Raw genomic sequence first — 115343 nt, 5'->3', positions numbered from 1 at the left:
TCGTGGGTCGGTGATGTCTTCATGTTTTGCCAGCTCAATGTCGTAGCAGCTTTCATGAATATGCTGGTTGGCATTCCATTTGGCGTAGATAAACTGCAGGTGACCCCAGCCGCCCGCCAGTTCCAGCGGCTGCAGGAACACGGCATTGGACATGTTCATGTTTTTGCGCTGGATGTACTGATGGGGCTCCCAGCCGTGCTCCATCATGATGGAGTTCACCGGAATGCTCGGATAGAACTTTGCCTGGGCATAAAAGTCGCCGTTGGCGTTGAACAACCTAACCGTGTCACCGTCCTTGATACCCCGCTGCTCAGCCAACTGCGGGTTGATATAGATGTTCGGCTCGCCTCGCTGCAAGCGCAGCAGGTACTTGTTACTGCGCCAGTTGGAGTGGATACCCCAGCGGGCGTGGGGCGAATAGAATTCCAACGGGTAGTTGGAGGCCTTGGGCCCAGCGTGCAAACGCGCTGTGGGTACGGTGGAGTTCAGCTTCTTGAACCAGGGGTGGTCACAGAAGAAGGTGATACGACCTGTCAGGGTTTCATAGGGCTTCTTACCATCAGTTTGCGCGGTGAAGGGGTTATAGCCTTCATCCGGCTTCAATGGCTGGTTCAGGCCCGCATGTTCGTTCATCACGATGAAGCCCTTTTCCGCGGCTTCTTCAATGGTGACGCCACCAAACTCCGGGGAATCTTCGATGATGTGTTTGAGCACATCGTAGTCTGTGTTCAGTGTGCCCTGGCGGGTAAAGTCGTCGTGAATGGTATGCAGATCACGGGTTACATCACCATCCTGGATCGGGCCTATGCCACGGGCAATGGCGCGTTCCTGAATCTTCTTGGTGAGCAGCGCCATGATTTCCCAGTCGGGTTTGGACTCACCCACCGGCTCAACCGAGCGGGTAAAGATGTTGGCGAAGCGGTGATAGCCCTGGGTACGGATGTCCCAAGCTTCATAGTGGCTGGCCGCAGGCAGCACGTAGTCGGCCCATTCCGCGGTGGAGTCCATGCGCACGTTGATATTCACGTAAAGCTCTTCCGCCTGGCGCAAGTGCTCTTCGCGGTACTTCTTGCTCATCTTGTTGCGGCGGAAGGTGTTGTCGGCAATAGAAATCATGCCTTTGATTTCACCGTAATACGGCATCCAACCCTTTTCCATGGACTCGTTCATCATCTCTTCCATCTCATCGAGATCGAAGCCGACACGTTTTTTGAGCTTTTTGTTGTCAAAGTGTTTGCGGGCGCCTTCCATCATGCCGCCACGCAAAAACTCACCCAAACCACCGGCTTCCAGACGGGCTGATTTCTTGCCTTCAAAGCCTGCCAGTTCGCTCCAGCGCGGGTGGTTCCAAACAACCCAGGAGGTATCCAGACCACCGGTACGACCACCATGCCCGGTCAATGCCAGCGTCAGGGCATAGCCCCAGCAGGTATACAGGCAGTTGGAGTAGCTGGAGGTGATGTAGCCCAACATGATGATGGCTTTCTTCGCCTTGGCCAGATGGCGGGCTTCCTGGCGCACAATGTCCGGATGAATGCCGGTCTGTTCCCGGGTTTTCTCCGGCGTGTACTTCGCCGCTTCCTGTTTAACCTGTTCAAATACCGTAGTAACTTTGATGCCTTGCTCTACCGTAAAGGTACCTTCAAGGGCCGGGTCCACGTCGCCGAGCTTTAGGGTTTTATCATCGTCACCCATGGAGCCTTTGGCTTTTACCGCTTTATTGGTGTTCAGATCCCAGTGGTAGAACACCTCATCAGAACCCCCTTCTACCAGGTCTGACTCTCGCAACAGGTTGCCGTTATCCCTGCGCACCAGCATGGGCAGGTCGGTCTGCTCTTTAATGAAGTCAGATTTATACAGCCCCTCTTCCAGGATCACGTTAACAAAGGACATCGCCAGGAACGGGTCCGACCCCTGCTCAATGGGCATCCACAAGTCGGTGTGAATGGCACTGGGGTTGTAATCCGGTGAGGTACTGGTGATGCGTGCGCCGTTGTACTTGGCTTCCCATATATAGTGGGCATCCGGAATACGGGTGGCATTGGGGTTGATCATGCCGAGCATAATGTAATCGGCGTCAAACCAGGCATCCGAGGTGAAACTCTCCAGCGGGTTGCCGTAGGCCAGGTGCGCACCAGTCAACAGATCGCCCACCACGGTAAAGCCGTCGAGCTGGATACCACCCACCAGAGCTGCGAAACGCGCGGGGCCAGACTGGCGAACCATGGTCTGGTTGCCGGAACCCTGGTGAGTCTTGAGTTTGCCGGGGCCGTGTTTGACAAAAATATCGATAATCTTGTCCGCCACTTCTTCCGTGGCCTGATCCCAGGAAATACGCTGCCATTTACCCTCGCCGCGCTCGCCGGCACGCTTCAACGGATAGCGCAGGCGATCCGCTTCGTACATGGAAGTGGAGTGAATCGCGCCTTTCTGGCAACCGCGGGGGTTGGCATCGGGGATGTTCTCGTGAACCTGTGGGTATTTGGCAATCTGCTCTTCGCGGATAACGATGCCGTCTTTAACGTACACGTCCCAGGCGCAGTTACCCATACAGTTAATGCAGTGTGCCGCGTGGCCAACGCTGTCCCATGTCCACTCATTGCGATACAGGTCTTCCCAGTCACGGTACGGGTATTCTGTGGCCAGGGTGTCTTCTATTGGCTGTAGCCGGTTCAACGCCCAAACATTGCCACTGAGCATGACCCCAGTACCCGTTGCGCCCAAACCCTTGAGGAAATCGCGGCGCTTAAGCTTCCACATTCCCATGACTCTCTCCTCATCGACAATTGCCGCTTTGTGCCGATCAGGGCCGGCCGCAGCTTGTTTATGACCTGTTCGTCACGCTTAAAATTAATGGGTTGCCCGATGTGCAGTCTTGCGAAGGAAAGCAGCGTTAATGACATTAATTATCATATAAGAAACAATGTTATAAACTATCAGTGCGCTTTCTTCATCGGCAACTCCTTTAAAATTATCATAGGTTATTTTTTCGAAGTTGTCGTAATATACCTATTACTGAGAATCTCCTGGTAAATCTTGATACACGTCAAATATGAGCAAGCACATACTCAGCACTTCCTTGCAAAAAGGCATGTCCTGACGCTTACTTTTACAAACATGAAAGCCTGTGGAATGGTTCAGACTCTGGAGATCGATATGAAAACGGTACTGAGAAAGCACGCGCTGACTGGCATTATCCTTGGCACCTTTGCTCTGCCGGCAATCGCAGCAGATGCTGAAGCAATTACAAAAAAAATCACCACGTGCGTTGCCTGCCACGGTGTTGACGGCCAATCCACAGCCCCGATCTACCCCAACCTTGCTGGCCAGGCACCGGCATATCTTGAGATGGCCCTTAAGGCTTATCGTGCCGGCGAACGCAACGGAGGAATGTCGGCGGTTATGACACCGCAGGCGAGGAATCTGACCGATGAAGATATTGCGGACATGGCTGCTTATTACAGCAAGCAATAATAAAATATATCTAAATTACTTTAAATTTTTAAATGCCGGATTATACAGCCAAGTTATAACCCGGCATTGAAATGCATGTTCAATTCAGCTCTGTTACCAACATCCTCTTCAATTAAAGGCAGTTCCTGACTGCTTACCCAGCGCCTTCAAAATCTTCGCCAGAGGGCAGAACCCGGTAAAAGCTGCCTGCAGCATATTTGCGCCCACAAATGCCGTAAACCAAAGCCAGTTAACAGAATGAAATTGCGACAACACAACACTCAGGAGAACAAACGCTCCTGCAATGGCAAACACTAGACGCTCAATAGACATAGTCATCACCTCTAAATTGATACTGCCCAGGCACTCAACCAAAAAAGCTGAAATCAGCCTCCAGATCGGGCTGGTATACTTGCCTGCATAAGCCCTACGCACAATGGTTATAACCTTATGCCTGATCAAACCAATATCTCATATTGTCTCTGTGGCAGCCAGCGTAACTATGCGGACTGCTGTCAGCGCTACCATGATGGAGACATTGCCCCAACCCCTGAAGCGCTCATGGGCTCACGCTTCACCGGTTTTGCTCTGAAGCTGGAAGATTATTTGCGATCCAGTTGGCACCAAAGCACGCGACCAACCAGGCTGAATCTGGACGATTCACCAGACTGGGTATCGCTACGAATTATGGATAGTGGAAAAACAGGCGATACAGGCCATGTGCACTTTCAGGCTATTTATCGCATGGGGTCGGGCTGGGGATATTTGCAGGAGAATTCCGTGTTTGTGCGGGAAGATGGGCGCTGGTACTACCTCAAAGGCCAACCGGATGAAGGTATTCTGAAACCCGGGCGCAATGAACCCTGCCCTTGTGGTAGCGGCAGGAAGTTCAAGGTGTGTTGTTTGTAGAGGGTTCGTTTATTCCCCTCCGGTCGTTGTGCGCAAGATAACCCCATCATCACCAACTGCAATGCCTAACGAGTCGTTATAGTAACTGAGCATGTTGATCCGGCCACCCACTGGCGATGCAAGTTTGCTCCAGCTGCTGCCATCCACACTCTTCAGCATGTTGCCCGACTCGGTGTAGGCGATAGATAAAGTGCCGGATGGGTTACTTCCTACCCCTCTGAAGATTTCGGTAGTCACTCCGGTAGCCTCAATCCACGTTGCTCCTTGATCAGATGATCTATACACGGAGCCATTAGAGACAACGACAACCCCACGATTACCCGAGAATGCAGCACCTGCAAGGCGCTTCAGGGAGCGTTGGACTTCGGACCAGCTTGCTCCCCCGTTTACGGTGCGATAAATGCCTCTAATGTTCACCATCACACCAACCTGGTTGGTATAAAAATGGATTCCGACGATGGGGTTTCTTCCACCAAACACATAAGTCCAGGTAAGACCCCCATCTATTGTTTTAACAGTTGCCCCGTCACCATAGGCGTAACCAATCATGGAGTTGAAAAAGTAAAAATTGGTGAAAAGATCGGAACCAGACGGCACAGCAAGAACGCGGCTCCAGTTAAGTCCCCCATCGTCCGATTGGAAGATACTTTGACTGCCCCCCGCAGTAAACAGTCCCGCATTGGTTGAAGCCATCGCTCTCTGCCCGCTAGGTAGCGATGAATCCTCAACCCATGTGAGCCCGCTATCGGTTGACTTATAGCTTGTGCTGCCCAGAATGTAAGCCGTACTGGCATTTTTGTAATACACGTTATAGAAGTCCTGTGGCACACGTTCAGGGAATATACTGGTCCAGCTTGTTCCCCCATTGGTGGTGCGGTAGATCTGACCTTCACCCCCCACTGCCACCGCCACAGCGGAGCCCGTACCGAACGCGACGCCGAAAGTGGTGGTTTCCAACCTGCTACCGCCCGCCGGGAATTTGGTCCAGGTTATTCCTCCATCCGTGGAACGTGTAACAGAACCGCAGGTGGATACAGCCAGGGCATTGGTACCTGAAAATCTGATATCTTCCAATCTGCAGTCGGCACTCCCTCCTGCAGCATTAATTCCCGGCACCTTCGTCCAGGTTTGGCCGGCATCGTCAGTGCGCATCAATGAGCTCGATATGTCACCAACGGCAAAACCGGTGGTGGCGCTGGTGAAAGTGACGCTTATCAGAGTGCAGGTCTGACAGCCAGCCGGTATATCAATCCGGTTCCAGCTGGCGCCACCGTCGACAGAACGCAGGCGGGCACCGCCTGAACCCACAATCATGGCAACATCGGCATCAGCAAAACTCACTCCAAAAGCGTGCCCAAACGCCGGAACTGTGATCGGTGTCCAGGTGCTGCCACCGTCGGTGGTATGAAGAATAGTCCCGGAATCGCCAACGGCGAGCCCCAGGTTCGCGTCAAAGAAGTGTACTTCGTGCAGGGTGGTTTCTACGGTGCTTATCTGAGGCAACCAGGTCTGCCCGCCATCATCAGTACGAGCGATAAACCCCCTATCACCCACTACATATCCTAAGGTGCTGCTGACAAAATGCATGGCGTTAACACTGCTACCGATGGCAAAACTGGTGCTCCATGTGGCACCGCCGTCAGTGGAGCGCATGAATACGCCACCGCCACCGGCCGCCACGAATACATCTGCGCCCAGATATTCAACATCTCGGAGGGTATTGCCATGGGGTTTGGGTTCTATCCAGCACCAGCCAGCTTGCGCACCGCCCGAACAGGCCAAAAGTGTTTGGGTAACTGTAATTACGGCATCGCTGCTGGTAACGCTATTCACCGGGTTGGTCACAATCACTCTGTAAACAGCGCCGTCGTCCGCTGCAAGGGTGAGCACGGGAGTGGTATAGCTGGCAGCGTTGGCACCTGCAATATCTATATTGTCCCGTTGCCACTGATAGCTTAATGGAGCAGCGCCCCCTGCAGTCACCGTGAAAGTGGCCTTTTGGCCTTGTTCAACTGACTGCACCAAAGGCTGAGTTGTAATTGTCGGCGCAGCCAATGCGGCATTTACCGTCAGGATGGCCGCAGCGCTATCAACAGATCCGTTGTCATCGGACACCCGAACCTTCTGTTACAGTTTGACTGGTTGGCTGCGAGCTAATCGAGAGCGCCGCGGGAGCTGTATTATTACTGTTATCGTTGTCCCCGCCACAGGACGCCAGTAACGGCACCATGATCAGCGTTAGCCAAAGAAATACTCTTGGAAAGGCGCCACTCGGGCGAATAGATGGGCTAAAAAAGACGTTTCTGCTATTAAAAATATCCATGGCTGAGACACCCCCGTGGGTGGAGTTTTCCGTTCAGCCGAACCAATATCCATATAGGCAGGGGGTTGGGATCTGTCAAATAAGCTCACCAGGAAACACTTATCAAAACCACTCATCTCTGATGGGTGTTCCATACAGTCCACTGATGTGGTTGATATTTCTACTTCCCAATGCAAAACGAACCAAAAATCTTTCCAAGCAAATCATCCGGCGTAATCTGCCCTGTGATTTCTCCCAAGGCATCCTGGGCTGCCCGTAAATCTTCAGCCAACAACTCACCAGCACCATAGCCTTCCAGCTGCGCCTGGCCTTGTACAAGAAAGTCCTTTGCACGCTCCAGCGCATCCAGATGCCGGCGACGGGCCAGAAAGCCACCTTCGGTGGTGCTGGCAAAGCCCATGCATTGCTTAAGATGGTCCCTGAGCACGTCCAGACCATCGGTGGACTTGGCTGCCAGTCGAATCACTGGTGTACCGTCGCCAGATACCTCTGAAAGTCCTACGCTTTCGCCACTCAGATCAACTTTATTCCGGATTACTGTAACCGGTGCAGCCGCGGGTAGCTGGTCGATAAAATCTGGCCAGATTTCATGGGGTGCGGTTTTCTCAGTGGTGGTCGCATCCACCATTAACAGAATTCGATCTGCCTGACGTATTTCATCCCAGGCACGAGCAATACCTATTTGCTCCACTTCATCCGGGCTGTCCCGCAGACCAGCGGTATCGACAATATGTAGAGGCATACCATCAATGTGGATGTGTTCCCTCAGCACATCCCGTGTAGTGCCTTCAATGGCAGTTACAATAGCCGCTTCGCGACCGGCCAGGGCATTGAGCAGGCTGGATTTTCCGGCGTTGGGGCGCCCTGCAATTACAACCTTCATGCCATCACGCAGAATGGTGCCTTGCTGGGCTTCGCCCAGAATATCCTCGAGTTGTGCCAGCAACGCCTGCAGATCAGTGGCTACCTTGCCATCGGCCAAAAAATCGATTTCTTCTTCCGGAAAGTCGATGGCAGCTTCTACATAAATCCGCAGGTGTGTAACAGCCTCAACCAATGTTTCGATCCGCCGTGAAAACACTCCTTGCATGGATCTTACTGCACAGCGAGCCGCCTGCTCTGAACTGCTTTCAATGAGATCGGCAATGGCTTCGGCCTGGGCAAGATCCAGTTTGTCGTTAAGGAATGCACGCTCGGAGAACTCCCCAGGGCGAGCCAGCCTGGCCCCGAGTCGACGGACTTCCCGCAAAAGAAGATCCAGAATGATGGTGCCACCATGGCCCTGCAACTCAAAAACGTCTTCCCCGGTAAACGAATGCGGGTTCGGGAAAAACAGCCCGATGCCTTCATCTATCAACTCGCTGTTCTTATCCAGAAAAGGCCCGTAATGAGCATATCTGGGCTTTGGCGTGTACCCCAGCATTGCGGTGGCAATGTCCTTTGCCAGTGGGCCAGACACTCGAACAATTCCTACGCCAGCCTGGCCAGGTGCTGTGGCTATGGCTGTTATGGTGTCGGGCGTATTGGAGATTCCAGGGTTCTGGTTCATGGGTAATGCCTCTTCCACAGCAATTTTGTGCATTCCTGAAACAGTAAAGGCCCCTTTGCGGAGCCTCTACTTAACAATCAAACGGTCACAGGATCAGTGCTTTTTTGTGGCCATTTCTGCTTCGATTTTGCGAGTAATGTACCACTGCTGGCTGATCGAAAGAATGTTGTTTACCAACCAGTAGAGTACCAGACCTGCCGGGAACCACAGGAAGAAGATGGTAAATACTACTGGCATCAGCTTCATGATCTTCGCCTGCATGGGATCGGGAGGCGTCGGGTTCAGGCTCATCTGCAACATCATGCTGGCGCCCATAAGGATCGGCAGAATGAAGTAAGGGTCCATTACCGAAAGGTCGTGGATCCAGAGCATAAATGGCGCATGGCGCAGTTGTACGCTTTCGAACAGTACCCAGTACAGGGAGATAAACACTGGCATCTGCACCAGAATTGGCAGGCAGCCACCCAGCGGATTGATCTTTTCTTTCTTGTACAGCGCCATCATTTCCTGAGACATGCGCTGGCGATCATCGCCGTACAGTTCTTTCAGACGGGTAAGCTGTGGAGCAACTGCCCGCATACGCCCCATTGAACGATAGCTGGTTGCTGATAGTTTGAAGAACACAGCTTTAACCAGAACGGTCAGCAAAATAATGGATACACCCCAGTTTCCTACCCAGCTGTGAAACCATTCCATGATGATGAACAGCGGCAAGGAGATGAAGAACAGCCAACCGAAATCGACAGTACGGTCGAGGCTGGGCGCAACGGCTTCAAGGCGATCGATAATCTTCGGCCCTACATAGGCACTGGCGCCAATTTCTGTTGTTTCACCAGGTGCGACTGTTGTTGCCGGGTATACAAAACCCATTACATGCAGGGGACCACGGCGAGTGGTCTGGAATTGTGCGGGTTGGTCCCGATCAGGGACCCAGGCAGCAAGGAAGTAGTGCTGCAAAAATGCCATCCAGCCGTTAGTGACTGTTTCGTTAATGCGCTTGTCTTCCAGATCACCAAAGTCATATTTTTCGTAAGGGTCTTCAGGTGAACTGGTCACCAGTCCCAGAAACGCCTTGATACCCATGCTGGGGCCAGATGTAGGATCTGGTGACTGGTCACGAACAATCTTGCCGGTAAAGTTACCCTGCCAGTTCTCACTGGAACGGTTATCAATCAGATAACGAACGCGAATCTCATAGCTGTCACGGGCGAACTGATAGCGCTTGGTGATTTGAACACCGTTATCCATCGTGTGAACGAGATTAACGGTCAGTTCGTTTTCGCCTTCCGCAAGTTCATAGCTAGTGGCATCTGTGGTGTATACGGGAGCTTGTCCGTTCTTGGCACTATCCGGGCCATTTTGGCCAATCAAACCGCTTTCAAGCACATAAAAACGGTTTTCAGTGTTGTTGAGAAGCGTGAGAGGTTCTTCACTATTCAGCGACTTGTTATAGCTAAGTAGAGAGCTTTTGACGAGGTTGCCACTAACACGATCAACAACCAGATCCAGTACATCGGTGCGGATTGTGATGTATTGATCACTTACGCTTACACCGGAAGAAGCAGGACTGGATACGGATTGGCCAGTTTCCGGTGTTGTAAATTCTTCGTTTGCACGATTTGCGGTTGTGCTCCCCTGGGAGACCTCGCCTGGAAGTACCATGGCATCAGCCGAACTGTTATCGGACTGGATACGCCCGGATTCTGCAACCTGCTCAGTAGGAACCGGCTGGTGATAATCTTTGTTCCAGGCAAGTACCATCAGATAACTGACAATAGCCAGGCCGGCAAATAATACGATGCGTTGAATATCCATAGAGTTACTGTCTGGTCTGGGTTGTTATTGGGGAATGGTCAGCCCGAGGGCAACAGGAGGTCGTTTCTTCTGGAGCAGAGTTTACAGTGCCAGGTACTGGATCGTAACCGCCTTCGGCCCAAGGGTGGCATCTCAGCAGGCGTTTAACTGACAGATAGAGACCTTTCAGTGAACCGTGATGAGAAATAGCTTCCACAGCATATTGTGAGCAGGTTGGATAATGGCGGCAATGGCTGGCCATTAGCGGGCTGATGGCATACTGGTAGAAGCGGATGGGAAAAAGAAGCAACTTTCGCATTAACCTGTTCCCTCACCGGCAGAAGTGGTTTCTGCTGGCCGAGATGGCGGTAGCTGATAGTATTTTTTCGATAACCGATGCCAGAGACCATCGAGAGAAGCACGGACGGCGTGATTGTCCATTGCTGCTAGCCCTTGGCGTCCAAGAACGATGATATCCATTCCGGGAAGTTCAGGCTGGTTACGAAAGGTTTCCCGTACCTGGCGCTTGATCCGGTTTCGCTGAACAGACAGTTTCAGGTTCTTTTTCGCAAATACAAGACCGATCCTGGCATGTCCGAGATTATTCGGAGTAGCCAGGATCAGAAAATTCCTGTGCGGAACCTTCAGCTGTACGTCGTTGAAGACTTTGCCGTAATCAGCTGGCCGTAGCAGGCGATGTGATTTCGGAAAATTCAAAGCCTTCATGAGGCGAACGACAGATTACGCAGACAGACGTGCACGGCCTTTGGCACGACGACGGGAAATTACCTTGCGGCCGTTGGCAGTTGCCATACGGGCACGGAATCCGTGAACGCGCTTACGCTTCAGTACGCTTGGTTGAAACGTTCTTTTCATGGTGACTATCTCACAATTCGTGTGTTGGACATTCAGGAAATGGCTTAAAAAATTAATAGCCAAAACAGGAGCGGCATTCTATGCAAATTCTGCTGAGGGTTCAATGTTTATTGGTAGGGGCTTATGCCGATGCCGGATTGTATGTTCGGGGAGGTTGGAAAACAAACCAGCCACCTGGAGGTGATCAGCAGAATAATAGTAGTTATAGGTCTTTTTAATATTCTTTAAAGAATTCTATTATTACTGTTATTACAGGGGCTGTTTTCTGTGGAGAACTGAAATTATACTAATAAAATCATATAATTGGATCATTGATAAAGGATCGTAAAAGTGGCCCTAAGCCCTGTGGATGAGTTCATAACGGATTGTGGACAAGTAGGGATGAGGGAAGAGGTTTGAGTTATCCACCGAAAGACAAGGTGATTGTGCACAGAGCTGAGGATCGGTTGTGCACACAGGGTTGTGCGTAACTATTCAGTCAGGAATTTTCTGTACACAAGGTTGTACACAAGTCTGTAAAATATTGATAAATCGGTAGATAAATTTCCACAGGGTGTTCATGAAGAGCCTTTTGCTCTTTCACTGAAGGGTCTGGCGGGTTAGAATCCGTGGTCATCTTTCGGGATCGGACAGTTGTTGTCAGGTCCGAGAAAATTATGGGTTATCGGGAGCTGGCTGTCGTGCCGAACAGACTGTGGCATCAATGTCTTGAAGTACTCCGGGATGAGTTTCCCGCACAACAGTTCAATACCTGGCTCAGGCCTCTTCAGTCTGATCATCGGGAAGGGCAACTGATGTTGTTTGCCCCTAACCGTTTTGTGATGGACTGGGTCCATGAGAAGTACCTCCGTCGTATAGAAGAAGTGCTGAAGGATTTAAACGGTGGCCAGGCTCCACGAGTAGGAATGAAAGTAGGCTCAGCTCCCCGGGAAAGTGAGCCGGTTGTGCGCTCCGAACTGGTTAAGCAAGATACCGGCAAGCGGATTCAGGAAGAGTCCGGTGGCAGGGTGACTGAAGAAGAAAAGGTTGTTGCAGCAACTTCAGGCGGTAACCGGCAAGCACAGCTTAATGAGTACACATCCAACGGTGGGCGCAGGCCGGTTCAGGTAGAGGGTGATATCAAGCACCAGAGCTTTCTGAACGAGGGCTTTACGTTTGACACTTTTGTAGAGGGCAAGTCGAACCAACTCGCACGAGCCGCCTCCATGCAGGTTGCCGAGAACCCCGGTGGTGCATACAACCCGCTGTTCTTATATGGCGGTGTGGGTTTGGGTAAGACCCACCTTATGCACGCAATCGGGAACGACATTGTTCGCCGCAACCCTAACGCAAAGGTTGCTTACTTGCGGTCTGAGCGATTTGTTGCCGATATGGTCAAGGCATTGCAGCTGAACGCCATCAATGAATTCAAGCGGTATTACCGGTCAGTCGATGCCTTGCTGATTGATGATATCCAGTTTTTTGCCCGTAAAGAGCGCTCACAAGAAGAGTTCTTTCATACCTTTAATGCGTTGCTGGAAGGTGGGCAGCAGGTCATCGTAACCTGTGACCGGTTTCCGAAAGAAATCGTGGATATGGAAGAGCGTCTAAAGTCCCGCTTTGGCTGGGGGCTTACAGTGATGGTTGAGCCCCCTGAGCTGGAAACGCGGGTTGCGATTCTGATGAAAAAGGCTGAGCAAACCAATGTTAAATTAAGCAGCGAAGCCGCTTTTTTTATCGCCCAGAAAATACGATCAAACGTGCGAGAGCTCGAAGGCGCGCTTCGTTTGGTGATAGCGAATGCTCACTTCACCGGCTCGGAAATTACGCCGCCGTTTATTCGGGAAAGCCTGAAAGACTTGCTTGCCCTGCATGAGAAGCAAGTAAGCATAGATAACATTCAGCGTACGGTGGCTGAGTACTATAAAATCAAAGTTGCGGATCTTCATTCCAAGCGGCGCACTCGTGTGATAACCCGGCCCCGCCAAGTCGCCATGGCGTTGTCCAAAGAGCTGACGAATCACAGCTTGCCGGAAATTGGCGATGCGTTTGGTGGTCGAGATCACACCACCGTTTTGCATGCGTGCAAGAAAATTGTGGAGCTTCAGGAAACAGATCCTGGTATCCGCGAGGACTATCAGAACTTTATGAGATTGCTGACCACCTGACTTCTGTGCAGAAGATGTGTGAAGCCTCAAGCAAAAATTACATTCATCCTTCCAACAATAGAAAGCTGAGTGACATGAAACTGACGATCAGCCGTGAATCCCTGCTCATACCTTTGCAAAGCATTGCCGGTGTTGTTGAAAAAAAGCAGACCATGCCGGTACTGTCCAACGTATTGCTGGTAGCCGAAGACAACACCCTGGTTCTGACCGGGACAAATATGGAAGTTGAGCTGGTCGGCCGGGTAACACCTGTCCATGTTGACCATCCAGGGCGTATCACCGTCCCTGCCCGCAAGCTTTCAGATATCTGCCGGTCTCTAGGAGACGAAGCGCCAATCGAGCTTGTGCTTGAAGGCGATCGTTTGCATGTACGATGTGGTGCAAGTCATTTTACCCTGTCTACCCTGCCTGCTGAGCATTTTCCCAATGTGGAAGATGAGCCTGAGAGTTTCCGGCTGGAGCTGCCGCAGAAAGAACTGAGGCGTATGTTCGACGCAACTGCCTTCGCTATGGCCCAGCAGGATGTGCGTTACTATCTCAACGGTTTATTGCTTGAAGTAGATAAGGACCACGTGCGCACGGTTGCTACCGATGGTCACCGGTTGGCTATGGCCCACGTTCAGTTGAACACCGGTTGTGCCGAACCTCGGCAGGTAATTGTGCCTCGTAAAGGCGTGCTTGAGTTGTCGCGCCTGCTGGATGATGTAGAAACACCCGTTACTCTGGTTATTGGTGATAACCATCTGCGAGCTACGGTTGGGTCGTACACGTTTACCTCCAAGCTGATTGAAGGCAAGTTCCCGGACTATAACCGGGTAATTCCCCGCGGCGGTGACAAGATTGTCCTGGCAGATCGTGGCACGCTTAAAAACACCCTTCAGCGCGCCGGAATATTGTCCCATGAGAATATTCGCGGTGTTCGGCTGAACCTGGCCACAAACGAATTGCAGGTGTTTGCAAACAATCCGGATCAGGAACAGGCCGAAGACGCGCTGCCAGTGGATTATCAGGGCGAATCACTACAGATCGGTTTTAATGTAGGCTACCTGATAGATGTAATGAATGCGCTGGATGATGAGCAGGTAAAGATCACCCTGTCGAATCCCAACAGCAGTGCATTGATCGAATCGCAAACTGATAACCGCTGCCTTTATGTGGTTATGCCGATGAGGCTATAGGAGATAAGAAATGGGCACCGTAACGAACGGAATCAAAGGCGTATTCAGAATAGGGCAAACACTTTCTGTACTCGGCCGAACCGGTGTCAATTGGGTCAGGGGGGAGCGCCCCCCTGCTCCGCGTATGCTGCGCCAGACTTTCGAATCACTGGGCGCAACCTACATTAAACTCGGGCAGTTCATCGCCAGTTCACCGACCTTCTTCCCGAAAGAGTATGTGGAGGAATTTCAGTACTGTCTTGATCGTACGCCTAATTTGCCGTTCGGTGTTATAAAAGGAATTATCAGTAAAGAGCTGAATCGGCCGATTGATCAAGTGTTCTCCGAGATTGATCCGGTAGCTCTGGCCTCCGCCTCCATTGCCCAGGTGCATGCGGCGCGCCTGGTGACCGGCGAAGACGTGGTCATCAAAGTCCAAAAGCCAGGTGTTGAAAATATCCTGCTGACCGACCTGAACTTCCTGTACCTATCGGCACGTATCCTGGAAACCCTCGCACCCAAGCTCTCCTGGACGTCTCTCTCAGGTATCGTTGAAGAAATTCAACGCACTATGATGGAGGAGTGTGACTTCATTAAAGAGGCGAACAACCTCAAGGTTTTCCGGAAGTTCCTTCATGATACCCATAATGAAGATGCAACAGTCCCAGCGGTATATGAGCATGCTAGTACTCGCCGGATCCTGACGATGGAGCGGTTCCACGGTGTACCCTTAACGGACCTGGAAAGCATCCGCGGTTATGCAAAGGATCCGGAACGAACGCTGATCACGGCCATGAACACCTGGTTTGCCAGCCTTACGAAGTGCGAGTTTTTCCATGCGGATGTCCACGCAGGCAATTTGATGGTGTTGAAGGATGGGCGCGTAGGGTTTATTGATTTTGGTATTGTTGGACGTATTCGCCCAGACACCTGGGAAGCGGTCAGTGATTTTATATCGGCAGTGATGGTTGGGAATTTCGAGGGCATGGCAGATGCCATGATCCGTATCGGGATTACCAAGCATACCGTGAAGGTACACGATCTTGCTGCAGATTTGCGCAAACTTTACCAGCAAATGGATAAAATGGTGCCCGATCATGTCCCTTATCAGGCGGACCAGGCTGAGGACGACGTGAATAGCATCCTTATGGATATGGTGAAGGTCGGTGAAAGCCACGGCCTGCACTTTCCGAGGGAGTTCGCTCTGCTTCTGAAACAATTCCTGTATTTTGATCGATACGTACATATTCTCGCGCCGGAAATGGATGTGTTTATGGACGACCGCCTGAATATGCTTCACTGAAGGCAGTCGCCTTCGCAAGCCTGGTTTTGTACACTAAGGCAGCAATTCGTGTGATTCGCGAGTTGCTGCCTTTTTTCGTGGATTCGTTCCATTCCTCTTGCTGCCGCGACGAGCTTTGCTTCCTATGGCGCTGGTTAAACTTCATACCGAGTTTTTTCGCAACCTGTCTTCTACTGAACCTGTTTCCTTCTCACCGTCTTTCAACTTTCTTCACGGTGCGAACGGTAGTGGCAAAACCAGCGTGCTCGAAGCAATTGGTTATCTGGGTTTGGGCCGATCCTTCCGGGTGAGTAGACATCAGGCAGTTGTGCAGCATGGCCAGCAGCGTTTCACCGTGTTTGGTGGCCTGGACCATGGGTTTGACAGCCATCGTAATAATCCTGGTGAAGGGGCTCTTGCCCATCGCCTGGGGATCTCCCGGGATGTTGCGCAAAAAGAAACGACGTTGCGGGTCGACGGAGAAAGTGTACGCAGCTTATCTTCGCTCGCGATGCATTTGCCAGTTTCGGTAATCGATCCGGGCGTGTTTGACATTGTCGCGGGAGGTCCCGGAAAACGTCGGCAATTTCTCGATTGGGCAGTGTTCCACGTGGAACCTTCTTTCGCTTCAAGCTGGCAACAGTGCCAGAGAGTCACATCACAGCGGAATCAAACGCTGAGAAATGGTAGACTAGACGAATCCATGTTGCGTATCTGGGATACCCAGTACGTGGCACTGAGCGAACGAATAAGCGATGCCCGAAAGACCGCCTTTGATCAGTTCAAAAGGGCGTTCGACAGCCTGGTTCACGAAGTGGATGTGAGTTGGACAGACGGGCTGAAACTTGAATTCTACCCTGGATGGGACACGAGTCAGTCTCTGGCTGATGTGTTGGTACGTCACAGGGAGCAGGAAGCCCGCATGGGGCATACCCTTTATGGGCCAAACCGTGCAGACATCCGCATCAGGTTTCAGGGACGACCGGTGGCGGAAACCTTTTCTCGCGGCCAGCAAAAGACCCTCGTCATTCTGATGAAGATTGCCCAGAGCATGGTGTTAAACGATCTTGGAAAGCAGGTAAGCTTCTTGGTTGACGATATTAACGCCGAGCTGGATGAGAGCCATAGAACCATGCTGGCTCGGAAGTTACAGCAGTTACGTTGCCAGGTATTTATTACCGCCATTGAACATCCTGATCCGGAGTCGTTGTGGCAGAATAACCAAATACCTGATTACCGAATGTTCCACGTGGAACATGGCAAATTGAAGGAAGAATAAAACCGGCCTACCGACCTTTTAGTCGCACAAAATGCTGCTTCAGGATTGCGCCGGCCCTTAAGCTTCAGGAGTTTCCTAATGAGTGAATCGAGCTACAGTTCCGCCAATATCAAAGTCCTGAAGGGGCTGGATGCGGTACGAAAACGGCCAGGGATGTATATTGGCGATACCGATGATGGAACCGGCCTGCATCATATGGTCTTTGAACTGGTGGATAACTCCATCGATGAAGCTTTGGCAGGACACTGCTCCGAGATAGGCATCATTATTCACCCGGATGAGTCGGTAAGCGTTCAGGATAATGGCCGGGGAATTCCTGTGGATATCCACGAGGAAGAAGGCGTATCCGCTGCCGAAGTTATCATGACGGTGCTGCATGCCGGGGGTAAGTTTGATGATAATTCCTACAAGGTTTCTGGTGGCCTTCATGGTGTAGGCGTTTCGGTTGTAAATGCGTTGTCCTCTACCCTCACCCTGACTATCCGTCGCGATGGCAAGGTGTATGAACAGGTGTACACACACGGTGTGCCCGTTGCGCCCCTGGCACCTGTTGGCGATACGGAAGCTTCTGGTACCCGGGTACATTTCATACCGTCTCCGGAAACCTTTTCTACTATTGAGTTCCACTACGAAATTCTGGCAAAACGCATCAGGGAACTGGCGTTTCTGAACAGTGGCGTTCGCATTCGTCTGACGGATGAGCGCAGTGGAAAGGAAGAAATTTTTGAGTACGAAGGCGGATTGAGAGCGTTTGTTGAGCATCTCAATACCAATAAAACGCCTATAAACCGGGTTTTCCATTTTACCCGGGAACGGGAAGACGGCATCGTGGTTGAAGTTGCCATGCAATGGAATGATGCCTTCCAGGAAAACATCTACTGCTTCACTAACAATATTCCCCAGCGGGATGGTGGTACTCACCTGGCAGGTTTCCGTTCAGCACTTACCCGCTCCCTGAACAACTACATTGAACAGGAAGGTCTGGGTAAAAAGGCAAAGGTAAGCACCTCCGGTGACGACGCCCGCGAAGGTCTGACGGCTATCATCAGTGTGAAAGTTCCTGATCCCAAGTTCTCTTCGCAAACAAAAGACAAACTGGTTTCTTCGGAAGTAAAAACGGCCGTTGAGCAGGAGCTCTACCAGAGCTTTGCCGAATACCTGCAAGAGCAGCCTAACGAAGCCAAACTGATCGTTAACAAGATGATTGAAGCAGCGCGTGCCCGTGAAGCAGCGCGTAAAGCTCGGGACATGACCCGTCGCAAAGGTGCTCTGGATATCGCCGGCCTACCCGGCAAGCTGGCAGACTGCCAGGAGAAAGACCCCGCTCTATCCGAACTGTTCATAGTGGAGGGTGACTCGGCCGGCGGTAGCGCCAAACAGGGCCGAGACCGCAAAACCCAGGCTATCCTGCCGCTGAAAGGTAAGATCCTGAACGTGGAGAAAGCACGTTTTGACAAGATGCTGTCCTCTGCCGAAGTGGGTACTCTCATTACGGCTTTGGGGTGTGGCATTGGTCGGGAAGAGTTCAACCCTGACAAGCTTCGCTATCACTCCATCATTATCATGACGGACGCCGATGTGGATGGTTCTCACATCCGCACGCTGCTACTCACGTTCCTGTTCCGCCAAATGCGCGAAATTATCGAACGTGGCCACGTATTTATTGCTATGCCTCCCTTATATAAGGTCAAGCGTGGCAAGCAGGAGCAGTACCTGAAGGATGAGAAGGCAATGGAAGCCTACCTCACCCAGACATCTCTGGAAGGTGCACAACTGTATGTGAACCCGGAAGCGCCACCTATCAAGGACTCTGCCCTTGAGACCATGGTGAAGGATTATCAGGCGGTTATGGCGATGATTGAGCGCCTGTCCCGCGCGTATCCTGCGATGGTGCTGGAGCAAATGCTGCACAACGATACTCTGAAAGCAGAGGATCTGAAGGATGAGCAAGCAGTAGCTGCTTGGGCAAGTCGTCTGGGTGATGGTCTGGAATTGGACACCCGCACCGGAACCAAATTTACCTTCTCCGTCAAAAAGGATTCTGAGCGGGGCCTGTTCCTGCCCATGGTAACCATTCATGTACACGGTATTCCTACGGAGTACGTGTTTAACCATGACTTCTTCGACTCACCGTCCTACGCTTCAATTGCACGCCTTGGCGAGACCCTGAATGGCCTTGTTGAAGACGGAGCCTACATACAGCGTGGTGAGCGTAAGCAGGCTGTGTTGTCGTTTGAGGGCGCACTGAATTGGTTGATGAAGGAAGCGCAGCGTGGCCTGACCATTCAGCGCTATAAGGGTTTGGGTGAGATGAACCCGGATCAGCTCTGGGAAACCACCATGGACCCCGATAGCCGCCGCATGATGAAAGTGAAGATTGATGATGCTGTTGCAGCAGACCAGATCTTTACAACATTGATGGGTGATGATGTAGAGCCCCGTCGTGACTTTATCCAGGCTCACGCTTTGGAAGTGCACAACCTCGACATTTAATGGGGTTTTAAGCAGGTACAAAAAAGCGGCCCACTGTGGCCGCTTTTTTTATACCTGAAAACCGGGTGCCTCACTGGATTACTGCATTATCTTCCGTCATACGAAGCTGATTACCTGGCTTTTTCCTTCTCCGCCAAATGAGGCGCCATGACTTCTTCCAGGGTGTAGCCCGTAAGCCTGCGGATGGTTCTCCAAAGATAATAGAAAATGAGCATCATCATCACCATAGAGGGGATGGCAATCATCGGATAGCTCACCAGAGTCATCCTTCCAAGCTCTTCATTGAACGCTTGGGTACCGGACGGGCTGACGACAATCCAGCGGGCGAGAACGTAGTTCATGATGGAAGAAAACAGAAAGGTGCCGGCAAAAAAGTAGCTGGCATTGAGCAGGCGCCCTTCGAACTCTTCTACCTGGTCCTTTTCTTCCAGGGTCTTCTGAATTTTATCGACATCGAGCACATTGGGATTGTAGAGGAGCGTGCGAACCAGGGGGTATTTCGTGCGTGTTGAGGTAAGCACCGCTAGACCAATGATTGCGGGAATAGCTGCTTCCTTTATGGCGAGCCAGCCGGCATCCAGTTCCAGCAAGCCGATACCACCTGTTAGACCCACGCTTACCAGGCCCAGCAAGGCTATAAAGTTCTTTTTGTTGTAACGAATCAGCTCGAAAAGGCCCCACCCTAGTGGAAAGGCCAGGCCCAGGATCAGGGCGTTGACACTGCCAAGATGCTGGTCGCCACTGAACTTCATCAAGATAACGGATGGAATGATAATGCTGACCAGAAGATCGACCCAAGGTCTGGGTTTGTGGTCGGGCACGGCGGTAGTATTTGGTGCGGTCATGGCTCTGCCTGATTAGTGAAACTGCTCGGGCCAGTATACGACGAACGCCATAAAAAAACCGAACCCGGAGGTTCGGCTTGCTTCACAAATGGATCAAACAAAAGGTATCAAGCGCCGACTTCTTTCAGGCACTCTTCAACGATCGCCAAGCCTTCTTCAAGGATACTGTCCTCGATCGTTACCGGCATGAGGAAGCGCAGGGTATTCCCAAACATGCCACAGCTAAGAAGGATCAGTCCCTTCTCTTGGGCTTTCTTGGTAATTGCTGCAGCCATTTCGGGCATTGGTTTACGGCTTTCCTTGCTTTCAACCATTTCGAATGCGGCCATGGGCCCCAGCCCACGTACGTTGTCCACATGGGTAAACTGCTCCTGCCACTGGGTAAAGCGCTGATTCAGCTTTTCGCCAAGGCGTATGCTCTTGCCCAGGATATCCTCTTCCTTGAATACCTCGAATACAGCAAGGGCAGCCGCACAGGCAGTCGGGCTGCCGGTATAGGTGCCGCCCAACGAGTTGGGCCCGGACGAGTCCATGACTTTGTCGGTACCAACAATTGCTGAGATTGGCATACCGTCAGCCATACTTTTCGCCATGGTAATGATGTCAGCTTCAACACCACTGTGCTCAAGCGCAAACATCTTGCCGGTACGGCCAAAGCCACTCTGAACTTCGTCCACAATCAGCAGGATGCCGTTATCGTCACAAATTTTCCGTAGTGCTTTAAGAAAGCTGGTGGGTGCTGCGTAAAAGCCACCCTCGCCCAGTACCGGTTCGAGCACGATGGCAGCAGTCTGGTTTGCCGGAGAGTCGGCTTTCATAGTCATCTGCAGGCCACGCAGTGCTTCTTCCTCTGTAACCCCGTGATACGGAACAGGATAAGGTGCGCGGAATACGCTTCCTGGCATGGGGCCAAAGTCGGTCTGGTAAGGTGCTGCCTTGCCATTCATTGCCATGGTCATAAAGGTGCGGCCGTGATAACCGCCGTTGAAGCAGATGACGTTGGTGCGACCAGTGGCCGCTCGGGCAATCTTGAGGGCGTTTTCCAGTGCTTCCGCACCGGAGTTGGCCAGCATTACTTTGGCATGGCCTTTAACCGGAGTGACTTCGCTCAGCTTCTGCGCCAGGCGCACATAGCCCTCATAGGGCATAACCGTTTGGCAGGTATGCATCAGCTTATCGAGTTGGGCTTTGATCGCTGCCACTACTTTCGGGTGGCGGTGGCCGATGTTGAGAACACCAATACCACCGGCAAAATCGATCATACGTTTGCCGTCAGCGTCCCACAGTTCTGCGTTGGTTGCGTGGTCAGCAAATTGCTTATTTGGGCTCGCAACGCCTGCTGCAACATAGCGTTCTTTGAGTGCCTGAAGTTCTTTGTTGCTCACTTTGCCATTCTCCCTGTGTCTCTGATAGTAACAATCTCGTTCCTCAGTGTAGGGAGTAGAACGGAATGACACAAACTGACAGCAAGGAATAAATTAATCCACCGGTTGCTCCCGGAACTGCAAATCGGCCAGACGCCGGTAAAGTTCATTCCCTTGCATCAACTCATCATGGGTGCCGACGGCTAGAAGGCGCCCCTGTTCCAGTACGGCAATACGGTCAGCATCACGCACGGTGGCAAGCCTGTGGGCAATCACCAGGGTAGTTCTTCCGGATGTCAGGGCCGGCATGGCTTGCTGAATCAGGCTCTCGCTCTCAGCATCAAGCGCGCTCGTCGCTTCATCAAGCAGCAGTATTGGGGCATCAGCAAGCAGCGCACGGGCAATAGCCAGCCGTTGCTTTTGGCCACCAGATAGCCCTAGCCCTGCATCGCCCAGTTGCGTGCTGTAGCCTTCAGGCAGCTTCTCGATGAATTCATGGGCGTGGGCAATGCGTGCAGCCTTTTCAACGTCCGCCTGGCTGGCATCCGGGCGTGCGTAGCGGATGTTGTCGGCCACGGTGCCATGGAACAGTGCGGGGTTCTGGGGTACCAGCGAAAAGCAGCTGCGTAGCGCTTCAAGGGAAACTGTGGCGCTGTCTGTTCCGTCAATGTGAATGGTACCGCTGTCGGGCTGATAGAAGTGCAACAGCAGATCAAACAAGGTGGACTTTCCTGCACCGGAAGGCCCAACCAGCGCCAGGGTTTCACCGGCACGAACGTGCAGACAGATATCGGTCAGTGCCGGGTGTTCGCTCCGGCCGGGGTAGCTGAAATTAAGGCCCTCGATGGAAATTTCGCCGGTAATGGCCCCGGGGAACTCGTTTGCTTGTTCTGCCGGCCGGATGAATGCCGGTTTTGTCTGGAGCAGTTCAAACAACCGTGCAGCGGAGCCAGCAGCCCGTTGCAGCTCACCAATGACTTCGCTGATTGCGCCTGCCGCTACGCCCACCAACAAACTGTAAAACAGAAATGCGGCCAACTCTCCCGGGGTAATGCGGCCGTGGATAACATCCAGACCGCCAATCCAGATGACAACACCGACAGCGCCCATCACCAGAGAAATGGCCAAGGTGGTTAACCAGGCACGCTGTTTTATGCGGGCGCGGGCGATGTCGAAAGCCCGTTCGGAAACTTCAGAAAAAAACTGTTGGTCATGGGGTTGGTGGTTGAAGGCCTGAACGGTTTTGATCTGCGTGAGGTTTTCACCCACGTAGCTGCCCACATCTGCAACTCTGTCCTGACTTAGCCGCGACAACTGCCGAACGCGTCGACCGAAAAACAGGATAGGCGCGATAATCAGAGGAAACCCCAGCAGGATAATCCCGGCCAGCTTGGCATTGGTGATGAACAGCAAAACCAGGCCGCCCACCAGCATGAGAGCATTGCGCAGGGCAATGGAGACGGTTGAGCCGATGACCGATTGCAGCACTGTGGTGTCGGCGGTAAATCGTGACTGTATTTCCAGAGCACGGTTCTGCTCAAAAAACCCCGGGTGCAGATCAATAAGATGATTGAACACCTGCTTGCGGATATCGGCCACCACGCGCTCGCCAATCCAGGACACCAGATAGAAGCGTGCGAAAGAACCAAAGGCGAGCCCCAACACCAAGATAAAGAACAGCCCAACGGCGCGGGCAAGGTTGGCCGGGGATTCCGTAGCCAGGCCTTGATCCACCAGAATCTTGAGGCCCTGCCCCAAACCGAGCGTGATACCTGCAGTAATGACCAGTGCCACCAAAGCGCCGGCAACCGCTTTGCGATAGGGAAGAATAAAGCCGATTATCAGTTTCAGGGCCTGCCGATGACGTGTGTTAATGATGTGACTCCTGAAGTTGAGGTGCAGTAATATTCACAAGCCCTATCATACGCTTGTCCTCTCCGTAAAAATGAAGGAAGTCCCTTGCGCGCTTATGCTGACAGTGATTACCCCGCTAACCACAAACCTGACTGGAAAGTGATCGCCGGGCTCTGGCCCTATCTTGCCGAATTCCGTGGGCGAGTAGCCTTGTCTGTTGCCTTCCTGATACTGGCAAAACTGGCGACGGTCGCAACGCCTGTGGCCTTGAAATACATTGTGGATTATCTGGACCAGGGCCGCGAGGCTGAGCTGTTACTATGGATTCCCGTGGTGCTGGTGGTTGCCTACGGAACCTTGAGGTTTAGCAGCACGCTGTTCGGTGAGCTGCGGGATGCTGTGTTTGCGCGGGTCGCCGAGCGCGCCATGCGGCGGGTATCGCTACGGGTGTTCCGCCATCTGCACGACCGCGAACTGGCGTTCCATCTCGATCGCAAAACCGGAGGGCTGGCCCGGGACATAGAGCGAGGCACTACGGGTATCAGCTTCCTGCTACGTTTTACCCTGTTCAATATAGTGCCCACCCTGCTGGAAATCCTGATGGTGGCGGGCATTTTGTTTGTGGCGTTTAACGCCAGCTATGTGTTTGCCATCCTCATCGCAGTAGTGGTGTATGTGGTTTTCTCTATCAGAGTCACGGAGTGGCGAACCAAGTTCGTTCGTGAGGCCAACGCCCGGGATAATCAGTCCAACTCCCGTGCCATCGACAGCCTGCTCAACTACGAAACCGTTAAATACTTTAATAACGAAAAATTCGAAGCCGAGCTTTACGACGAGAATCTGGAAGGCTGGGAGAAAGCACGCCTGAAAAACCGCCTGTCTCTGGCGGCTCTCAACTCCGGCCAGGCACTGATCATTGGTTTGGCCATGATAACCATGATGGTGATGGCCGTGAGAGAAGTGGCCAGTGGGGTTATTACCCTTGGTGATTTCACCATGATCAACGCCTACCTGCTCCAACTGTTTATTCCGCTGAATGCCTTGGGTTTTGTCTATCGAGAAATTCGTCAGTCTTTGGTAAATGTGGAGCGGCTGTTTGGCTTGCTCGGCGAGGCACCGGCCATTGAAAATGCCCCAGGGGCTCCCGCGCTCACAGTTGATAAAGGCGAGGTAGGCTTTCATCACGTGCATTTTGCCTACCGTTCAGATCGACAGATTCTGCAGGATGTGAACTTCACTATACCAGCCGGACACACACTGGCAGTTGTGGGCGCCAGCGGAGCAGGTAAATCCACCCTCGCCCGCCTGCTGTTCCGATTCTTTGACGTGGATAAGGGCAGCATCACCATTGATGGCCAGGACATTCGCGAGGTTAGCCAGGACAGCCTGCGCTCAGCAATCGGAGTGGTTCCGCAAGACACCGTTCTGTTCAACGACACCCTGTACAGTAACCTCGCATACGGCAGGCCGGAGGCTACCGAAGCGGAGGTACACCATGCTGCAAAGCAGGCGCGCCTGGAAGACTTCATCCGCAGCCTGCCAGAAGGATACGACACCAAAGTGGGCGAGCGCGGCCTGAAACTCTCCGGCGGTGAGAAACAGCGCGTTGCCATTGCCCGCGTGCTGTTGAAAAACCCACCGTTGCTGATTCTCGACGAAGCCACCTCATCACTGGATTCCATCTCCGAACAGGCAATCCTGGATGCCCTCAACGAAGTCAGCCGTCAGCGCACTACGCTGGTCATCGCCCACCGCCTTTCCACAGTGCGTGATGCCGATACCATTCTCGTAATGGATCATGGCCAGATTGTGGAGAGCGGAGGGCACAGCGAGTTGCTGGCACAGAATGGCTACTACGCCAGATTGTGGCTGCAACAACAGCACAGTGAGGATGATAATCCCACGTGAGACTGATTTTCCCTGGGATCAGATTTGGTGCAAGCCAGCCTCTGGAAGCGACCTACGAAAAACGCCCGTAAATACGTCCCTGTAGGGCTCCGTCGCGCCATCCCTGGCGCTCCAGGTTTTCGTAGGTCGCTTCCGGAGGCTCGCCCGAACAAATGTGTTACATCATGATTTTTCGAAACAGGAAATCACCGAGACAAAACCGAAGCCAACCCCGAAGCCCGAACCACCCGCTGCTCCACACTTTCCGAGAACACGCTGGCATCACCGGTTATCAGGCTGAACCAATTTCTTGCACGGGTGATGCCGGTATACACCAACTCCCGCGTGAGCACGGGGCTTAGGCGGTCGGGAAGCACCAGGCAGGTGTGATTGAATTCTGAGCCCTGGGATTTGTGAACCGTCATGGCGTACACGGTTTCCAGTTGCTGCAGTCGGCTGGGTGATATCCAGCGGATATCGCCGCTGCCATCGCTGCTTGGAAAGGCCACGCGCAATACTGGCTGAGGTTGTGCGTCATTGTTCTGATCGTCGGTGCCCCAGGGCAGGCTGAAGGTAATGCCTACATCGCCGTTCATCAGGCCCAAGTTGTAATCGTTGCCGGTAATCAGCACCGGACGCCCGGCGTACCAACCTTCGGCGCGGGGAATGAGCCTTTGTTTGAGCAGGTGGTCGGCGATCAGCTCGTTGAGCCCTTCCACGCCCCAAGGGCCGCGGCGCAGGGCGCAGAGCACCTGGAAATCGCTGAAGGCCTGTAATACCGATCTTGCCAGTTCATCCCACTTCGCAGTTGTGCTGTTGCTGTCCAGGCAGTGATCCTGCATTAGCGACAAGTAGTGACGATAGCCTACTGGTGGTGGCAGGGGCTGGCTGTTGCCATCGATTCGCCCTTCCCCGTTATTGTGGAAAGCTTCTGGGCTACCACTGACCGCATGGCGGCAGATGAGCACCTGAGCGTCTTCCAGAGAGGGTTTGTTGGTACCGCCATTCAGCCACACCACATCCTCAAAACCGGCGCTGCGGGCCTGCTGAAGCATGCTGTCGTTCAAGGTGTTGGTGTTGACCGCTTCGGCCAGTTGGCGAATGCCACTGCCTTCGGCAAAGCGGTAACTCTTGCGCAACATGGCCACGGCCTGATCCAGCGGCTGGCCTTCAGAGTTTTGTAGGCTTGCCGGGATGTCGGTGCCGGTTATGGCTTTCAGCCACTGCACAGTTTCTGGCAGATAGTGTCCGTCTGGCGCGCGCTGGCACAATTCACCCAACACAGCGCCGGCGTCTACCGAGGCCAGTTGGTCTTTATCGCCCAGCAGAATGAGTTGGGCGTTAGCGGGCAGGGCGTCGAACACCGACGCCATCATGTCCAGATCCACCATGGAGGCTTCATCAATCACCAGAATGTCCACCAGCAGCGGGTTGTCGCGGTTGTGGCGGAATTTGCGGGTGTCCGGGCGACTACCTAACAGTCTATGGAGCGTGGTTACTTTGGTGGGAATGTCCGCCAGAGAGACCTGCCCCGGTAACTGCGCCAGGGGCAGACGGCTGACGGCACCGCCGATGGATTCGTTGAGCCGGGCCGCGGCTTTGCCTGTGGGTGCTGCCAGGCGAATACGGTATTTGCGCCCCTCGCGCTCGGCAGATTCACCTGCGACGGACTGCAGGGCGGCCAGTAAATTTACTACTGTGGTGGTTTTTCCGGTGCCGGGGCCACCAGTAATAACAGCAAACCGATTACGGGCCGCCAGGGCACAGGCGAGCTTTTGATAGTCAACCGAATAGCCCGCAGAACCCTGTGGTTTGAACAGAACGTTCAAGGCATTGCTAAGTGTTTTTGCAGCCAGTGAAGACGGGTCAGTCAGGGTAGATGGCTGCGCCAGACGCTGCAGAATACCGGCGGCAATTTTCTGTTCGTAACGCCAGAATCGGCGCAAGTAGAGGCGAGTACCACTCAATACAAGGGGTGTGGTGTGTGAGCCATCACTTACCGCCAGCGCCATACCCAGAGCGTCCAGGCATTGTTCCGTGGATACGCGAGCCAGTACTTCTTCGGGGCCATTGAGGTTGCTATCCGCGTTTTCTTGCTCCTCCGTTGGGAGGGAGAGAGTACTGTTCGCATCAGCTATCAGGTCGGCCAGATCCACACATACATGGCCCCGGCCAACCTGATGGGATGTCAGTGCGGCGAGTAGCAAAACCAGCGGTTGCGGTGCTTCACCCTGCTCTTCTGAAAGATCCTGAATCACTCGGGCAAAGCGCACGTCCAGCGGGCGAATCCAGCCAGCTTGCTGCCAGCTATCCAGAAGCTCCAGAACATTTTCGGTTTGGTCTAAAGCAAGGCGAGTGTCCTTGCTGGGAGATGTTGGCGGTGTCTTAACCGCATCAATGGCTCCATCCAGATCAAAGGCAAATTGATTATCGGTATTCCGAGTTTTGCTCATGCCGCCACCTCCCCGGGGACTGCCTTGCCGTCGAACATGGCATCCAGTTGTTCAATCAACTCTCTGGGTGGTTTGTCGGTAAACGCCCCTGCCCCCGGCGCATTCACGCCGCGCAAAAACAGATACACCGCACCGCCTATGTGCTGGTCGTAGTCATAATCCGGCAGGCGGGCTTTCAGCAAGCGGTGCAAGGCCAGCAGATAAAGGATGTATTGCAGGTCGTAGCGCTTATCCAGAATCGCCTCGCCCATGGCCTGATCTGTGTAGGCGCTGTCGTTATCGCCAAGATAGTTGGATTTGTAGTCCAGCACGTAATATTGCCCGTTGTGTTCAAACACCAGATCAATAAAGCCTTTCAACATGCCGTTGAAGCGCCCGTCGTCCACTCGCGGTCGGTCCGCGCCGTTGAGGGTGTGTTGGGTCACCAGTTTGTCCATGGCCCGGGTGCTTACGTTACGGCTCTCAAACCAGAACTCCAGTTCCGGGCGCAGGGTGCCCAGGCTCGCCAGACTGACGCTTTCACCACCGCTGCGGTTCAACAGCAGTGGCTGGCGAATGAGCGCAAGTATCCAGTGTTCAAGCGTATCTACCCAATCAGTCCAGCCTCGCGTGCTGCAACGGCGGGTGAGCTGCTCACGCAAGTGTTCGGGGTTATCCACAATGTGTTGCAGGCCCTGTTGTACGCACCACTCCAGTAGATCGTGCAGAAAGGTTCCGGGGCCTGCGCCTTTCGGGAAGCTGTGCAGGCTGTGGCTGAGTGAAATGCTTGCGTCCTCATCCTCAGGGTTGTGGGCGCCCTCTTCCAGCAGGTTCTGGGTTTCGGCGTCTTCTACCTCACCGGCGAAGGCTATACCTGTGCCGGAAAGCCCGGTGTATTCCAGTGAGGAGTAGCTGGCAATCCACCAGTCTTCCCGGGCTTCGCGGGTTGAGATCAGCGCTGGCCCGAGTGCTGCGGGCGCTTCTTCTGCATAACGTAACCCGGTAGCTTCTGGCAGAGCCTCTGTACATAACTCTGTGTGGCCATCAACCAGATGCTTCAGCGCGTCACTCAGCGGGTGTTGCACAGCAGGCTCTCCACCCAGCAGATAACCCAGACCGCTGAGATGCCAGTTATCAATCTCGGCGACGCCGACCCAAGTAGCGAAACGGGCGCGAGTAAGGGCCACGTAGAGTTTGCGGATATCCTCGCCCAACCGCTCCTGATCTGCTCGGGCAACGTCTTCCGGTGTGGGGTCGAACACAGTGATCAGCTTTGCGTTGTCATCGTGATAACGAACAAAGGATTGTCTTTCACTTTGAGCGCGGAAGGCTGTGCCAAAGGGCAGGAACACCAAGGGGTATTCCAGACCTTTGGATTTGTGCACGGTAATCACCTTCACCAGGCCGGCATCGCTTTCGAGGCGCAGGGTGCGGTGTTCGTCTTCTTCGTCTGCCGCCCGCAGAATCTGGGTGTAGTGGTGTACCAGGGCGTGTTCGCCATCCAGTTGCAGGCTGTCTTGTTGCAAGAGTTCGGCAATGTGCAGAATGTCGGTGAGACGGCGTTCGCCTTCCGGGCGCTGTAGCAGACGGCCGGGTACATCAAAGTCCATCAGGAAGCTGCGCAGCATGGGCAGTACACCCTGGCTTTGCCATTGCCTCTGATAGCCCATAAAGCGATCAATCTCCCGCTCCAGCGCCATCTCGTCGGTCAACAGTTGGTCGAGATAGCGCCAGGGTAAGCCGAGCGTGGGCGTGGCCAGCGCCGCGCGGGCGTAGGCCAGTTGCCGCGGCTCGGCAAAAGCTTTGAGCCAGCACAGCACTTCTTTTGCCTCTTGCGAGGTAAGCACCGAATCCCGGTCAGACAGGTACACACTTTTAATGCGCCTTTGGCCCAGCGCATCTCGCACAGCAGCGGCTTCGTTGCGGTTATTCACCAGAATGGCTATGTCTTTGGGTTCAACCGGCTCCAGGTCGCCTTTGTTCTCTTCCAGAGCAAATCCTGCCAGCCCTTGTTGGCCAAGTGTCAGCAGTCGGGCGATTTCGCTGGCGCAGGTTTCGGCCATATCCGTTGTGGTGGCGCCTTTCGCGAGACCTTTACGATTGCCATTTTTGTCTACCTGATCGCTTTCCAGTGACCACAGGGTGAGGCTGGGCTGTACCTCGCCATTCACCGACCACAGGCGCTTGGTGCCGTTGGCGTCTACCCCCTGAAATGGCAGGGGTGAGGTATCGCCTTTGCCGAAGAGGAAGGCACCTTCCGGGCTGTTGAGGTCGCCATGTTCAAACACCCGGTTGACCGCTTTCACCATGGGCTTGGACGAACGGAAGTTGCGGCCCAGCGTCCAGGTGCGGTCTCGGGCACCGGTGCGGGCGTCCAGATAGGTGTAGATGTCGGCGCCGCGGAAGCCGTAAATGGCCTGCTTCGGATCGCCAATCATCAGCAGGCAGGTATCCGGGTGATTCTCTGCAACCCGGTAAATGCGGTTGAAGATGCGGTATTGCACAGGATCTGTGTCCTGGAACTCGTCGATCAGCGCCACCGGGAACTGGCGGCGAATGGTGGCCGCCAGTTGATCGCCACGGGAGCCATGCAGGGCATCGTCCAGCCGTGTGAGCAGGTCATCAAAACCCATTTCCGAGCGCTTTTGTTTTTCCGATTCCAGCCGCGCTGCAATCCAGCGGCTGGCGTGCCGAAGAATATCAGCCTCGGCGCTGGGCAGGCTCTGGCTGAACTCGATCAGCTCTGCAATGGCATCAAAAGCGGGATGATGGGGTACATCGCCCTCGCCTTTGAGTTTTGTCGGGAGTATGTCTGGTGTCTGGTTCTGGAAACCGGTCTTGTCCAGACCCTCCGGGTAGAGCTCATCGGAAGCGACCCAATCCAGCAGTTTGTCCCAAGCGGCAATCATCGGCTTCATGCTGCCACCGTGCAGGCGCTTGCTCTTGTTGAGCGCAATCAGCATGTCGGTGACTTCAGGCTTCCAGTCTGCCCAAGGGTATTCTTTCAAAGCCTGAGCCAGTTCCATGCGCTTTTGCACAGTGGCTTCGATGGCTTGCTTAACATCGTCGGTGGCAACTTCAAAGGAATCGGCATCGCCAAGCAGGTTATGCACAGAGGCGCGCAGGTTGTCCGGGGTTTTCCAGTGGCTCAGCACTTCGTCCATCAGTACCGGCGACAGCGGGTAGATAAAGGTTCGCCAGTAGTCCCGTGCGACTTCATCGAGCAACTCGCTCTGATCGGTTTCCAGAGAAAGGCGGAACAGGCTGCCACTGTCGAACGCATGCTCAGTCAGCATCCGGTTACACCAGGCGTGAATGGTGGACACCGCAGCTTCGTCCATCCATTCGGCGGCCAGCAGGAGTTTTTTGCGGCAGTCCGGCCAGGTTGCCGGGTCTGGGTAGCTGTCATCCCGGAGCTGATGGATCAGTGCGGTTTCCGGCGTGGGTTGGAGGCTTTCCCCGTTGCTGGAAAACACCTCGGCCGCTTGCGTGAGTCGGGTGCGGATACGATCACGCAGTTCCTTGGTGGCGGCGTCGGTGAAGGTGACCACCAGCAGGTTGGGCGGCAGCATGCCGGCAGCCAGCGGGCTGTCTTCGGGTTGTCCGTGGCCAAGCACAAAACGCACGTACAGAATGGCGATGGTGAAGGTTTTTCCGGTACCCGCGCTGGCCTCAATCAGGCTGCTGCCGTTCAGGGGCAGAGCGAGTGGGTCAAGGTTCGGGTTTTTCGTCACGGTGATAGCCGTCATAGCTTGCCCTCAATCTGACCGGCAGCGGATTTGTCCTGTTCGGCTTCCCAAAGAGGCACATAAAGCGCGTGCAACAAGGCTTCAAATTCGCCGCTTTCTATTAAGGCTTCAGCACTTTCGAAGGCGCCGCGCAGATAACCTGTGTCCCGCTCCAGGGCCGTGGTGTAAGCCTGTTGGGCATCGCTGATGGCGCGTTCGTGATCACCTAGGAACTTTTTGCTCTGGTAGAAGCTGTAAATCCAGGCAAAGCCGGCCTCACAATGCAGTGGCAAGGCGCGGGTGCTGGCATCTATCCAATGGGCCAGTATGGCGTCCAGATGCTTGGCGGCAGTTTCCTTGGGCAGAGGTGCAAAGCGGACTTTGCGACCTTCTTCCTTGCCCAGAATCAGGGTTTCAAAGGGTTGTGCTGTCAGTTGCCCCGCCAGATGAATCACCCAATCCCGCATCAGGTTGGCGTAGCGAAGCTTCTTGCTGCTACCGCTGCCGGTGAGCAGGCTGGAACCGGCGATAACCATGCGGCAGGCATTGCCTTCGTGGTTGCGGCGCAGGTTGTTAATCAAGTCCAGCACCTCTACCGATCCGGTGCTGTTGGCCAGCCTGTACTCAAACGGTATCGGCTCATTGATCGTCTCGGGCCACTCGGCCAGAGCGCTCTGATAGCGCTGGAACAGATCTGGCAAACGGCCGGAGAGGTCGCTACGCAATCTGTGTTCGGTGACGCCCATACCCAGGTCGCCACGTCGCGCCATGCGATCCAGCGTGCTTTCCAGGCGTTCGTGCAGGTCTTCTTCGTTACTGGCTTTCAGCAAGCCCTGCTCAATCAGTTCGGTGTCCAGACGCCAGCGGTCGAGACCGTTCAGATCAAAGTTTTCGTTATCCGTGTCGTCGTCTTCCACATCCTCGAAGCGCACCTGCAAGCGACGCTGGTAAAAGGTATCCACAGGCTTTTTCAGAAAGCCGGCCAGATCGTTGAGGGTGATGGGTTCCTCGGGCTGTTGATATGGCAGGGCGGTTTGCTGTTCACGCTGCTCTTCCGCTTCGTTGCCATGGGCACCGCGCCATTCGTGTTCATAGGTGAACAGGTTGCGGGCGGCCAACACCTCGGCGAGAGGCTTTGGTTGATTGCCCTCGCCCTCGCCCTCGCCTTCGCCTTCGCCCAGACCGTTGGCTTTGGGGAAATAGTCGCGGCTGAAGGGTTGCAGTGGGTGGCAGGTCGTCAGTGCTTTGGTTACGGCAACGTCTGGCTGGCCAGCCACCTGCCACAGGCTGTTCAGGTGATCCTGCAGTTGGCCTACAAGCACAGATGGCGGGCGTTCCGAGTCGTCCTTGATGCTGCGCCCTACCCAACTGATATAAAGCTGTTCGCGAGCGGAGAGCATGGCTTCGAGAAACAGGTACCGGTCGTCTTCCCGGCGGGAGCGGTCGCCCGGGCGGTAATCCTGAGCCATCAGATCAAAATCCACCGGTGGCCGTGAGCGGGGGTAGTCGCCGTCGTTCATGCCCAGCAGGCACACCTTGCGAAAGGGAATCGCTCGCATGGGCATGAGTGTGGCGAAATTTACCTTGCCAGCCAGGAAACGCTGGTTCAGACCGCCTTCGTCCAGGCCTTCCAGCAATACGTCCTTCACTATATTCAGCGGTAACGATTGCTCGTCCAGCCCTGCGGCATGCGTGTCTTCCAGCCACTGTTCCAGTTGCCGACGAAAGCGGTTCAGCAGCAACAGGTCATGCCCTTCCACCTTGTGGAAAAACTGCTCCAGCATGGACGAGAAGAGTTCTTCCCATTGCTGAGGTGCACGGCTTGCCTGCAGTTCTTGCCACAGGGTTTCCAGACGATACACAAACTCGCCAAGACGCCCTGCCAGGCTGGCTTGCAGCCCGCCGATTTCCCCGTAGGGCTGAACTCCTGCCCAGGGTTCATCGTCACCCATGCCGTATCCCAGCAGCATGGAGCGCAGGCCAGCCTGCCAGGTGTTGCGATCCAGACCGGCAGGCAGTTCAAGGCTTTCCCGGTGGGCACCGTGCAGACCCCAGCGAATGTTGGCGCCTTCAACCCAGCGCCGGGCCAAGGGGATTTCCTCTTCGGCAATTTCAAAGCGATCGCGAATTCCTGGCACTTCCAGCAAGCTGATGATCTCACTCACCCCGAAACGGCTGCGGGGTAGAGACATGAGCGTTTCCAGGGCAATCAGTACCGGCTCGTGGTGGCGTTGGCCCTGATCGGAAATGGTGAAGGGAATGTGGCGCTTGAGGCCTGATGTGTAGCGACCAAACACCGCTTGGATATGGGGCGCGTAGATGTTGATGTCCGGCACCATCACCATCACATCCCGGGGCCGCAGCGTGGCATCTGCATTGAAGGCAGCCAGCAGCTGATCGTGCAGAATCTCCACTTCCCTTTGCGGGCTATGGGCATCGTGGAAGGCGATGGAGTGGTCGTGGGCCAGATCGAGTTGGCGCTGTTCGTCCCGGATTTCCTGAAGCGGCGTCAGGTTGTAGATGTCGTTCTGGAGCTGATGCAGCAAACATGGCGCCTGCGCAGAGCCATGCTCGGAGAAGATATCGATCTTCTGATCCGGGGTCTGGAAACTGGCGCGGTACTCGTCGGGATTGTCGAATTCATCCAGCAAACGAATGTAATCCCGGCCCTGTTTACCCCAGGCGGCCAGCAGCGGATTGGCGTGCTGGTGCAGCTGGTCAGCATCTTCAATCTTCGACAGAGTTTGGTGAACCTTGCCCCGCTTGCGCTCCGCTTTCAGTAGCTCGCGGTCGCTGACAATATCCGCCCAGTAGAACTGCGACGGGTTGTGTACGCACAGCACCACCTGGCTGAAACGACTAAGCACGTAGAGAGCTTCCAGTGCCTGACGCGGCAGCGAGGATACCCCGAATACCACAATGCGTTTGGGCAAGCGGCTTGGGTGAGCGGGCGCAGTGATACGCTGGCCTTCGGTCATAAACCGCGTGTGAATCTGCGAACGGCTGGTGTGGGCTTCAGCGCCTGTATCTTCCACCAGCTTACGCCAGAGCATCGGCTGCCAAAGAGTGTCTTCCTCAACCGGCTTTTCTTCGCTGCGGGCAGTGATCACCACATTCCGACCCTGCTCCCAGGCGGCCAGCCAATCGGCACGGAACACCTGATACTGGTCGAACAAATCCGCTACCTTCTCGGCCAACTGGAATGCTCGTAAATCCGGATCACTGCCTTCCAGAAAGCGCGCCAGCGGATTAAACACTTCATCGGTATGAACCAGTTCAGGCAGTAGCCGGTACAGCCGCCACACCAATCGACGTTTATCAAAGGGAGATTGCTCCGGCACTTCGCCATCCGGCAGCACAGCTCGATAGGCCTGCCAGATAAATCGTGCCGGGAACAGAAAATCCATACCAGCAGCGATTCCGAGCCCACCTTCACTGCCATCTTCCGAACGCTTCTCCGCCAGTGCCAGCTTCAACCACTGGGCAATACCATTACTCTGCACCAGAAAGGTCTCGCTCTGTAGCGGCGGCAGCGGGTTCTGCTGGCAGATAAACACCACAGCCCGGCGCAGGTCTTCCAGATGATTGGCGTGAACGGCGTGAAAGCCGGGGGTGATGGCAGAATGTTCGGGCATGCTTTTCCTTATCGGATTATGGTATCAACCGTGATCAGGGCATTGTGCTGGCGCTAACTAGTAAAGAGTACCGCAACTGGTATAAGAATCAGACCAGGTGCAGTGGACAATATAATAGAGGGTAGCGACAGGTTGTGTCGTTCTAATAGGCTTTGGTTTTATGACTAAGCATCTTCGGCCTGCCTCGGCCGATCTTGAAAACCCCCTGTACTACCTGCAAAACATGGAAACGGTAGTCGCCTGGGTGGCGAGCCATCACTCGGATCTGCTGCTGGAGCCGGAGCGAGGCTGTTTGCGCGATTTTTTTGAGTTGCCTCGCGCTGCCCGTGCCTTGCTGACCCGCATGGTGATGCGCACAGGGGATCTGTTCCGTACCGATAAGCTGAATTACCCGGAGTTGGGGTGCCCGGAAGCGGAGGCGCTTGATGAGTTGATTGCTGGTGGTTGGCTGGATGCCGATCCCCTGCTGGCTCTGGATGACATTTTCCGTCTGTTCACTCTGGCTGAATTGCGCACGGCTTTTGCACCAATACTGGAGCAAGCCGGATTTGCCAAAAATCTTTCCAAAGCCCGAATGAAGGAAGTCCTGCAGGAAACCTATAGTGATGCTCGCAGGCTGGAGGAGTGGTTTGATGACGCGGTTTCCCCTGTGGTGCAGGTCAGTTACATGGCTTTGTTCGATCGCATTCGCCTGATGTTCTTCGGCAACCTACGCCAGAGCTGGTCAGATTTTGTTTTAGTTGAGCTAGGCCATCACCGCTATGAGCAGGTGGAGTTTACCCCCGAAGCACGGGCGTTCTCTCAACGCAGCGAGGTGGATACTTATCTGGCTATGCACCATTGTCGCGAGAGCCTGGATGCTGGCGCGCCAGCCGTCGAGGTTTGGGCGGATATTCCCGCAGCCACAAACAACCCCTGGCTTACCAGCCGCCGTGATCGCCTGCTGCTCGAGTTGGGGCGGCAGGCGGAGCGCCAGAGTGATCGGGAGCTGGCGCTGCAGGCATTGGCCGGCAGTGGTCACCGGGAAGCAGGATTAAAGCGGTTGCGCCTTTTGGAGCGAATGAAACGCTTTGAGGAAGCCTGGGCTATCGCCGTTCAGTGGGGAAATGGAGAGCTAAGTGATGCCGAAGCTCAGGGTTTGGCTCGTATTATTAAGCGGCTGGCGAAAAAGGTGGGCGAGCCGGTCCCGTCTGCGCTGGTGAATCCTGAAATCCGGGAGTTCACACTGACCCTGCCGCAAACTGCAGGCTCGGTTGAAATAGTGGTTCGGGATCATCTTTCCACGCCGGAAGCGCCTGTGTTCTATGTGGAAAACACCCTGATCAACGGCCTGTTCGGCTTGCTGTGCTGGCATACGATATTCAAAGCCATTCCCGGTGCCTTCTTTCACCCCTTCCATACCGGCCCCTCAGATCTGGTGCGGGAGGATTTTGTGAGTCGCCGGCAAGCATCGTTTGATGAGTGTTTTGCTGCACTGAAGAATGGCAGCTATCGCCAGAAAATTCTGGATACCTACGCCGCCAAACAGGGCATCACTAATCCTTTTGTTGCCTGGCCAGCGCTGGATGAAGAATTGCTGAACCTGGCACTGGAAAGAATTCCCGCCGCAGACTTACAGCTTATGTTTGAACGGATCTTATTGAATATACGCGAACATCGAAGTGGTTTCCCTGATCTTATCAAGTTTTCGACGCAAATCGACGAAGATAAGACCCGTTATGAAATGATCGAAGTAAAAGGCCCGGGCGACCGACTGCAGGATCATCAAATCCGCTGGCTACACTTCTTTGCCCGCAAGGGCATTGCCGCCAGCGTGTGTTACCTGCGCTGGCAAGACAGCGAGGCAACAACATGAGGGTGGCGGTTCGAACCCTTTGCGAATTTGCTGCGAGAGAAGGTGATCTGGACTTCCGTTACACCCCGGCACCCAGTGGAGAAGAGGGCATTCTTGGCCACCAAGCCATTCAGGGAAAACGTGGGTATGGCTACAAAAGCGAGTATTCACTTACCGGTGAATGCATGGGGCTAGAGCTGTATGGCCGGGCCGATGTGTATAACCCCCACTCTGGCTTGCTGGAAGAAATCAAAACCCACCGGGGCGACCTGTCCAGAATCCGGCCCCACCAACGGGCGTTGCATCGGGCCCAACTAAGAGCCTACGGTGCCCTGCTCTGCAAGCAGGAAAGCCGTAAAAGCCTGAAGCTGTCGCTGGTGTATTTCAATATCGGCAACAACCGGGAAACACCGGTGACCGAATCCGCCACTGCCAAGGAGCTTTGGCAGGAATTGGAAACCCTGTGCGGGCGTTACCGGTTATGGGCCGAGCAGGAAGTCCACCACCGGGAGCAGCGAGATATTCGCCTTGCTGGCCTGCGTTTCCCGTTCAAACAGTTTCGCCCTCGCCAGCGACAGCTTGCTGAAACGGTTTATAAAAACTCGGTAAAAGGTGGAACGCTGCTTCTCGAAGCACCCACAGGTTTGGGTAAAACCTTGGGCACCCTGTTCCCCGCGCTGATGGCCATGCCCACAGCCAAACACGACCGGTTGGCCTACCTCACCTGCCGCAACACTGCCCGGCAGCTGGCGGTGGATGCGGTGGAACGGTTGCGGGCTGCGCAGGAAGAACCGCAAATATGGCCACTCCGCACGCTGGAACTGGTGGCCAAGTCAGATGCCTGTGAACATCCGGACAAAGCCTGCCATGGCGATTCCTGCCCACTGGCCAAGGGTTTCTTTGATCGCTTGCCGGATGCCCGCGCCGAAGCCGCTCAGGTGGGCACAACGTTAACGCAGAAGGCGCTGGCCAGGATCGCCGTCGGTCACAATATCTGTCCTTACTTTTTGGCGCAGGAAATGGCGCGCTGGTGTGATGTCATCATTGGCGATGTGAACCGGATGTTTGATCAGTCTGCCCTGCTTCATGGACTCACCCGGCAGAACAATTGGAAAACCTCCGTTCTCGTGGATGAAGCCCATAACCTGGTGGATCGGGGCCGTGGCATGTATTCGGTACAGCTGGATCAACAACGGCTGCTGAAGGTGAGAAAAACCGCACCCAAGGCCCTGAAACCCCATCTGGATCGAACCGCCCGGGCTTGGCAGGGGGTTATTCGTGATCATTCAGAAAATGGCGATACGCCGGTGTTTCTCGACAGCCTGCCTTCAGCATTGACCAGCAGCCTGCAAGGGCTGGTATCCGGGCTGTCAGATTACTTTGCAGATAACCCGCCGGATCTGGCGTTGCAGGAAGTGTTGTTTGAATCCGTCGCCTTTATGAAGCTGGCGGACTCCTTTGGTGACCATTCCCTGTGCGAATTTCGCCGCGAAGGCCGGGGCCGGGCAAGCGTTACCATTCAGAATCTGGTGCCGGCGGATTTCCTGCGGGACCGATTTCAGGCCGCCGCCTCAGTATTGCTGTTCTCTGCCACCCTCAGCCCCGGCGTGTATTACAGGGACTTGCTGGGTTTGCCGAAGGATAGTCGTTTCAGCTCTTTGCCCAGCCCCTTCAGTGCCGATCAGTTACAGGTACATTTCACACCAAAGATCAGCACTCGGCAGGCTCATCGCGAGGCATCGATATTGCCAATTTCCGAACTGATCGCGAATCAATACCGGGAGCGCCCCGGGCACTATTTGGCGTTTTTCAGCAGCTTTAAATACCTGAATCAAGTGAGTGCGGCTTTGGCCGAGAATGCCCCGGGTGTACCTCAGCGTTCGCAGCATTCGGGAATGAGCCCGCAGCAGCGACAAGAGTTTCTGGCAGGGTTCCGGGAAGAATCCGGTAGCGTGGCGTTTGCTGTGTTGGGAGGCGTGTTCAGCGAAGGTATCGATTTGCCGGGCGAGCAGTTGATTGGCGCGTTTGTGGCTACCCTGGGCCTGCCGCCGTTTGATGCCTGGCATGAGATTCTCAAACACCGCCTGCACAAGCGCTTTGGTGCCGGCTATGACTACACCTACATGATTCCGGGTTTACAGAAAGTGGCTCAGGCCGCTGGCCGGGTGATTCGCACGCCGGACGATCGTGGGGTGATCTGGCTGATTGACGACCGCTTTATGCAGCCGCAGATTCGAGGGTTGTTACCGGAGTGGTGGTTCAAGACTGAGACAACTGAATAACGCTATCCCAGTCTTGAGGCTGAGCAGATTAGCCGAACTGGAAAAACGCCAGCTTGTTGCCGTCAGGATCTTTCACATAGGCACCATAAAACTGGTTTGGAATACGCTGTCCGGGCTCGCCGTCACAGGTTGCACCCAGTTCAATGGCCTTCTTGTAGTAGGTATCAACCGCTTCTTTCGAGCCTGGCTGCAAGGCCAGCATATTGCCGTTGCCCGGGTGGTTCGGGGAGCCGTCGAAGGGCGTGCAAACCGCCAGCATCGGGGAATCCATGCTTTCACCAATAAATGCGATGCGGCCCATATCCAGCAGGAGCTTCGCACCCATATCTCCCAGAAGTTCGGTGTAGAACTTCTTGGCCTTTTCCATATCACTGACACCAATGGTGACGTATCCAATCATGTTCTAATCTCCTGTATCGCGCCTTTTGTACCTGCGCGGTTGGCGTTAAGCGGTTAGCCTGTCTTCCCACCGGAAATGTTTTGCCCAATGCAGGGCTTCCAGAAGTGGTAGAGGCTTGCTGTAGAAAAAGCCTTGGCCAAGATCGCAGCCAAGGTCAATCAGTTTGCGTTCAACGTCGGCATTTTCAATGCCTTCGGCAACCAGCCTTCTCTTGAAGCTTTTCGAGAGGCTTACGATAGCACTTACAATCATACTGTCGTCTGGGTCGCTCAACATGTCCATTACGAACGAACGGTCAATTTTGATCTCTTGCGCAGGCAGTCGCCGGAAATAGTCCAGAGATGAATACCCGGTTCCGAAGTCATCCAGAGAAATATCCACACCCAGTTCACGGCTGGCTTTCAGGTTCTTGATGGCCGTTTCGGTGTCGTCCATTGCGGTGGTTTCAAGAATTTCCAGAATGAGACGGCTGCGTAACTCTATTGGGCAGTCTTCCAGCGTACTCGACAAATCGTCTTTGAACTCTTCGCTCAGGAAGTGGCAGGGGCTCAGGTTCACGCTCAGCGTGTATGGAAGATCTTGCCGGGCAAAGGCCATAAGCTGCTTTACCGCCTCGCGGATGACGAAGTTCCCCAGGGTGCGCGCGTGCTCGGTGTATTCAATATGCTCAAGGAAATGCGCAGGGCTAAGAACACCCTCTTTCGGGTGGTTCCAACGAATGAGCGCTTCAAACCCGTTTACACAGTGGTGGTGGAAACAGATCTTGGGCTGGTAGTACAGCTCCATCTGCTGTTCGCGCAGGGCCGTGTCGATCTGTTCCAGCACCCGAACCCGCTCTTTTCGGGAAGAGTGCGACTGAAGGTCGAATATCTTGTAGCAGTTTTTGCCGGTTTCCTTGGCCGCATACATGGCCTGATCCGCATGACGGAGGAGCAGATCAGAATCCACGTTATCTTCCGGGTATACCGTAACGCCCATACTGCCGGAAACCTGCAGTACATGGTGCCGAAAGTTGATGGGCTGCCGGATAGCATCCAGAAGGCGTGCGTAAACCCGTTCATCGCCTACATCCCGCAGGATAGCCACAAACTCATCACCGCCCAGGCGAGCCACAATGTCGTGGCTGCGTACCGTTGCCTTGAGCTTTTCGGCAACGGATTTCAGAACCGCATCCCCTACAGCGTGGCCATGTTCGTCGTTGATGCTCTTGAATCCGTCCAGATCAATAAAGCATACAGACACCTGGCCATTTCTTTGGCCAGCTTCATAGAGTTCCTGCTCAAATAATTCGGTGAGCCGGTGGCGATTGGGCAGACCGGTTAGCGCATCGTAATTCGCGGCCAGTTCAAGATCTCTTTTATGGCTGCCCTTCTCCTCGTACAGACGTTTACGCTCGATCAGATTCCCGAGGGTTTGTGACAGAGGTGCCAGCTCGTCTGCAAGCTTCTGGGAGTATCCTTCGGCTCGGTTAGCCAGGCCAATCATGCCAAGATGAGTATCGCCGGAAAATACCGGGATACCTATGTATGTATTGATAGTCGGGTGCCCGGCAGGAAGGCCACCGCGCCGGGAGTCCTGGGACAGATCGTTGGAGATAATGGTCTCGCCGGACACCATGGGTAGCCCGAGAATATTGTCCAGGCGATCAAAAACCATGCCCCGGCGTTCCACGTCCTGGTACAGGGCCTGGGTTTCCGGGCTCCATGCGATGTTGGTAATAGCGCCTACCTTGAGAAACGGTGCGCCGTTGCTCTTATGCAGTACTTCGCCGATAAGCCCGAATTGGCTACCCGTGAGGGCGAGCAGGTCATTGAGCATCTGGCTGAATGCCGAGCGTTCATTGTCGCTTGTGAGGAATACACTCTGGGCCTGATGAATGGCCCGGTTGAGTTGGGAGACAGGTACATACTCGCTCTTATCCGACTCAATGTATGAGCGCTCCAGCTCCTCCTCCACCATGGTCGCCAGGGTGCGGAGAACATCCAGGTCTTTCTCGCTGAACTGCCGGGGCCTGTCGTCGATGATGCACAAGGTGCCGACTTTGAAGCCGCCAGGCTCGCGCACTGGCACGCCTGCATAGAAGCGGATATGCGGGCTACCCACCACAAAAGGATTGTTTCGGAACCGTGGGTCCAGGGAGGCATTTTCCACAACAAAAATATGATCCTGCCGTATGGCGTGATCGCAAAATGCTACCGAGCGAGGCGTTTCGGTAACTTCCAGCCCCTGATGTGATTTGAACCACTGACGGTCGTGATCCAGTATCGTGAACAGCGCTGTTCTGACCCTGTAGTGCTGGCGGGCGATTCGGGTAAGGCGTTCAAACCGTTCTTCCGGCGGAGTGTCGAGGATCCCCAGCCGTATAACCGCTGCGAGTCGTCTTTTTTCATTTTCCGTCACGTTCATTCAGGATCCTTGGAGAAGCCGGCGAATGAAATGTTAACAGATCGAGATTTGATACTTTGTGACATTTGGTGAACCGGGTGAGCGTGAAACCTTGATATAAGATAATAGCAGTAGGGGGTAATAGTGCGAGTGAAGGTGACTTTGTCACTGAACAAAATGCAGGGTGGGTCTAGTCTGGGTGAATACCGATGATAAAACCCATAAAGGAGCACTCCATCATGATCAAATCACTCAAAGTATTAGTTGCAGCGGCCGTTTTTGCGGTGGCACCCATCAGCACTCAGGCAGGAGATGAGAAAATGGTTGATGAAGTACTGGTGATTCTTTCAAGCGAATCCCTGCAAACCCAGGGTATGGCGATGGTGCTTTCCAACACCATGGCGCAGCAGGGTGCCAAGGTGAACGTGCTGCTGTGTGACAAGGCGGGCGATCTGGCCCTTAAAAGCTACGAAGCACCGGCATTAAAGCCGAAAGATCTCACTCCTGGCCAGATGCTGCGTGGCCTGCTGAAGCAAGGCGGTGTTGCCAACGTTTGCGCGCTGTACCTGCCTAACAGTGACTATACCAAGAACGACCTGATTGACGGAGTGGGTGTGGCTATGCCACCGGAAATGGCAGGCCAGATGCTGAACCCGGCGATGCGTACCTTTACTTTCTAAGACCTTTCCACAGTTTGGTAAGGCATAAAAAAGCCGGCTCTGTTCAATTCAAGGGCCGGCTTTTTTGTGGCTGTCTGGTTAGTGAACGGCCAGCGTATCAGTGCTTTTCTGCTGGCTCGTCCAGATCCTCGTAGCCAGTCACCATGGGTTTGATGTGGCTGGTGAGGGTATGCCCCATGGTGGTCATGTACACGTGGGCGATGATGAACACCAGCATGGCGAAGGCCGCACCCGTATGAACCAGTGCGACAGTTTCAAGGCTGAGTGCGCCTGCAATTACCGCAGGCCAATCGTTGTAAAACAGATACAACAGACCACTGACCCAGATGATGGGTGAAATCACCAATTTGAAGAACAGGTAGGCCAACCGTTGCAACGGGTTATGCTTGGCTTTACTGGTTTTGCGATAAGGGTGTTTGGCACCGGTAAAAGTACCAATCAGATAGTAGTGCATCACCGCAAACAGGCCATCGCGGGTGGGCACATACTGGCGCCACTCACCGGTGGTAATGTGCCAGAAGATGGCAAACAACCAAAGCACAATCAGTGACCAGGCCGCGATGGTGTGCAACCGCGTGGCATCACCGAAACCCAACAGCGAATAACTGCCGTGGATCTCGAAGCCTGTAAGCAGCAGGCTGAAAATCAGCAAAGCCTGAAACCAGTGCCAGAAGCGTTCAAAGCGCTTGAAAATCATTACCCGGCTCATGATTGCTTCCTCCTGCTGAATACCACACGGGCAAGGGCGTGAATCACAACCCCGGCAAGGGTCAACGCCACTACTAGCCAGCCGACTCTATCGAGCCAGGGGCTGCTGCTATGCCCCGGCATATAGATGCCACCAATGCCTGCCAGGCGGCTTTCTGCGGTATGGCAGGAGCTGCAGCGCAGAGCCTTATCTGCAGTTGGTACCATGTGGGTTATGGGCCAGTACATTCGGGTTTCAATAAAGTCGAAGTGACCGCTAAAGGGCAACCCGGATTTTTCGCTGGCAAACTCCAGGGCCTTGGGCCAGTCGTAGTTGCTCCATAGTGAAGCGTCATCAGCGCCAAATACGTGGGTTGCCAACAAGGTTTTATACTCGGTATCAAAAGGCTGTTTGCCCTGCATCAGCTTGAACGGCCAGATGCGCGAGCCGGGGTCGTTTGGCTCACCATCAAGCCGATTGATCTCCAGCGGCGGGTTATCAATATCGAATTGTTCATCTACCATGGTGTATTCAACGGTGCCATCAAACCAGGCGTAGTAAGGCATTACATTTTCGCCGTGGCGGAAGTCGCCCTTCTCGCTCAGATAGCTCACATGGCCATCTTCATCGTAGGTGGTAATGGGTTTGCTGTTTTCATCGAGCTTGCCGGCAGTGGACCAGTCCCACCACATTTTGGTTGGCACACCACCCCGGGCAAAAGCGGGTACGTGGCAGGTCTGGCATGCCACTTTGTTTACGTGATCGTTCAGTTTTTCTTTCTCATGGGGGGCCGGACCATGGCAGGATTCGCAGCTCGCCCGGCTGAGATCGGTGTGGCCGGGGATATCAATACCCAGGGTATCTTTGGCGTTTACCTGATAGCGACTTCCGGAAACACTGTGGCCCCAGGTTGAGTGACAGTCGGAACAACTGAAGTTGGCGCCATCTGGTGACATGTGTACGTCGAGAGAGCGGTCAGGTGACACTAGCGAGGAGTCGAGGTCGCCGTGTTTTACACCGTCGCCTCCACCACCGTAAAAGTGGCAGCTACCGCAGTTAGCCCGGCCCGATGCGCCCACGTTCTGGGCGATGTTGGGCAGGTCTGGCGGCTGAACCATCTTGCCGCTGCCTTTGGGCCACTCTCTGGGTATATAGGTTGGGTCGCCGGCGAGAGTCGGGAACTTCCAGTAGTCGCCGGTGGTGTCGTGGCACACCAGGCAGTCCACGGCAGAATCCGCCTCTGGTGGCGGCTCATTCATATCCTTCCAGCCGTAGCCTACGTGGCAGGAGGTGCACCGGGGCTCGTTGGTAACAGCCATACCGCAAAAGCTGTTGATAACCTTGTTTTTACCCAGGGTTTGCCCGGTTTCCTTATGTTGATAAAGCCAGGTCCAGTGGGTGGTTTCCTTGATTTGCCCTGCCGCTTCGGTGTGGCACTCCAGGCAGGCTTCAGTTACCTCGCTGGCGTTTTCAAACGGGCCTTTGAGGGATTTGAATTTGGTGTGATCGGCGGTGGCAGGGCTGCGCTCAATCGCAGCCCAACCGGGGGTGCCTGCAAACATCAGCAGGGCGGCCAACGCGCTTACCACAAGGTATTTACCTGGGTAAGCCATGATCAACTTGGCCATGACGTCCTCCATGTTGTTATCAGTCTAAGGAATCGCCCGTGCCCTGTGAGTATAGCTAGTGTCAGGGCTGGTATATCTTTTCCGGATTAAGCGTCATGGACCATGGCAAGCCATCGTTCTGCCAACCGTTCACAATTCTCATGCCGGCTTTTTTGCCTTCTTTTGAGCTGCTGCCCTGAAAACCATGGTCGATGTACTTCACGTTGGTGAAACCGCGCTCAAGCAGAAAATCGGCACTGGGCTTGCCACGGGTTGAACCGGATCGGCACATGGTGACAATCAGGGCATCCTTGCTGAGCCCCTTATCCTTCAGTGCCTGCTCAACACTGGCGGTAAAGTCCGGGTTGGGATGCATGGCAAACCGGCCTTTGTCAGCAAGAAACTTGCTTCGATCGGCCAGCATGAAGGGAATGTTTTTGTCTGCCACATCGGTGAAGCCGATAAACATGATTTCAACCGGATCCCGCACATCAATGAACAGCATCTGGTCGCCCTGTGTCTGAACCAGGTCGTAGGTTTCCTGTGGAGTAAGAGAGAGGGCTTCATCCGCTGACGCATGAAAGCTCAGCCCGAAGGTTATGAGAAGTACACTTAATAACAGCCTCATCGCGTTTTCTCCTGAAGTCGCAATACAGTAGGGGCAGCATTTACCATACCCCTGACAGGGCGGAAGTCTCAAGAGTTGGAATAAGCTTATAATCACAGGTTTGATCGAGATCAAAATAGTGGCAGGAGAGCTGCTACACTTAACTCTCTAATTCAGAAGGAGTGCATCCATTGTTGAACCGGCCCAGGCGGCATTATCCGGGCTTTTTGTCCCTTCTTGCCATATTGCTGACCATAAGCGGATGCGCCCTGCCACCCTTGGTGGATCGTACAGAAAGTTGGTCGGTACCCAGTGATCAAACTGCCGATACCCGGCTGGGGCGCGCAATCGCTCCTCTGGCCCTGGCGCACCCGGGCAAAAGTGGTGTGGTAATGCTCGAGAATGCCCACGACGCGTTTGCTGCACGAGTGCTATTGGCGGAAGGCGCTGAAGCGACCCTGGATGTTCAGTATTACATCTGGCAATACGACATCACCGGAACCATGTTGCTCGACGTGCTCTACCGGGCCGCAGAGCGAGGTGTGCGCGTGCGTCTTTTGCTTGATGACAATGGCATCTCTGGCCTTGATGAAACGCTTGCCGCATTGGATACCCATCCGAATATAGAAGTGCGCCTGTTTAATCCGTTCGTGGTGCGCAGTCCCAAATGGATAGGCTTTCTGACCAGCTTTTCGCGCCTGAATCACCGCATGCACAACAAATCATTTACCGCCGATAATCAGGCCACCATCATCGGCGGGCGCAATGTTGCTGATGAATATTTCGGAGCTGGCACGGGGGCATTGTTTGCGGATCTTGATGTATTGGCGATTGGACCTGTGGTGAGTGAGCTTTCTGATGACTTTGACCGGTATTGGTCAAGTGCCTCTGCCTACCCTGCCGCGTCTATTCTGCCTGTGCCAACAGATACGGATTTGGCGGGGTTTGTTGAAACAGCCAGAGAATGCAGCAACAGTTCCGAGGCAAACAGGTATGTGTGTGCGGTGGCTGAGTCAGAGTTTCTGAGAAACCTGTTGGCGGGCAACCTGGAGTACACCTGGGCACCGGTATCCATGGTCAGCGATGATCCTGCCAAGGTGCTGGGGAAAAAGCCAAAGAATGGGTCTATGAGCCGGCAGTTGGCCGAAGCCATGGGTAACCCCGTGCACTCGATAACACTGGTTTCGCCTTACTTCATACCTACCAAGGCTGGAGTAGAGATATTTCGCAGTCTGGAGCAACAAGGCATTCATGTGCGCGTGCTCACCAATTCCCTGGAAGCCAACGACGTCGCCATGGTGCATGCCGGCTATGCCAAGTACCGCAAACCGCTGCTGGAAGCTGGCGTACAACTCTTCGAGTTACGCAAAGTGCCCGGAGAAGAGCCAGTAGAGCGCAAGCTACAAGATAACCTGATGGGCAGCTCCTCTTCCAGCCTGCACGCCAAAACCTTTGCGGTAGATGGCAAGCGATTGTTTGTAGGTTCGTTCAATTTTGACCCCAGGTCGGTTCACATCAACACCGAGCTGGGCTTTGTGATTGAAAGCCCGGAACTGACCCAGATGATGGAAAGCCAATTTGAAGAACAAGCCCGGGTTACCGCTTATGAAGTAGTGCTGGATGAGTCGGGTGATTTGCAGTGGATAGAACGTAATGGCGGGGAAGAGATCCGGCACAGCCGCGATCCCGGGACTGGGCTATTCAAACGGATGCTGGTTTCGGTGTTCTCGTTTTTGCCGATTGAGCATTTGTTGTAACCATAGCCTATGCTTTTTGATGCGCGTCATTATGGCGTAAGAATTTTTCGCTATGATGTTAGCAGCCTAACTTTAACTGTAATAATTGACGCCTGCACCAGGGAAGAACAATGACCGGTTCAAAGTCCAAAGTTCGCCAGAAGCTTCTCATTACTCTCGCTGTGATTGCTGCGATTGCCTTAGTCGCCTGGCAATTCTTGCCGGATAACGGCCGGCTTCCAGAACACATTGCCTCCGGAAATGGCCGCATAGAAGCTACTCAGGTAGACATTGCTACCCGTATTCCAGGCCGCTTGCAGAGCTTTTTTGTGGCTGAGGGCGACCTGATTGATGCCGGCAGCGCGGTGGCCGAAATGGACACCGACGAATTGCAGGCAACCATGGCAGCGGCTCAGGCCAATCTGAATCAGGCAATAGAAGCCCAAAACCTGGCCCAGGCAATGGTCGTTCAACGTGAAAGCGAACTCCGCCTGGCGCGTGCAGACTTGAGTCGGATGGAAGCACTGGTGGACAAAGGCCATGTCTCCCGCGAGCAGCTGGATCGTGCCCGCACCACCGCTGAAACCGGTGAAGCTGCGCTACAGGCATCAAGAGTTCAGGTAGCCTCTGCCCTTGCCGGTATTGAAGCAGCGAGAGCCAGTATTCGTAAAGTTCAAACCACCATTGACGACAGCCACCTTATCAGCCCGATTGGCGGGCGTGTGCTCTACCGTCTGGCCGAACCCGGTGAGGTTTTGGCGGCCGGAGGCAAAGTGGCAACGGTGATCGACGTCACGGATGTGTACCTCACCATTTTCCTGCCCACCGCCCAGGCCGGCAAGGTTCGGGTTGGTTCCGAAGCTCGTATCGTTCTGGATGCTTTGCCCGATTACGTGGTGCCGGCTGAGGTGAGTTTTGTGGCGGCCGAAGCCCAGTTCACGCCCAAGGCAGTTGAAACCCGCAGCGAGCGCGAGAAGCTTATGTTCCGGGTGCGCATACGGATTAATGCAGAGCTGCTTGAAGCCTACCGCGACCGGGTTAAAACCGGTGTGCCGGGGGATGCCTATGTACGTGTGGATGAAAGCCAGCCCTGGCCGGAGCATCTGCAAGTGAACCTGCCCAATGGTTAATGAGCGTAATGCCGGCGCCTTGGATACAAAGCCGGTTGCCCGGCTGGAATCGATAAGCCACTACTACGGCAGTCGCACCGCCCTGCAAAACGTTAGTCTGGAGCTTCCCGCTGGCTGCATGGTGGGCCTGATTGGTCCCGATGGCGTGGGCAAGTCGACATTGATGGGCCTGGTCGCCGGCGCTCGCCAGTTACAGCAAGGGCGCTTGCAGGTTCTGGGTGGCGATATGGCCGATTCGCGCTTTCGTAGCGAAGCTGCACCGCGCATTGCCTATATGCCTCAGGGCCTTGGCGGAAACCTCTATCACACCCTGACCATCGATGAGAATATCGGCTTTTTTGCCGACTTGTTCGGTTTGCGAGGAAAAAACCGCGCCAACCAAATTGACCGACTGCTTTCGGCTACCGGCCTGCTGGAGTTCCGCGACCGGCCCGCCGGCAAGCTTTCCGGTGGTATGAAACAGAAGCTGGGCTTGTGCTGCGCACTGATCCACAATCCGGAATTGTTGATTCTGGATGAGCCCACCACCGGCGTAGATCCGCTTGCCCGTAAACAATTCTGGGATCTGATCGACTCTATCCGCGCCCAGCAACCCATCATGAGCGTGCTGGTGGCCACCGCCTATATGGAAGAGGCCGAGCGCTTCGACTGGCTGGTTGCCATGGACGGGGCCGAGATACTGGATACCGGTTCCCCCCAGGAACTGAAGCAGAAAACCGGCACAGACACGCTCGACGAGGCCTTTATTGCCTTGCTGCCGGACGACCGCCAGGAAACCGCCGGCACAAACCCGAAAACCGCAGCGCCGGCCGTAGTTTCAGCCGATGACATCCCAGCCATAGAGGCCCACAACCTCACCCTGCGCTTTGGTGACTTTACCGCAGTGAAAGACGTCAGCTTCACCATTCCCAAGGGCGAAATATTCGGTTTTCTGGGTTCCAACGGCTGTGGCAAAACCACCACCATGAAAATGCTGACGGGCCTGCTAACCCCAACCGAGGGCGAGGTCTCGCTGTTTGGTGCGCCTCTGGACTCCCGTGATCTGAGCACTCGCCAGCGCGTGGGTTACATGTCCCAGTCGTTCTCTCTCTACAGTGAGTTGACGGTGCGTCAGAATCTGGTGCTGCACGCCAAGTTGTTCCATATAGCGCCGGAGCGTATACAGCCCAGGATAGATGAGCTGGTTGAAGAGTTTGATTTGGCCGATGTGATGGACGAGCTTGCCGGCGATCTGCCGCTGGGGGTTCGCCAGCGGTTGTCATTGGCGGTGGCGGTGGTGCACTCGCCGGAGCTGTTAATTCTCGATGAGCCTACTTCCGGGGTGGATCCAGCTGCCCGCAACAATTTCTGGCGCCTGCTGCTGCGGTTATCCCGCGAAGACGGTGTCACCATTTTTATTTCCACACACTTCATGAATGAAGGTGAGCGTTGCGACCGGATTTCTCTGATGCACGCCGGCGAAGTGCTGGCCTGCGATACCCCTGCGGCACTGATTGAGCAGGCCGGGGCAGAGAATCTGGAAGGCGCCTTTATGCAAACGCTTGAGGCAGCCATCGATCCGTCCACAAGTCAGGGCGACGGTAAGGTACTGGGCTCCGACAGCGCCTCTCAGCCTCGTCACCGGCGTTTCAGCTGGCAAAGGTTGCTGGCATACGCCCGGCGCGAAACCCGCGAGTTGCTGCGCGACCCTATTCGTATGTCGTTTGCGTTCATCGGTTCAGCCTTGTTGATGATGATTCTGGGCTACGGCATTACGCTGGATGTGGAAGATCTGCCTTTTGCGGTTCTGGATCAGGACCAGAGCCCCCAAAGCCGCGATTACATAACCGCTGTGTCCGGCTCCCGGTATTTCATTGAGCAACCCGCGTTATCCAATGTGGAAGAGTTGGAACGGCGAATGCAGTCCGGCGAGCTCAGTTTGGCGCTGGCCATACCGCCGGGCTTCGGCAAGGATCTCAAGCGCGGCCGGCCCGCTGATATCGCCGTGTGGGTAGATGGCGCCATGCCGTTTCGTGGCGAAACCATTCAGGGATACATCCAGGGGCTGCACTTCAGCTATCTGAAAGATCTGGCGCTTCGCACCTATGGCGCCGTGCCAGCGCTGAGCCTGGTAACCATCGAATCCCGTTACCGCTATAACCAGGACTTCCGGAGCCTCGACGCCATGGTGCCGGCGGTGATTCCGATTTTGCTGGTGTTCATACCGGCCATCCTGATGGCCCTGGGTATTGTGCGGGAGAAGGAGCTGGGCTCGATCACCAATTTGTATGTAACACCGGTGAACCGGCTGGAGTTCCTGCTGGGTAAACAGCTGCCTTATATCGGGTTCAGCATGTTGAGCTATGTCAGCCTGGTGTTGCTGGCGATCTTCCTGTTTGATGTGCCCGTGAAAGGCGGCGTGCTGACCCTGACCCTGGGCGCTCTGCTGTTCGTAACGGCCACCACCGGTCTGGGCCAGGTTATCTCGGCCTTTGCCTCTACCCAGGTTGCCGCGCTGGCAGCCACCGCCATCGTTACCATACTGCCCACCATTCAGTTCTCCGGCATGACAGAGCCGGTGTCATCACTGGAGGGTGCCGGTGCGGTTATCGGCCAGTTCTGGCCCGCCACCTGGTTTTTGCAGATCAGCCGTGGTGTGTTTACCAAGGGGCTTACGTTTGCTGATCTGCAGCATTCTTTCCTGATCCTGGCGGCGTTTATTCCGGTGCTTACGCTGATGTCTGTGTTCCTACTTCGTAAACAGGGGCGTTGATGATGGAATCAATCGTCAATATCTGGAATCTGGGAATGAAAGAACTGCGCAGCATCTGGAGCGATAAGGTGCTGCTGGTGTTTGTCGTACTGGCATTTACCCTGATGGTCTATACCGCTGGCTCTGCTGGTTCCATGGAGCTGAACAACACGCCTGTTGCAGTTGTGGATGAAGACCAGACCGCGTTGTCTGGCCACATTATCGATTCCTTGCAGCAGCCCTGGTTTCTTGAGCCCGATCACATCAGCTTTGGCCAGATAGATACCGTGCTGGACAGCGGCAGCCACACCTTCGCACTGGTGATTCCAGAGGGCTTTGAGCGCGATATGCGCACCGGGCGTGTAACCAGCCTTCAGTTGAATATTGATGCCACGCGCATGACCCAGGCCTTCATCGGTTCCCGTTACATTGAGCAAATGGTCACCATGGAGGTGGCGGAATTCCTGCGCAGCGATAGCGACAGCGCCGTCCTGCCGATCAACCTGGTGATCCATTCGAGCTTCAACCCTAACCTGGAGGGCACCTGGTTTGGTGGGGTGATGGAACTGATCACCATGATCACCATGATCAGTATTATTCTGTCGGGAGCGGCGCTGATTCGGGAGCGCGAACACGGCACGGTGGAACACCTGATGGTGATGCCAATCCGGCCCTTTGAAATTATGGCGGCAAAGGTGTGGGCCAACGGCCTTATTGTGATGCTGGCCGCCATTTTTTCGGTGACGGTGATTATTCAGAATGTGCTTGCGGTGCCGATACAGGGCTCGTTGCTGCTGTTTTTTTTCGGGGCGCTAATCCACCTCTTCTCCACCACCGCTATCGGCATTCTGATTGGCACTGTGGCGCGGACCATGCCCCAGTTTGGCCTGTTGCTGATACTCACCATCATCCCCTTGCAGTTGCTCTCAGGCGGTATAACACCAAGGGAAAGCATGCCGGACCTGGTGCAGAACATCATGCTGGCCGCGCCCACCACCCACTTCGTCAGCATGGCGCAAGCCATCCTGTACCGTGGCGCGGGGCTGGAGGTGATATGGCCACAAATGCTGGCGCTGGCGGGTATAGGTGTGGTGTTTTTCAGTGCTGCGTTGGCGCTGTTCAGGCGGCATTTGTCGGTTTAGAGGCCTGTATCCGGCGGATTCATGCGGACAGGGTTCAAACGAAAAACAGGGCGGAGTATAGCTGGGGTAAAGCGGGAAAATGGTCGGCGTGGCAGGATTCGAACCTGCGACCCCTTCGTCCCGAACGAAGTGCGCTACCAAGCTGCGCCACACGCCGATCAACCGCCGGTATTATACGGATTCAATTGACTAATTCTAGCCCTGAGCCAGACAACAGGGCATCCGCAAATGCACTGAGATTATCGTATATCGCAACGCTTGCGCCGGGAATTGCGCGGGCTTTCAGACTGCGTTTTGTGTCTTTTCCATTGCCGGTTCGAACCAGTACAGGCTGGCAGTTTTCGGCAGCGCCTGCTTCCAGATCCTTGCGGCTGTCTCCTACCATAATGGCGCCTTCGAGGGTGTCCAGTTGCAGGTAATTCTGGATCTGCTCCAGTAACCCGGTAAGGGGTTTTCGACAACTACAGCCATCATCGGGATGATGCGGGCAGTAGGCGATGAACTCGACTTGGCCGCCCTCGGCTGCCAGTAACCGTGTCATTTTTTCGTGCATGCCATCCAGAATATCGGTGCCGTAAAAGCCCCGGGCTATGCCGGATTGATTGGTGGCAATGGCGATGCGATGGCCGGCTTTGTATAGCCGTGCCATCGCTTCAATACTGCCGGGAATCGGGTGCCAGTCATCTACTGTGCAAATGTAGCTGCCATCGTATTCGTTGATGACCCCGTCCCGGTCGAGGATGATCAGCATGGGTTAGCCAGCAGCAGGGAGCAGTGAGATATCAGCCACCCGCAAGAACAGGTTGTGCAGGCGGTTAAGCAGCGCAAGGCGGTTGTCCCGTACGGCCTCGTCATCAGCCATTACCATCACTTCGTTGAAGAAGTTGTCTACCGGATCATGCAGGCTTGCAAGGGATTGCAACGCACCGGCGTAGTCGCCTTTCTCAAATAGCGGGAGCACCTTTTCGGCTTGATGATTCAGCTGGTCTGCCAGGGTTTTTTCGGCGGCGTCTTGCAACAGGCTGTTGTTGACGGTCTCACCAACGCTTTCACCACCCTGCTTGGACAGAATGTTGGAAACCCGCTTGTTCGCCCCGGCAAGTGCCAGAGCTTCTGGCAGCTGACGGAAGGCCTCCACAGCTTTTACCCGGCGGTCGAAATCCAGCGGGCGCGTGGGACGACGTGCGTGCACGGCGAGGAATACCTCTGCGCCAATGCCGCGCTCATCGTAATAGGCCCGGAACCGTTCCAGCATGTAATCAACAACGTTGGCGGCGGTATTTTCTTCGGTCAACCCGGTGAAGTTCTCTTCTGCCCATTCACAGCAGGTTTGCAGATCCAGCGGTAGTTCCCGCTCAATGATGATGCGCAGTACGCCCAAAGAGGCGCGACGCAGGGCGAATGGATCACGGGTACCGGAAGGTGGCTGGCCAATGCCGAACAGGCCTACCAATGAATCCAGGCGATCAGCAATGGCAAGGGCGCAACTGGTGAGCGTGGTGGGCAGGCTGTCTTTGGCAAAGCGCGGCATGTACTGCTCGTTCATCGCTTTTGCCACATCGGCCGGCTCGCCGTCGTCGGCTGCGTAGTACTGACCCATGATGCCCTGAAGATCGCTGAACTCCAGTACCATCTCGGTTACCAGGTCGGTCTTCGCCAGCATGGCGGCGCGCTCGGCCAGAGCCGGGTCACTGCCAATCGCTGCAGCGATCTTACTCGCCAGAGCAGCTACCCGAACGGATTTGTCATAAATGCTGCCAAGCTTGTCCTGGAAAACAATCGGTTTGAGCCGCTCTACACGATCTTCCAGGCGGATTTTCCGGTCGTTTTCGTAGAAGAAGGCGGCGTCGGCGAGGCGCGGACGAATCACTTTTTCGTTACCGGAGACAACCTGAGAGGGATCTTTGCTCTCAATGTTGGCGACGGTAATAAACAGGGGCAGCATGTCGCCATTGTTGTCGACTACGTGGAAGTATTTCTGGTGCTCTTCCATGGAGGAAATCAGGGCTTCCGCAGGAACTTCCAGGAAGCGCTGGTCAAACCGGCCCATAAGCGGCACAGGCCATTCGTTCAGGCCGGTAACTTCATCCAGAAGATCTTCATTGATCACCACTTTGCCACCCGCCTCAGCTTCGGCAAGGGCGCTGACGCCAGCACGGATCATTTCCCGGCGTTTGGCGAAATCAGCAATCACGTAGCCTTCCTGCTCAAGGACAATTTCGTAGTCTGCCGGCGTTGGAATAATCAGCGCTTTCGGACAATGGAAGCGGTGGCCCAGGGTTTTGTTGCCGGGCGTCAGTTCCATGATAGGCGTGTCAATAACCTTGTTGCCGTACAGCATCACCAGCCAATGAACAGGACGCACAAACTCTGTGCGGTGAGCACCCCAGCGCATGCGCTTGGGAATAGGCAGGGACGCCAGCGATTGCTCAACCAGCCCGGACATAAGATCGACGGTTGGCCTGCCCTTCTCTACGGCGCGATAGACCAGCCAGGCACCTTTATCGGTTTCCAGAGTGTCGAGCTGATCCGGAGTTACGCCCAGAGATGTGGCAAAGCCGGTGAGTGCGCGAGTGGGGTTACCGGAATCATCGAACGCAGCTGTTACCGCCGGGCCGCGCTTTTCAACCGGCTTGTCGGGCTGTGCATCAGAAAGATCGCGAATGCGCACGGCCATGCGGCGGGGCGTGGCAAAGGCTTCTACCTTACCGAATTCGATGCCGGCAGCCTCCAGGCCCTGGATAATACCCTGAGTGAATGCATCAGACAGTGGCTTGAGTGATTTCGAGGGCAGTTCTTCAACGCCCAGTTCGACCAGAAAATCCTGCTTTGCCATGATTATGCCTTTCCCTCTGCCTGTGGTGCCTGCTTCGCTTTTTTACCCTTCTTGCCGTTGGCCTTGTTATCGGCTGCATCGGCGATAGCCAATACTTCCTGGCGTAAGGCTTCCGGGGCTAGCGGAAAGCCGAGCTTGCGGCGGCTGTCGAAGTACGCCTGGGCCACGGCGCGGGCCAGAGTGCGCACGCGCAGGATGAAGCGCTGACGCTCGGTGACTGAGATAGCGTGGCGGGCATCCAGCAGGTTGAATGTATGAGATGCTTTCAAAACCTGCTCGTAGGCAGGCAGCGCCAGACCAGCTTCAATCAGCCGTGCACTTTCGCGCTCGTGAACATCAAAGCTCTGGAACAGAAACTCGACGTCTGCGTGTTCAAAGTTGTAAGTGGACATTTCCACTTCCTGCTGGTGGAACACGTCGCCGTATGTGACCACACCGTCCGGGCCTTCGGTCCACACCAGGTCATAAACACTGTCTACGCCCTGCAGATACATGGCAATGCGCTCAAGACCGTAAGTGAGCTCGCCGGTAACCGGATAGCATTCCAGGCCACCCACCTGCTGGAAATAGGTAAACTGGGTGACTTCCATACCATTCAGCCAGATTTCCCAGCCCAGACCCCAGGCGCCCAGCGTAGGCGATTCCCAGTTGTCCTCTACAAAACGGATGTCGTGAACCAGCGGATCGAGCCCCAGAGCGCGCAGCGAATCAAGGTACAGTTCCTGAATGTTGTCAGGAGAAGGCTTGAGCACTACCTGAAACTGGTAGTAGTGCTGCAGACGGTTGGGGTTCTCGCCATAGCGGCCGTCTGTGGGGCGGCGACTTGGCTGCACATACGCCGCATTCCAGGTTTCTGGCCCAATGGCCCGCAAGAAGGTAGCCGGGTGAAAGGTTCCTGCGCCCACTTCCATATCCAGGGGCTGAAGTACTACGCAGCCATGCTGCGCCCAGAAGTTCTGCAGCGCCAGAATCAAGCCCTGAAACGTCTTGATGTCTGGAGTGGTGCTGATCGTTGCCTTGTTTTTCGCCTGCTCTGTCACAACGTATGCCTGCTGATTCGGTCTGTGTGTGGCCCGCTCACAAGAGGACCATTCGGAAAAAGGCGCATTATACGCGCGCCAAAGCGGTATTTCTAAGTTGTCTTCATGCTGTTGATTTTGAACTAGAAGAAGGTCAGCCCTACGGCAAAGAGCTTCTCAACTTCCCGTACCCGGGATTTATCCACCAGGAACAGGATTACATGGTCGTCCGGTTGTACTCGCAAGTGGTCGTGGGCGATGAGTACTTCGTTGTGGCGCACAATCGCACCAATGGTCGCACCTTGAGGCAGATTGATTTCATCCAGGCGTCTGCCAACCACCTTGGAGGATCTATGATCTCCGTGGGCAATTGCTTCGATGGCTTCTGCAGCGCCTCTGCGTAGCGAGTGAACGTTTACAACATCGCCACGGCGTACATGGGTAAGCAAGCTGCCAATGGTGGTTTGCTGAGGCGAGATTGCTACATCAATCTCCCCACCCTGGATCAGATCCACATAGTCGGGGTTGTTGATCAGGGTGAACACTTTGCGGGCGCCCAGGCGCTTGGCCAGCAAGGAAGCCATAATGTTGGCCTCATCATCGTTGGTCACCGCAATGAACACATCGGTATTTTCGATGTTCTCTTCCAGCAGTATGTCCTTGTCTGCCGCATTACCTTCAAGAACCACTGTCTTGCGCAAGCCTTCGGAAAGCAGTACACAGCGATCATGATCTCGCTCAAGCAGCTTTACCTGATAGCGATCTTCCAGGGTATAGGCCAGGCGCTGGCCGATGTTGCCACCGCCGCAAATAAAGATCCGTTTGTAGTTCTTTACCAGCGGTTGCAGCTCACTCATCACTGAGCGTATGTGATCGGCGCCGGCGATAAAAAACACCTCATCGCCATCTTCAAGCACTGTGTCGCCTTTGGGCATAATCGCCCGGTCCTTGCGGAAAATGGCGGCAACCCGGGTCTCGATTTTTGGCATGTGAGTGCGCAGGTAAGACAGCTCGCGACCCACCAGCGGTCCGCCTTCAGTGGCGCGGATGGCGACCAGTCGAACCAGCCCTTTGGAGAATTCCAGTACCTGCAGAGCGCCGGGGTACTCAACCAGGCGCGTAATGTGCCGGGTAACAAGATGCTCCGGGCTGATCATCACATCGATGGGGAAACCGGTCTCCCTCCCGAACAGCTTTTTGTTCGACAGGTAGGCGCTGGCGCGGACGCGGCTGATCAGTTTGGGCGTGCTGTACAGAATGGAGGCAATCTGACAGGCAACCATATTGGTCTCGTCGCTGTTGGTCACAGCAATCAGCATGTCGGCATCTTCTGCGTTGGCCTGGCTCAGAACCGAAGGGTAAGAGGCCATGCCTTGTACGGTACGAATATCAAGGCGATCCTGCAGCTCCCGAAGCCGCACGGCGTCTGTGTCGATAACGGTTATATCGTTGGCTTCACTGGCCAGGTTTTCTGCCAGTGTGCCACCCACTTGCCCGGCACCGAGGATCAGGATCTTCATGATTCAGGTTTCTCCAGCACGGCATAGAAGAAGCCGTCATGGCTGATTGGATCGGGGAGAAGCTGTCGCCCTGCGCCCATATCGGTCCCCCACTGAGCCTGCGGCTCAATAAGAACGGCACTGCTCTGCTGTTTAATAAACCTCTGGATTATACGGTGATTTTCCTGAGGGAACACGGAACAGGTGGCATAGACTAATCGCCCGCCCGGCTTCAGTACTGTCCACATGGCTTCCAGAAGCCCAAGCTGTATGCTCGCCAAGGGCACTATGTCGGTTTCACGGCGCAGCATTTTGATGTCCGGATGGCGGCGGATAACGCCGCTGGCACTGCAGGGTACGTCGAGGAGAATGCGGTCAAAAGCCTGGCCATCCCACCATTGTTCAATATCTGCGGCATCCGCCTCCAGCAGGCTGGCGTGCAGATCCAGCCGGTCCAGATTTTCCTGAACCCTGGGCAAGCGCGCGGCGGATTCATCAATGGCGACCACTTCGGCAAGTTCCGCCTGGCTTTCCAGGATGGCGCAGGTTTTGCCACCGGGGGCTGCACAGGCATCAAGAACCCGTTGCCCCGGTGCGAGATCCAGCAGGGTGGTGCAAAGCTGCGCAGCTTCGTCCTGTACGCTCACGGCGCCATCGGCAAACCAGGGCAATTGATCCACTTGCACCGGCCGGCCAAGCTGGATGCCGTGGGGTGCAAAGCGTGTGGCACTGGCCTCAATGCCTGCTTCGTTCAGCAAGGCCAGATATTCATTCCGGCTGAAGCGCAGGGCGTTAACCCTGAGTGTCATGGGTGCCTGGGCGTTGTTGGCTTCGAGAATCGCCTGCCAGCTATCGGGCCAGTTATGGCGCAGCTTTTCGACCATCCAGACGGGATGGCTGAAACGGCTGGCGTCATCTTGTGGTTCCGGGGCCCCTTCGCGTTCGGCGGATCGCAAAATACCGTTCACCAGGCCAGTGAGATGGGGCTTGTCGAGGGCGCGGCAGGCTTCCACCGATTCGTTCAGAACCGCGTAGGAAGCTTGCTGGCTGAAGCGGAGCTGGAAAAGGGCGACCAGCATCAGGTGGTGAATAATACGGTCCTGGCTTTTAATGGGCTTTTTAAGCCGGCTATTCAGCTCACTGTCGAGGCGGTGAAACCAGCGGCAGGTGCCGTAGCACAGGGCTTGAAGCGCTGGGCGTTCGTTGAGAGCAACCCGTTGCAGTGCCGGTGGCAGGCACTGGGACAAAGATTCACCGCATTCCACCGCCAGAAGAACATCCGCCGCAACGGCGCGCAGGGGTTGGTCGTAGTCGCCCATGTCAGCGCAGCTCCTGTCCGGGTAAAAGCAGTTGTTTGCCCCCGTTTATCAGGTCATTCACGCTCTGGGCGCGAGACCCTGGCAGCTGTAGGCGGGTGATGCGCAAGGTGCCGGTACCACAGGCAATATCAATGCCTTCCCGTTCACGGCTTATCACTGTGCCGGCCGGTTTGGCGCTTTGCTCTTCAATGGCCGTGGCTTCGTGTATTCGCAGCCGTTGTTCTTCAAAATCCGTATAGGTGCCCGGCCAGGGGTTGAAGGCGCGAATCAGGCGTTCAATGGCCAGAGCGCTCAACGACCAGTCGATATGGCCTTCTTCCTTGGACAGTTTATGGGCGTAACAGGCCAGTTCGTTGTCCTGCACTTCGCCTTGGAGGCTGCCCTTTTCCAGCAGGTCCAAAGCCTCGATGATCGCCTGGCCACCTAGCTCGGCAAGGCGGTCGTGAAGGCTGCCGCCGGTATCATTGGCTCCGATAGGCGTTGCGGATTTCAGCAACATGGCGCCAGTATCGAGACCTTTGTCCATCTGCATGATGGTAATGCCGGTTTCTGCATCGCCAGCTGCAATGGCACGCTGTATCGGCGCCGCACCACGCCAGCGCGGCAAAAGAGATGCGTGGATGTTGAGGCAACCGTGGGCGGGAATGTCCAGCACGGCCTGGGGCAGGATTAGCCCGTAAGCCGCCACAACCATTACGTCAGGCCGAAGATTGGCCAGTTCCTGCTGGGCTTCCGGGGTTTTCAGGCTTTCCGGCTGGAATACCGGGATGTTGTTGTCCAGTGCAACCTGCTTCACTGGGCTGGGCTGGAGTTTGCGGCCACGGCCAGCGGGTCGGTCGGGTTGGGAGTATACGCCTACAAGGGTGTGGTGGGTGCCCAGCAGCGCTCTCAAAGCGGTTGCTGCGAAATCCGGAGTGCCAGCAAAAACGAGTCGCACGGTGTTGGGTCTCTGTCTCGTTGAATACGAAAAGACCGGGCATGGCCCGGTCCGATACTGTCGAAGCTTTTACACTATCCTCACGCGGCCATCAGGCACTATTCACGCACTTTGCTTTTGAAGCTTTTCCAGCTTCTTGCGAATGCGGTTGCGCTTGAGGTTGCTCAGATAATCTACGAAGAGCTTGCCGTTGAGATGGTCCATCTCATGCTGGATGCAAACCGCCAACAGGCCGCGAGCTTCGAGCTCAAATGGCTTCCCGTTACGGTCCAGTGCGCGAATCATGCAGTGCTCTATACGCTCTACATCCTCATAAAAGCCTGGAACCGAGAGGCAACCTTCCTGCATGGCTTCGAGTTCGCCATCCAGTACTTCAACCTGTGGGTTGATAAACACCATTGGCTCGCTTTTGTCCTCAGACAAATCCATAACGATGATCTGCTTGTGAACGTTGACCTGTGTCGCGGCCAAGCCAATACCGGGCGCATCGTACATGGTCTCGAACATGTCGTCGATCAGCTTGCGGTCGGCGTCTGTCAGTTCGTCTACCGGCTTGGCAATGGTGCGCAGACGGGGGTCCGGGTATTCAAGAATATCTAGTATCATAATGCTCGTACTTTTGGCCTGTATGACGAACGTCAGGAATTTCGGCTGACATTCTGAATGACTAACGGCTTTGGCTGACTTTTAACGTTGTCTTTTGTAACCGTGTGAAAGCGATCTCTGAAATGCGACAGCGTAGAGCGCAAATTGTTCCCTTCACACTATAAGATACGCAGCGCGTTGCCTCTGATGGGTACATTATCCACCATATTGTCGATTGAGTACAAACTGACCAGGTAATCGCTGAAATCTTCGGTAAATCCCATAGAATTTACTGGAGGAACAAAAGATAACATCACAATTTGCGAGACATCTTCTATAGTAAGTTGCATAACAACGTAATAAGCTGCAGAAAACTGGCTGCATCCTTACCAGAATGCATAGAATCAAGGCACGCGATCAAGGACTTAGACAATGAGGAAACTGCTGTACGCTCTGGCAGCCACTACGCTGCTATTAACCTCCTGGGCTCACGCCGCACCTGAACTGCGGTCTGATCATCCTGAGCGTTACACTGTTGTGAAGGGTGATACTCTTTGGGATATTTCAGGGCGTTTTCTGAGCAATCCGTGGTATTGGCCGGAAATTTGGCACGTTAACCCCCAGGTTGCAAACCCGCATCTGATTTACCCGGGCGATCGGCTTGCTCTGGTTTATATCGACGGCAAACCCCGCGTCACCAAGGTAACGTCGAACAACGGTGTTGTGAAACTGTCCCCGCAGGTGCGCTCTGAGCGGATTGATACACCCATCCCGGCTATTCCTCTGGATGCAATCAGCAGCTTTCTGACGGACACCCGTGTCGTCACCCCTGAGCAGATCGATGCGGCACCGTATATCCTCGAAGGTAAAGACGCACGCATAGTGCTCGGTGCTGGCGATCGGGTTTATGCCCGCGGCAAGAAGCCAGCTGATAAAGTTGGCGTTTTCCGTCGCAGCCAGGAATTTGTTGATCCGGATACCGGTGAGTTTCTTGGCCTGGAAGCGCGCAGCATTGCCCGTGGTGATATCTCTGCAGAAAACGGCGAAGTTCTGACTTTGGATCTGACCCGCTCCAGTGAAGAAGTGCGTATTGGCGACCGCTTGTTGGTTAATGAAGACCGTCGCCTGACCACCAGCTTTGTGCCCAGCTCTCCAGCTCAGGAGATTGAAGGCAAGATGATGTCAGTGGACGGTGGCGTTACCCAGATTGGCCAGTACAACGTGGTTACGATTAACCGTGGTGCCCGCGAAGGGCTGGAAGCCGGCAACGTGATGGCCATTCTCAAGAGTGGTAATCTGGCCCGCGATCCGGTTACCAACGAAACCATTGAGCTGCCTTCCGAGCGAGCTGGCTTGCTGATGGTGTTCCAGGTTTATGAAAAAATGAGTTACGGGCTGATTTTGCAGGCAACCCGTCCGCTTTCAGTGGGCGATAAGGTTACCAACCCCTGATTCAGTGATCAGTTAATTAAAAGCCGGGCCAGGATGGCCCGGCTTTGTTGTTTTCAAGGATGATGTTGTGTTTACCTTCCCCTCTGCGCAGTGGCTGTTTCTTACCTGTTTGCCCAAATTCGGGCGTACCCGCCGGCGAGCTATGCTCGCAACCATTCCCAACCTTGTTGAACTGCTCACCAAAAACGCTGCGACACTCCGGGCACTTGGCTTGCACACTGAAACCGTGGCGGCAATTCTGGCGTGGCAACAGCAGGACGAGACCAACGCCAGTGTTCGCACTACCCGGCAAGTTCTGCTGGCCTGTGAACGACATGCCATCGGCATCCTGAGCTGGCAAAGCCCGGACTACCCGGAAGCCCTTCGGCACATCCACGATGCCCCTCTGGTGCTATACACGCGAGGTGATGCCAGCCTGTTGAGCCGCGAACAGATTGGTATTATTGGCAGCCGTAACGCCACGCCTGCAGGCCTTGACCACGCCCGTTCATTTGCTGGAGAGCTGAGTGGGCGGGGGTTGCTGGTAACCAGTGGACTGGCCTTGGGGGTTGATGGTGCAGCCCATGCGGGCGCTCTGGATGCCGGGCACCCCACCATTGCTGTTATTGGCTGTGGCCTTGATCGCATATATCCGAACCAGCACCGCCGGCTTGGTGAGCGGGTGATCGCAAATGGCCTGCTGGTGTCGGAATACCCGCCGGGTACACCGGCGAGGGCCGCACACTTTCCCCAGCGCAATCGCATTATCAGTGGTTTGAGTCGGGGCATTCTTGTGGTCGAGGCCGGGCTTAAAAGCGGCTCTCTTATCACCGCCCGCCTGGCGTTGGAGCAAGGGCGTGAGGTGTTTGCAATTCCCGGATCGATCCACAGTCCGGTGGCACGGGGGTGCCATTATCTGATCAAACAGGGTGCCCGGTTGGTAGAACAGGTAGACGATATTCTGGAGGAGCTGGGTGCCTCCTGGGCGCAACCGCTGGAACAGCATTCGCAAGCACCGGCTGCCAGCCTGCTGGCAGGTCTGGACAGCAGGGAAATCGCGGTGTTTGAGGCATTAGGGTATGATCCACAATCAACCGATACACTGTGTATGGCTACCGGTCTTCCGGCAGATCAGCTTGTCCAGTCCCTTCTGCTTCTCGAGCTTGAAGGATTGGTCAGTTCCGCCCCCGGAGGTTTCCAGAAAATCGCCTGAGCCCGGTGTGATGATTCACCCCGTTTTGGTCTGACAACATCAGCATGGCTGCACCCAACCCGCTAAACGATCAGCAGATACAGCTTGCTTGCAGCACAATCCTGCAAGGTGGCGTTATTGCCTACCCCACTGAGGCTGTGTGGGGTCTTGGATGTGATCCCTGGAATCTCCAGGCGGTCACCCGAATCCTTCAGCTCAAGAACCGGCCGGTTGAGAAAGGCCTGATTCTGGTGGCGGCGTCTGTGGAACAGATCCGGTTCCTGCTGGACCCTCTGCCCGAGCCTCTTCAATTGGCGGCACTGAGCCACTGGCCCGGCCCGGTGACCTGTTTGCTGCCGGACGTGAACCAACAGATTCCAGAGTGGGTGCGTGGCAGTCACAGCTCCATTGCGGTGAGAGTCAGCGAGCACCCTGTGGTTAAAGCTTTGTGTGAAGCTGCGGATATGCCTCTGGTTTCCACCTCCTGCAATCCCGCCGGGGAAGAACCAGCCCGAGATGCAGAGCAGGTGGGCCACTACTTCAAAGATCAGCTTGATCAGATTGTGCCGGGAGCCCTTGGTGGTAACCGGAAACCCAGCCGAATTATTGATATTGTTAGCGGTAAACAGCTTCGTTAGGAGAATTCATGCCACAGCAACCCGATAGCAACGCGGTTAAGCAGTATCTGCTTGGATTGCAGGATGCCATCTGTCAGCGCCTGGAAGCACTGGAAGGTGGTGCAGAGTTTGTACGTGATGCCTGGGATCGCCCGGAGGGCGGCGGCGGTGTGAGCCGAGTCATCAGCGACGGCCGTATTTTTGAAAAGGGCGGGGTTAACTTCTCCCATGTAATGGGTGCGACCATGCCGCCGTCGGCCACTGCCCATCGCCCTCATCTTGCAGGTGCACCCTGGGAGGCTATGGGTGTGTCTCTGGTAATTCATCCGAACAATCCCTACGTGCCCACCTCACACGCCAACGTAAGGTTCTTTATCGCTACGCCGGAGAAAGGTGAGCCGGTTTACTGGTTTGGCGGTGGTTACGATTTGACTCCCTACTACGGCTTTGATGAAGACTGTATACACTGGCACAAAACCGCCAAAGACGCCTGTGCGCACTTCGGAGACGATACGTATCAGCGCTACAAAGACTGGTGCGATGACTATTTTTACCTGAAGCACCGGGACGAGCCTCGCGGTGTAGGTGGCCTGTTTTTCGACGACCACAACACCGGCGATTTTGAGCAGGATTTCGGGCTGATGAAGTCCGTGGGCGACAGCTATATTGAAGCTTATGAACCTATCGTAAGGCGCCGCATGGATCAGGCTTACGGTGAGCGCGAGCGGGATTTCCAACTCTACCGGCGCGGGCGCTATGTGGAGTTTAACCTGGTGTACGACCGCGGCACCTTGTTTGGCTTGCAATCTGGTGGGCGCACAGAGTCTATTCTGATGTCGCTGCCACCGTTGGTGCGCTGGGATTACAGCCGGGTACCGGAGCCGGGCAGTGAAGAAGCACGCCTGACGGAGCACTTTCTGACCGGGCGCGACTGGCTTGCCGGTAACGCGACGTAAACGAGGCTAGCAATGAGCAACGAGCTTTACGCGGTGGTAGGCCACCCGATCAATCACAGCAAATCGCCAAGAATCCATAGTCTTTTTGCAAAGCAGACAGGCGAGCCCGTGGAATACACCGCCATTCAGGCGCCCCTCGATGGCTTTGCGAATACGGTGCGTCAGTTTTTTGAAAGTGGCGGCAAGGGTTTAAACGTAACAGTTCCTTTCAAGGAACAGGCGTGGCAGCTGGCAGACCAGCGCACGGCACGAGCTGAAAAAGCCGGTGCGGCCAATACGTTGTATCAGAACAGTGAGGGCCGATTGGTAGCCGACAATACTGACGGCCAGGGGCTGGTGCAGGACCTTACCGTCAATCATGGTATTCAGCTTAAAGGCGCAAACATACTGGTTCTGGGTGCAGGGGGTGCCGTACGTGGCGTACTGGGGCCGCTGCTTGCACAAAAACCTGCCAGTATGACTATCGCAAACCGCACAGTGGCCAAAGCTGAGGCACTGGCTACACTGTTTGCAGAAGATGCCGGCGCCACCATACTGAGCGCTTGTGGGTTCGAGGCGCCAGATCAGCCGTTCGACGTTATTATCAACGGCACCAGTGCCAGCTTGCAGGGAGACTTGCCGCCCGTTCGCACAAATGTGATTACGGCAGGCACGGTTGTTTACGACATGATGTATTCTCTGCAGACGACCACATTTAACCAGTGGGCTCTGGATAATGGAGCCGTTCGGGTATTCGATGGTTTGGGCATGTTGATTGAGCAGGCCGCTGAATCCTTCCGTGTATGGCGGGGCGTGCAGCCAGACACAGCATCAGTTATCGATGTATTGCGAAACGACTAAGACAGCAACCCGTAAGGGCTATCCATAAATGCTATCCATGAAGGGCTATGCATGGACATTCTTACCCTCGTAGGGCTTGTCGCCGGCATTCTGATTGTGATTCTGGCGATGCTGGCCAACGCCTCGCTTCTTACCTTCCTCAATTTGCCGGGGTTGGCCATTGTCATTGGCGGTACCTTTGCGGTCACACTCGTAAAATTCCGCATGTCTTCGGTGATGAGTGCTTTCCGCCTGGCCATGAGCGCCGCCTTTACCGACAAAGTTGAACGCCCTACCGACCTGATTCGCGAGTCTGGTGAGCTGGCCATGGTTGTGCGTAAAGAAGGTATTCTGGGCCTGGAAAATCATCGCACTAGCAACGAGTTTCTGCAGAAAGCCATCTACCTGTGTGTAGACGGCCACCCGCCTGAGCTGGTTGAAGAGGCCCTGGCTCAGGAATCCCAACAAATGGCGGAACGCTACGAGGTGGCAGAACGAGTATTCCGGGGTATAGGCGAATCGGCACCGGCCATTGGAATGCTGGGCACCTTGGTGGGGCTGGTACAGATGCTTAACTCGCTGGACGATCCTTCTTCCATTGGGCCGGCCATGGCCATTGCCTTGCTGACAACCCTTTACGGTGCGTTTATTGCCCAGCTGATTGCCCTGCCTCTGGCCGACAAACTTCAGCTCAAGGCGGAAGATGAAAGCCGCAACCAGATACTGATCATCACTTCCATACGCAACATCATGCGTGGCGAAAACCCCAGAGTGATGACAGAGCTACTCTCCTCGTTTGTAACGCCCGAACACCGCAAAGGGCTGGTGCCGGAGCGGGAGGCCTGAGGTTTTGCAATCTATCCGGAAGGCCAGAAAGCCCAAGCAGACCAATCAAACACCTGCGTGGATCGTTACCTTTGCCGATCTCGCCACGCTGCTGCTGACGTTTTTTATTCTGCTGCTGTCTTTTGCGGAAATGGATATCGAAAAATACAAAGCCATGGCCAACTCCATGTCCGTGGCTTTTGGTTCCGCCAACGTGCTGGGTGACGGCGTGGGCGGCTCGCCGATCACCCTCGTGGAATCCGATACAGTTTCCCTGCCCGAACCCACCGAATCCCAGACCCGGGAACCAGAGTTCATTGATGAACGAGCGCCTGAAACGGCGGACACGGTTATTTCCGGCGGCGTGCTGGATCTGGCCAGCCGAATGATCAGCGAGCTTGAAAACGAGGTTGCTTCCGAGGCTTTGGTGGTCAATTACGACCAGAACAAAGTTGTTATCCGGTTCTCTGAAGAAGCCACATTCCGCTCCGGGCAAGCCGATATCAAGCCAGAGATGATCCCCATTATCGAGCGGGTGGTGGACGTATTGGCCGGTTGTACGGGTGATGTATTGGTGTCTGGCTACACAGACGATCGGCCCATCTCAAGTAGCCGGTATCGCTCGAACTGGGATCTTTCAGCCGCCCGTGCGGTATCTGTGGTGCACGAACTGGTGATGAGTAAACAGGTGCCTGCGGAACGTGTTGTCGCCGCTGGCCGTGCTGAAACCAACCCCCTGGCCCCAAACGATACGGCGGAAAATCGGGCATTGAACCGGCGAGTGGAAATTGCCATTCGTGATCCCGAATGTGACGAATCTATCTCAACCGGCGACCTGCCGGTGGAAATCCTGCCCTGAACATAAACATACGAACACAGGAGAGTGAACATGAGCGGCCCTGATAAACCCAAGGTGCTTGATGAAGAGTGGAGCGATGAGCGCGTAAAAAGCCACCTGCCAAGCTCGCCAAAAGAAGAGGGCTCTGACTACACAGCCCTGCTGAAAGCATACCGGGCCATGAGAGCGGAAGATTTTGGGCGCTTTGTAGGTTTCTTTGTGGAAGCTGGCGGTGATCTCAACGCCACTAATGAAGCAGGTGAAACCTTCCTCGACCACGTATCCCAGCACCGCAAAGGCGTGGAGTACGCCAAGGTGCTGGAACAGGCAGGAGCTAAAAGGGGTGCTGTGGCTGAGGGCTAAGCCTCGGCCAGATACTCATCCTTGAGCTTCACATAGTTGGCCGCCGTGTACGCAAAAAACGTGCGTTCCTTATCGGACAAAGCACGTGCCTTCTTGCACGGCGAGCCAACATACAGATGCCCGGATTCCAGTGTTTTGCCCGGCGGCACCAAACAACCTGCCGCCACAATCACCTCATCCTCCACCACCGCACCATCCATAATGATACAGCCCATGCCCACCAGCACCCGGCTACCAATAGTGCAGCCATGCAACAAAGCCTTGTGCCCCACGGTGACATCGTCGCCCAAGGTGAGTGGATGACCACCCGGATTAAAATCGCTGGCGTGAGTGATGTGCAACACCGAGCCGTCCTGGATACTGCAGCGGTCGCCGATGCGGATCCTGTGCATATCACCCCGCACCACGGTCATCGGCCAGATGGAACAATCCTTGCCGGTTTTAACATCACCGATTACTACCGCACTGGGATCCACCAGAGTGCGCTCTCCTAAATCTGGCGTGATACCCTTGTGAGAACGTATATTCGTCATTACATATACCTTAGTTGCGTTTGCCCGGAAGTTGGGGGCGGCTGTGTGGAGGCTTTGCCAAAGCCGTGCGGAGCCATGGATGGCGGAGCCGAGCCTACATGGACGTATTCATGGCGTGTTTTGGCAAAGCCTCCACACAGACGTCTTCCTCCGATGATTGATATAAATGAAGCTACCTCACATTTGAACAGCTGAGAAGGGGATCCATGAATAACCCGTTACTGACTGACGACTTACTGCCAAAGTTTGACCACGTGCGCACCGAGCACATGGAAACGGCCATTGACCAGATACTCAGCGAAAACCGCGTGAAAATCGCCAGCCTGGCTCAGAATGAAGATCCCTCCTGGGATACCTTGGTTCAGCCCATGCAATCACTTGAAAACAAGCTGAGCAACGCCTGGTCTGTTATCTCGCACCTCAACAGCGTGATGAACAGCGACGACCTGCGCAAAGTTTATAAAAACTGCCTGGAAAAGCTCACCGAATACAGCACCGAAGTCAGCCAGAACTCAGCCCTGTGCGAAGCTTACAAAAAGCTCGCAGCCCGGGATGATTTCAGCGAACTCAGCGAAGCCCAACGCAAAGCCGTGAATAACACCCTGCGAGACTTTCACCTTGGCGGCGTGGATCTGCCGGATGATCAGAAAAAGCAGTACGCGGACCTTTCCCGCGAGCTGTCGGAACTGACCAACCGCTTCAGCGACAACGTGCTGGATGCCACCCAGAACTGGTTCAAACACATTACCAATGTAGAAGAACTGGCCGGTATTCCGGAATCCGCGCTCGAAGGCGCCAAGCAGGCTGCCAGCCAGAAAGAACTGGATGGCTACGTGATCACCCTGGATTTCCCCAGCTTCTTCCCGGTTATGACCTACTGTGACAACCGCGAGCTGCGCCACGAAGTCTACGAAGCCTTTGTTACCCGCGCCTCAGACGTAGGGCCAGATGCTGGAACCTGGGACAACACCCAGGTAATGGCCGAAATCCTCAAGCGCCGACACGCATTGGCCAAACTATTGGGCTTCAACAACTACGCCGAGCGGTCACTGGCCAAAAAGATGGCCCGTGATACCGACGAAGTTCTGGGCTTTCTTAATGAGCTGGCGGCCAAATCCAAGCCAGTTGCAGAGAAAGACTATGCCGAGCTGAAGGCCTTCGCTAAAGATGAACACGGCCTGGATGACCTGAAGGCTTGGGACCTTGGCTATTACAGCGAAAAGCTTCGCCAGCAGCGCTATGACATTTCCCCCGAAACCCTTCGCCCCTGGTTTCCTGTGGATAAAGTGGTGCCAGGCTTGTTCCGGGTTGCGGAGAAGCTGTTTGATATACAGATTGAAGCCAAGCCGAACGTAGAAACCTGGCACGAAGATGCCACCGCCTACTGCATCAGCCGCAACGGTGAGCCCATCGCCTGGTTCTACTTTGACCTGTTTGCCCGCCAGGGCAAGCGTGGTGGCGCCTGGATGGCCGATTGCCGGGTACGCTGGCGCGATCAGCGCGGCGCACTGCAATTGCCGGTGGCTTTCCTCACCTGCAACTTTACGCCACCGGTGAACGGCAAACCGTCGTTGCTCACCCACGACGAAGTAACCACCCTGTTCCACGAATTTGGCCATGGCCTGCACCACATGCTTACGCAGGTGGAAGTCATGGACGTATCCGGCATCAACGGTGTCGCCTGGGATGCGGTAGAGCTGCCCAGTCAGTTCCTGGAAAACTGGTGCTGGAACCCTGAGTCTCTGGCCTTGATTGCCAGCCACCACGAAACCGGCGAGCCTTTACCGGAAGACTTGCTGCAGAAGTTGTTGGCGGCCAAAAACTTCCAGTCCGGCATGGCTATGGTGCGACAGTTGGAGTTCTCCCTGTTTGATTTCCGCCTGCATGCGGAATTCACAGAAGAGGCGCCCACCAACCCGCTGCACATGCACCGTACTGTGCGTGATGAGATTGCGGTAGTGGAAGCCCCGGAGTTCAACCGCTTCCCGAATGCCTTCTCCCACATCTTCGCTGGCGGGTATGCTGCGGGTTACTACAGCTACAAGTGGGCGGAAGTGCTGGCGGCCGATGCTTTCTCATTGTTTGAGGAAAACGGCATTTTCGATCCTGAAACCGGACGGGCTTTCTTGCAGAACATTCTGGAAAAAGGCGGGTCACAGGAACCAATGGAGCTGTTCAAAGCCTTCCGTGGCCGTGAGCCGCAGGTGGATGCCTTGTTGAAGCAGACCGGCATTACAGACGAAGCGGCCTGATCCAATTCTCTCCGGTGGTTGTTACAGCCACCGGAGACCTATTCTGGAGTTACGTTATGGCGACCCCAAAGCGTTTTATAGCCGGTGCAGTGTGTCCCCGCTGCGCGGAGATGGACAAGATCAAGATGTTTACCGACGATGCCGGTGAGCAGATTCGCGAGTGCGTGGCTTGTGGTTTTACCGATGCCATTTCGGATGTTGAGGTGCCTGAGAATGCTGAACTGGAAACTCGGGTTAATCAGCGTGATAACACTGATGATCATACGGTTAAGCAGGTTGTTTTCTTTAAGGCTGGGTCTGAGGACTAGGGATTAAAGATTAAGACTTGTAGCCTGCTGGCTTAGCGGGGATCGAGGCCGCGGCGATATATTTTTCTTCTGGGAAAAAAGAACTCGCTGCGCTCAGACATTTTTTTCCCGGCAGAAAAACATCTCCCCACGTCCTCTTGTTCATACTACGAGGGCAACTCGGGTTAAAAGATAAGGACGTTCAAATCGTTCGGTACGGTTTGGATTTCAGATTCTAGATTTCAAATTCCAGACTATGGTTTCTCATATTCGGAGCTGGCAACACTAGAAATACTGACAGGAATGCTTCCCCTCTCTCCATTTTTCCCTAGCGATATCTGTCCTGTGTGCCTGGAGGGTGCGGTGGGTCTTTTCTGGCGGAAAAAAGATGTCTGAGCGCAGCGAGTTCCTTTTTTCCAGAAGAAAAGACCCACCGTGACCTCGTAGCCCCCAAAACCAGCAGGCTACGAGAAAGGAAGGCTAACTCCAAAATTAAAGAACCATAGCCGCCAACCACCCAAACCCAAGCAGTGGCAGGTTATAGTGCAAGAACGTGGGCACTACAGAATCCCAGATGTGGTTGTGCTGGCCGTCTACGTTCAGGCCGGCGGTGGGGCCGAGGGTTGAGTCGGAGGCTGGGGAGCCGGCATCACCCAGGGCGCCGGCGGTGCCGACGAGGGCAACGATGGCTAGGGAGCTGAAGCCCATTTCCAGAGCCAGAGGCACGTAGAGAGCGGCGATGATGGGGATGGTGGAGAAGGATGAACCGATGCCCATGGTGATCATCAGGCCTACCAGCAGCATCAGCAGAGCGGCCATGGGCTTGTTGTTGCCGATGATGTCTACAGAGCTTTGTACCAGCGTGGCGATTTCGCCGGTTTCCCGCATTACTTCCGCAAAACCAGACGCAGCGATCATGATGAAGCCGATCATGGCCAGCATTTTCATGCCTTCAGTAAACAGGTCGTCAGCTTCTTTCCACTTAACCACGCCAGAGAGGTTGAACAGCAGGAAGCCTGCCAGAGCACCGAGGATCATGGATTCCAGCCAAAGCTGAACCACGAAGGCAGCCACAATGGCGACAACAGCCATGAACAATGTGCCGGAGCTGTAGGATACGTTTACGCGTTCGGTACGAGTGATGGCTTCCAGATCGTATTCACGGTCACCGCGGTAGGTGAAGAAAACCGCAACCAGCAGGCCGCAGAGCATGCCCAAGGCAGGCAGAGCCATGGCGTGCATTACGCTCAGGCCTTCTGTTTCACCGCCGTTGGTGCTGATTTTGGCCATCAGAATGTCATTCAGGTAAATGCCGCCGAAGCCGATGGGCAGGAACATGTAGGGCGTGATCAAACCGAAGGTGAGCGCACAGGCTACGAGCCGGCGGTCCATTTTCAGCTTGGCCATCACGTACAGCATGGGCGGAACAACCAGCGGAATGAACGCGATGTGGATCGGCAATATGTTCTGTGACGACAGGGCAATCAGCACCAGCACACCAATAATCATGTAACGCACGCTTTTAGCCGCAGCGCTGTTTTCCTGTTGGCCGACCATGGCCAGGGTTTTGTCTGCCAGCGCGTGGGCCAGGCCGGATTTGCCTATGGCAACGGCGAAGGCACCGAGGGTGGCGTACGAAAGAGCAACTGTGGCACCGCCGCCCAAGCCGTTATTAAAGGCCGCAATGGTGGCTTCAAGGGACAGTCCCGCAATCAGGCCGCCAGATACGGCACCTACGATAAGGGCAACAACAACGTGGATGCGGGCCAAACTCAGCACGAGCATGATCAGCACCGCGGCAACGACGGCATTCATGGGAAAACTCCGAGTACGCGTGGTGGATTATCCGGCCCTATCGCGAAGGCTGGCATTATGAAAACGCGGTAATGTGCAGTAATTGGCCAGCTGAGTCAAAAGACTTGTGTAACCGTCAGTCCTTATCAATCCGGGCAAAACGCGGAACCTGCTCGCCCGCCACGTTTACCGTTTCCCGGAACATGCTGAGCGGGCGCACCCACAGGCTGTAGTCGCCATACAGGCAGCGATAAACCACCAGCTTCTCTTCGGTTTCGCTGTGACGGGCAATATCGATTACTTCGTAATCCATGCCTTTATAGTGGCGGTAGCGGCCAGGCCGGATCTCGATCTTTTTTTCAGTCATTCTGTGCTCTTCCCTATGGCGGCAGTGGCTCTTGGTGGTTGTTAAAGATGCCTGATGTCCGGGTACATTGGCAAAAGCCGTTTAATCAGCTGATTTTGAGCAGCAGTGGGTATCCGGTTTTTTTCCATAGCCAGAATAAGGTTTTCTGCCAGCGCATTAAACTGAGTCGCTGTGACCCCCATATCCGCATGCAACTCTCGCATTTCCCGCCCGGTGTAGGTGCAAGGACCGCCACTAAGCTCACACAGCTGGTCAGTCAGGTTGCGATGGAACTGGGCAACGTTCATGCCTTTGAACTGATGGTTAATGCGTTCGTCAGCCACAATCAGGTAGAGCAAATCTTCTACCACATCGGCAATCCCGGAGCGTTCACCGAGTTGCATATAAAGGCGGTTATCCGGTTCATGCTGAAGGCTCTGGCAGCCGCCCAGAACAAGCCCTGTTGTGATTAAAAGTGCGGCAATGGTTGTCTTCGTTATGCGCAGGCCCATGATCAGAAACTCCCCTGCAAAGACAGATAAATACCCTGCTGGTCTTCCAGGGTGGCGATCTCGCCAAGGTTCACAAATGCAGCTGTGACCGCCAGGCGGCGATCCGGCACCCAGGCAATAAACATATCCCACCAGTCGTCTTCGCGGGCAAAGCTCAGGTTGTCGGGCTTTTGTCGGTACTCGGCTCCCACCAGCCATTGTCGGTTAATAAATACGCCAACACCGGCTTCTGCCATTATTTCATAGCCGTTGTTCAAGTCGCCGCCAAAACCCAGCAACCCGCCCTGATTGGCTCGGGTGCCCCGTAAAGTGCCGTTCACCAGAAGGTTACGGCCAAATACAGCGGCAAAAAATACTTTGGAGCCAGAGAAGTACACATCGGTGCCGTTGTCGTCCCGGGCGCCGATGGCGTTTGGCACGGTGAAATCCCGTTGTCGCTTGTGTTGTACACCCGCTGACCACTGCCCCCAGGGGCTGTAGAGAACATCGCCAGCCAACCGCACCTTCACACCAAAAATATCCTGGTTTAGTTCATCCTGTTCCAGCCCGAAGCCGTTTTTCAGGGTGAATACCAGGCTGTCCAGATCCAGAGTCTGGCGCGCGATGGTTACTTCAACCCGATTGTTCCAGTTCAAGCCAGCACCAGTAACAGCCAAGCTGTAGTCGTCGACCTCGGCGCGGCTGAGGGCCAGAGTGCCGCCCCACTCTTCGTCACTGGCGTAGCTTCCAAGCATGGCCCAGGGCACCAGGCCGCCGCCCGCGCTGCCTTCTATGGTTGTGACGCCGCCGGTTGCCCAGATGCGGCTACCCACATCGGCCATAACCGCGGGAGAAACCAGAAGCCCAAGAGCCATCAACGGCACAAGCGTTCCGGTCCACAGTTTTTTAATAGGTTGTGCAACAAGGCGCGTCATTAAGAATGCTCCTGAGACATATCGGCCAGCTCGTGCTGGCGCTCCAAAAGACTAGCGGCTGTCTGCATAAGGTCAGCCCTGGAAACCGGGCGGCTAAGGAAAAAGCCCTGGCCTACGTTGCAGCCCCAGGACTGCAGCAGCTTCCAGGTTTCCAGGTTCTCGATACCTTCTGCGACCACCTTCAAGCCAAGGCCGTGGGCCATGTCGATGGTGGATTTCACAATCAACTGGTCCTGAGGTTCAGCATTCAGCTTCAAAACAAAGGATTTGTCGATTTTCAGCTCCTGAACCGGCAGTTTACGTAGCTGGGACAGCGAAGAGTAGCCGGTGCCAAAATCGTCAACGGACAGCGTAACGCCCAGATCCCGCAGGCGATTTAACGTTGCCATGGCTTCTACCGGGTCGTCCATCAGTGCGCTTTCTGTGACCTCAAGCGTGATGCGATCCATGCTGTGGTGCCAGTCTGCGAAGGTTCGGGCTACGCGTTCGGCCAGCCCCGGCCTGGTCAGATCCATTGCGGAAAGATTGATCGCCACACCCGCATCCAGGCCCCCGTGGAACCAGGCGCGGGCCTCATCGGCCACCCGTTGTAAAATATGATCCGTCAGCTCGTGGATCTGGCCAGACTGTTCTGCCAGAAAGATGAATTCTTCCGGCGAGATAAAGCCCAGCTCCGGATGTATCCAGCGCACCAGTGCTTCCACCTGAAGCAACTTGCCTGTGTGGTTGTCCAGCTTGGGCTGGTAGTTCATGTGCAGGCCATTGTTGCGGATGGCGCTGTGCAGGTCGGAAATCAATTTGAGCTCGCGCAGGTGGTTTTCGTCCTGGCCTGGTTCGTAACGTGTGATCGCGCTGCCCTGTTGCACGGCTTGCTCGAATGTCAGGTTCACACGGCGCCTCAGCTCATTTGTATTAGACGCGTCGTTGGGCAGTTGCATGGATATCAGGGTGGTACGTAGTGAAAACGGCGTGCTATCAACATTCAGAGGTGATTCCGCGCTGGCGTGCAGGCCCTTCGCTCTTTGATCCAAAGCCTCCGGGCTGCACGCTGGCAGCAATGCCAGAAATTCACCGCCACCGGTTCGTGCGATATGGTGGGCATCGGAGAGTTCGTCCCGCAGCCGTTGCGACAGGCCAAGTAGCACTTTGTCGCCGAATTCAATGCCGAGGGTATCGTTGATGTCTGAAAGATCGTTCACACGCAGCCCTATCAGACTACAAGGTTGTCCTGTCCGGAAGCCTTCCGTCGCCATGTGCATCAAGGCATTACGGTTCCCGAGCCCGGTTACTTCATCATGGGTTGCAGCATGGCGGATTTCGGCTTCGCGCCGGCTGAGCTGGGCCAGGGTATCCCTCAAGGTATCCCGTAGCTGCAGGAGTTCACCGCCGGTTCGGATGTTTGGCGCGTGCGGGTTTAGCCCCTGCCCCACGGCGCGGGCGTACTGGGCAAGCTGCAACACTGGCCTGCCCAGATAGCGTGCCACCAGCAGTGCAAGAACGGTGGCAAACACCATAATCGCCGCCACCAGCAGAGCTATTTCAAGAGCCCGGCTGTAGTAATTCTGCAGGCTAGCTTCCCGGCTGATCATCAGGATAGCCTCAAAGGCACCTTGTCTGGAGGCACCGAGATTGAGTGTGCGTGTAAAATAGCGAGCGCTTTCGATGAAATTGTGACCACCTGCCGATTGGAGTAATGCAGGGTCCATGGCGCTGTTGATATCCGATGATGCCGCAAAACTGGTGAAGCCACTTGGGCTGTCTGCGCTTGTGCGGAAAATGATGGAGCTGCCACTGAGCCTGGCAATGATGTCTGCCAAGTCCTGATCAAGCTCAAACCCCGCCACCAACCATGCCCGTAGCCCTGGCGCCTCAACCGGAACAGTCAGTACTTCATAGCCACGCTGGTCAATGGCCAGGAGTGAGCGGCCAGAGCCGTTTTGGCGGGCATTGGTGAGTTGTGAGGGGGCAATGTCCGGCAGATCCCGGCGCAGGGTGGATGCCAGAAGCTCGCCTCGTTGGTCCAGTAATAATGCGAAATCTGCCCCGGCGCGGCCACTATGGTTTTCCAGAGCGCTGCTGAGTGTGGCCGGGTCGCGGCTGGCGATGGCAGAGCGAAAGCCGAAATCACGCACAACCACGTTCAACCGGGAGAGTTCCAGATCGGTGCGGCGGGCGATTACTTCGTTGGTCAAACGCTCGGCTATGGTGAGCTGTTCCAGGGCTCTGCTTTTTTCATCTTCGAACAGGTACACCATCAAGAGTGCACCGATCAACAGGCTGACCAGAGCCACCAACGCGACCATGGCTGTAACCAGACGGCCGCGGAATCCGATGCGGTTAGCCAAGCGGCCCATCAAAGCTCCTGAAAGCGTTTCTGAAGGTGATCCAGAGGGCCATCATGCCGTGGCTCCGGGTCTAGCTCAATGGGGATGGATGTTGTGGAAACGCCCGCCAGACTGGTGACATCGATTTCCCGGATCACCGGCCTTGTGTTGTCTGGCAAACGGGGGTGCCAGATATTCAGGTCAAGTGCGCCGGGTGCCGGAGCGGAGCCAAAATCGAGTAGGAGGCTTACCTCGCCCTGCTCGTTGGTTTGCCCGATGGCGCGGGTGTCTGCCACCACAATGAACGCCTGCATATGGTCGTGAATATTGCAGCCCAGCTCGACAATGCCTGGCTGGTCAAATACAACCGGGGCCTCAGGCTTGCCCGCGTAGAGTTCAAGATTAAAGGGCTTTGCCGGCGAGAAGGAATACACATGGTGCTGAGTGTTGTCCCGGTTCGGGAAGTCTACTTTGGAACCGGTGGGTATGATCAGCACGTGGGGGTGAAACATGCGATCTTTCTGAACCACTTCTGTCTGAATGGGGGCCGCGCGGCTGCTATCTTGCGTGAACACCACCGCACCTGTTACCGGGCCCGTGCCGTCGGTGATCTGAATTCGTACCGTTAATTCTTCTGCCAGCGCAGGGGTGAGCAGCAGGCACCCTGCCAGCAGCAAAACGGTTTGCTTTGTCATGTTGATAAAAACCTTTCAATTGCCCGGAGTTTGCTGCCCGGGTCAGGTCAGGCTGGAGCCCAGCGAAAAGCGGATATGATTGCGGGTCAGGAGGTTCTCCCAGTAGCGTCGCATCCAGCTCCAGGCGTCGTTGTTTACCTGTTCAACGAAGGGGTCCAGATTGAGTTCATAGTAATCCGGCGTACCGGCAATCTGCAGCACGGTCACGGTTATTGAGTCGTCCAGTTCGTTTGCGAAGGGTTCGCCAATAAGCTCGTGAACCAGCAGGTTAGCACGAGTTGCTTCAATATCGACAAGCCCGCCGGTTCGTATGGAGTGGTTGTTTTCGTGCATCTCTTCCATCAGGCGGTGGCAGAGGTAGGCGCGTATCAGAAGGCCGTCCAGGCCATCGTAGTGTAAAAGCAGTACCGAGGGCTCTGTGAAGTAGCCGATGGCAGCTTTCACAAAAGGGTCAAACAGCTGGGCGGTGCCGGCTTCCTGTGCGCAGGCATCCACACACTCTATCAGCCGCGGTGCCATTTCTATGTATTCAATGGCGAACTGAAACAGGCAGGCGGCAGGCTGGTAGCCCTCAATGGTGACGGCCGAGGGCAATGCTGCTGCCTTTTTATGCAACTGCTTCAGAAAGGTTCCAGTGCGAGCTTCCTTGCGCCGCGCGTGGTCAATGATTTCCAGAACTGCCTGTGGAGTCATTTGAGGACATGCCAGTGTCTGAACAAGTTGAGGTCGCAAGGCGCCTCCCGTATCGGGCAGTGGGTAACCGGGCAACTGTGCTGCGGCGGGTTGCCACCAAATACCGGCACGAGGCGCCCTTCTTTTCTGACAAGTGTAGACGAGATTTGGCGTGCTGCGATTTCTGGAGTGTCAGATATTGTTAACATTTGCACATCGGCTACCGGACGCTGAACCACCGATCGTTGCGGGTGTGTGACCAGCAGAGCAAACCCATACTGGCTGCGCGGGCAAGCATCAGGCAGATCAGAGAAAACCACAGGCCGTGATTTCCCCAACCGGTGGTAAGCCACCAGATGGGGGCAAACACCCCCAGTGCTGAAAATAACATGGTGTTTTGCATATCCCGGGTGCGTGTTGCGCCGATGAACACCCCGTCAAACAGAAAACCCCAAACAGACGCAAAAGGTAGTAACCAGAGCCAGGGCAAGTATTGCGAGGCTGTGGTGCGAACTTCCTCAATACCGGTCAGCAGCGCGATCAAGCTGCGACCTCCGGCTATGAACAGAATTGTCAGTAGCAGAGACCCCCAGAGAGACCAACGCAAGGCACAGCGAAACACCACCATAAAGCGGCGCCTGCTGTTTCGGCCAACAGCCTCACCGATCAGGGCCTCAGCCGCATTGGCAAAGCCGTCCAGGGCATTGGAAATCAACAGCAGGAAGGTGATCAGCACCGCGTTGGCTGCCAGAATGGTGTCGCCCTGACGAGCACCTTGGGCCGTGAAAAATGCCAGCACCAATAAGAGCGCAATGGTGCGAACCATGATGTAGCGGTTCACTTGCAGGATGGCCAGGTAGTCTGAAAGAGTGCCGAATAGGGCCCGGGTAAGTCTTTGCCCGTCAGGCATACGCTGCAGCACGATAACGAAACCGATGATGGCGGCACCGTACTCTGCGATCACAGTAGCAATGGCTACACCCCGGCTGTTCCAGCCCAGCACCGTCACGAAGAACACATCCAGCACAATGTTCAGGCCGTTGGCCACGATCAACATGATCATCGGCCCACGGGCATACTGAGTACCAATCAGCCAGCCCACCAGCGTGTATTGGCACAGTACCGCCGGGGCACTCCAGATACGAATTGCCGCATACTCGGCAGCCAGGTCGGTGACTTCCGGGCTGGCGTTCATCAGAGTCAGCCCGATCCGGATTAGTGGTTGATGGCACAGAATCAGCAACAGGCCGATACCCACCGCCAACATCACCGAGCGTAAAAGCAGGGCAACCTGGCTGAAGCTGTCGCGCTTGCCCCAGGCCTGAGCGGCCAGCCCGGTAGTACCCATGCGCATAAAACCAAAGGTCCAGTACAGGATGGTGAACAGGTTGGCGCCAACCGCCACGGCACCGAGATATTCCGGGCTTTCCAGATGCCCAAGTACAGCCGTATCCACCAGACCCAATAATGGAACGGTGAGGTTGGTGAGCATCAATGGCCATGCCAGTGCCCATAAACGCCTGTCTGTAACCGACAGTTTAAATGCCATATTCCATTTGCTTCTTAAAGGGGAGTGTTTAGTCTTTTTGGGTTTAGCGACTTTTTAGTGTTTTTTTGATCTGTGTCTATACTCGATTGTGATGTATCCATAAGCAGGCTTTCACTCTGCGAATTTCCGGCGAATGCGAGCGCCGGCGAAAGAGTAGAGGGATTACGCAAAATCCGACAAGAATAATACTCTGTGGAGACACAGTATGCGCGTGCACGCTCAGCGGGTAGGTGCCCTTTCAGGCGGTTTATTGTTTCCCGCGTTGTCCATGGCGGACTGGACGGTAAACATGACCCCCGGGGTAACCGGTACCAGTAACGATATATTCGACCTTCATATGACCATTTTCTGGATCTGCGTTGCCATTGGCGCCGTGGTTTTCGGGATCATGTTCTGGTCTATCTTTGCCCATCGCAAGTCCCAGGGCGCAAAACCTGCCAATTTTCATGAGAATACGATGGTCGAGGTCCTCTGGACGCTCATACCGCTTGTCATTCTCGTCATTATGGCAATTCCCGCCACCGCCACCCTGATTGATATGTACGACACCACCGAGTCGGATATTGATATCAAGGTAACCGGCTACCAGTGGAAGTGGCAGTACGAATATATCAACGAAGATTTCGGCTACTTTTCCAATCTCACAACTCCCTCAGATCAAATCAGAAACCGACAGACCAAGGGCGAAAACTACCTTCTGGAAGTGGATAACCCCATGGTGATTCCGGTGGGCAAGAAGGTTCGCTTCCTGCTGACGGCAAACGATGTGATTCACTCCTGGTGGGTGCCTGATTTCGGTGTAAAGAAGGATGCCATTCCCGGCTTCATCAACGAAGCCTGGACCCGTGTAGACAAACCAGGCACCTATCGGGGCCAGTGCACAGAACTGTGCGGCAAAGACCACGGCTTTATGCCAGTGGTGGTGAAAGCCGTCCCAGAAGAGGAATACAACACCTGGGTTGCCGATCAGAAAGCGGCAGCCGAGAAAGAGCGTGAGCTGACCCAGAAAGACTGGACCATGGATGAGCTGATGGAGCGTGGCGAAAAGGCTTACGCGACAGCTTGCGCAGCTTGTCACCAGGTTAATGGTAATGGTGTGCCCCCTGCATTCCCGGCACTCAGAGGCAGCGCAATTGCGACCGGAGACATAGCCGCGCACATCGATGTTGTCGTCAACGGTGTGTCAGGTACGGCAATGCAGGCCTTCGGCGGACAGCTTAATGAAGCAGATCTTGCGGCCATCATTACCTACGAGCGTAATGCCTGGGGTAACAAGATGGGTGACATGGTCACGCCAAAAGAAATCTTCGATTACAAGAACCAACAGTAATCAACGCCAGATAACAGATATCACCAGCCACAATAATTGGCGGTAACGGGGGTTTTCATGAGTGCGGTTGCAGGTACCCACGCACAGGATCATCATCACGGCCCGGCTCGCGGCATCAGCCGTTGGCTGCTGACCACGAACCACAAAGATATCGGGTCCATGTACCTGATATTCAGCTTCACCATGTTCCTTTTAGGGGGAACCATGGCCATGGTTATCCGGGCAGAATTGTTCCAGCCCGGGCTGCAGATTGTTCAGCCGGAATTCTTTAACCAGATGACCACCATGCACGGCCTGATTATGGTCTTTGGTGCGGTTATGCCGGCGTTTGTCGGCCTTGCCAACTGGATGATACCGCTGATGATTGGCGCGCCAGACATGGCATTGCCAAGGATGAATAACTGGAGTTTCTGGCTGCTGCCCTGCGCCTTCCTGATTCTGGTTTCAACATTGTTCATGGAGGGTGGCGCACCTAACTTCGGCTGGACCTTCTACGCACCTCTTTCTACGACCTACGGGCCTCCAAGTACCACCTTCTTTATCTTCGCCATCCACATCATGGGTGTGTCGTCGATCATGGGCGCGATCAACGTGATTGCCACGGTACTGAACATGCGGGCGCCGGGCATGACGTTGATGAAAATGCCCATGTTTGTATGGACCTGGCTGATTACTGCGTTTCTGCTGATTGCGGTAATGCCGGTGCTGGCGGGTGTGGTCACCATGATGCTGATGGACATCAACTTCGGCACCAGCTTCTTTAATGCGGCGGGCGGCGGCGACCCGGTGCTGTTCCAGCACGTATTCTGGTTCTTCGGGCATCCGGAAGTTTATATAATGATCCTCCCGGCATTCGGAGCCATCTCCCAGATCATCCCGGCATTTTCCCGCAAACGTCTGTTTGGCTATGCCTCCATGGTCTATGCCACAGGTGCTATCGCGCTCTTGTCATTCCTGGTGTGGGCTCACCACATGTTCACCGTGGGCGTGCCATTGGCAGGGCAGCTCTTCTTCATGTACGCCACCCTGCTGATTGCCGTACCCACAGGGGTGAAGGTGTTCAACTGGGTGGCAACCATGTTCCGGGGCTCACTCACATTTGAAGCCCCCATGCTGTTTGCCATCGCCTTCGTGATCCTGTTTTCCATCGGCGGCTTCTCCGGCCTTATGCTGGCGATTGCACCGGCCGACTTCCAGTACCACGACACCTACTTTGTAGTGGCTCACTTCCATTATGTCCTGGTGCCAGGTGCGATCTTCGGTATCTTTGCGTCGGCCTATTTCTGGCTGCCCAAGTGGACTGGCTATATGTATGACGAAACGCTGGCCAAAACCCATTTCTGGCTGTCATTTGTCGGCATGAACCTGGCCTTCTTCCCGATGCACTTCCTGGGTCTTGCCGGTATGCCGCGCCGGATTCCGGATTACGCCCTGCAGTTCGCCGACTTCAATATGGTGTCGAGCATTGGTGCCTTCATGTTCGGCGCGACCCAGTTGCTGTTCCTTCTGATTGTTGTTAAGTGCGCCAGAGGCGGTGTTAAAGCACCAGCCAAGCCTTGGGAAGGTGCAGAAGGGCTTGAGTGGACAGTGCCCTCGCCGGCGCCTTACCACACCTTCACCACGCCACCCGATGTGAAATAGGAGGCTGACAAAAATGGCTGAGCAACCGGCAAACAAAACCGTACCTCCGCGCAGCAATGCGCGGGTTATCGGTTGGTGTCTTGCCAGCGTGGCCGGAATGTTTGCCTTCGGCTTTGCGCTAGTGCCTTTGTATGACGTGTTTTGTGAAATCACCGGCATTAACGGAAAGACCAGCGGCCGCTACGAGTCTACCGAGCGCCCGGTTGCAGACATGAGCCGCACCATCAAGGTGCAGTTCCTGGCCCAGAACGGGCCGGACATGCCCTGGATATTCCGGCCGGTTGCTCGCAGTGTTGAGGTACACCCCGGGGAGGCCACCACCGTGAACTTCTACGCGGAGAACCCGACCGACCGGGATATGGTTGGGCAAGCGGTGCCCAGCCTGTCGCCATCGGAGGGTGCGCTGTATTTCCACAAAACCGAGTGCTTCTGCTTCAACCAGCAGCCACTGGCCGCAGGCCAGAATACGGAAATGCCTCTGGTGTTCATTGTGGATCAGGATTTGCCCAGCCACATAACGAAACTGACACTGTCCTATACGCTTTATGATCAGGGCGAGCCCCAGGCGGCCGTCATAGAAACTACAAGTACAAAAAACAAAACAATAATCGATAACGGATAAGCCATCGGAGATTGCTATGGCGGATTATCAGAGCTATTACGTTCCCGAACAGAGCAAGTGGCCCATTATTGCTACGGTGGGCCTTGGCGTCATGTTATATGGTGCGGCCTCAATTATGGTCGCCAGCAATCAGGGGGAAAGTACCGGTAGTGCCTGGATGATTTTCTGGGCCGGCATATTGGTTATGATTTACATGCTGTTTGGCTGGTTTGGCAGCGTCATCAAAGAAAGCCGTTCCGGCCTTTACAGCCCGCAGATGGACCGCTCATTTCGCTGGGGCATGAGCTGGTTCATATTCTCGGAAGTCATGTTTTTTGCGGCGTTTTTTGGCGCCTTGTTTTACGCCCGGGTGTTTGCAGTGCCCTGGCTCGGGGGTGAGGGCGATCGCGGCAGTTCCAATATGCTTTGGGAAGGTTTCCAGGCTACCTGGCCGTTGATTAACAACCCGGATCCGGAAGCCTATCCCGCGCCAAAGTCGGTTATCGGCGCTTGGGGTCTACCGTTGGTAAACACCATTCTTCTTGTTACCTCATCGTTCACTATAACGGTCGCTCACCACGCCATTAAAGCGGATAACAGAAAGAAACTGAAAATCTGGCTGGGGGCAACCATTGTGCTGGCCCTGGTGTTTCTTTTCTTCCAGGCCGAAGAATACATGCACGCCTATCAGGATCTTAACCTGACGCTGCAATCCGGCATCTACGGCAGCACCTTCTTCATGCTCACTGGCTTTCACGGCTTTCACGTGATGCTGGGTACCCTGATGCTGATCATCATGTTTATGCGAATTCAAAAAGGGCATTTCACAGCAGACAACCACTTTGGTTTTGAAGCGACGTCCTGGTATTGGCACTTTGTGGATGTGGTCTGGTTGGGCTTGTTCGTGTTCGTATATGTCATATGACACAACAAGGGTTTGCAGTCAGGGAGTCGGATGTAGCGTCAGGCTCCCTTGCCAAAGCGACAGCAGAATAACCGCCAACAAAAGCACGCTAAGGGTTACCCGTACAGCAAGAGAATTTACCACCCGGTTAGTTTTGCCGCCGTCTTTTATGAGAAAGAACAGGCCACTGAAAAGGCTGAAGATAACGGCGAGCATGAGGAAAATAATAAGGGCTTTGAGCATAAAAAGATCTCTGGTTTTTGTTCTGATTGAAGCCAAACGCACTATAGCAGACCATGACTGAGGCAAAACAAAACACTCGAAAATGGCAGCTGAACTGGCGGTTGATGGTGTTTACCGGGGCCTTTCTTCCGCTACTGGTGGGTTTGGGTATATGGCAACTGAACCGGGCTGAAGAAAAGCAGGTTTTGCTTGAGCAGTGGCAGCAAGAAGCACAGGATCTTGATTGGCCGGAACAGGTGGCCAGCGGACTTGATAGCGGCAGGCCGGTTACGGTTACCGGGCTCTACGACGAACGTAGTTGGCTGCTGGATAACCGGACCCGCGACGGCATTGCAGGTTATGAGGTTCTGACGGCGTTCTACCCACTGCAGGGCCCTGCAGTTCTGGTAAACAGAGGTTGGGTCGGGGCACCGAGAACGCGAAATGAATTGCCGGATGTTACTCCCCCCGAAGGCGTCTTCAGTTTGACCGGACGGATAAGCCCTTACCCGGAGCCACCGGTACTGTCCTCAAAATCAGCAATTGACGAAGGATGGCCCCGCAGAGTGCAGGCGTTACCCGGGTCGGTTGCAAGAGCTGAAATCCCCGAGTTGCCCGGTGCTATTATCCGTCTTGCGAGCGGCGAGCAGCCGGGCGCCTATCGTGCGGATTGGGAACCAGACCTCATGGGGCCACAAACCCACTATGGATATGCGACACAATGGTTTGCGCTTGCACTGGTGCTGACTATATTGAGTGTAGTCGCGAGTTATCGAAAGACAGGAACCAATAATGACAATGACAATAGCTAACGGGTTACCGCAGCAAGACGAAACAGAAGGCCCCACTCCGGAACAGATCCGCCGGGGTCGGCGTACAGCTATGTTGCTGTTTGGTTTGGGTTTCGGACCAATGATTCTGGCCACTATCATGTTCTACACCGGCTGGCTGAACCCCGCAGGGCATACGAACCACGGCACGCTGATCAGCCCGACGGTGCCCGTGGCCGCGCTCAACCTTGAGACACTTTCCGGCGTACCTCTGGCCAACCGTTTCGTTTCTGGCAAAACAGACCCTCAGTGGCTGCTGGTTGTTGCTGCTGGCGAATGTGACAGCCGCTGTGAAGAACTGCTCTACCTCGCCCGGCAGGCCAATATTGCCCTGGGAAAAAACGCTAACCGCGTATCGAGAGCTGCTGTGCTGGGTGGTATTACCGGCGATCTGGCGGCGCGCTGGCCAACCGAGTACCGCTTGATGGAACGCCTGAGGCCTGTTCCCGGCAAAACGCCGGCCTGGCCAGCTGGAATTAACCCGGAAAAAGAGCCGCGCATCATGCTGGTAGACCCTTTTGGCAATGTGATGATGCACTACGGCCCGGAGAACTCCGGCAAGGACATGCTCAAAGATCTGAAACACCTGCTTAAACTGTCACAGGTGGGCTGAGGCTCAGCCCGGAGGAGTTACCTTGACGCATCTGTCTACCGGCAACCAGCCTAACGCCAAAGCCATGGCAAACTGGGCGACTTTCTCAGTGCTTCTCGCCATTGTCGTCATCATGCTGGGCGCCTGGACCCGGCTGGTGGATGCCGGGCTGGGTTGCCCCGACTGGCCTGGATGCTATGGCTTCATGACAGTGCCTCAGAGCGACACACACATTGCCATAGCCAATGCCCGGTTCCCCGATTCTCCGGTGGATGTGGCCAAGGGCTGGCCGGAAATGATCCACCGGTACGCCGCCGGCACCTTGGGGCTGGTGGTGTTCGGGCTGGCAGTAAGCGCCGTGCGCAAGCGCCGCAGCGGTGTACCTTTCAAGCTGCCTCTGTTCATTGCAGGGTTTATTCTGCTGCAGGGTGCGTTTGGCATGTGGACGGTTACCTTGAAGCTCTGGCCTCAAGTGGTCGCACTTCACCTTCTTGGCGGCTTTACCACCTTGAGCTTGCTCACCTTGCTGGTGCTGCGGCTAAGAAAATTCTCTGCAACACAGGCCACCGAAGAAAATCCGAACCCCTCGGCGCCAAGGCCCCACATTGCGAAATTCCGTCCCTGGCTCTATGGCGGATTGTTGCTGGTAATCCTGCAAATTGCCTTGGGCGCCTGGACGGCAGCCAACTATGCGGCTGTCGCCTGTACCGACCTGCCCACCTGTCAGGGTGAGTGGTGGCCAAAGGATATGGACTTCCAGCATGGCTTCGATATTACCCAGCATGTGGGCCCAAACTATCTGGGTGGGCAACTCACAGCCCATGGCCGGGTAGCCATACACGTAACCCACAGAGTTGGTGCTCTGGTGGTTCTGGGGTATTTCGCTGTTTTGCTGACCCTGATCTGGCGCAGAAGCGCCAGTCGCGAACTGCGCCGCCCGGTGCTGCTGGTTTCCGCAGCGCTGGTGGCCCAGATAACCCTGGGGCTCGCCAACATTATTTTCCATATTCCCCTGCCGATTGCAGTGGCCCACAACGCTATGGGCGCCGGGCTGCTGCTGTCGGTGATATACCTGATCTGGCAGCACAATCTGCTGCCCCAGGCACAAGCCGCAAGAGCAACACATACAACAATAATGCATCAGGAGATTACGGCATGAGTGAGCAAGTGGACGTACTGCCGGCCCGCAACACGACCAGCCAATCCGCACGCGCCATATCCTGGCGAGATTATCTGGAGCTGACCAAGCCCAACGTAGTGGCCTTGATGATCCTGACATCCGCCATTGGCATGCTCTTGGCCACTTCCGGCCTGCCCAGCCTGAGCGTGCTGATATGGGGCAACCTGGGCATAGCCTTTCTTGCCGGCGCTGCCGCCGTGGTCAACCACGTGGTCGACCAGAAAATAGATACCGTAATGGCCCGAACCCGCAAGCGCCCTGTGGCTACCGGTAAAATCTCTCCGGTAGAAGCCATAGTGTTCGCTACACTGCTGGCCAGCGTAGGCATGGTGGTATTGATGTGGCAGGTGAACCATCTCACCGCATGGCTTACTTTGGCCTCTCTGGTAGGTTATGCCGGCGTTTATACACTGTTCCTGAAACGGGCAACGCCCCAAAACATCACCATCGGTGGCCTCGCCGGCGCCATGCCGCCATTGCTCGGCTGGACAGCAGTAACTGGCCAGGTAGAAGGCCATGCCCTATTGCTCGTTCTCATCATCTTCGCCTGGACTCCCCCGCACTTCTGGGCCCTGGCTATTCACCGTAAAGAGGAATACGCCAAAGCCGGCATTCCCATGTTGCCGGTCACCCATGGTAATAAGTTTACTGAACTGCACATTCTGCTCTACACCCTGATGCTGTTGGCAGTCAGCCTGCTACCTTTCGTCACAGGTATGTCCGGCTGGATATATCTCGCTGGCGCGCTCGCTCTTGGCCTACGCTTTCTGCAGTACGCCATACGCCTGCTAAAAGGCGACGACCGCCGAGTGGCACTTAACACCTTCAAATACTCCATCACTTACCTGATGGCCCTGTTTGTGGTACTCCTTGTAGACCACTACGTGTTTTTCTGACTTGGTGCAGACGCGCCAGCAGGAGGGATGCCTTTTCTTCCGGGAAAAACAACTCGCTGCGCTCAGACATCTTTTTCCCTGCAGAAAAGGCATCCCTCCTACTGTCGCTGCGTTACCGTAGAGTTTGCCATTAGGAGTAATAATGAATCGTTCATTGAAGGTCACGCTGTTTGTACTTCTGTTGTTGGTGGTACTCGTATTTGGCCTGGTTATTGGTCGGCAGGTATTCCTGGTGGACAGCGGGGAGCCCACGCCTGCTCCGGATCTGGCTGAAATGAACACCTATGTTTATGACCAACCGCGGCCACTTGTCGAGTTCACGCTAACGAACGAAAACGGCGAAACCGTCACCCGTGAGAGTCTCCAGGGTAAGTGGACCTTTGCTTTTGTTGGCTACACCAACTGCCCGGATATCTGCCCGGCGGCCATGGCGAACCTGCGACGCACCGACAAGCTACTTTCGAAAGACTTGCCCCAGCCGGATTACCTGCTGGTCACTGCCGACCCTGAACACGACACGCCTGAAAAACTGAAAGCCTATACCGGGTTTTTCGGCGAAGACTTTCACGGCCTGACTGGAGATCTGGAAACATTGCGTGCACTGGCGCAAAGTTTGAGTGCCGTGTTTGTACACCGAGACGTAGACGGTGAACTGCTTGTAGATCACAGTGGACATTTTGCGTTGGTGAATCCCGACGGCCAGCTGGCGGCATTGATTCAGCCACCCCATAACCCGGAACAGCTGGCGGAAGCCTTTGAGCGTATCTACATTTGGGCTAAAGCCAACAGTGAAATCCCGCGCACCTGAGGCGGATAAGCAGCCTGTTCTGCTAAGGTCAGACTGACATAGCGGCGCGACTCGCATAGACTGCCCGGCTGAAAATGCACTCGCCGGAACCGACAGTATGTACAAGCAGAACACCACAACTCTGAAAGAACTCTTTAGCGTTCTGGCTGCGGGTGCCATTGTGCTTATGGTTGTGCACACACTGGGCCGCTTTGTTTACACCCCGCTGTTGCCCTACCTGATCGACGACGGCCAGCTCACCGCGCCGGAAGGCGCAGCAATCGCCACCTGGAACTATTTAGGCTATCTGATGGGTGCCATGCTGGCGATTCGCTGGCATAGGGTTAGCCATATCCGCATTTTGCTGCCCGCGTTTCTCGTCGTTCACGTTATAACCACGATCTTCGTTACCCAAACGGACAACCTGACAGCCATCTCCACCGCCCGCTGGTTGAATGGTGTCGCTAACGGAGTTGTTTTCGTGCAGGCACCTGCATTGATTCTGGAATGGTTGGTGCTGCGCAACCGTTCGAGCATGAGTGGGTTGGTCTACGTTGGGGTGGGGCTGGGCTTGCTACTCTCCAGTGGACTCGTTACCGGCACTGCAGATTGGCTGGAAGGTGCTGCACGCTGGTGGCCAGTGGCTCTGGCATCCATTCCTTTGGCCATTTGGGGCGCTCGCCGCTTGATAAAGCTCGACGTGCCAGATCAGGTGCCTGGCAATGATGGCAAAGTGAAAGCCAAAACCCCGTTAATCGATCGCGCCAGCATTCCTCTGTTTCTGTCGTACGCGGGCGCAGGTCTGGGTTACATCCTTCCCATGACCTTTCTGCCACTGCTGGCAAAGCTCGAGCTCGACGCCGAACACTGGCTGCTTGATGGGGCCTGGCTAATCGTAGCCTTGTGCACAATTCCTGCCGCCTGGGTGTGGAATAAGCTGGGCACGAAAATGGGCGATATACCTGCGTTGAAGCTGAATTTCCTGATTCAGCTTGCGGGTGTGCTGGCAGCCGTTATCGTGCCCGGCGCCCTAGGCCTGTTGTTATGTGCAGCACTGGTAGGAAGCACGTTTCTGGGAACGGTGCTGCTCACCCAGCGGCTTGGGCGTGCCCTGCATCCACATCAAGGGCCCCGGTTGTCTGCAGCCATGGTCGCCCTCTACGGGTTCACCCAAATGGCTGGTCCTTGGCTAACCAAACAGTGGCTCGACGCCGGCGGCACTCTGGTATCCGCTTTCGGTATAGGTGTCGGGGCGCTGGTTTTCGGATTACTTTTTGTGTTTTTTGTTCCAAGGCCTGAAGCTTGGCACGCAAGAACAATTCCGCACGATTGATAGCCGTGCTCCCAATAGACCACATCCTCCCAGAGCTGAAACACACCCTGCAGCAAGCCACCACGGCCCTGCTGCAGGCACCCCCGGGCGCAGGTAAAACTACGCGGGTACCCTTGGCACTGCTGGCTGAACCTTGGCTGCAAGGCCGTAAAATCCTGATGCTTGAACCCCGGCGTTTGGCAGCTCGTTCCGCGGCCAGATTCATGGCATCGCGGCTGGGTGAGCAGCCCGGGCAAACTATTGGTTACCGCACGCGCCTGGACACCAAAATATCTGGCCTGACACGCATAGAAGTTGTGACCGAAGGCATACTCACCCGGCTGATCCAGAGCGATCCCATGCTGGAAGACTACGCCGCTGTGCTCTTCGATGAATTCCACGAACGCTCCCTGCAGGCCGACCTCGGGCTGGCACTGGTGCGCGAGACACAAGAAGCACTGAGGGAAGATCTGCGAGTACTGGTGATGTCCGCCACACTGGACACAGCCCCCATTGCCCGCCTGCTCGGAGATGTACCCGTATTAAGCAGCGAAGGGCGAGCCTTTCCTGTGGAGGTGTTCTATCGCCCTGCGCCCACCACGCAGCGCTACCCAAGGCTGGTCGATCAGGTCGTTGCAGTTGTATCCGAAGCTCTGGCGCAGCAACCCGGCTCGGTGCTGGTGTTCCTGCCAGGTGCAGGAGAGATTCACCGGGTGGCTCAAGCGTTGGCCGGGCAGGTAGCCTCGAACGTTGTCATCGCGCCTCTGTTCGGCAACCTGAAAGCGGCAGAGCAGGATCAGGCCATTGCGCCGGCTGCAGAGGGCACTCGCAAAGTCGTGCTGGCAACCGCTATCGCAGAAACCAGTCTGACCATTGAAGGCGTGCGGGTGGTGGTGGACAGCGGCCAGCAACGCCGAGCTGTGTTTGACCCAAATAGTGGCATGACACGGCTGATTACTGGCCGGGCTTCCAAAGCTTCCGCAGAGCAACGGAAAGGTCGCGCAGGCCGGGTAGAGCCGGGTGTGTGTTACCGGTTATGGAGTGAGTCGGAACAGTTCGGGCTGGCAGACTTTACGCCACCAGAAATTCGTGAGGCCGATCTGGCGCCACTGGTGCTCGAACTGGCCCAGTGGGGCGCCCGAACGCCGGATAACCTGGTATGGATCGACCCGCCCCCACCCGCCCATTGGCAGCAGGGTGTGGAACTTCTGCAGTGGCTGGACATGCTGGATGATGACGGCGCAATCACCGATCACGGGAAATCAGCGCGGGGGTTGGGCATTCACCCCAGATTGGCGCACATGGTCTTGCTCGGGCGATCGCTTGGGCTGGGCAAGCTGGCGGCGGAGCTGGCCGCGTTGCTGGAAGACAGGGACTTGCTGGGCCCGGGTGCCGGTGCTGACATGCATGAACGCATCCGCGCGCTTCGTGGAGAACGAGGTTCTCAACGTATAGACCCGCACCGTCTTCAGGCACTGCGCCAGCAGGCCAGGCGTTTGTCAGCGTCTGGCGATAATGAAAAGAACGAACAAGAACTCATGCCAACGGCCACGGAAGTGGGGCGTTTATTGGCGCTCGCTTACCCGGATCGCATCGGCAAACGCCGCCCCGGAGATACACCACGCTACCAGCTCAGCAACGGCAAAGGCGCACTACTGCGAGACGACGATGGGCTGGCCCGGCATGAATGGCTGGTGGCGGCAGATCTGGACGGTAAGGCCAGAGAAGCAAGGATTTATCTGGCAGCGCCAGTGGACCTTGCAACGCTGGAAGCCGATCTCGCGGCTCATATTCGAGAGCAGGATGAAGCGGAATGGGATGATAAACGCGGCACAGTGATCGCTCGCAAAACACGCAGGCTGGGGGCACTGCTCCTTGCCGAAAAACCGCTGGCAAAACCCTCACCGGAACTGATTCAGCAGGGCATACTCGCCGCCGTTCGGCGCAGAGGCCTGGATAACCTGCCCTGGACGCCCGCTGCCCGGCAGTGGCAGGCGCGAGTTGCTATGCTGGCCAGGCACTTTCCCGGGCAGTGGCCGGATGTCAGTGATCAAGCCCTGACAGAATCTCTGGAAGAATGGCTTGGGCCCTTCCTGAGCGGCATCAGCCGCTGGTCTGATCTGGCCAAACTGAACCTGCAGAATGTCCTGAGCAGTGTGCTGGACTACCCGCAACAGCAGCAGCTGGGGGAGTTGGCCCCAACCAGCCTGACCATTCCCACCGGCAGCTCCGTAACCCTGGATTACACCGCAGAGAATGGCCCGGTATTGGCGGCCAAGTTGCAGGCCCTGTTTGGCTGGTTAACGACACCTGCGGTTGCGGGCGGCAAAGTGCCTGTGCTGATTCACCTGCTTTCCCCGGCCCAGAGGCCGCTGGCGGTTACGGCCGATCTGGCCAGCTTTTGGGTTAACGTTTACCCCCAGGTGCGCAAAGACACCCGTGGCCGCTACCCCAAACATCCCTGGCCAGAAGACCCGCTAACCGCTGTTGCCCAGCAGGGCGTTAAACGAAAGCCCCGCCAATAACTACTTGATCATTTTCCGGCTGTTGCTGAGGTACTGTTCGCCGGCGGTGCGCACGGTATCCGGGTCTGCATGCTCGGAGGCCTTGTGGACTTTCTCCAGAGTATCCTCAAGTGCATCAATCTCGTCATCCAGCTTTTGCAGGGCATTTTCAAGAGTGTAGGTGAGTTGGTGTACTTCGTTCATGGCTTCCGGGGTGAGTTCACCGGCCAGCACTTTCTCCAGCTTGGTGTTGTACTCGGAAAAATTGGCAACGGCCTGCTCAAGGGTGTTTGCTGGCTGGCCTTTGAAGTGGCTGCTGTCGCCGGCAAATGCGGGCACGGCGATCAGCAGGGAGGCAGCTACGGCGGTAAACTGGCGAACGATTGTCATGGTAAAGCTCCGTGGTAAGTTAACGCATAATGTAATGCGAATTATTATCAGTTGCGTTACTGAAAGCCATGACCACCGTCAATTTGGCCCACAAAAAAATACTTGCGCCCAAGGTGAAACTGCTTAAAAATTGCGCACTTCACTCAGCGCGATCCCGCCCATGAATTTCGTATCATTTAATATTTTCCGCACACTTGGCTTTCCGGATACGACGGTATTGAAACCGGAGAATTACCTGCGCCATAAAGAATTGCTGCGCAATGCAGACTGGGTGCTATTCCCCGAATACTGGCAGCTCAATGCGTTGGTACATGGCTTGAAATGTCGTGTGTTCCCCAGTGTGGCGAGCTACCACATTGGCCACGACAAAGTGGAAATGACCCGGGCGTTTGAGGCGGTTGCGCCAGAGCACATTCCCTGGACAATCATTGAGGCTAACGGCCCGGAGGAGCGCGAGCACATCTGGAGTGTGATGGCGCTGCCGTTTGTGGCAAAGCTGCCCAAAGCCAGCATGGGCGAAGGTGTGTGGCTGATTGAAACCCGTGACGATTGGCATAAATACTGCGATCGCACCGAGGTCCTGTACGCTCAGGAATACCTGCCGCTGGATCGCGATGCGCGCATTGTGGTGGTGGGCGATAAGGTTGTGACAGCCTATTGGCGCACCCAGGCGGATCAGGGCTTTTACAACAATGTATCCAAGGGCGGCAAGATTGATAACAGCCCGGTGCCGGAGGTGATGACCGATTTGGCGCTGCGGCTTGCCCGAGAGCTTGGCGTGGATCACGCCGGTTTCGATATTGCCTTGGTTGAAGGCTATCCCTTTGTGCTGGAATTCAACCGCTTATTCGGTAATCAGGGGTTGGGCCAGGGCAGCGATCTGAAAGACGCTATTCTGGAATACCTGCAACAGCAGAGTGAGCCCCGGGACCCTGGTGGATCCAACACCCCCGAGCCATTCCACCCTGTGGCGGTTTGAGCCCTGGGTTAGAGAGTTAGACAGTTAAAGGGTTACAGGTTTTCGTAACGGTTAATGTCGAAAATTCCTGCCTGCAGGGGCTGGTGCTCACGGTGCCAGGCGGTAATGTCGTGAAGAATTTCCCAGAATTGCCGGTGTGTGCGGCGTACGCCCCATACGCTCACCAGAGATTCAAACGCTTTTGGTTCCTCTGCCTTCAGGGCCTTCATCCGGTCTTTGAACAAGCCGAGCTGTGCGGCGGGAATGTCGAAGATGAAGTTGGGGTAGCTGCCGATGATTCCCGGGTAGATGGTCAGCTTGTCGTTCTCCGGCTGGTAACGTGAATCCTCTCCCAGCAGGAAGGCGACATTGCTGTGGGCGCGGTCGCGGATAACCGTGTAAACCGTGCGCTGCCCTTCCCCATTGTGAACCCGCAAGAAGGTAACGTCTGGCAGGTAGTTGATTGCCGGGAGGAATTCAGCCCGGGTAGCAGCTAACTCAGACAGTACCTGATCGGCTTCCCGAATCCACTCTGGTTCATCTTTGCGGCCACAGTCACTGCCGCCACAGCGGTTGATAGGGTCATCCCGTTCAGCATTCAGTGTGTGGAATTTCAACAGCATGCGAGCGCCCAGCTCTTCATTAAAAGCTGAAGTGGCATAGGGCACCTGTGAGGGGACCGTATCGTCCATGCTGGCGTAGCTGTAATCCAGTTTTAGCGAACCTGAATCCTGATACCAATTGCGCAAAACCCGATTGCGCTCCCCTGGCGGTATCAACCGGAGGTAATCCTGTTCACCGCCATTCCGGATCAGGTCAAAGTAGAGTCGCGTTTGAACCTGATGGGCCACATTGCCAAACACGTCGAAATTAACCACCAGCTCGTAATAAGTGCGTTCAAACAGCGGGTAATCCATCCACCAACTGGTTAGCGGCACCTGGCCGATGAGCCCGCGCTGTACTGAGGCGTTGTTGTGGTGGCGGAATACCGTTAACAGGGCGTTGGTATTCTTGCCGTCGCCATCCCAGATATGGTCGAGGGAAGCACCTTTTGGATAAGCCTCTCGGTAGGCCTGATTTCGCAGTTCATGGTAGCGGTTACGCTTGCCTTGATAGGTGAGCCAGTTGTCCCCCAGATCCAGCAGTGCGCTGTCCTGACCAGGCAATGCCAGTAATGGGTTTACCTTGTCTCGATACTCCGCATCGGTTAAGTAAAGATCGTCTTCCGGATCGTGGTAGCTAACCCAAAAGTGATCCCGAATTACGTCAGTGGCAATCTGGCCGCGGCATACCGGCCCGCGAATGAAGGTGCGTGTGAAGTACTCTGCGTTATCCAGCATGAACTGGTAGCGTGCCTTTGCCGGTATGTCTGCAAAGGTTACAAACGGGTTGGCGCGGCTATCACGGCTGTAATCCGGCAGGGTGTCTACCTGCCAATCGCCGGCTTCAAACAGCTCCCGGGTGCGCTCAAAAGGCTTTTCCCCGAACGGGAAGGTGATGTGGCGCTTGTGCACAATGCTGCCGGCAACCGGGCGCAGGCGGTAATACACCGGGCCTTCGGGGTCGTCGTTGGGGCGCCGGGTTGCGATCATGTCGATAGGGGTGCCCGGCACCGTGTAGGAACGCACGATTTCAAAGAAGCGGGTATCGGCCCCCTCATCCTCAAAGTACAGGTGCGCCAGATAAAGATGTTCGTAAATCCAGCGGCTGATCAATTGCTGGCGGGGGCTACGATCATTAAGCCAGGCTTCCCAGCGGTTAATGTGGTTCAGATCGGCGTCATTTAACTTGGCAACCAGCGGGCTGATAGCGCCACCCTGATTAATCCAGCCGGTGAGCGTGGCGTATTCGTCGTCGGTGAGGCCGGTTACGGCCAGTGGCATGCCTTCATAGGGATGGTCGCTGGCGTAATCTGAGAAATCTTCGTTGCTGACACATTGGTTAGCACGGGACAGCCCCAATTCTATGTTTTCGGGCAATTTGCTGTTGGGTGCAAACTCATACTGTTTGCCAAGGCGAATCATGTTCTCGAACAGACTGCGGGTTTGGTCGCCTCGGGCCAGCACGGAGTAAAAGCCCATCTCTCGCCACTGTTGTTCGGTTTGGGCGTCAATGCCCAGGCGGGTGGTTTGTTGGGTGTTAAAGCGGGCGCCGTCGTAAACAGGATCTTTGTGGGCACCGCGAATCAGGCCGTCGGAGTATTCCATTTTGAGCTGGCATGGGGCGTCAAAGCAGCTATGGCAAGCCAGGCACTTGGCTTCCACAATGGGGCGCACGTCTTCGTTGAAACTCACGGGTTGGTGAGTTGCAGTGGGCAATGCTTGTTTGAATGTGGGCGGCGTGGTGTTTTCGGCGCAGCCTGCCAGGAATAGCAGGGCCAGGAATGCAGCTGCAATGAGTTTCGGCATTGGGGGCCTGTAGTCGTCTGAGTTTTGTGAATTATAGACGGTTGAATAGGTGTTCGCTAAGGCCTCTTTATTTGGGGGTAGGTCGAGTAGCCGGGGCCCTTTCTTGAGAGCAGATCGCTGTACAAATTATGGGTAGATGTGCTCATATCTGTGGGGTGGGAAAAGCTTGATTATCGCGCCCATTGCAGGGGGCCAATTTGGGTTTGGTGCCCTTATTCAATATTGCTTTATTACCCCTGGGGGGACCACCATCCATGACCGAGTCAGCCAACGCTAACATCGCCGATTATTACACTGCCGAGACCTTTGAGCGGATCAAGGCGTTTGCGGATACCAAGGAAACACCTTTTGTGGTGATTGATACCGCCACCATCAACCGTCAGTACGACGAGTTGGTAGACGGTTTTCCTTACGCGAATGTGTATTACGCAGTGAAAGCCAACCCGGCTCCGCAGGTTCTGACCATGCTGCGGGACAAGGGTGCGAGCTTTGATATCGCGTCGGTGTATGAGTTGGAAAAGGTTATGAGCCTAGGTGTGACCGGTGATCGGATCAGCTACGGCAATACCATCAAGAAGGCGCGGGATATTCGTACTTTTTATGAGAAGGGTGTTCGTATGTTCGCCACGGACTCCGAGGCGGATTTGCGTAACATTGCCAAGGCGGCGCCTGGCTCGAAGATTTACGTGCGTGTTCTGACCGATGGCACGCAAACAGCAGATTGGCCTCTTTCCCGGAAGTTTGGCTGTGAGAATGACATGGCCATGGACCTGCTGATTCTGGCCCGCGATCTTGGCCTGGTGCCTTACGGTGTGTCCTTCCACGTGGGCTCCCAGCAGCGTGAAATTGGTGCCTGGGACTCGGCACTGAACAAGGTAAAGGTCATTTTCGAGCGATTGAAAGAAGAAGACGGCATCGAATTGAAAATGATCAATATGGGCGGTGGTTTTCCGGCTAACTACATCAACCGGACCAACGAGTTGGGTGTATACGCCTCTGAAATTACTCGCTTCCTGAAGGAAGACTTTGGCGATGATCTCCCGGAAATCATTATCGAGCCCGGTCGTTCGTTGATTTCCAACGCCGGTGTTCTGGTGAGCGAGGTGGTTTTGATCGCCCGTAAATCCCGTACAGCGCTGCACCGTTGGGTGTTTACGGATGTGGGCAAGTTTAATGGTCTGATCGAGACGCTGGATGAAGCGATCAAGTTTCCAATATGGACAGATAAAAAAGGTGAAGGTGAAGACTGTGTGATCGCGGGCCCGACTTGTGACAGCGCCGATATCATGTACGAGCACCACAAGTATCCGCTGCCACTGAATCTGGCTATCGGTGATCGCATGTACTGGCTGTCCACTGGAGCCTATACAACAACCTACAGTGCCGTGGAGTTTAATGGGTTCCCCCCATTAAAGGATTACTACATCTAACCAAAGTCAGAAGGCCAGGGTGTGGGGTGTCTTTTCCGCCGGGAAAAAGATGTCTGAGCGCAGCGAGTTGTTTTTCCCAGAGGAAAAGACACCCCGCGCCCTGGCCCTGCACCAACGCTAGCAGGCTGAGCTTTACTGTCGCTCCAGGTTTAGTTTGATTGCCAATGGAGAAACCAGAACTCCGTAGGCAATCATTACTGCTATGGCGTGTCGTATGTCGCCGGTCCAATCAGAAAGTACGCCGCCCAGCATAGGTACCGCGAAAGCTACTGTGTAGCCGACAAGAAAGTTGCCGGCGGACAGTCTGCCGGTTTCGTTGGCGGGTACCAGAAGCGGCGGTAACGCCACCATCATGATCAGCAATATGCCCGCCGTGAAGCTCATGAACGTTGCGCTGGCGATTGCCCACCATCCTGTAAACACCAACAAGCCGATTGTTCCCAGCAGGCTGAGTATCAGCATGATGAGCAGTGGGGCTTTTCTTCCTACCCAGTAGCGGGCCATTTTCAGCATCAACAGAGAAGCCACCACCTGAGCGAAGTTGTACCAGAATAATGCTTCGGTGAGGTTTTCGAATTCTCCCCTTTGTTCCAGTAATGCCGCCAGGTAAGCGTTTACGCCAAAAAACAGCGAGCCGGATACGCCGAGTAGTAAGCCCAGTTTAAGCGTGAGCGGGTTTTTCCAGTCTGGTAGCCATGCGACTTTGCGGGTGGGTCTTGCCAGATCGCGCTTGGGCAGGAACAGGGCTGCGGCAACCAGCAGTGCGGGTAATGACCATACCAGCATGGTTGCGCGCCAGCTGTTGTCCAGTAGCGGCATGATGACCGGCAGGGTGATTCCTGCGCCGATGAATTCGCCCATCAGCATGCCGTTCATGTAAATGGCCGAGCCGAGCGCCAGGTTTTTGGGTTCCAGCCAGCGTGGCAGCAGTGCCGGTAGTGCGGGTTGCATCATGGCAATGCCTACACCCATAACGGCGCTGGTGAGCATCAAGGTGATGGTGTCGGGTGCCAGCCCGCGGCCCGCGGATCCGATGACCATAATGAGCATGGCCAGTGCCAGTGTATTGCGTGGGCCAATGCGGGAAATGGATAGAGAGCCAGGCATGGAGCCTATGGCCAGCATCAGAATGGGTAGTGTAGTCAGGGCACCGGTGAGGGTCTGAGACAGTGCCAGCTCATCACCGATAAACGGGGCCAGCGGTGGCGCAACCAGTATGGGGATACGCAAATAGACCCCGGCCAGCCAAAGTAATATCGCCACCGGCAGCAGGTTTGCTGTCGATGACGGTGTGGATGGCACAGGGTGTTCAGCTACAGACAAGAAAGATCAGTCTTCGCTGGTATCCGGCAAGTAGGCGCCGTCTTCGTCGTGTACTTCCTGACCAGTAACTGGCGGGTTGAATGCACAGATCAGGCGCATGTCTTCAGTGCCTCCACGAAGGGTGTGCTGATCGTGCTTGTCGAGGGCGTACAGCGTGCCGTCGGAGATCTGGTGGGTTTCACCGGTGGCTTTGTCGGTAATGCTTCCATTGCCGGCTACGCAGTAAACCGCTTCCAGGTGGTGCTTGTACCACAGGTTCAGCTCAGCACCGGCAGGGATGATCGTCTCGTGGAAAGAGAAGCCCATGCCGTCTTTTTTCAACAACATACGACGGCTGGTCCAGCCTGGGCCGTGCACTTCACGTTCGGTACCGATGATGTCCTGAATTCGTACAATCTTCATGAGCATTCCTCGTTGCTTGATGGAATAGCCATACAGTATAAACACTCATTTCAGGTCCGGTTCAACCGCCAGTCGTCATAAACTGCCATGCATTGCTCTATAGCGGCGTTAAATTTTTGCTGCTGAGCGCCATCCAGGGGCTGCTGCTTTCGGCATTTATCCAGGGTCCTCTGGATGGTTTGGCGGCTCTTTTTATCGAGGCGCTCGAGCCAGTGATGATCTGCCGGCTGCAGATCGAGCAGGTCCCTGCCCGCGTGGTTGCGGTGGCTGATGTGCCACCAGTGATCCACCGCTCGCCCGAGCACCACATACCCGAACTGGCTATCCTGAACGGGTCCGAAAGTGGCTGTTTTCAAGCCGTCTTGCAGCAAGCCAATATTGAGCACCGGCAGGGAGAGTTTGCCTCCGTATAAATAACTACCGGCTGCACCGATCAGTCCACCCACCAAAGCTCCAGTGCCCAGGGATGAACCCAGGGTCAGGGCATCCAGCCCGGCGCCACTGACCGCGCCTGCACCAAAACCGGCTGTGGCCAGGTAGCGCCTGCTAACAGCCCAGTGCTTCCGGCTGTCTTCCGAGAACAAGTCGTGATCACTGTGCCATTCCAGCTCGGCTTCCTGTCGCCGGATGCTCTGATGCTGATACAGGTGTTCTATTTGAACCCGCAGCGACTGTTCCCGTTGGCGCTGGTGTTGGTACCAGCGCTGCCGGAGCTGATCCGCCAGGGTGCTGTCGCTGGTGCCTGTGACCTGATCCAGTGTCAGGGTGCGCTTTTCCTGAAACGACATCATGTCATGCAATGCCTTGGCAATGATGCCGGCTGCCTGGTGTCGACGCTGTTCGCGCTGAGCCGATAAGTGATGCGTTGCCTGATCCAGAGGTTTTTCCCAGTCTGGTTCAAGCTGCCCGAAGGCGCGCAAAAGGCTGAGATGTTGCTCGAACGGGGCGCGAACTGCATCGAATTTGCGTACAACCTGAAAGAACTGGCCAAGCGCGGAGTGCCAGGTGTCGCTGTAATCGTCGGGCCCGATGCTGTTGATCAGCGCCAGGCTGGGCTGGCCGGTCCAGCGCAGTATGGTCATCTCGGCCTCGTGCTCGGCGCTGTATGGGGCGGAGCCGTCCACCACATAGATGATTCCCGCACCTTCAATCAGCGGTGTCAGCAATTCACACTCGTCAGTGAAGCGGCTGTCGCCCTGATGTTGCAGAACAAATGCTCGAACCGTCTCGCTGTGGTCTGAGGCAGATACACTGTGGGCTTCAAGCCATTCCAGCACTCGCCGGGGGCGTTGAAAGCCCGGAGTGTCCACCAGTGTGTAGAGAACCTTGCCGTCCACTCTCAGCGGGTATGACTGGCGCTTGCGTGTGGTGCCCGGCTCCAGCGCAATGGCAATTCCGTCGTTCTGGGACAGGGTTGCCACGACGCTGGACTTTCCCTTGTTAGGATGGCCGACAACGGCAAATGTGGGTGCGCTGTTCATTCCATGTATCCCCCGTTGACATCGGCAAGGGTTCCATAAATGGGTACCAGGCTTACCGTTACAAACTCCAGCCCGATTCGCTTGGCAAAACGAAGCCACTGCTGAACCTGATGATCATCTGGCTCCCGGTCTATGCGGGTGGCAAGTGGCACCAGTGCAACCCGGGTGCCTTTGGGCCAGTGCTCGCGGGCATTGGCGAGGAAGTCTTCCAATTCCCCAGTGGGAGGCTCCCAGCTGCGGGTTACCACAATAACCGTCCGACCAGCCTGCTCGGCCAGTTGCTCGGCTATTTTTTTCAGTGTTTGCCGGTCGTTTTCGAGCGAAAGCCTGCCGCCTGCTTTGGCAATCAGGCTTTTGCCGCTGGCAAGAGCATCCGGCAGCTCCGGGTCGCCTGCTCCAGCCCAACACAGCACAATGGCTGCGTCTGGCAAGGGTTGCAGTTTGAGTTGGGTGTCGGTATCCGGTAAGTCTGAAGCATCATTGTATTGGTTGCCGGTATCCAGAGCCGGAGTTTCCATTCGATACAGCAGTGCCTGCATGGCCGGGTGGCTGGCAAGCAGTTGCCGGGCCTTGCGCCGGATCAGCACACCTGCCAACAAGGCTAGAATAAGCCGTGGCAAAAGCGCCCAGGTTGTCCAGAGCATGGCTATAAAAGGCCACCATTGGCCCCAACGTGCCGGCTCCATGCCGGCCGCTCCGGCACTGGCACGGAAGAATCGTGTGGCTTCCACCAGCGCTAAATCCGGCGCAGCGGCTGGCCAAATCCAGGCCCAAGGCGTCGCAATCGCAGCAATCAGGCTGTGATAGCGGCTGGCATTGGTTTCAAGCGTGGTGCTCCAGCCAAACGCCAGGTCTTGCAGCACCACCATAACAAGCAGGGTCGCCAGACCAGCCAGGGAAAAACACACGCCGCCCAACTGTGCGGCCCGTGCCATGAGTACTGGCTGAAGCTTTGTGAAAACCGGTGATTCCGGATGATTGCGAAAGCGCCGGAGCAGCGCCCGCCAGGGTTGCCAGCCAGCCAGAGACTGAACGGTGGTCAGCACTGCCAGCAATAGCTGAAAGGCGACAAACGCGACGATAACCGTCACGTTGATACGCTGGCCCCCATCGTAGAACAGCAAGCCAAGCATGGTGAGTAAACCAAACAGGGTGCCTGCAACCATGAAACCAGAGTTGATTCGCTGCCAGAAGCGCAGGGTATTCGCCGAAGGGGGCGTTCCAGCGCCCGGGCCACTCAGATGGTTGATATGAGCCAGCCAGCGTTTCGGGGTGGGCTTTACGTTTTGCTGCTCGCAAGTGAGTGCAAACTTGCGATCCCGCCGGTGCAGAAATGCCGGAGCCTGGCCTTTGTCTCTTTGGGCGTAGGCATCAAAATCCAGCAGCAAACGGAGGGAAGAATCAGTCATGAAGGGTTCCGGTGATAAATTCGGTCTTTGGGTCTATGGTGTTAGGATATCGGCATTACCCCGTCCGATACCAGATAACGAGTCGTCATGCCCCATCATTTGATGAATTTGCGCCACGTACCCGACGATGAAGCCGAGGAAATCCGGGCGTTGTTCGAAGCCCACGATGTGCGTTATTACGAAACCCCGCCAAGCCGTTGGGGCATTAGCATGGGTGGTTTCTGGGTGCACGACCCAGAAGAAGCGCAAAGAGCCAAAACTCTGCTGCAGGAATACCAGAACCAGCGTTTGCACAGCCAACGAGAAGCCTATGAGCAATGGCGCTCGCAGGGCGAGGGTGGCGGTGTCTGGTATATGCTCCGTAAAAAGCCTGTACGCACTCTGGCTGCCCTCCTGGCAATTCTCACCATTGGCGCTCTCAGCCTGCTGCCGTTTATCCGCATAGGATAGCTTTTCAACAATTCTCTATGCCTTGTTTTTATGGTGTCCGGAAGTCCGGACAGTTAAAGTGAAGGCTTGGAAGGCTAAAAACAAGAAAGCTCAAAAGATCAGATAGATATGGATATGGCACGAGATGCGCATAGCAGCTAGTACGCGCGCCCTTCGTTTGCTCGCCTTGCAGGCAGGGCCATATACTTCTGATGCAGCACCTCGCGCGGCTGGGTGCCAAGGCTTTTACTATGAATAATTCTGACTCCGGCGGTAAGCGCTACATGGCACAGTTGTTCGGAAGCAATAATAAAAACGGGCTAACCCGAGAGCTTATTGAAGCGCTTTTCCCTATGTTTGAGGAAGCCAGCGCGGGCGCTATCGCTGTAGATCGCGAGTCCCGGATTACCTGGATAAACAGCAGTTATTCACAGCTTCTTGGCCTTAAAGACCAGGCCGCCGCCATTGGCCGGCCAGTGCGCCAGGTTATTCCTGAAACCCGCATGCCTGAAGTCGTTGAAACCGGGAAGCCCCTGCTGCTGGATATCATGGAGTACCAGCAACAACAGTTGGTGGTTACCCGACTCCCCTACTACGACGAAGCGGGCGAGATAGAAGGCGCGGTCGCCTTCGTACTTTATGACGATCTGCAACCCTTAACGCCACTGGTGAGCAAGTACCGAAGCCTGCATAAGGATCTTGCGGCTGCACGTAAGGCATTGGCTAAAAAAGCCCGGAGTACCCGGTACAGTCTTGGGGATTTTGTTGGCGCAAGCCCGGGCGCACTTGAAGTAAAGCGCCGCGCGCGGCTGGCAGCGGGGCGCGAAATGGCCGTGCTTCTGCTGGGTGAAACCGGAACCGGTAAAGAAGTGTTGGCTCAAGCCATACATTCAGTTTCCAGACGTTCAGACAAAGCTTTTGTGGGTGTGAATGTGGCGGCTATCCCGGAGAACCTGCTGGAGGCCGAGTTCTTCGGCGTCGCTCCAGGCGCCTATACCGGCGCTGACCGGAAGATGCGTGAAGGCAAGTTCCAGCTAGCCAATGGTGGCACCCTGTTTCTGGACGAAGTGGGCGATATGCCCTTGCCGCTGCAGGCAAAACTTCTGCGAGTCCTTCAGGAGGGGGAGGTTGAGCCCCTGGGCTCCAACAAGGTTATCCCGGTCGATGTCCGGGTCATTGCAGCCACCAGCCGCAACCTCGAAGCCATGATTGCCGATGGCAGCTTTCGGTCGGATTTGTACTACCGGCTGAACGTACTGGAAATCCCCATACCCCCGCTACGGGACCGTTTGGCGGATCTTGGGCTGCTGTGTGAAACCCTGTTGTGGGAGGTCAGTGAAGGCCTGGATATGCGGGCCGAGATTGCCGATGCCGGCGTTGCTGCTTTGGCCAGTTATAACTGGCCAGGAAACATTCGAGAACTGCGCAATGTGCTTGAGCGAGCCCTGACCATGAGCGAAGAAGGTGGCGTGCTGGATGCAGATGCCATTTTCAAGGTTCTGCCCCGTAGCAGCGAGGGCAGTATCGCCCGGGCAGCCCCCCGACCTGTCAAGCTGCTGGCCGATATATTGGCCAAGGCAGAGGCGCAAGCGATTGAAGATGCACTGGTTGCAACCCGGGGTAACCGCACCAAGGCCGCCAAGCTACTGGGTATCTCCCGCTCAGTGCTTTACGAAAAACTCGCCAGACTGTCCTGACTTCCGGACATTCGTCCTGAATTCAGGACGGTTTTATGCGACCGTAGTTCAATAGTGTCCAAGTTCCCGGACGAATATACTGCCCCTTGTGCGACGATATTTTTTATATTGTTGATAATAATGAAAAAATCCTGATTGGCACAGTCTCTGCTCAGTCTGTCATTCAGGACGTCAGAACAACACAGAAAACAATGGCTGACGCCAGATACAACAACAAGAAGGATCAGTTATATGTCGATCAAGCAAAAGCTTTCGGGTTTGACCCTGGGTGTTACGGCGGCAGCGCTTATGACAGGCGCTATGGTAAGCAGCAACGCTTTGGCGGCGGAGAAAATTCGTTGGCAAGTGCCCCTGGCATTCCCCTCACATCTTATTGGGCTGACAACGCCCGTCAAACACCTTTCAGAAAACCTCAAAGCCATATCCGGTGGCGATATTCAGCTGCGTTACTACGAGCCAAATGAGTTGGTTCCACCCTTTGAAATCATGGATGCTGTAGGCGGTGGTAAATACCCCGCAGGCTATACCTGGGTTGGATACGACCAAGGCACTATCCCCGCCTTACCGCTGTATTCCGGTGCACCTTTCAACATGGAACCGCCCGCTTATCTGGCCTGGTATTACGAGGGCGACGGCCGTGCGTTGCTGGAAGAAATTTATGCCAAGCGCAACATCCACCCTATGCTATGCAGCATCATCGGCCCTGAAGGCGCAGGCTGGTTCGCCAATCCAATCAAAGGCGTGGAAGATTTTGATGGCCTGAAAATCCGCTTTGCCGGCATTGGTGGCAAGGTTCTGGAGAAGCTCGGGGCTTCCGTAACCATGGTTCCGGGCGGCGAAATCTATCAGGCGCTGGAGCGTAAGACGATTGATGCCACTGAGTTCTCTCAGCCGGCCATCGACAAGATGCTGGGCCTGGATCAAATCATCAAGAACTACATCATGCCCGGTTGGCACCAAACTCTGACCACCTCCCACTTGTTGGTGAACAAAGATGTTTGGGAGAAGCTGGAGCCACAGAGCCGCGCGCTCATCGAAATGGGTTGCGAATCTGCCACGCTTAAAGGCTTTGCTCAAAGCGAGTGGGCCCAGCCAACCGCACTGCGTGATTACGAGAAGGAAGGCGTAAACGCTCAGACGTTGCCAGAACCTGTACTGCGTGAACTGCAAAAGGTCACGAATGAGGTGCTGGATGAAATTGCTGCCAAAGATGAAATGTTTAATCGCGTGCTGACCAGCCAGCGTGATTTCATGAAGCATCACTCCATTTGGCACTCCAATGGCTACCTGCCACGGGATTTCTACAAGTACGACTGATCAACGGATGATATATCGCGGGTAACGGCTGGCCGTTACCCGCATCCTGCCCTGCATCCGAAAAATCCGAGGTTTTTGTGACTGATACCAATATCTCAGGAGATAAGCACGCCCAGGCATCCGGCACAGATTCGCTGCCAATCAATACGATGTCCTGGCACCTTGACCGGTTGGTTGTGGCTGTTGGCCGCTTCGCCTCCTGGTTATGGATTGCCGTGCTGATCGTAATTCTGATCAACGTATTCTCCCGCTATGTCTTGTCTCAGGGCTCCATTGCCCTTGCAGAGCTGTCCTGGCATCTGTTCGGAACAGCAACCATGCTCACACTGGGCTATGCCGTTGTGCGGGACGACCACGTTCGTGTTGATGTGCTGAAAGAGAAATTCAGTCCCAAAACCCAAGCCATTATCGAGCTTTTGGGAATTGTGCTGCTGGCGCTGCCCATCATTGCGCTGATGATCAGTGCTCTGGTGCCCTACGCCTGGACAGCATGGATTTACACAGAACATTCCCAGGCACCCAGCGGCTTGCCCTATCGGTTTATTTTCAAAAGCATGCTGCCTCTGGGGCTGGTGTTTGTGATGGTCGCGCTGGTATCCCGCGCCACACGTTGCACCACCTACCTGTTCCGTTTTCCCAGGGCTATTGAGCCTCCCTACGATGATCGGCGCTCCGTCGGCCATCCTAATCCCTGAACCGCGAGGCTAACGTCATGGGTGTAGAAGCGATTCTTGTTATCGCCATGTTCGCCAGCTTTATGGTGCTCTTGCTCTCGGGTTTCCCGGTTGCATGGTCACTGGCGGGTATAGGCCTGGTATTCGGTATTGTCGGCCACGTAATGGTCGAGTACCTGGATTCTCCCCTGTGGTTTACCTGGCAGGGAACCATTGGCGTTTTGGACGCCAGGATTTACGGCATAGTTGCCAACGAGTTGATGGTGGCGCTGCCCATGTTCATCTTCATGGGCATCATGCTTGACCGCTCAGGCATAGCCGAAAAGCTGATGCACAGTTTGGTGCGCGTGCTTGGCGGCTTGCGCGGTGGCTACGCGATTACAGTGGTACTGGTTGGCGTATTGCTTGCGGCATCTACCGGTATTGTTGGCGCTTCGGTGGTGCTGCTGGGCATGCTGTCTCTTGGCCCCATGATGCAGGCGAACTACAACAAGTCTCTGGCAGTGGGCACGGCGTGTTCGGTCGGTACCTTGGGCATTCTGGTGCCGCCAAGCATCATGTTGGTATTGATGGCCGATCGCCTCGGCACCTCGGAGGCTTCCGTAGGCAAGTTGTTTATGGGCGCGCTGATCCCGGGCGTTATGCTCGCCATGCTGTACATCCTTTACATCATCATCGCTTCCTATATCAAAAAGGACCTGGCTCCGGCGCCACCTAACCGGCAGCGTCTTGATATCCGGGCCTGGATTGGCGTGCTCTGGGCAATTTTGCCGCCCATGGCCCTGATTATTTCCGTGCTTGGCTCCATCTTCTTTGGCATAGCGACTACCACAGAAGCCTCTGCGGTGGGTGCCGGTGGCGCGCTCCTCATGGCCTTTGTGAGCAAACGCCTCGATATGGAGACTTTGAAGGAATCCCTTTACCAAACCAGTCGCACCTCGGCGTTCATCTTTGGCATTTTTATCGGTGCCACCGTGTTTGCCTCGGTACTGCGTGGGTTGGGCGGAGATGAAGTTATTGAAGGTGCAATCACCGGCTTGCCCTATGGCACCACAGGCGTATTGCTGACCGTGTTGCTTATCACCTTCCTGCTCGGGTTCTTTCTGGATTGGGTGGAGATCACCTTGATTGTGTTGCCGCTGGTCGCGCCCGTGCTGTTCAAAATGGGCGTGGAGCCGGTGTGGTTCGCCATCATGTTTGCCATGTGTTTGCAGACCTCGTTCCTGACACCGCCCGTAGGCTTCTCACTGTTTTACATCAAGGGAGTATGCCCGCCGGGTATTACCACCCGGGACATCTATTTGGGCGTGTTGCCGTTCATCATGCTGCAGCTTCTGGCTTTGGCACTGGTGTTCTGGTTCCAGCCGCTGGCGACATGGCTTCCAAATGAAGTGTACGGCGGCTCCTGACACGCACGTTTTGCGCAGGTTTTCACTAACAAAAATCGATTACTAACCAGGGGGCAAACACCATGCGTCTCGAAAACAATATCGCTCTTATCACTGGCGCAGCGCGAGGCATTGGGCGAGCAATCGCTGAACATTATGGCCGTGAAGGTGCCCGTGTAGCTGTGGCAGACCTTACGCTGGAAAGTGTACAAGACACCGTTAACGCCATAGAGAAAGCTGGTGGAACCGCCATGGCTCTGGCCATGGATGTAACCGATGAGGCCGCCGTGGACGAGGGCGTAGCGGCCATTGTAAAGGCCTGGGGTGGTCTGGACATTGCCGTGGCCAACGCCGGCATCCAGCACATAGACCCGGTTCATAAGCTGGCGTATGCGGACTGGCGCCGGGTAATGAACGTGCACCTTGATGGCGCATTTCTGGTTACCCGGGCGGCGCTGAAGCAAATGTACGCCAACGGGGGAGGTACTATGCTGTACATGGGCTCAGTGCACTCACTTGAGGCCTCGCCCTTGAAGGCACCTTATGTGGCGGCAAAACACGGTATGCTTGGATTATGCCGGGCCGTTGCCAAAGAGGGCGCTGAGCACGGAGTTCGCAGTAACATTATCTGCCCGGGCTTTGTAAGAACGCCACTGGTGGATAAACAGATACCGGAGCAAGCGAAAGAGCTGGGCATTTCCGAAGAGGAAGTCATCAGCAAGGTGATGCTAAAAAACACAGTAGATGGCAAATTCACCACGCAGGAAGATGTTTCCGAAATGGCGGTGCACTTGGCGGCCTTCCCTTCAGCCGCTCTTACAGGACAATCTATTGTAGTCAGCCACGGCTGGCACATGCAGTAAGCAACAGGAGCAACGGATGAGCGTTATTGAACAGTCCCCAATAGTCTGGTCCCCATCGGAAGGCGAGTTGACCAATACCCAAATGGGTCGCTTCAAAACCTGGCTGGAAGAGCAGGGCTATGGCCCTTTTGCTGATTACCACGCTTTGCACCAGTGGTCTGTTGATGACCTTGAAAGCTTCTGGGCAAAGGTTTGGGATTATTGTGGGCTGATCTGCGAAACATCGGCCAGCAAAGTGTTGGGTAAGCGGGATATGCCGGGTGCCGAGTGGTTCCCGGGTATGAAGCTGAACTTCGCGGCTAACCTGCTGCGCCATGCTGAGGGGGATCACGCCGATAAAGAAGCTGCGGTGGCTTATTGCGAGACGCGCCCTGTTCTGCGCCGTACCTATGGCGAATTGAAAGCCGATGTGGGTGCCCTGGAAGCCTTCCTGCGTAGCAAAGGCATCCAAAAAGGCGACCGCGTAGCCGGTGTGGTGACCAACGGTTATGAGGCGCTCGCCGGCATGCTGGCGGCAACCAGCCTGGGTGCTATCTGGAGCTCTGCTTCGCCTGATTTCGGTGTGGGAGCCATTCTGGATCGGTTTGGCCAAATTGAGCCTTCTGCACTGATTGTCGTGAACGGATACGGCTACGGCGGTAAGGTGCTGGCACGGCAAGAAGAGTTTGCACAGTTGATCGCCGGCCTGCCAACCCTGAAATGCGTGGTCAGTGTTCAACAGCTACCTGAAGCTGCACAAATTACGGGTGAACTGGTTACCACCTGGGATGAGGCCATTGCCTATGGCGCGGGCGAAACGCCTTCGTACACGCCAGTCGACCCGGATCACCCGGTATACATCCTGTATTCCTCTGGCACCACCGGTAAGCCCAAGTGCATAGTGCACGGCTCTGCAGGCCTGCTGGTGAATCACGCCAAAGAACTTATGCTGCACGGCGACGTAGGCCCGAAAGACCGGTTCCTCTACTTCACCACCTGCGGCTGGATGATGTGGAACTGGCAAGCCTCCGCCCTGCTAACCGGCGCATCGGTCATCACCGTAGATGGCTCACCGGGCTACCCCAACCTCAGCTTCCTTTGGGACACAGTAGCGCATGAGCGCGTAACCCACTTCGGCACCAGTGCAAGATTCATCGCCGGCTGTCGCAAAGCCGAAATGGCCCCGGCTGAAACTCTCGACCTGAGCAAACTGAGAGTCGTGTTCTCAACCGGTTCGCCCCTGCTCCCCGAGGACTATGATTGGGTATACAGCCAAGGCGCACCCAAAGCCCTGCTGGGCTCAATTGCCGGCGGCACCGACATCTGCGGTTGCTTTGTAGGCTCTACGCCCTTGCTGCCTGTGCGCCGTGGCGAAATCCAATGCCGCTTTCTGGGTATCGACGCAGTAGCCTACGGCGACGATGGCCAGCCCGTAGATCAGGGCCGAGGCGAGCTCGTGTGCCGCCAGCCCATGCCTTCCATGCCCGTCGCCTTCTGGGACGACGCCAAGGGCGAACGCTACCGCGAAGCCTACTTCGACACCTTCCCCGGCGTATGGGCTCACGGTGACTTCATAGAATTCACCGAACACGGCGGCGCCATCATCTACGGCCGCTCCGACGCCACCCTCAACCCCGGCGGCGTAAGAATCGGCACCGCCGAAATCTACCGCCAGGTAGAAACCGAAGCGGCCATAAAAGACAGCCTCGTGGTTGGCCGGCAAATCGATGGTGATGTAGAAGTCGTATTGCTCGTGGTACCCGCTGACGGCCAGGAAGTCACCAGCGATTTGCTGAAACAGCTAAAAGCCCGAATCCGCACAGGCGCCAGCCCACGCCACGTGCCCAAGCACATAGTGCAGGTGCCAGACATCCCCTACACCCGCAGTGGCAAAAAAGTAGAGCTGGCCGTAGCCCGCCTGATCAACGGCTCTACCAAAGCCGACAACCGCGATGCTCTGGGTAACCCCGAAGCACTGGACCAGATTCGCGAGCGGCTTGCGGAAGAGAACCTTTTGCCGAGTGGTTGACTGAATAGGTGAAGGGGTAAAACATCCGGGTCTCTATTTTTTGCGGTGTGACTCCGGTGCAGAGTTTTCACCCTATGGGTTGTTGGAGTTAACTGAAAAGTTTGTCGAGCGGTGGGTGTGCTTTCTCCTAAAACGGTGCGGAGCCATGGATGGCGGAGCCCAAGCGCCACATGGATGTGCCGCAAGGAGCGTGTTTTGGGAGAAAGCACACCCATCGCGATACTCCCAAGCCAGCAAAGCCAACACGCCAAAATGTTAGAAAGTTTCGTAAATTCCCCTCATTTGATCCCCCAGTTACCGAAGATCAAGGGTTTTTAGTCCGTTCTTATACTAAGATCGTAACCCGAGATTACAAAAAAATGCTATCTTAGTAGGTCTATCAAAAGTTTAAAAAAATCAGTCATAGCAAAGCTCAGTCGTTCACAAGACGCCTGATCCAGCTATGACCGTCCTGAACCCACCTATTAGCCTGAGGACGAAAATGAAATCATCCAAAGCAAAGATTATTTACACACTGACCGACGAGGCACCTGCCCTCGCAACACGGTCACTGCTACCGATTCTTGAGACCTACGCCAAGCCGGCTGGTATCGAATTTGGAACCAGCGACATCTCCCTCGCGGCGCGTATTCTGGCAACATTCCCGGACTACCTTGAGGAAGACCAGCGCGTTCCAGACGCACTGACAGAACTGGGCGAATACACCAAAGACCCAGACGCCAACATCATCAAACTGCCGAACATTTCTGCGTCCATTCCGCAGTTGCGTGCAGCTATCAAAGAATTGCAGGACCAGGGTTTCAAGGTTCCTGATTACAAAGAAAGCCCTGTAACCGACGAAGAAAAAGATGCGACCAAGCGTTACGCCAAAGTACTTGGCAGTGCCGTAAACCCGGTTCTGCGTGAAGGTAACTCTGATCGCCGTGCACCAGCAGCAGTTAAAGCATTTGCACGCAAATATCCCCACAGTATGGGCGAATGGAGCCCGGCTTCACGTACCCACGTGGCACACATGCGCGGGGGCGATTTTTACTCTAATGAGCAGTCCATAACCCTCGACAAGGCAACAAACGCCCGCATTGTGTTCGAGAACAAGAAGGGTGAGCAAACCGTCCTCAAGTCCGACCTGCCACTGCAGGAAGGTGAAGTGCTCGACGGCATGTTCATGAGCAAGAAAGCGCTGTGCAAATTCTTCGAAGACGTTATCGAAGACTGCGAAAAGACCGGCGTGATGTTCTCACTGCACGTGAAAGCCACCATGATGAAAATCTCTCACCCGATCGTGTTTGGTCACGCGGTGAAGATTTACTATAAAGAGCTTTTCGACAAATACGGCGAACTGTTTGACGAAATCGGCGTAAACCCGAACAACGGTCTGTCGTCTGTGCTTGAGAAAATCAAGCAGCTGCCAGAGTCCAAGCAGGAAGAAATTCAGGAAGCCCTGCACAAGACCTACGAGCACCGCCCGGAAATCGCCATGGTTGACTCCGTTAAGGGTGTTACCAACCTGCACGTACCGAGTGATGTGATTGTTGACGCCTCCATGCCGGCAATGATCCGTAACTCAGGCAAGATGTGGGCGCGCGATGGCAAGTTGAAAGACACCAAGGCTGTAATGCCTGAGTCTACCTATGCCACGATTTACCAGGAAATGATCAACTTCTGCAAAACCCATGGCGCGTTTGATCCCACTACCATGGGAACAGTGCCGAACGTAGGCTTGATGGCGCAGAAGGCTGAAGAATACGGCTCCCACGACAAGACGTTTGAAATAGAAGAAGACGGTATCGTGCGCATTCTGGCTGAAGACGGCACAGTGCTGACTGAGCACAATGTCGAAGAAGGCGATATCTGGCGTGCATGTCAAACCAAAGACCTGCCGATTCGCGACTGGGTCAAGCTGGCCGTTACCCGTGCCCGTGCGACTGGTATGCCAGCCGTGTTCTGGCTCGACGACGAGCGTCCTCATGATGCCGAGCTGATCAAGAAGGTGAATACTTACCTGCAGGATCACGACACCGAAGGGCTGCACATCCGCCTCGAGTCGCCTGTGCGTGCTATTCGCTGGACTATGGAACGCCTGATTCGTGGTCTTGATACCATCTCGGTAACCGGTAACGTACTGCGTGACTACCTGACCGACCTGTTCCCGATTCTGGAACTGGGCACCAGCGCCAAAATGCTTTCGATTGTCCCCCTGCTGAACGGTGGTGGCCTCTACGAAACCGGAGCTGGCGGATCTGCTCCCAAGCACGTGCAGCAGCTACTGCAGGAAGATCACCTGCGTTGGGATTCACTGGGCGAATTCCTGGCTATTGCTGTATCTCTGGACGAGTTGGGTGAGAAGCACGACAACAACCGTGCACGCCTGTTGGGCCAGACTCTCGACAAAGCTACCGAGCGCCTGCTGGAAAACAACCAGTCGCCTTCACGGGTAACGGGTGAGCTGGATAACCGTGGAAGCCATTTCCACCTGGCTCGCTACTGGGCAGAAGAGCTGGCATCTCAGGACAGCGACAAAGAACTGAAAGAGTTCTTCGCCAAGATGTCTGCACAGCTGGAAGAGAACAAGGACAAGATTCTGGAAGAAATGAGCGTTATCCAGGGTCATCCTGCCGATATCGGTGGCTACTACCACCCACCCAAAGAAAAGGTGGAGGCAGTTATGCAGCCGAGCGCAACCTTCAACAAGATTTTGAAGGATGCCCGTGCATCGGTTAAGTAACCCCTGACGGTATCCGGGCATCGTGCCCGGCCACCTGGAATGAAAACCCGGAAAGCCTTTAATCGGCTCTCCGGGTTTTTTTATGCCTGCTGCAGAGGCACCAGTTTCCCCCCGGTCAAGCTGGCCAGATCAGCCGGAGACAGCTCAATTTCCAGCCCGCGACGGCCTGCGCTAACGTAAACAGTGTCGAAACCTTCAGCGGAGGCATCAATAAAGGTTTTTAAACGGTTTTTCTGGCCCAGTGGGCTCACACCTCCCAGTACATAACCGGTGCGGCGCTGTACCTCTTGCGGGTCTGCCATGACAGCCTTTTTGCCACCGGCAGCCTTGGCAATCAGCTTCATGCTTAGCATGCCGGTAACCGGCACCACGCCTACCGCCAGTGTTTTGCCATCGACAGCAACCACCAGGGTTTTGAAAATACGCGCAGGATCAACCCCCAGCTTGTCTGCAGCCTCGTTGCCGTAGCTTGCACTGGCAGAATCGTGCTCGTACTCGTGGATAGTGTGAAAAATGCCGGCTTTGCTGGCTGCATCGATACCGGGTGTCATAGACTGCTCCAGAAACGGTTGGTTTGCCCCCTGATCAGCTGCCTATAATAACGTCTGAGCCGGCTCGAAATACATTCCGGATTGGATTCGGTGTACGCTTTGACGCACTGGTTGGCGGTTTTCAGCCAATGAACCCGGCAGCGACCACCGTGAAGATAGAATAAAAACAGCCACCACAATCAAGGCGTACCTGATGAACCCAATAGCCCGTCGTGCACTGCACAGTTGCAAGGTTCCCAAGGATTTATCTACCGTTACCCAGCGTGATACCGCAGGCGAAAGGCCGGAAGCAGTTGGCATAGATACCCGCACGGTAGACACTATCTGGAAAAGCGTAGAAGCTTTGTATCGCACCGGTGTCCACCCCGGTATCCAGATATCTGTGCGGCACCGTGGCGAACAGATCCTGCATCGAGCCATAGGGCATGCCAGCGGCAACGGCCCCCACGATACGGCTGGCACGCCTACAGTCGCCATGACCACAGACACACCCATTTGCTACTTTTCTGCCTCCAAGGCGGTTACCGCATTGCTGATGCACATGCTGGTTGAGCAGGGCCTGGTTAACCTGATGGACCCCGTGTCTTATTATTGCCCGGAGTTTGCCCAAAACGGCAAACGTACCATCACGGTGCATCAGATCCTGTCCCACAGGGGCGGCATTCCTTCCATTCCGAAAGAGACACCCATTGAGGTTCTGTGGGATCAGGAAGAGATCTGGCGCTTACTCTGTGAGTCCAGAGCCATTGCTGTAGACGGTGCCAAGGTTGCCTATCATGCAATCACCGGTGGCTATGTGCTGCAGCGGGTGCTCGAAAGGGTAACCGGCGACACCATTGAAAATTACCTGGACAAGCACATTCGCCAGCCCATGGGCATGAAATGGTTCACTTACGGAATTCAGCCAGAGAATTTGCATGAATTGGCCACCAACTACGCGACTGGCCCGACACCGCGTTTTCCCGTGTCCTGGATCGTAAACCGCGCACTTGGCGGCGATATCTCGACAGTAGAAGAAGTAACCAACAATCCCCTGTTTCAGGAAGCGGTAATCCCGGCGGGTAACCTGTGTGGCACCGCCGAAGAAATGGGCCGATTCTTCCAGATGATGCTCAATGGCGGTACCTGGAAGGGTAAACGTATTTGCAGCGAGATTACCGTTCGCCGCGCCATTCAGCAGTTTGGTTCATTGCAGATTGATCGCACCATGATGATACCCATGCGCTTCAGCGCAGGCATGATGCTGGGTGGTAACCCGGTTGGAATGTGGGGGCAACGCAGCCGGTACGCATTTGGCCATGTTGGCTTGATCAACAAGCTTTGCTGGGCTGATGCGGCGCGGGATATTTCCGTGAGTTTGCTGAACACCGGGTTTCCGATTGTGGGTCACCACATTCCCGCGCTCGGCAAGTTTGTCTATACCATTGCGCGGGAGTTTCCGCTGCGCCCGGAAAGTGAACGCCCGGCGGTGGCCGTTTAAAGCGGCCACTCACAGGGTTCTTAGTTGATCCTCAAGAATACCGAGTACGGATGAAAGTATGTCCCGGAAGTCTGTCAGCGTTTGCGTGCGCTGAATGACTTCTTCGCGGCTTTCATCCAGCCTTTCCAGTTTTGGTACAACACGGCGAATGCCTTCAGTGATCACCTCATAGGGATAGTGGTGGTCCTGAATGCTGAGCTTGTTTATCTCAGACACCTCCTGGCTGAAAATACTGATGATGTCGTACAGCATGTCCTTGTGGGCAATG

The 115343-nt window shown here is 55.2% G+C and carries 91 protein-coding genes and 1 tRNA gene (2 of these 92 only partly in view); 47 read left to right on the top strand and 45 right to left on the bottom strand.

Features of this window, described 5'->3' with window-relative positions:
* A protein-coding gene (clrA, locus tag FFI61_RS12650; RefSeq protein ID WP_200370844.1) for a chlorate reductase subunit alpha crosses the window boundary here: on the bottom strand, positions 1 to 2766 show its 5' portion. Its footprint begins 9 nt before the window's first position; the window shows 2766 of its 2775 coding nt (coding positions 1-2766); the start codon lies at positions 2764 to 2766; its stop codon lies beyond the left edge, outside the window.
* Between the two features lie 390 nt (positions 2767 to 3156).
* Between clrA and FFI61_RS12645 the strand changes: the two genes are divergently transcribed.
* Entirely contained in the window at positions 3157 to 3474 is a 318-nt protein-coding gene (locus tag FFI61_RS12645) for a c-type cytochrome (RefSeq protein WP_200370841.1), read from the top strand.
* A gap of 108 nt (positions 3475 to 3582) precedes the next feature.
* Here the strand turns inward: FFI61_RS12645 and FFI61_RS12640 are convergent, their stop codons facing one another.
* Positions 3583 to 3786, bottom strand: coding sequence for a DUF2892 domain-containing protein (locus FFI61_RS12640; protein WP_200370840.1), 204 nt, complete (start codon positions 3784 to 3786; stop codon positions 3583 to 3585).
* Between the two features lie 117 nt (positions 3787 to 3903).
* Here FFI61_RS12640 and FFI61_RS12635 point away from each other — a divergent pair, with 117 nt between their 5' ends.
* Positions 3904 to 4362, top strand: coding sequence for a YchJ family protein (locus FFI61_RS12635; protein WP_200370839.1), 459 nt, complete (start codon positions 3904 to 3906; stop codon positions 4360 to 4362).
* A 9-nt stretch (positions 4363 to 4371) separates the two neighbouring features.
* On the opposite strand, the gene FFI61_RS12630 is transcribed toward FFI61_RS12635, so the two are convergent.
* The 6 genes from FFI61_RS12630 to rpmH form a co-directional block, all read right to left on the bottom strand.
* Positions 4372 to 6477 (bottom strand): YCF48-related protein, encoded by a 2106-nt coding sequence (locus FFI61_RS12630; protein ID WP_200370838.1) that lies wholly within the window; start codon positions 6475 to 6477, stop codon positions 4372 to 4374.
* A 368-nt stretch (positions 6478 to 6845) separates the two neighbouring features.
* Positions 6846 to 8234 (bottom strand): tRNA uridine-5-carboxymethylaminomethyl(34) synthesis GTPase MnmE, encoded by a 1389-nt coding sequence (mnmE, locus tag FFI61_RS12625; protein ID WP_227714877.1) that lies wholly within the window; start codon positions 8232 to 8234, stop codon positions 6846 to 6848.
* A gap of 93 nt (positions 8235 to 8327) precedes the next feature.
* Complete coding sequence (gene yidC, locus FFI61_RS12620) at positions 8328 to 10049, bottom strand: membrane protein insertase YidC (RefSeq protein ID WP_200370830.1); 1722 nt, start codon at positions 10047 to 10049, stop codon at positions 8328 to 8330.
* A gap of 4 nt (positions 10050 to 10053) precedes the next feature.
* Positions 10054 to 10347, bottom strand: a complete 294-nt coding sequence (gene yidD / locus FFI61_RS12615; protein WP_200201609.1) for a membrane protein insertion efficiency factor YidD — start codon at positions 10345 to 10347, stop codon at positions 10054 to 10056.
* Positions 10347 to 10754: a ribonuclease P protein component gene (rnpA, locus tag FFI61_RS12610; protein WP_200201608.1), complete on the bottom strand. Its 408-nt coding sequence runs from the start codon at positions 10752 to 10754 to the stop codon at positions 10347 to 10349. The genes yidD and rnpA overlap by 1 nt, the downstream gene beginning before the upstream one ends.
* A gap of 15 nt (positions 10755 to 10769) precedes the next feature.
* Positions 10770 to 10904, bottom strand: coding sequence for a 50S ribosomal protein L34 (gene rpmH / locus FFI61_RS12605; protein WP_008172542.1), 135 nt, complete (start codon positions 10902 to 10904; stop codon positions 10770 to 10772).
* Positions 10905 to 11584: 680 nt separating this feature from the next.
* Between rpmH and dnaA the strand changes: the two genes are divergently transcribed.
* The 5 genes from dnaA to gyrB all read left to right on the top strand — a co-directional run bounded on the left by dnaA (position 11585) and on the right by gyrB (position 19262).
* Positions 11585 to 13051, top strand: a complete 1467-nt coding sequence (dnaA, locus tag FFI61_RS12600; protein WP_200201607.1) for a chromosomal replication initiator protein DnaA — start codon at positions 11585 to 11587, stop codon at positions 13049 to 13051.
* Positions 13052 to 13125: 74 nt separating this feature from the next.
* Entirely contained in the window at positions 13126 to 14229 is a 1104-nt protein-coding gene (gene dnaN, locus FFI61_RS12595; protein WP_200201606.1) for a DNA polymerase III subunit beta, read from the top strand.
* A 10-nt stretch (positions 14230 to 14239) separates the two neighbouring features.
* Positions 14240 to 15511 (top strand): ABC1 kinase family protein, encoded by a 1272-nt coding sequence (locus FFI61_RS12590; RefSeq protein WP_200370829.1) that lies wholly within the window; start codon positions 14240 to 14242, stop codon positions 15509 to 15511.
* A gap of 124 nt (positions 15512 to 15635) precedes the next feature.
* A complete protein-coding gene (gene recF / locus FFI61_RS12585) occupies positions 15636 to 16769 on the top strand; it encodes a DNA replication/repair protein RecF (RefSeq protein ID WP_200370827.1) in 1134 nt (377 codons plus the stop codon).
* 78 nt (positions 16770 to 16847) lie between these two features.
* A complete protein-coding gene (gyrB, locus tag FFI61_RS12580; RefSeq protein ID WP_200201603.1) occupies positions 16848 to 19262 on the top strand; it encodes a DNA topoisomerase (ATP-hydrolyzing) subunit B in 2415 nt (804 codons plus the stop codon).
* Positions 19263 to 19372: 110 nt separating this feature from the next.
* On the opposite strand, the gene FFI61_RS12575 is transcribed toward gyrB, so the two are convergent.
* The 3 genes from FFI61_RS12575 to FFI61_RS12565 all read right to left on the bottom strand — a co-directional run bounded on the left by FFI61_RS12575 (position 19373) and on the right by FFI61_RS12565 (position 23322).
* Entirely contained in the window at positions 19373 to 20107 is a 735-nt protein-coding gene (locus FFI61_RS12575; protein ID WP_200370826.1) for a VC0807 family protein, read from the bottom strand.
* Positions 20108 to 20214: 107 nt separating this feature from the next.
* A complete protein-coding gene (gabT, locus tag FFI61_RS12570) occupies positions 20215 to 21492 on the bottom strand; it encodes a 4-aminobutyrate--2-oxoglutarate transaminase (protein ID WP_200370825.1) in 1278 nt (425 codons plus the stop codon).
* A gap of 93 nt (positions 21493 to 21585) precedes the next feature.
* Positions 21586 to 23322 carry an ABC transporter transmembrane domain-containing protein gene (locus FFI61_RS12565; protein ID WP_200370938.1) on the bottom strand — a complete coding sequence of 579 codons (1737 nt, stop codon included), beginning with the start codon at positions 23320 to 23322 and terminating at the stop codon, positions 21586 to 21588.
* A 108-nt stretch (positions 23323 to 23430) separates the two neighbouring features.
* Here FFI61_RS12565 and FFI61_RS12560 point away from each other — a divergent pair, with 108 nt between their 5' ends.
* On the top strand, positions 23431 to 25233 hold the full coding sequence (locus FFI61_RS12560) for an ABCB family ABC transporter ATP-binding protein/permease (RefSeq protein WP_200370820.1): 1803 nt from the start codon (positions 23431 to 23433) through the stop codon (positions 25231 to 25233).
* Between the two features lie 185 nt (positions 25234 to 25418).
* Here the strand turns inward: FFI61_RS12560 and recD are convergent, their stop codons facing one another.
* From recD to recC, 3 genes are read right to left on the bottom strand one after another with little or no spacing between them, the layout of a single operon-like run.
* Positions 25419 to 27665, bottom strand: a complete 2247-nt coding sequence (gene recD / locus FFI61_RS12555; protein WP_200370818.1) for an exodeoxyribonuclease V subunit alpha — start codon at positions 27663 to 27665, stop codon at positions 25419 to 25421.
* Positions 27662 to 31393, bottom strand: a complete 3732-nt coding sequence (recB, locus tag FFI61_RS12550; protein WP_200370817.1) for an exodeoxyribonuclease V subunit beta — start codon at positions 31391 to 31393, stop codon at positions 27662 to 27664. Before recB ends, recD begins: the two co-directional genes overlap by 4 nt.
* Positions 31390 to 35007 carry an exodeoxyribonuclease V subunit gamma gene (gene recC / locus FFI61_RS12545; protein ID WP_200370816.1) on the bottom strand — a complete coding sequence of 1206 codons (3618 nt, stop codon included), beginning with the start codon at positions 35005 to 35007 and terminating at the stop codon, positions 31390 to 31392. The genes recB and recC overlap by 4 nt, the downstream gene beginning before the upstream one ends.
* Before the next feature lie 160 nt (positions 35008 to 35167).
* On the opposite strand from recC, the gene FFI61_RS12540 reads away from it, so the two are divergent.
* Positions 35168 to 36862: a VRR-NUC domain-containing protein gene (locus FFI61_RS12540; protein WP_200370815.1), complete on the top strand. Its 1695-nt coding sequence runs from the start codon at positions 35168 to 35170 to the stop codon at positions 36860 to 36862.
* A complete protein-coding gene (locus tag FFI61_RS12535; protein ID WP_200370814.1) occupies positions 36859 to 39123 on the top strand; it encodes an ATP-dependent DNA helicase in 2265 nt (754 codons plus the stop codon). The genes FFI61_RS12540 and FFI61_RS12535 overlap by 4 nt, the downstream gene beginning before the upstream one ends.
* A 28-nt stretch (positions 39124 to 39151) precedes the next feature.
* Here FFI61_RS12535 and FFI61_RS12530 read toward each other — a convergent pair whose 3' ends face one another.
* A complete protein-coding gene (locus FFI61_RS12530; protein ID WP_200370813.1) occupies positions 39152 to 39523 on the bottom strand; it encodes a VOC family protein in 372 nt (123 codons plus the stop codon).
* A 45-nt stretch (positions 39524 to 39568) separates the two neighbouring features.
* Entirely contained in the window at positions 39569 to 41929 is a 2361-nt protein-coding gene (locus tag FFI61_RS12525) for an EAL domain-containing protein (protein WP_200370812.1), read from the bottom strand.
* A gap of 218 nt (positions 41930 to 42147) precedes the next feature.
* Between FFI61_RS12525 and FFI61_RS12520 the strand changes: the two genes are divergently transcribed.
* Positions 42148 to 42588 (top strand): hypothetical protein, encoded by a 441-nt coding sequence (locus FFI61_RS12520; RefSeq protein WP_200201590.1) that lies wholly within the window; start codon positions 42148 to 42150, stop codon positions 42586 to 42588.
* A gap of 97 nt (positions 42589 to 42685) precedes the next feature.
* On the opposite strand, the gene FFI61_RS12515 is transcribed toward FFI61_RS12520, so the two are convergent.
* From FFI61_RS12515 to FFI61_RS12505, 3 genes are all read right to left on the bottom strand, one after another.
* Positions 42686 to 43297: a cytochrome b/b6 domain-containing protein gene (locus FFI61_RS12515; RefSeq protein ID WP_200370810.1), complete on the bottom strand. Its 612-nt coding sequence runs from the start codon at positions 43295 to 43297 to the stop codon at positions 42686 to 42688.
* Positions 43294 to 44904, bottom strand: a complete 1611-nt coding sequence (locus FFI61_RS12510) for a tetrathionate reductase family octaheme c-type cytochrome (RefSeq protein WP_227714875.1) — start codon at positions 44902 to 44904, stop codon at positions 43294 to 43296. The genes FFI61_RS12515 and FFI61_RS12510 overlap by 4 nt, the downstream gene beginning before the upstream one ends.
* 61 nt (positions 44905 to 44965) lie before the next feature.
* Positions 44966 to 45511, bottom strand: coding sequence for a rhodanese-like domain-containing protein (locus tag FFI61_RS12505; RefSeq protein WP_200370806.1), 546 nt, complete (start codon positions 45509 to 45511; stop codon positions 44966 to 44968).
* 170 nt (positions 45512 to 45681) lie between these two features.
* Between FFI61_RS12505 and FFI61_RS12500 the strand changes: the two genes are divergently transcribed.
* The 4 genes from FFI61_RS12500 (at position 45682) to FFI61_RS12485 (ending at position 52229) form a co-directional block, all read left to right on the top strand.
* Entirely contained in the window at positions 45682 to 47247 is a 1566-nt protein-coding gene (locus FFI61_RS12500) for a phospholipase D family protein (protein WP_413785034.1), read from the top strand.
* A 110-nt stretch (positions 47248 to 47357) separates the two neighbouring features.
* A complete protein-coding gene (locus tag FFI61_RS12495; RefSeq protein ID WP_200370804.1) occupies positions 47358 to 48356 on the top strand; it encodes an HlyD family secretion protein in 999 nt (332 codons plus the stop codon).
* Positions 48349 to 51108, top strand: coding sequence for a ribosome-associated ATPase/putative transporter RbbA (rbbA, locus tag FFI61_RS12490; protein WP_200370802.1), 2760 nt, complete (start codon positions 48349 to 48351; stop codon positions 51106 to 51108). Before FFI61_RS12495 ends, rbbA begins: the two co-directional genes overlap by 8 nt.
* Before the next feature lie 2 nt (positions 51109 to 51110).
* Positions 51111 to 52229, top strand: coding sequence for an ABC transporter permease (locus FFI61_RS12485; protein ID WP_200370934.1), 1119 nt, complete (start codon positions 51111 to 51113; stop codon positions 52227 to 52229).
* 80 nt (positions 52230 to 52309) lie between these two features.
* On the opposite strand, the gene FFI61_RS12480 is transcribed toward FFI61_RS12485, so the two are convergent.
* From FFI61_RS12480 to def, 8 genes are all read right to left on the bottom strand, one after another.
* Positions 52310 to 52386, bottom strand: a tRNA-Pro gene (locus tag FFI61_RS12480).
* Positions 52387 to 52410: 24 nt separating this feature from the next.
* Positions 52411 to 52980: a D-glycero-beta-D-manno-heptose 1,7-bisphosphate 7-phosphatase gene (gmhB, locus tag FFI61_RS12475; protein ID WP_200370800.1), complete on the bottom strand. Its 570-nt coding sequence runs from the start codon at positions 52978 to 52980 to the stop codon at positions 52411 to 52413.
* 3 nt (positions 52981 to 52983) lie between these two features.
* Positions 52984 to 55065, bottom strand: a complete 2082-nt coding sequence (glyS, locus tag FFI61_RS12470; protein ID WP_200370798.1) for a glycine--tRNA ligase subunit beta — start codon at positions 55063 to 55065, stop codon at positions 52984 to 52986.
* A gap of 2 nt (positions 55066 to 55067) precedes the next feature.
* On the bottom strand, positions 55068 to 56075 hold the full coding sequence (glyQ, locus tag FFI61_RS12465) for a glycine--tRNA ligase subunit alpha (protein ID WP_200201691.1): 1008 nt from the start codon (positions 56073 to 56075) through the stop codon (positions 55068 to 55070).
* 152 nt (positions 56076 to 56227) lie between these two features.
* A complete protein-coding gene (gene trkA, locus FFI61_RS12460) occupies positions 56228 to 57604 on the bottom strand; it encodes a Trk system potassium transporter TrkA (RefSeq protein ID WP_200370796.1) in 1377 nt (458 codons plus the stop codon).
* Positions 57601 to 58902: a 16S rRNA (cytosine(967)-C(5))-methyltransferase RsmB gene (rsmB, locus tag FFI61_RS12455; protein WP_200370794.1), complete on the bottom strand. Its 1302-nt coding sequence runs from the start codon at positions 58900 to 58902 to the stop codon at positions 57601 to 57603. The genes trkA and rsmB overlap by 4 nt, the downstream gene beginning before the upstream one ends.
* Before the next feature lies 1 nt (position 58903).
* A complete protein-coding gene (gene fmt / locus FFI61_RS12450) occupies positions 58904 to 59839 on the bottom strand; it encodes a methionyl-tRNA formyltransferase (protein ID WP_200370792.1) in 936 nt (311 codons plus the stop codon).
* A gap of 102 nt (positions 59840 to 59941) precedes the next feature.
* Complete coding sequence (def, locus tag FFI61_RS12445) at positions 59942 to 60448, bottom strand: peptide deformylase (protein WP_200201690.1); 507 nt, start codon at positions 60446 to 60448, stop codon at positions 59942 to 59944.
* 408 nt (positions 60449 to 60856) lie between these two features.
* Here def and FFI61_RS12440 point away from each other — a divergent pair, with 408 nt between their 5' ends.
* The 8 genes from FFI61_RS12440 (at position 60857) to FFI61_RS12405 (ending at position 67465) form a co-directional block, all read left to right on the top strand.
* Entirely contained in the window at positions 60857 to 61876 is a 1020-nt protein-coding gene (locus FFI61_RS12440) for a LysM peptidoglycan-binding domain-containing protein (RefSeq protein ID WP_200201571.1), read from the top strand.
* Positions 61877 to 61943: 67 nt separating this feature from the next.
* A complete protein-coding gene (dprA, locus tag FFI61_RS12435) occupies positions 61944 to 63068 on the top strand; it encodes a DNA-processing protein DprA (RefSeq protein WP_310965462.1) in 1125 nt (374 codons plus the stop codon).
* A gap of 44 nt (positions 63069 to 63112) precedes the next feature.
* The gene (locus FFI61_RS12430; RefSeq protein ID WP_200201570.1) at positions 63113 to 63685 is read left to right on the top strand and encodes an L-threonylcarbamoyladenylate synthase; all 573 of its coding nucleotides are present in this window, start codon (positions 63113 to 63115) and stop codon (positions 63683 to 63685) included.
* A gap of 8 nt (positions 63686 to 63693) precedes the next feature.
* Positions 63694 to 64620, top strand: coding sequence for an oxygen-dependent coproporphyrinogen oxidase (gene hemF, locus FFI61_RS12425; protein WP_200370790.1), 927 nt, complete (start codon positions 63694 to 63696; stop codon positions 64618 to 64620).
* A gap of 12 nt (positions 64621 to 64632) precedes the next feature.
* Positions 64633 to 65460 carry a shikimate dehydrogenase gene (gene aroE / locus FFI61_RS12420; RefSeq protein WP_200370788.1) on the top strand — a complete coding sequence of 276 codons (828 nt, stop codon included), beginning with the start codon at positions 64633 to 64635 and terminating at the stop codon, positions 65458 to 65460.
* A gap of 51 nt (positions 65461 to 65511) precedes the next feature.
* Positions 65512 to 66285 (top strand): motility protein A, encoded by a 774-nt coding sequence (locus FFI61_RS12415; RefSeq protein ID WP_200370786.1) that lies wholly within the window; start codon positions 65512 to 65514, stop codon positions 66283 to 66285.
* Between the two features lie 4 nt (positions 66286 to 66289).
* Positions 66290 to 67123, top strand: coding sequence for a flagellar motor protein MotB (locus FFI61_RS12410; protein ID WP_200370784.1), 834 nt, complete (start codon positions 66290 to 66292; stop codon positions 67121 to 67123).
* Between the two features lie 30 nt (positions 67124 to 67153).
* The gene (locus FFI61_RS12405; protein ID WP_200370782.1) at positions 67154 to 67465 is read left to right on the top strand and encodes a PA4642 family protein; all 312 of its coding nucleotides are present in this window, start codon (positions 67154 to 67156) and stop codon (positions 67463 to 67465) included.
* On the opposite strand, the gene FFI61_RS12400 is transcribed toward FFI61_RS12405, so the two are convergent.
* The gene (locus FFI61_RS12400; RefSeq protein ID WP_200370780.1) at positions 67462 to 67998 is read right to left on the bottom strand and encodes a gamma carbonic anhydrase family protein; all 537 of its coding nucleotides are present in this window, start codon (positions 67996 to 67998) and stop codon (positions 67462 to 67464) included. The genes FFI61_RS12405 and FFI61_RS12400 overlap by 4 nt on opposite strands.
* Positions 67999 to 68204: 206 nt before the next feature.
* Here FFI61_RS12400 and prlC point away from each other — a divergent pair, with 206 nt between their 5' ends.
* On the top strand, positions 68205 to 70250 hold the full coding sequence (prlC, locus tag FFI61_RS12395; protein WP_200370779.1) for an oligopeptidase A: 2046 nt from the start codon (positions 68205 to 68207) through the stop codon (positions 70248 to 70250).
* A gap of 56 nt (positions 70251 to 70306) precedes the next feature.
* Positions 70307 to 70558, top strand: coding sequence for a YheV family putative zinc ribbon protein (locus FFI61_RS12390; RefSeq protein WP_200370778.1), 252 nt, complete (start codon positions 70307 to 70309; stop codon positions 70556 to 70558).
* A 471-nt stretch (positions 70559 to 71029) separates the two neighbouring features.
* Here FFI61_RS12390 and FFI61_RS12385 read toward each other — a convergent pair whose 3' ends face one another.
* The 8 genes from FFI61_RS12385 to FFI61_RS12350 form a co-directional block, all read right to left on the bottom strand.
* Positions 71030 to 72352 carry a Na+/H+ antiporter family protein gene (locus FFI61_RS12385; protein WP_200201561.1) on the bottom strand — a complete coding sequence of 441 codons (1323 nt, stop codon included), beginning with the start codon at positions 72350 to 72352 and terminating at the stop codon, positions 71030 to 71032.
* A gap of 115 nt (positions 72353 to 72467) precedes the next feature.
* A complete protein-coding gene (locus FFI61_RS12380) occupies positions 72468 to 72698 on the bottom strand; it encodes a DUF1653 domain-containing protein (RefSeq protein ID WP_200201560.1) in 231 nt (76 codons plus the stop codon).
* A gap of 41 nt (positions 72699 to 72739) precedes the next feature.
* Positions 72740 to 73189, bottom strand: a complete 450-nt coding sequence (locus FFI61_RS12375; protein WP_200370777.1) for a group I truncated hemoglobin — start codon at positions 73187 to 73189, stop codon at positions 72740 to 72742.
* A gap of 2 nt (positions 73190 to 73191) precedes the next feature.
* On the bottom strand, positions 73192 to 74043 hold the full coding sequence (locus tag FFI61_RS12370) for a DUF3034 family protein (protein WP_413785036.1): 852 nt from the start codon (positions 74041 to 74043) through the stop codon (positions 73192 to 73194).
* A gap of 59 nt (positions 74044 to 74102) precedes the next feature.
* Positions 74103 to 76457, bottom strand: coding sequence for a putative bifunctional diguanylate cyclase/phosphodiesterase (locus FFI61_RS12365; RefSeq protein ID WP_200370775.1), 2355 nt, complete (start codon positions 76455 to 76457; stop codon positions 74103 to 74105).
* Positions 76457 to 77122: a methylamine utilization protein gene (locus FFI61_RS12360; RefSeq protein WP_200370773.1), complete on the bottom strand. Its 666-nt coding sequence runs from the start codon at positions 77120 to 77122 to the stop codon at positions 76457 to 76459. Before FFI61_RS12360 ends, FFI61_RS12365 begins: the two co-directional genes overlap by 1 nt.
* Positions 77123 to 77164: 42 nt before the next feature.
* Positions 77165 to 77815: a hypothetical protein gene (locus tag FFI61_RS12355; RefSeq protein WP_200370772.1), complete on the bottom strand. Its 651-nt coding sequence runs from the start codon at positions 77813 to 77815 to the stop codon at positions 77165 to 77167.
* Between the two features lie 199 nt (positions 77816 to 78014).
* On the bottom strand, positions 78015 to 79343 hold the full coding sequence (locus FFI61_RS12350; RefSeq protein WP_200370770.1) for an MATE family efflux transporter: 1329 nt from the start codon (positions 79341 to 79343) through the stop codon (positions 78015 to 78017).
* A gap of 205 nt (positions 79344 to 79548) precedes the next feature.
* Here FFI61_RS12350 and coxB point away from each other — a divergent pair, with 205 nt between their 5' ends.
* Genes coxB through FFI61_RS12330 form a run of 4 tightly spaced genes read left to right on the top strand, consistent with a single transcriptional unit; the run spans position 79549 to position 83840 of the window.
* The gene (gene coxB, locus FFI61_RS12345) at positions 79549 to 80673 is read left to right on the top strand and encodes a cytochrome c oxidase subunit II (RefSeq protein WP_200370769.1); all 1125 of its coding nucleotides are present in this window, start codon (positions 79549 to 79551) and stop codon (positions 80671 to 80673) included.
* Between the two features lie 57 nt (positions 80674 to 80730).
* Complete coding sequence (gene ctaD, locus FFI61_RS12340; RefSeq protein ID WP_200370768.1) at positions 80731 to 82314, top strand: cytochrome c oxidase subunit I; 1584 nt, start codon at positions 80731 to 80733, stop codon at positions 82312 to 82314.
* Positions 82315 to 82327: 13 nt separating this feature from the next.
* Complete coding sequence (locus FFI61_RS12335; RefSeq protein WP_200370767.1) at positions 82328 to 82936, top strand: cytochrome c oxidase assembly protein; 609 nt, start codon at positions 82328 to 82330, stop codon at positions 82934 to 82936.
* Positions 82937 to 82952: 16 nt separating this feature from the next.
* Positions 82953 to 83840 (top strand): cytochrome c oxidase subunit 3, encoded by an 888-nt coding sequence (locus FFI61_RS12330; protein ID WP_200370765.1) that lies wholly within the window; start codon positions 82953 to 82955, stop codon positions 83838 to 83840.
* 18 nt (positions 83841 to 83858) lie between these two features.
* On the opposite strand, the gene FFI61_RS12325 is transcribed toward FFI61_RS12330, so the two are convergent.
* A complete protein-coding gene (locus FFI61_RS12325) occupies positions 83859 to 84062 on the bottom strand; it encodes a twin transmembrane helix small protein (protein ID WP_200370763.1) in 204 nt (67 codons plus the stop codon).
* Between the two features lie 53 nt (positions 84063 to 84115).
* Here FFI61_RS12325 and FFI61_RS12320 point away from each other — a divergent pair, with 53 nt between their 5' ends.
* The 7 genes from FFI61_RS12320 (at position 84116) to hrpB (ending at position 92163) form a co-directional block, all read left to right on the top strand.
* The gene (locus tag FFI61_RS12320; protein WP_200370761.1) at positions 84116 to 84853 is read left to right on the top strand and encodes an SURF1 family protein; all 738 of its coding nucleotides are present in this window, start codon (positions 84116 to 84118) and stop codon (positions 84851 to 84853) included.
* Complete coding sequence (locus tag FFI61_RS12315) at positions 84834 to 85484, top strand: hypothetical protein (protein ID WP_227714873.1); 651 nt, start codon at positions 84834 to 84836, stop codon at positions 85482 to 85484. The genes FFI61_RS12320 and FFI61_RS12315 overlap by 20 nt, the downstream gene beginning before the upstream one ends.
* A gap of 64 nt (positions 85485 to 85548) precedes the next feature.
* Positions 85549 to 86622 (top strand): COX15/CtaA family protein, encoded by a 1074-nt coding sequence (locus tag FFI61_RS12310; protein ID WP_200370930.1) that lies wholly within the window; start codon positions 85549 to 85551, stop codon positions 86620 to 86622.
* The gene (gene cyoE, locus FFI61_RS12305; RefSeq protein ID WP_200370759.1) at positions 86619 to 87539 is read left to right on the top strand and encodes a heme o synthase; all 921 of its coding nucleotides are present in this window, start codon (positions 86619 to 86621) and stop codon (positions 87537 to 87539) included. The genes FFI61_RS12310 and cyoE overlap by 4 nt, the downstream gene beginning before the upstream one ends.
* 142 nt (positions 87540 to 87681) lie before the next feature.
* On the top strand, positions 87682 to 88347 hold the full coding sequence (locus FFI61_RS12300) for an SCO family protein (RefSeq protein ID WP_200370757.1): 666 nt from the start codon (positions 87682 to 87684) through the stop codon (positions 88345 to 88347).
* 97 nt (positions 88348 to 88444) lie between these two features.
* Entirely contained in the window at positions 88445 to 89659 is a 1215-nt protein-coding gene (locus FFI61_RS12295; protein WP_200370755.1) for a YbfB/YjiJ family MFS transporter, read from the top strand.
* A gap of 5 nt (positions 89660 to 89664) precedes the next feature.
* The gene (gene hrpB / locus FFI61_RS12290) at positions 89665 to 92163 is read left to right on the top strand and encodes an ATP-dependent helicase HrpB (protein ID WP_200370929.1); all 2499 of its coding nucleotides are present in this window, start codon (positions 89665 to 89667) and stop codon (positions 92161 to 92163) included.
* Here the strand turns inward: hrpB and FFI61_RS12285 are convergent, their stop codons facing one another.
* Positions 92164 to 92532: a DUF6746 family protein gene (locus tag FFI61_RS12285; RefSeq protein WP_200201544.1), complete on the bottom strand. Its 369-nt coding sequence runs from the start codon at positions 92530 to 92532 to the stop codon at positions 92164 to 92166.
* Positions 92533 to 92692: 160 nt separating this feature from the next.
* Here FFI61_RS12285 and FFI61_RS12280 point away from each other — a divergent pair, with 160 nt between their 5' ends.
* A complete protein-coding gene (locus FFI61_RS12280) occupies positions 92693 to 93511 on the top strand; it encodes an ATP-grasp domain-containing protein (protein WP_200201543.1) in 819 nt (272 codons plus the stop codon).
* A gap of 32 nt (positions 93512 to 93543) precedes the next feature.
* On the opposite strand, the gene FFI61_RS12275 is transcribed toward FFI61_RS12280, so the two are convergent.
* Positions 93544 to 95898 carry a fatty acid cis/trans isomerase gene (locus FFI61_RS12275; protein ID WP_200370753.1) on the bottom strand — a complete coding sequence of 785 codons (2355 nt, stop codon included), beginning with the start codon at positions 95896 to 95898 and terminating at the stop codon, positions 93544 to 93546.
* A 254-nt stretch (positions 95899 to 96152) separates the two neighbouring features.
* On the opposite strand from FFI61_RS12275, the gene FFI61_RS12270 reads away from it, so the two are divergent.
* Positions 96153 to 97328, top strand: a complete 1176-nt coding sequence (locus tag FFI61_RS12270) for a type III PLP-dependent enzyme (RefSeq protein WP_200370751.1) — start codon at positions 96153 to 96155, stop codon at positions 97326 to 97328.
* A gap of 132 nt (positions 97329 to 97460) precedes the next feature.
* Here the strand turns inward: FFI61_RS12270 and FFI61_RS12265 are convergent, their stop codons facing one another.
* From FFI61_RS12265 to FFI61_RS12250, 4 genes are read right to left on the bottom strand one after another with little or no spacing between them, the layout of a single operon-like run.
* The gene (locus FFI61_RS12265) at positions 97461 to 98651 is read right to left on the bottom strand and encodes a CynX/NimT family MFS transporter (RefSeq protein WP_227714871.1); all 1191 of its coding nucleotides are present in this window, start codon (positions 98649 to 98651) and stop codon (positions 97461 to 97463) included.
* Positions 98652 to 98657: 6 nt separating this feature from the next.
* Positions 98658 to 99053 carry an ectoine synthase gene (locus FFI61_RS12260; protein WP_200201540.1) on the bottom strand — a complete coding sequence of 132 codons (396 nt, stop codon included), beginning with the start codon at positions 99051 to 99053 and terminating at the stop codon, positions 98658 to 98660.
* A 50-nt stretch (positions 99054 to 99103) separates the two neighbouring features.
* Positions 99104 to 100534, bottom strand: a complete 1431-nt coding sequence (locus FFI61_RS12255) for a GTPase/DUF3482 domain-containing protein (protein ID WP_200370749.1) — start codon at positions 100532 to 100534, stop codon at positions 99104 to 99106.
* Positions 100531 to 101943 carry a DUF2868 domain-containing protein gene (locus FFI61_RS12250; protein WP_200370748.1) on the bottom strand — a complete coding sequence of 471 codons (1413 nt, stop codon included), beginning with the start codon at positions 101941 to 101943 and terminating at the stop codon, positions 100531 to 100533. The genes FFI61_RS12255 and FFI61_RS12250 overlap by 4 nt, the downstream gene beginning before the upstream one ends.
* Positions 101944 to 102030: 87 nt before the next feature.
* On the opposite strand from FFI61_RS12250, the gene FFI61_RS12245 reads away from it, so the two are divergent.
* The 8 genes from FFI61_RS12245 (at position 102031) to FFI61_RS12210 (ending at position 113044) form a co-directional block, all read left to right on the top strand.
* The gene (locus FFI61_RS12245) at positions 102031 to 102393 is read left to right on the top strand and encodes a DUF6164 family protein (RefSeq protein ID WP_200201537.1); all 363 of its coding nucleotides are present in this window, start codon (positions 102031 to 102033) and stop codon (positions 102391 to 102393) included.
* A gap of 263 nt (positions 102394 to 102656) precedes the next feature.
* Positions 102657 to 104069 (top strand): sigma-54 interaction domain-containing protein, encoded by a 1413-nt coding sequence (locus FFI61_RS12240; protein ID WP_200370926.1) that lies wholly within the window; start codon positions 102657 to 102659, stop codon positions 104067 to 104069.
* Between the two features lie 231 nt (positions 104070 to 104300).
* Entirely contained in the window at positions 104301 to 105386 is a 1086-nt protein-coding gene (locus FFI61_RS12235; RefSeq protein ID WP_200201536.1) for a TRAP transporter substrate-binding protein, read from the top strand.
* Positions 105387 to 105535: 149 nt separating this feature from the next.
* The gene (locus FFI61_RS12230) at positions 105536 to 106081 is read left to right on the top strand and encodes a TRAP transporter small permease subunit (protein WP_227714906.1); all 546 of its coding nucleotides are present in this window, start codon (positions 105536 to 105538) and stop codon (positions 106079 to 106081) included.
* 17 nt (positions 106082 to 106098) lie between these two features.
* Positions 106099 to 107469, top strand: a complete 1371-nt coding sequence (locus tag FFI61_RS12225) for a TRAP transporter large permease (protein WP_200201534.1) — start codon at positions 106099 to 106101, stop codon at positions 107467 to 107469.
* A gap of 62 nt (positions 107470 to 107531) precedes the next feature.
* Positions 107532 to 108311 carry a 3-hydroxybutyrate dehydrogenase gene (locus tag FFI61_RS12220; RefSeq protein ID WP_200201533.1) on the top strand — a complete coding sequence of 260 codons (780 nt, stop codon included), beginning with the start codon at positions 107532 to 107534 and terminating at the stop codon, positions 108309 to 108311.
* 16 nt (positions 108312 to 108327) lie between these two features.
* Positions 108328 to 110319 carry an acetoacetate--CoA ligase gene (locus FFI61_RS12215; protein ID WP_200370745.1) on the top strand — a complete coding sequence of 664 codons (1992 nt, stop codon included), beginning with the start codon at positions 108328 to 108330 and terminating at the stop codon, positions 110317 to 110319.
* Positions 110320 to 110800: 481 nt separating this feature from the next.
* Complete coding sequence (locus FFI61_RS12210; RefSeq protein ID WP_200201531.1) at positions 110801 to 113044, top strand: NADP-dependent isocitrate dehydrogenase; 2244 nt, start codon at positions 110801 to 110803, stop codon at positions 113042 to 113044.
* Positions 113045 to 113124: 80 nt separating this feature from the next.
* Here the strand turns inward: FFI61_RS12210 and ybaK are convergent, their stop codons facing one another.
* The gene (gene ybaK / locus FFI61_RS12205) at positions 113125 to 113595 is read right to left on the bottom strand and encodes a Cys-tRNA(Pro) deacylase (protein ID WP_200370740.1); all 471 of its coding nucleotides are present in this window, start codon (positions 113593 to 113595) and stop codon (positions 113125 to 113127) included.
* Positions 113596 to 113788: 193 nt separating this feature from the next.
* On the opposite strand from ybaK, the gene FFI61_RS12200 reads away from it, so the two are divergent.
* Complete coding sequence (locus FFI61_RS12200; protein ID WP_200370732.1) at positions 113789 to 115075, top strand: serine hydrolase domain-containing protein; 1287 nt, start codon at positions 113789 to 113791, stop codon at positions 115073 to 115075.
* A gap of 9 nt (positions 115076 to 115084) precedes the next feature.
* Here the strand turns inward: FFI61_RS12200 and FFI61_RS12195 are convergent, their stop codons facing one another.
* Positions 115085 to 115343, bottom strand: partial view of a hypothetical protein gene (locus FFI61_RS12195; protein WP_200370731.1) — the 3' portion only. Its footprint extends 86 nt past the window's final position; only the last 259 of its 345 coding nucleotides appear in the window; its start codon lies off the right edge, out of view — the gene reads right to left on this strand; the stop codon is at positions 115085 to 115087.

This window comes from Marinobacter sp. DY40_1A1 (assembly GCF_016597815.1).
GTDB lineage: Bacteria > Pseudomonadota > Gammaproteobacteria > Pseudomonadales > Oleiphilaceae > Marinobacter > Marinobacter xiaoshiensis.
The sequence above is the reverse complement of the archived record's forward strand: the minus strand, read 5'-3'. Positions and strand labels throughout refer to the sequence as shown.

Excerpts from the sequence above, each read along its gene's own strand:
- FFI61_RS12310 (WP_200370930.1), top strand. The coding sequence starts at position 85,549 with ATGGCAAACTGGGCGACTTTCTCAGTGCTTCTCGCCATTGTCGTCATC.
- FFI61_RS12210 (WP_200201531.1), top strand. The coding sequence starts at position 110,801 with ATGAAATCATCCAAAGCAAAGATTATTTACACACTGACCGACGAGGCA.
- FFI61_RS12260 (WP_200201540.1), bottom strand. The coding sequence starts at position 99,053 with ATGAAGATTGTACGAATTCAGGACATCATCGGTACCGAACGTGAAGTG.
- mnmE (WP_227714877.1), bottom strand. The coding sequence starts at position 8,234 with ATGAACCAGAACCCTGGAATCTCCAATACGCCCGACACCATAACAGCC.
- prlC (WP_200370779.1), top strand. The coding sequence starts at position 68,205 with ATGAATAACCCGTTACTGACTGACGACTTACTGCCAAAGTTTGACCAC.
- FFI61_RS12375 (WP_200370777.1), bottom strand. The coding sequence starts at position 73,189 with ATGGGCCTGCGCATAACGAAGACAACCATTGCCGCACTTTTAATCACA.
- FFI61_RS12520 (WP_200201590.1), top strand. The coding sequence starts at position 42,148 with ATGATCAAATCACTCAAAGTATTAGTTGCAGCGGCCGTTTTTGCGGTG.
- FFI61_RS12485 (WP_200370934.1), top strand. The coding sequence starts at position 51,111 with ATGGAATCAATCGTCAATATCTGGAATCTGGGAATGAAAGAACTGCGC.
- FFI61_RS12390 (WP_200370778.1), top strand. The coding sequence starts at position 70,307 with ATGGCGACCCCAAAGCGTTTTATAGCCGGTGCAGTGTGTCCCCGCTGC.
- FFI61_RS12200 (WP_200370732.1), top strand. The coding sequence starts at position 113,789 with ATGAACCCAATAGCCCGTCGTGCACTGCACAGTTGCAAGGTTCCCAAG.
- FFI61_RS12415 (WP_200370786.1), top strand. The coding sequence starts at position 65,512 with ATGGACATTCTTACCCTCGTAGGGCTTGTCGCCGGCATTCTGATTGTG.
- yidC (WP_200370830.1), bottom strand. The coding sequence starts at position 10,049 with ATGGATATTCAACGCATCGTATTATTTGCCGGCCTGGCTATTGTCAGT.
- FFI61_RS12270 (WP_200370751.1), top strand. The coding sequence starts at position 96,153 with ATGACCGAGTCAGCCAACGCTAACATCGCCGATTATTACACTGCCGAG.
- FFI61_RS12400 (WP_200370780.1), bottom strand. The coding sequence starts at position 67,998 with ATGACGAATATACGTTCTCACAAGGGTATCACGCCAGATTTAGGAGAG.
- FFI61_RS12385 (WP_200201561.1), bottom strand. The coding sequence starts at position 72,352 with ATGAATGCCGTCGTTGCCGCGGTGCTGATCATGCTCGTGCTGAGTTTG.
- FFI61_RS12275 (WP_200370753.1), bottom strand. The coding sequence starts at position 95,898 with ATGCCGAAACTCATTGCAGCTGCATTCCTGGCCCTGCTATTCCTGGCA.
- recB (WP_200370817.1), bottom strand. The coding sequence starts at position 31,393 with ATGACGGCTATCACCGTGACGAAAAACCCGAACCTTGACCCACTCGCT.
- FFI61_RS12295 (WP_200370755.1), top strand. The coding sequence starts at position 88,445 with ATGTACAAGCAGAACACCACAACTCTGAAAGAACTCTTTAGCGTTCTG.
- FFI61_RS12535 (WP_200370814.1), top strand. The coding sequence starts at position 36,859 with ATGAGGGTGGCGGTTCGAACCCTTTGCGAATTTGCTGCGAGAGAAGGT.
- trkA (WP_200370796.1), bottom strand. The coding sequence starts at position 57,604 with ATGAAGATCCTGATCCTCGGTGCCGGGCAAGTGGGTGGCACACTGGCA.
- gyrB (WP_200201603.1), top strand. The coding sequence starts at position 16,848 with ATGAGTGAATCGAGCTACAGTTCCGCCAATATCAAAGTCCTGAAGGGG.
- FFI61_RS12230 (WP_227714906.1), top strand. The coding sequence starts at position 105,536 with ATGTCCTGGCACCTTGACCGGTTGGTTGTGGCTGTTGGCCGCTTCGCC.
- FFI61_RS12215 (WP_200370745.1), top strand. The coding sequence starts at position 108,328 with ATGAGCGTTATTGAACAGTCCCCAATAGTCTGGTCCCCATCGGAAGGC.
- FFI61_RS12285 (WP_200201544.1), bottom strand. The coding sequence starts at position 92,532 with ATGACAATCGTTCGCCAGTTTACCGCCGTAGCTGCCTCCCTGCTGATC.
- FFI61_RS12440 (WP_200201571.1), top strand. The coding sequence starts at position 60,857 with ATGAGGAAACTGCTGTACGCTCTGGCAGCCACTACGCTGCTATTAACC.
- recF (WP_200370827.1), top strand. The coding sequence starts at position 15,636 with ATGGCGCTGGTTAAACTTCATACCGAGTTTTTTCGCAACCTGTCTTCT.
- FFI61_RS12540 (WP_200370815.1), top strand. The coding sequence starts at position 35,168 with ATGACTAAGCATCTTCGGCCTGCCTCGGCCGATCTTGAAAACCCCCTG.
- FFI61_RS12315 (WP_227714873.1), top strand. The coding sequence starts at position 84,834 with ATGACAATGACAATAGCTAACGGGTTACCGCAGCAAGACGAAACAGAA.
- rnpA (WP_200201608.1), bottom strand. The coding sequence starts at position 10,754 with ATGAAGGCTTTGAATTTTCCGAAATCACATCGCCTGCTACGGCCAGCT.
- glyS (WP_200370798.1), bottom strand. The coding sequence starts at position 55,065 with ATGGCAAAGCAGGATTTTCTGGTCGAACTGGGCGTTGAAGAACTGCCC.
- ybaK (WP_200370740.1), bottom strand. The coding sequence starts at position 113,595 with ATGACACCCGGTATCGATGCAGCCAGCAAAGCCGGCATTTTTCACACT.
- dnaN (WP_200201606.1), top strand. The coding sequence starts at position 13,126 with ATGAAACTGACGATCAGCCGTGAATCCCTGCTCATACCTTTGCAAAGC.
- hemF (WP_200370790.1), top strand. The coding sequence starts at position 63,694 with ATGCCACAGCAACCCGATAGCAACGCGGTTAAGCAGTATCTGCTTGGA.
- gmhB (WP_200370800.1), bottom strand. The coding sequence starts at position 52,980 with ATGCTGATCATCCTCGACCGGGACGGGGTCATCAACGAATACGATGGC.
- FFI61_RS12575 (WP_200370826.1), bottom strand. The coding sequence starts at position 20,107 with ATGACCGCACCAAATACTACCGCCGTGCCCGACCACAAACCCAGACCT.
- recD (WP_200370818.1), bottom strand. The coding sequence starts at position 27,665 with ATGAGCAAAACTCGGAATACCGATAATCAATTTGCCTTTGATCTGGAT.
- FFI61_RS12360 (WP_200370773.1), bottom strand. The coding sequence starts at position 77,122 with ATGACAAAGCAAACCGTTTTGCTGCTGGCAGGGTGCCTGCTGCTCACC.
- FFI61_RS12635 (WP_200370839.1), top strand. The coding sequence starts at position 3,904 with ATGCCTGATCAAACCAATATCTCATATTGTCTCTGTGGCAGCCAGCGT.
- FFI61_RS12300 (WP_200370757.1), top strand. The coding sequence starts at position 87,682 with ATGAATCGTTCATTGAAGGTCACGCTGTTTGTACTTCTGTTGTTGGTG.
- FFI61_RS12645 (WP_200370841.1), top strand. The coding sequence starts at position 3,157 with ATGAAAACGGTACTGAGAAAGCACGCGCTGACTGGCATTATCCTTGGC.
- FFI61_RS12640 (WP_200370840.1), bottom strand. The coding sequence starts at position 3,786 with ATGTCTATTGAGCGTCTAGTGTTTGCCATTGCAGGAGCGTTTGTTCTC.
- FFI61_RS12505 (WP_200370806.1), bottom strand. The coding sequence starts at position 45,511 with ATGAGGCTGTTATTAAGTGTACTTCTCATAACCTTCGGGCTGAGCTTT.
- FFI61_RS12350 (WP_200370770.1), bottom strand. The coding sequence starts at position 79,343 with ATGGCATTTAAACTGTCGGTTACAGACAGGCGTTTATGGGCACTGGCA.
- FFI61_RS12245 (WP_200201537.1), top strand. The coding sequence starts at position 102,031 with ATGCCCCATCATTTGATGAATTTGCGCCACGTACCCGACGATGAAGCC.
- FFI61_RS12365 (WP_200370775.1), bottom strand. The coding sequence starts at position 76,457 with ATGGGCCGCTTGGCTAACCGCATCGGATTCCGCGGCCGTCTGGTTACA.
- aroE (WP_200370788.1), top strand. The coding sequence starts at position 64,633 with ATGAGCAACGAGCTTTACGCGGTGGTAGGCCACCCGATCAATCACAGC.
- FFI61_RS12325 (WP_200370763.1), bottom strand. The coding sequence starts at position 84,062 with ATGCTCAAAGCCCTTATTATTTTCCTCATGCTCGCCGTTATCTTCAGC.
- FFI61_RS12240 (WP_200370926.1), top strand. The coding sequence starts at position 102,657 with ATGGCACAGTTGTTCGGAAGCAATAATAAAAACGGGCTAACCCGAGAG.
- FFI61_RS12515 (WP_200370810.1), bottom strand. The coding sequence starts at position 43,297 with ATGAGCCGGGTAATGATTTTCAAGCGCTTTGAACGCTTCTGGCACTGG.
- rpmH (WP_008172542.1), bottom strand. The coding sequence starts at position 10,904 with ATGAAAAGAACGTTTCAACCAAGCGTACTGAAGCGTAAGCGCGTTCAC.
- FFI61_RS12335 (WP_200370767.1), top strand. The coding sequence starts at position 82,328 with ATGGCTGAGCAACCGGCAAACAAAACCGTACCTCCGCGCAGCAATGCG.
- FFI61_RS12530 (WP_200370813.1), bottom strand. The coding sequence starts at position 39,523 with ATGATTGGATACGTCACCATTGGTGTCAGTGATATGGAAAAGGCCAAG.
- rbbA (WP_200370802.1), top strand. The coding sequence starts at position 48,349 with ATGGTTAATGAGCGTAATGCCGGCGCCTTGGATACAAAGCCGGTTGCC.
- FFI61_RS12235 (WP_200201536.1), top strand. The coding sequence starts at position 104,301 with ATGTCGATCAAGCAAAAGCTTTCGGGTTTGACCCTGGGTGTTACGGCG.
- ctaD (WP_200370768.1), top strand. The coding sequence starts at position 80,731 with ATGAGTGCGGTTGCAGGTACCCACGCACAGGATCATCATCACGGCCCG.
- FFI61_RS12280 (WP_200201543.1), top strand. The coding sequence starts at position 92,693 with ATGAATTTCGTATCATTTAATATTTTCCGCACACTTGGCTTTCCGGAT.
- recC (WP_200370816.1), bottom strand. The coding sequence starts at position 35,007 with ATGCCCGAACATTCTGCCATCACCCCCGGCTTTCACGCCGTTCACGCC.
- yidD (WP_200201609.1), bottom strand. The coding sequence starts at position 10,347 with ATGCGAAAGTTGCTTCTTTTTCCCATCCGCTTCTACCAGTATGCCATC.
- FFI61_RS12330 (WP_200370765.1), top strand. The coding sequence starts at position 82,953 with ATGGCGGATTATCAGAGCTATTACGTTCCCGAACAGAGCAAGTGGCCC.
- FFI61_RS12495 (WP_200370804.1), top strand. The coding sequence starts at position 47,358 with ATGACCGGTTCAAAGTCCAAAGTTCGCCAGAAGCTTCTCATTACTCTC.
- rsmB (WP_200370794.1), bottom strand. The coding sequence starts at position 58,902 with ATGGGCGACTACGACCAACCCCTGCGCGCCGTTGCGGCGGATGTTCTT.
- cyoE (WP_200370759.1), top strand. The coding sequence starts at position 86,619 with ATGAGTGAGCAAGTGGACGTACTGCCGGCCCGCAACACGACCAGCCAA.
- FFI61_RS12355 (WP_200370772.1), bottom strand. The coding sequence starts at position 77,815 with ATGACTCCACAGGCAGTTCTGGAAATCATTGACCACGCGCGGCGCAAG.
- FFI61_RS12510 (WP_227714875.1), bottom strand. The coding sequence starts at position 44,904 with ATGGCCAAGTTGATCATGGCTTACCCAGGTAAATACCTTGTGGTAAGC.
- FFI61_RS12525 (WP_200370812.1), bottom strand. The coding sequence starts at position 41,929 with ATGAACGTGACGGAAAATGAAAAAAGACGACTCGCAGCGGTTATACGG.
- FFI61_RS12255 (WP_200370749.1), bottom strand. The coding sequence starts at position 100,534 with ATGAACAGCGCACCCACATTTGCCGTTGTCGGCCATCCTAACAAGGGA.
- FFI61_RS12250 (WP_200370748.1), bottom strand. The coding sequence starts at position 101,943 with ATGACTGATTCTTCCCTCCGTTTGCTGCTGGATTTTGATGCCTACGCC.
- FFI61_RS12225 (WP_200201534.1), top strand. The coding sequence starts at position 106,099 with ATGGGTGTAGAAGCGATTCTTGTTATCGCCATGTTCGCCAGCTTTATG.
- FFI61_RS12590 (WP_200370829.1), top strand. The coding sequence starts at position 14,240 with ATGGGCACCGTAACGAACGGAATCAAAGGCGTATTCAGAATAGGGCAA.
- FFI61_RS12380 (WP_200201560.1), bottom strand. The coding sequence starts at position 72,698 with ATGACTGAAAAAAAGATCGAGATCCGGCCTGGCCGCTACCGCCACTAT.
- FFI61_RS12320 (WP_200370761.1), top strand. The coding sequence starts at position 84,116 with ATGACTGAGGCAAAACAAAACACTCGAAAATGGCAGCTGAACTGGCGG.
- coxB (WP_200370769.1), top strand. The coding sequence starts at position 79,549 with ATGCGCGTGCACGCTCAGCGGGTAGGTGCCCTTTCAGGCGGTTTATTG.
- FFI61_RS12220 (WP_200201533.1), top strand. The coding sequence starts at position 107,532 with ATGCGTCTCGAAAACAATATCGCTCTTATCACTGGCGCAGCGCGAGGC.
- FFI61_RS12430 (WP_200201570.1), top strand. The coding sequence starts at position 63,113 with ATGGCTGCACCCAACCCGCTAAACGATCAGCAGATACAGCTTGCTTGC.
- FFI61_RS12370 (WP_413785036.1), bottom strand. The coding sequence starts at position 74,043 with ATGGCTCTTGGGCTTCTGGTTTCTCCCGCGGTTATGGCCGATGTGGGT.
- FFI61_RS12405 (WP_200370782.1), top strand. The coding sequence starts at position 67,154 with ATGAGCGGCCCTGATAAACCCAAGGTGCTTGATGAAGAGTGGAGCGAT.